Below are 115,343 nucleotides of genomic sequence, written 5' to 3'. Positions count from 1 at the left end.
ACAAGTCGATGTTTTCTTGTTAATTAAAACAGCGACAAAAGGTCTAGCAAGTAATGGAAAGCCATTTTTAACAGTAATCTTACAAGATCCAAGTGGAGATATTGAAGCGAAGCTATGGGACGTATCACCAGAAGTTGAGAAACAATATGTAGCAGAAACAATCGTTAAAGTAGCTGGTGATATTTTAAACTACAAAGGACGTATTCAATTACGTGTGAAACAAATCCGTGTTGCGAATGAAAATGAAGTAACAGACATCTCGGATTTCGTAGAAAAAGCACCAGTGAAAAAAGAAGATATGGTTGAGAAAATTACACAATACATATTTGAAATGAGAAATCCGAACATTCAACGTCTAACAAGACATTTGTTAAATAAGCATCAAAACGAATTTTTAGAATATCCAGCAGCGACAAAGAACCATCACGAGTTCGTATCTGGACTAGCTTATCACGTCGTATCGATGCTAGATTTAGCGAAAGCTATTTCAAATCTATACCCATCATTAGATAAAGACTTACTATATGCAGGCGTTATTTTACATGACCTTGGTAAAGTAATTGAACTATCTGGCCCGATTTCTACAACGTATACGTTAGAAGGAAATTTACTAGGCCACATTTCTATCATGGTGAACGAAATCGGTAAAGCAGCAGACGAATTGCAAATCGATGCAGAAGAAGTATTAATTCTTCAACACATCGTCCTTTCTCATCACGGAAAAGCGGAATGGGGTAGCCCAAAACCACCATTAGTAAAAGAAGCAGAAATTCTGCATTACATCGATAACTTAGATGCAAAAATGAACATGATGGACCGCGCATTAGGACGCACAAAACCAGGCGAATACACAGAGCGTGTCTTCGCACTTGATAATCGTTCGTTCTATAAACCGACGTTCCATAATTAATAGTGTGAATAAAGTGGCCTTATTAAGTTTTAAAAGCTTAGTGAGGCTGTTTTCTTTATTAAAAATTAAATGAAATAGTTAAGAAGTACGCATGGGGTTAACGAAGAACGATTAAAACATATCTCACCACTAGAATGGGAGCATATCAACTTTAATATGGCAGATACTTAGAATCGCTTCAGCCTGTATAACAGGCCTAAAAATAAGAGTTGAAACTTGTTTAGCATCTATTTTTGTTAAAAGGTGGGAGAATTGTGCTATGATGTGGGCAAATATAAAACTATCTAAAGGAGGGATTTACATGCCGCATATTGTGTTTCGTGGAATTACTACTGAACAATTAAAACACATAAGCAAGCCATTAGTAGAAGAGCTCGCAGAGATTTGTGAGTGTGGTACGGATAATTTTACGTTGGAACTACCAAGTTCTACGTATGTATTCAATGGAGAAGAAATAGAAGCGTTTCCTCTTATTGAAGTGAAATGGTTCGAGCGTGGACAGGAAATTCGTAATCGATTTGCCAAGGCCATTACTACATATGTAATGGATTTTGGACTTCCAGAAGTAGAGGTTGTATTTACGGTTTTCACAGAATCAGCGTATTATATTAACGGGAAGCATTGTGCAAGTTAGAGCTATTATAAATGTTTTTGTAACATTTATCCCGCATTAACGGGCAGTAAGACCCCCACCTCAAAATTCAGCGGAAGCAAAGAAGTTAGGTGGGGGATCAACTGTCCGTAAAAGCCCGATTGGTTCAACTAATAATCAGTGGGGGATGAACAAAACCCCCACTGATTAAAGTTTCACTTTATAAGGGATAGAACCACATCGCTATCAAGCTAACTAGACAAAATATCCTCTAAAAAGAAAAAGGCGTTATTCTTTCTGAGAAATCATAGGAAAGGATAACGCCTTTATATCAATTTTAATATAATCGATTCACTTCTTTATAAAAAGTTTGGTTATTTTATTGAAGCTTATTCCACAAACACACCCGTTTGTTCACTTTTTTACTGTTTGAAAGCCATACTTTTTATATTGATTCATTTATTGGAAAAACCGAAAGTTTTAAACTCTCTCTATTACATATTTATTTTTGGAAAAATAGCCTAACTCCAAATACTAATAATACTGTGCCAGTAATACCCTCTATTGTACGGTTCACCTTTTCTTTTCTTAAAAAAGTTCTTAATTGACGTATTAGAGAGATATAAAGTAAATACCATATTGCTGTCAAAGTCGTAAATGTGAATCCCAACAAAAGAAATTGGAAGAAATGACTTTGATTACTCACAATAAATTGGGGTAGAAAACTAAGGAAAAATACAGCCGTTTTTGGGTTTAAGATTGCCGTGGTAAATCCTTGTCTAAAACTTTTAACCGTTCCAATATCCTTAGAGTTTATTTCCACTGAACCTGACATATCTTCTTTTTTAGAAAAGGCACTTTTAATTGACTTTACAGCTAAATAAATTAAATAAAATGCCCCAGCATATTTTATTAATGTAAATAGCATAGCAAATTTCATTAAGATAGCAGAGAGTCCTAGTGTAGCCATTATTGTATGAATCATCATTCCAGATACCGTTCCTAAGACGGTCTTTATCCCACCATTTCTACCATGAGAGATAGTGTTTTTTGTAACTAAAGCAAAACCGGGACCAGGCATCATTATAATAAGGAGTGCTGTAAGGATAAATAGCATATGATTTTCCATGTTCTGGTATTTCCTTTCTGATTTTTAGTTTCGCTTATAGTATAGCTTTTTTCCTTAAAACATTAAATATAAAAAGTGTGATCAGGATAGTATCATAAACTTTCAAGGAGTTGTAATTGAATTATAGAGGGCTTCACTTGAATAATGTTCTTCTGTAAATGAGCGTTTTAATAGAATGTCAATTACGTAAATAATCAGATTTTACACCCTAAATGTTATTTAACAAAAAAATCTCGAATTCGAGATTTTTCTCTTGCTTTTCAATCACTTGAGGTGTAAAGTGATAGTAACGAAAGCGATTGAGTCATATGAAAAACATACACTCAGTTGTTTTCGATTAAAAAACAAAGTAACTTATACAGTAAAAACTAAGATGAATTTACAAAAACATAATTAAGAATAAATTGAAAAGCTAAAAACCATATTAGTTGTGGGAAATGTTATTTTTTTAGTTATCACTTGACTAGTAAAACGAAACGGAGGAATAACCAATGTATGAAATTAAAGGGCATCATCACATTTCAATGGTTACGAAAAATGCAAATGAAAATAATCACTTTTATAAAAACGTGCTTGGCTTACGTCGTGTGAAAATGACAGTAAACCAAGATGATCCGTCAATGTACCACCTATTTTATGGGGATAAAACAGGAAGTCCAGGTACGGAATTATCATTTTTTGAAATTCCTTTAGTAGGAAGAACATATCGTGGTACAAATGCAATTACTCGAATTGGATTGCTCGTTCCTTCAGAGGATAGCTTACATTACTGGAAAGAACGATTTGAGAAATTTGATGTGAAACATAGTGAAATAACAACATATGCAAATCGTCCTGCTTTGCAATTTGAGGATGCTGAAGGTCTTCGCTTAGTATTACTCGTTTCAAACGGAGAAAAAGTAGAGCACTGGGAAACTTGGGAGAAATCAGAAGTTCCTGCAGAGCATCAAATTCAAGGAATGGGTTCTGTGGAAATGACAGTTCGTAGACTTGATAAAATGTCGAGTACACTTACAGAGATGTTTGGTTATACAGAGGTTAGCCGAAATGATCAAGAAGCAATTTTCCAGTCCATTAAAGGAGAGGCTTTTGGAGAAATCGTTGTGAAATATTTAGATGGTCCTACTGAAAAACCGGGCCGCGGTAGCATTCACCATTTAGCAATTCGCGTGAAAAACGATGCAGAGCTTGCTTATTGGGAAGAACAGGTGAAACAAAGAGGCTTCCATTCTTCAGGAATCATCGACCGTTTCTACTTTAAAAGCTTATATTTCCGTGAATCAAACGGAATCCTTTTTGAAATTGCGACAGATGGACCAGGATTTACAGTTGATGGAGATGTGGAACATTTAGGAGAAAAACTTGATTTACCACCGTTCTTAGAAGATCAGCGTGCAGAGATTGAAGCGAATTTAGCACCTATTGAAGAGAAGTAATAGGAGAGAAAATATAAATTAAAAAACATTGGAGGAATATAAAATGAACCAATTAAAAGGAATTCACCACGTTACAGCGATTACAAGTAGTGCAGAAAAGAACTATGAGTTTTTCACTCACGTTTTAGGAATGCGTTTAGTTAAGAAAACAGTAAACCAAGATGATATTCAAACGTACCATTTATTCTTTGCAGATGATAAAGGTAGTGCAGGAACAGATATGACATTCTTTGATTTCCCAGGTGTTCCGAAAGGTGTACACGGTACAAATGAAATTTCAAAAACTTCATTCCGTGTTCCGACTGATGCAGCATTAGAGTATTGGGTGAAACGCTTTGACCGTTTGGAAGTAGAACATACAGGAATTAAAGAGCAATTTGGTAAGAAAACTCTATCTTTCATTGATTTTGATGACCAACAATATCAATTAATCTCTGATGAATTAGATAAAGGGATCGAATCAGGTACACCTTGGCAAAACGGGCCAGTACCATTAGAATACGCAATTACTGGTTTAGGACCTGTATTCATTCGTATCGCGAACTTTAGCTTCTTTAAAGAAGTGTTAGAAAAAGTTTTATTATTTAAAGAGATTGCGCAAGAAGGAGAATTCTATTTATTTGAAGTGAACGAAGGTGGAAACGGTGCCTCTGTCATCGTAGAACATAATACAGTTCTTCCTGAAGCACAACAAGGTTTTGGTACAGTGCACCATGCGGCATTCCGCGTAGAAGATCGCGCTGTATTAGAAGAATGGATTGAGAGAATCAGTAGCGTAGGACTTCCTTCATCTGGATATGTAAACCGTCACTTCTTCGAATCATTATATGCAAGAGTTGCACCACAAATTTTATTTGAATTTGCAACAGATGGCCCAGGATTTATGGGAGATGAGCCATACGAAACACTTGGTGAAAAATTATCTTTACCTCCATTCCTAGAGCCAAAACGTGAAGAAATTGAAAAATTAGTTCGTCCAATTGATACAGTGAGAAGTACGAAGGAATTTATTAAAGAGTAAAAATAGAGATAGTAAGTAGGAGAGCAAGTAGTTTTAGCGGAGTGCTGGAACTGCTTGCTTTTTTATTTATCCTAGTAAGTTTTCTGACAATTGTTTCTCAAGTTATTAAAAAGGAAAACTTTGGTATAATTAATCAAAATATTAAATTTTCTGATAATTATTTTTCAATGCATAGAAAAGGAGTGGTAATATACAATTTTGATAATTGTATAAAAATACTAATTTTGTAAGTTTGAGAAAAGGAGATGCGAGTGTATGGGAGCAGATGTAGTAACGCGGGAGCAAATGAAACATTCTTTAGACGATTGGTATCGTGTAATGTTACAGCAAAACATAGAGAAGGCCACGGAAATGAAAGAGGAGATTGAAAGTAAGATTAGTGGGTTGGACGTGGATCAGGATGTATTGCTTTATCATGGGTTGTTGAATTTTAGATATGATGCATTAGTTGATTGGATTTCAGTTAGAGAAGATAGTTTTGATAAAGTGGAATCTTTCGAAATTCCAACAGAAGGTGTTCTAGCTTATTACTATCACTTTTTTAAAGGGTTTCATTGCACATTAATTTCAAATTATAATGAAGCGAAAGAACAGTATGAGCAAGCTGAGAAGTTATTGAAATATATTGCCGATCCGATAGAACATGCGGAATTTAATTATCGGATGGGGAATTTCTATTATCAAAAATATGACCAAGTTCATGCAATAGATTACTTGAATAGGGCAAAAGCAGCATTTTTACAATATCCAGGCTATGAAATAAAAGTAGGATTATGTGAAAATGCTTTTGGACTATGTTGTGTAGACATAGATCACTATGAATTAGCGGAAGAAAACTTTAATTCTGCTATGGAAGTATTGCAAAAAGCAGATCGAAAAAAATATATGCTAATGGTTCGGCATAATTTAGCTTGGCTTTATGCTAGTCAAAATCTTTCAGAATTAGCGATTCGTCATATATCTGAGGTGACCAAAAATTACCCAGAACACTTTAAAGCCTTGTTTGTAGAAGCACATGAACATTACAAATTAGGACAATATAATTTAGCGAATCCAATTGTTGAAAAAGGTTTAAATATTTGTGTTGATTTAGGAGAAAAAGAATTTCAACATCGGTTTAAAATTTTGAAAGAACTCAATGGAAAATCTTCAGTATCAATTATTGAAGATGTAATTTTAGAAGGACTTTCTTATTTTGAGAGAGAAAGATTATGGGATTGTATTCAAGAATACACTGAAATTTTAGCACTGAAATTTTATGAATTTGATGATCATGTTAAGGCAAGTAAATATTTTTATATGAATAATAAGGCTCAAAAAAATATATTGGAAAAGGGAGCGTTAAAATAATGAAGAAATTTCGTTTGGCTATTGTTGGGACTGCATTAGTAGGGGTATTATCAATTGGGTTCAATAGTTCTTTTACAAATCAAGCTGTAAATATAGGAGACACAGGAGGAGCACCAGCAAGACCAGACTACGTTAATATAGGAGACACAGGAGGGGCACCAGCAAGACCAGACTACGTTAACATTGGAGACACAGGAGGAGCACCAGCAGATAATAGAGGCGACGGCGGAGTAAGCCAACTATAATAACAAAGAAAGGGACTTCAACATGAAGTCCCTTTTTCTATTTTCAGGTCATGTAGAGAAAAGAATTGACTTACTTTAAATATGTAACTATAATGGTTACAGAATAACCATTAGTAACAGAAATGAGTTATATTTTTTTAGTATAATTGTAACTGTTTTAGTTACAATTAAAAAGAGAACATAAAATAACCAAAAAATGTAAAAACTTTAAATAACAACAAGAGGAAGGAGACGGGAACTTTGAAACGGTTTAAGTTTTATTTGATTAGCGGTATTGTGCTTGTTTTGCTTATCGTATGTAACTTCGTTGATAAGCCGATTGCGAAGGTTGAAGAAGTGAAAGATACTGTTATGATGAAGCTGAATACGAAAGAGAGTATGGCGCAAATTGATGGGCAGACGATTTATTTTAAGCAAATTGGTGAGGGAAAACCGCCGTTACTCATGTTGCATGGGTTTGGTGGTTCTTCTGATGGGTTTAGTGATATTTATCCGGAACTAGCGCGAGACCATACGATTATTGCGGTTGATATTTTAGGGTTTGGGCGTTCTTCTAAGCCAGTTGATTTTCAGTATTCGTTTCCTGCGCAAGTGAATTTATATTATAAGTTAATGAAGAAGCTCGGATACGATCAGTTTGCGGTGCTTGGCCATTCGATGGGCGGAGAGATGTCCCTCAATTTAGCGTATTTATATCCGGATGCAGTAACGCATCTCATCTTGGCGGATGCTACAGGGATAGAGTCTTTCCAGCAAAAAGAAAGTTATGAAGTACCACCGCTATCGACGGACTTACAAACTGTAACCGAGATTACGAAGTATAATAAAAATGAAGTGAAAAATAGTCGTGATGATAAAGAGCATTATGATCAGCTTACGAAAATGAGAGAGCGCCGCATCGCGATGGAAGCCGATAAGATTAAGGTGCCGACTTTAATTATATGGGGACGACACGATAAGAGCGTTTCTTGGAAAAATGGTGAACTGTATCATGGGCTATTTGCAAATAGTACGTTTCATATTATTGAAAAAGGATACCACGCACCGTTTCGTCAGGAACCAATTGAGTTTATGGAATATGTACAAGCATTTTTTGCGAAGCATCCACAATAAAATTTTAGGTATAAATCCACTTCTTTCCTCATAGAGTGAAACTAATAAGGCTTGTCTAAGGAAAGGAATGAAGTGATTTGGAAACTTTACCATGGTGGGTGTATCTTGTAATTGTCGGGATTGTACTAAGTGGCTACATGGTTTTATATACTTCGAAAAAAGAGCAAGATATGGATAATGAGTTTATTGAAAAAGAAGGCGAAGTATATATGAAGCGTTTAGAAGAAGAGCGTGAGAAACGTAATCAGGAAAGTGATAAAGATTCGGTATTGCTTTAATAGAAATTTTGAAAGGTTACCACCTAGTAGGATTTTACATCTCGGTGGTAGCTTTTTTTCTTCTGCGGGAGCAGTATATGTTCATCAAGCTAAGGTTATATTAGTTTAATTTTACATGTATAAGAGAGTCATCATAAACTTTTATTGATGGTATTTATATATTTTTTTACTCATAAGAATGGAACTAGTGGGGATTTTACTGGGGGGGATTAACAATGCATAGGGATGAAACTTCATTACATCCGGATACAGGTGTTACATCTGTAATGTTTGTTGAGCGTTCATTAAATGAAATTCGTTTTTGGTCTAGAATCATGAAGGAGCATTCTTTTTTTCTTCGTTTAGGATTTAGGTGCGAGGATACTCAACTAATCGAAGAGGCGAATCAATTTTATCGATTGTTTGAACATATTGAACAAATAGCGCATTCCTATACAAATGAAACAGATCCTGAGCAAATAAAAAGATTTAATGCAGAAGTACAACAAGCCGCAACTAATATTTGGGGATTTAAACGGAAAATTTTAGGGTTAATTCTCACATGTAAATTGCCAGGACAAAATAATTTTCCACTTTTAGTTGACCATACAAGTAGGGAAGCTGATTATTTTAGAAAACGTTTAATACAATTAAATGAAGGTAAATTAGATGCTCTTCCTGATGCTATTATTAAAGAAAATGTTTTCTTTTTACGGATTATGGCAGACCATGCTAAATTTATTGGTCATCTTCTTGATCCATCGGAAAGAAAGCTTGTAGATACAGCGCGGAATTTTAGCAATGATTTTGATGAATTGATGTATCAAGCAATTGACTTAGAATCTATGAAACCACAATCCCAAACAGCCCCTCTTTTAGATCAATTTTTAGATCAAAATCGTGTGTCGGTTGCATCTCTTCGGGATTTTAAGAAAACAGCACGTGATTTAATTGAGCAATGTAAAATAAAGAGCATCATTCATCCATTATTGGCAGACCATGTTTTCCGTGAAGCTGATAGATTTCTTGAAATCATTGATATGTATGATGTTCATCTTACAAATATTCAATCACAACCTAGATATTAGAAGATAAGGAAAGATACTATTTTTTCCTTAAGCTGAGAAGTTAACAATTTATTGTTAGCTTCTTTTCTTTGCTATTAAAATTTCCTTTTAAGGACTACATAAATCCCTTTGACCAAATATGTAATTCTTTGTAAAATGATATATATGGAAAGATTATGAATATACAGGTAATATATGAACGATAGATTTTAATGAATTATTCGGGGGGAATTTATTAGTTAAGTATATTAACTTGTTTGCACTACATTTTACAAATAAAGGGGTATTAGTAATCATGAAAGCAAAGAAATTAGTAAGTTTAGCGTTACCAGTTATGTTATTGAGTGGTTGTATTACAATTGAAACTGATGGTAAGAAAGCTGAAACAAAGAAAGAAGAGACGCAAAAGGTAGAGAAAGAGAATAAGACTTCTGAAAAAGAGAGTAAGTCAACTGATAGCAAGAAAGAGGATAGCTTATCTGTAGCGAAAGGTGAAGGTACAAATAGTAGCTCATCAAGTAGTCAACCAAGTTCTTCTTCAAATAATTCAACTTCTTCAACTGGTAAGGTAACTGGTTCAGATGTTGAAAGGTACAAGGCAGATATCATAAATAGTGCTACTCAAATTGAAAATACAATGAAATTAATTGAAGGAATAGCAGATTCAGACGTAAAATCATACAAACAAAAGAAAAGTGAAGTACAACTGAGTTTAGGTGGAGCAAAGGCAACTGCAACGAAACTGAAGAATCTACAAGCGCCTCCTGAGTTACAGGGAGAACAGGCGAAGATAAAGCAGTCGATGGAACTATATGCGGATTGTTTTCAACTTCTATTTGATGCATTAGATCAAGAAGACGAAAGTAAAATGCATCAATCAGTAAGTAAAGCACAAGAAGGTTCAAAACTGTTTGAAGAAGCAGCGAAGAGTATCGGTAGCAAAACAAACTAAGAGTAAATTACTTTAAGGAGTATGAGGTATGAAAGTGAAGAAACTAATGGCTGCTGTAGTTCCAGTTACATTATTATTAAGTGGTTGTGTTACAGTAAAAGATTCGGCAAGTAAAGAAGCAAAGACAGAAGAAACAAGTAAAGCTAAGTCTTCTGAAACAAAAGAAAAATCAACTAATTCGAAAGAAGAAAGTAAAGATGTTCAAAAGGTTCGAGTTTTAGATGAAGATTATGCACAATATTTATTAGACATTGAACAGGATATGTTAAGACGATTTGATTACTATGATGCATCTGTAAGGGATTTGAGAAACGGAAGTAAATCAAAAGCTGAGGTATTAGATAGTGTTAAAGACATCTATAAAGTATTTGATAAGATAGAGAAGATTTCTGCACCGCCAAAACATAAAGAAGACCAAAAAGAGATTGAAAGAGCTGCAGGTAAACTAAGAGAAACATTCGGTGAAATAGAGAAGTTATTCAACGATAAAGGTTTTAGCTTAGAGACTGATAAGGAAATCTTAAATAAAGCAAATATAAAATTAGAGGAAGCAAAACGTATTTGGAAACCTACATTTGATAAGTTAAGGGCTGAAGTAAAAGGTGATACAACCACGGAAAAATCTACTAGTACAACAAGTAGTTCTACACAGGCAAACCCAACTACTGGCAGTCAGGCTCAAACAGATAAAAGTCAAGCAAAAACTGGGGTATTTGTAGATACAGTTGGTACAAGTGAAGAGTTAGGAATTAGTTATAGCAACATGCAGAAGAACATTAAAGATGGTACTGAGATTATTGGTAATTGGGGTATTGATTACGGCAGTGGCGTAAAAACTACGCTAGTACTAAAAGGTGATAAAACATTTGAGTCTTATGCGAATGGTTCTTATCCGAATAAAGATAACTATTTAACAGGAACATATACGGTGGATGTCCCATCATTCCAGTTATCTTTAAAAGTAACAAAAGCAGTTAAAGACGGTCAAGAAGTAAAGTTAACAAATGATAGTATCATGTATAAATTGCAAAACTATGATGGAAACACATTACAAATTTATCATATGGACGATAATATTCGTATTCGATATGTAAAACAATAAATAATTGGTGAAAAACTCTGTAATAAATTTTACAGGGTTTTTTATTAGTTTTAATTTAATTTCTTCATTATCTTTTCAGACGCTGTCCATACTAGTATAAGTTGAGAAATGAACAAAACGATAATGATAGGCAGTTGATGTAACTCCATAGTAACTGTAACCATCCAAAGCCCTATTCATACACTATGATGGAGGCTTTTTACTTCATAACCGGATGAAAAAGGAGTGTAATCATGAAGAAACGTACTGTTAATGAAGCGGGAGGGAATGTGCCACAACCAATCCGCAGCGACGGAGCAGGTGCGATTGATTCTGGACCTCGTAATGTTATGCGGGATATTCAAAATCCGAATATGCTTGTTCCGCCTATAACGGATGCAGGGTTAGTTCCTAACTTGAAGTTTTCATTCTCGGACACTTCTATGATTTTGAAACAAGGCGGGTGGTCTCGGGAGATTACTGCTCGGGAACTACCGGTTTCGACGACGATTGCGGGAGTAAATATGAGTTTAACGGCCGGTGGAGTACGAGAACTACATTGGCATAAAGAGGCAGAATGGGCGTATATGCTTTTAGGACGGGCGCGCATAACGGCTGTTGATCAAAATGGACGGAATTTTATTGCTGATGTTGGACCAGGTGATCTTTGGTATTTTCCGCCTGGTATTCCGCATTCCATTCAAGGATTGGAACATTGTGAATTTCTACTTGTTTTCGATGATGGACATTTTTCTGATTTATCTACTTTAGCTATTTCTGATTGGTTTGCGCATACGCCAAAAGAAGTGTTGTCGGCTAATTTTGGAGTACCTGAGAGTGCTTTTCATTCTATCCCTTCAGGTCAAGTTTATATTTATCAAGGAGAGGTGCCAGGTTCGCTTGAAAGTCAGGAAGTTCAATCACCGAAAGGGGAAGTTCCTTTAACATTTAAACATGAACTGTTAAAACAAAAGCCAATTAAGACTCCTGGTGGTAGCGTTCGAATTGTAGATTCTACAAATTTCCCTATTTCAAAAACGATCGCAGCAGCGCTCGTTGAGGTTGAGCCTGGTGGAATGAGAGAACTTCATTGGCACCCGAATAATGATGAATGGCAATATTATTTGACAGGAGAAGCGAGAATGACTGTGTTTCTTGGAAATGGTACCGCTCGTACATTTGATTATAGAGCTGGTGATGTCGGATATGTACCGTTTGCGACGGGGCATTATATTCAAAATACAGGTACCGAAACATTATGGTTTTTAGAGATGTTCAGAAGCAATCGTTTTGAAGATGTATCGTTAAATCAATGGATGGCACTGACTCCTAAAGAAATAGTGGAGAGTAATATACATGTTGGCCCGCAAGTAATGGATTCCCTGCGTAAGGAAAAGTGGCCTGTTGTGAAATATCCGGGGTTTTCATATAGTCCGAAAAATGATGAGTAAAAATTGAAAATTTGCGTTATTCTTTCTGGAGACTGATAAGAAGGGATGGCGTATTTTTTATGCCTAATCTAGTCTTAACTAGTATCTGTTCGTTGTATTATTGTTCGGGAAATTATTATAGAAGAAAAATATATGAAATCGACATACTACATAGCTTTATTTTCAGGTGTAACGCACAAGTTGCACAGCTAACGCAACGACAACTCGCTTTACTCTTCATTATGTATTTGTCCATACTAGACGTAGAGAGGTGATAAACACAGTATGATTTTTAGCGAACGTTTAAAAGAAGAACGAGAAAAACGAAATTGGTCGCAACATGATTTGGCTGAAAAAATTCATGTAAGTAGGCAGTCGGTTTCGAAATGGGAGACGGGAAAGAACTATCCGAGCATTGAAATTATTATTCATTTAAGCGATTTATTCAGTATTACGATTGATGAATTGTTAAGGAGTGACGAAGAGTTGACGCAAAAAGTAATTGAAGATAGTAAACAATTAGCATATCCAAAATGGAAGGTGTTTTTCGATAGTCTATTCACGCTTGGAGTATTTTTGTTTCTTATCAAAATCGTTGTATGGATGCTAAATAAGTTTGCAGGAGCAAGTATTACAATTGTAGCAGATGCGCCATATGTAATGAATCTTTTGCCCCTTGCATTCATGATTATAGGTGGTATGGGATCGGATAAGTTGAAGAAAATATATAAATAGAGGAAAGATTTGAAAGAAATCCCCTACACTAGCTGTTCTTTTCACTTAAATTGTGTACTATAAAGGATAGGATGACATAAAGAAGGGGATATAGAGAATGGAATTTCATGAACAGAAGATTTTGCCGGCAGTGAGGCAAATTAAAGATTTGGAAAAGCTATTACATAGTTCGTATGAATATATCGTTATTTTAGATATTCATGTCGGCCAATTGAAGAGTGTTATATCACTTGCGAAGCAATATTGTAAAAAGGTGTTTTTACATGTGGATTTAATTCATGGCTTGCAGAGTGATGGGCATGCGACGGAATATTTATGTCAGGAGTTTAGACCGTACGGGTTACTTTCGACAAAGGCGAGCGTTATTATGAAGGCGAAGCAAAAAGGTGTTGTGGCAATACAACGCATCTTTTTAATCGATTCGAGTGCGATGGAGAAGAGCTGCAATCTTTTAGATAAGACGAAACCGGATTATATTGAGGTGCTTCCAGGAGCAATGACGGATATTATCGCTGAAGTGAAAGAGCGTACTGGTGTACCGATTTTAGCAGGTGGTTTTATTCGTACTGTAGAAGATGTGGAAAGAGCTTTAAACGCTGGTGCGACAGCGATTACGACGTCAAAACGCGAACTATGGAAACATTACCAAAAAAAGTGACGAAAATGTGAAAAAATTCTGTTGACACCGCTTTCATAAGAGGTTAACATTATAGACAAGTTAATAAACGTGACGGAGAAAAGAAGAGATCCACATTTCATTGTTTCTATATAAATTTATATAGAAGCGTGCAAAGCTGTGGGTCTTTTTCTTTTGACAAAAACGAATGGCCATTCATTTTACCTCTATCACATTTGGAAGCGTTTAAATTGATTGTGGAGGGATACTATGTCAGCATTTTTAGGAGAGTTAATAGGGACTGCGTTGTTAATCGTACTTGGTGGCGGCGTTTGTGCTGGTGTAAGTTTAAAGAAATCGTTTGCGAAAGATTCAGGTTGGATTGTTATTACAATGGGCTGGGGCTTAGCAGTAGCGGTTGCAGCGTATGCGGTTGGATCAATTAGTGGGGCACATTTGAATCCAGCTTTAACGATAGGACTAGCATTTAAGGGAGCGTTCCCATGGAGTGACGTACCAGGTTATATCGTAGCACAAATGATTGGGGCAATTATCGGGGCAGTTATCGTATATTTACATTACTTACCACACTGGAAAGAAACAGAAGATCCAGGAACAAAGTTAGGTGTATTTGCAACAGGTCCAGCAATTCCGAACACATTTGCAAACCTTTTAAGTGAAATGATTGGAACATTCGTTTTAGTATTTGGTATATTAGCAATTGGTGCAAATAAATTTGCAGATGGATTAAATCCATTTATCGTAGGTTTCTTAATTGTAAGTATTGGTTTATCATTAGGTGGGACAACAGGATACGCAATTAACCCAGCACGTGATTTAGGTCCGCGTATCGCACACTTCTTCCTTCCGATTGCAGGAAAAGGCGGTTCAAACTGGAAGTATGCATGGATTCCAGTAGTAGGTCCAATTTTAGGTGGATCACTTGCAGGTTTATTCCATCAAGTTGTATTTGAAGGAAAACAAAATTCAGCACTTATTTATGTGATTATCGCAACTGTGATTGTACTAGCAATCTCTTATATGACAAGTAAAAAAAGCGGAAGCAATACAAATAGTAGAAAAGTAGCATAAGGGGGAAACCGATATGAAAAAATATATTCTTTCATTAGACCAAGGAACAACAAGCTCACGTGCAATTTTATTCAATAAAAAAGGTGAAATTGTTCATTCAGCTCAAAAAGAGTTTACACAACATTTTCCAAAGCCGGGCTGGGTAGAGCATAATGCGCAAGAAATTTGGGGATCTATTTTAGCAGTTATCGCAACTTGCTTAAGCGAAGCAGATGTAAAACCAGAACAAATCGCTGGTATCGGTATTACGAACCAACGTGAAACAACGGTTGTATGGGATAAAACAACTAGTAAACCAATTTACAACGCAATCGTATGGCAATCTCGCCAAACAGCTGAAATTTGTGATGAGTTAAAAGAAAAAGGTTATAGCGAAATGGTTCGCGAAAAAACAGGTCTTTTAATTGATGCATACTTCTCTGGAACGAAAGTAAAGTGGATTTTAGATAACGTTGAAGGTGCAAGAGAGAAAGCAGAAAACGGGGATCTATTATTCGGAACAATTGATTCATGGCTTGTATGGAAACTATCTGGTGGTAAAGCACACGTAACAGATTACTCAAACGCATCACGTACGTTAATGTTTAACATTCACGACTTACAGTGGGATGATGAGCTTCTAGACATGTTAACAGTACCAAAGAGTATGCTTCCAGAAGTACGTCCATCATCTGAAATATATGGAGAAACAATTGATTACCACTTCTTCGGTCAAAATGTACCGATTGCAGGTGTAGCTGGTGACCAACAAGCAGCTTTATTTGGACAAGCTTGTTTCGGTGAAGGTATGGCGAAGAACACTTACGGAACTGGTTGCTTTATGTTAATGAACACAGGTGAAAAAGCAGTAGCTTCTGAGCACGGTCTATTAACAACAATTGCATGGGGAATAGATGGTAAAGTGAACTACGCATTAGAAGGAAGTATTTTCGTAGCAGGTTCTGCGATTCAGTGGTTACGTGACGGAATGCGCATGTTTAAAGATGCAAGTGAGAGTGAAGTGTATGCGAGTCGCGTTGAATCAACTGATGGTGTATACGTTGTACCAGCATTCGTTGGACTAGGAACACCTTATTGGGATAGTGAAGTACGCGGCGCTATGTTTGGTGTAACACGCGGTACGACGAAAGAGCATTTCATTCGTGCAACGCTAGAATCTTTAGCTTACCAAACGAAAGATGTATTATGCGCAATGGAAGCAGATTCAGGTATTGAATTGAAAACATTACGCGTTGATGGCGGAGCGGTTAAAAATAACTTCTTAATGAAGTTCCAAAGTGATATTTTAGATGTTCCTGTAGAGCGTCCAGTGATCAACGAAACGACAGCTTTAGGTGCAGCATACTTAGCTGGTCTTGCGGTTGGATATTGGAAAAACCAAGATGAAATTAAATCACAGTGGCATATGGACAAACGCTTTGAACCAACGATGGAAGCGGAAACAAGCGAAGAGCTATATGCTGGATGGAAAAAAGCAATTGAAGCAACAAAAGCTTTCAAATAATCATAAACAGTGTTATAATGGTGACAAGTTAATAATTCGGTAGGAGATTTGGAGAGACCACAACGCGCTATAGAGGCGAAATCTATAGCGGAGTTTGTGGTCTCTTTTTTCGTTATCAAAGGGAGGAATTACCATGAAATTTTCAAGTAAACAACGTAAAGACGTATTAAACGGAGTAAATAAACAAGAGTTAGATGTGATCGTAATTGGTGGAGGTATTACTGGTTCTGGTATTGCATTAGATGGAGCAACACGCGGGTTATCAACAATTGTGTTTGAAATGCAGGACTTTGCAGCAGGTACATCAAGTCGTTCAACGAAGCTTGTACACGGTGGTCTACGTTATTTAAAACAACTTGAAGTGAAAATGGTAGCAGAGGTGGGTAAAGAGCGTGCGATCGTATATGAGAACGGTCCCCATGTAACAACACCAGAGTGGATGTTACTTCCGTTCCATACAGGCGGTACGTTCGGATCATTTAGTACATCAATTGGTCTTCGTGTATACGACTTCTTAGCAGGTGTAAAACGAAGCGAGCGCAGAAAGATGTTTAACCGTGAAGAAACGCTAAACAAAGAGCCTCTTGTAAAAAAAGAAGGATTAAAAGGCGGCGGTTACTACGTAGAATATCGTACAGACGATGCGCGTCTTACAATTGAAGTAATGAAAGAAGCAATTGAGCATGGTGCGAAAGCTGTTAACTACGCAAAAGTAGACAGTTTCTTATATAAAGATGGAAAAGTATGCGGTGTACGTGTAATCGATTTACTAGACGGTGAAGTATATGAAGTTTACGGTAAGAAAATTGTAAACGCAGCTGGTCCTTGGGTAGATACACTTCGTGAAAAAGATAACTCGAAAAAAGGAAAAGTACTTCAGTTATCAAAAGGTGTTCACTTAGTAATTGATCAAAAACGTTTCCCACTCGGGCAAGCAATTTACTTCGATACACCAGATAAACGTATGGTGTTCGCGATTCCTCGCGGAGGAAAAACATACGTAGGTACAACAGATACGTTCTATGATAAAGACGCAGCTGTACCACAAATGACAACAGAAGATCGCACATACATCATTAATGCGATTAACTACATGTTCCCAAGCGTGAAAATTACAGAGAAAGACATTGAATCAAGCTGGGCTGGTGTACGTCCGTTAATTTATGAAGAAGGTAAGAATGCATCTGAAATTTCTCGTAAAGATGAAATTTGGACTTCTGAATCTGGTTTAATTACAATCGCAGGTGGTAAATTAACAGGATACCGTAAAATGGCTGAAATGGTAGTAGATTACGTAACGAACTTACTACAAAAAGAAGGTCATAGCGCATATCCGAAGAGCGATACGAAACATATGCCAATCTCTGGTGGACATGTAGATGGTTCACACGGATTCCCAGCATTTGTTGCGAAAAAAGCAGACGAAGGTACAAAATCTGGTTTAACGAAAGTACAAGCAGAAGAGTTCGCGAAATTCTACGGCTCTAACGTTGATGTACTGTTCGACTTAGCGAAAAAACATAAAGAAGAAGCGAAAGAATACAACATGCCGCTTGAAGTTCTAATCCCACTTGTATACGCAATGGATTACGAAATGACAGCAAAACCAGTTGACTTCTTCGTACGCCGCAGAGGCGCTGTATTCTTCAACATCCACTGGGTATACGAGTGGAAAGAAGCAGTAATCAACTACATGGCTGCGAAACTAGGCTGGAGCAAAGAAGAACAAATGAAATATACAGCTGAACTAGAAAAAGCACTAACAGACGCTGTAATTCCTGTAGATCAACAAGAGCAAGCAGCTGCGTTAGCATAAAATAGAGAACCACCTGAAGGGGAGCCTTTAGGTGGTTTTTGTATGTTATTTATCGGATAAGAAGTGTGAAGAACTTATTGGTTTTGATATTATCAAGCCATCTTTGTATGGTCATGAAATATTAGATTCTTTAAGTGAGTGTTAGGATGAAAGAGGAATCAATTAAATCGGTTCTCTTTTTAATTTAGCGATGAGGGGAACCTTGGCGATAGAAAACTAAGACACAACCTTTATTGCAAACTTAAAAAGCGCCTTGGGAGAGAGGCGCTCTTTAGGTGAATGTATTGTAACGACTATTCGGTTTATTATATGTAAGTGGCTGAGGAATTGTTTTATCAAAAACGTTATTGCCAACCGAATTTTTTTATAAATTTATAAAACTTTTTCATACAGTGCGTCGTCTAATATATGGGAAGGAGGAAATAACAGTAAATAAAAATCTATAAAAAACTATAAAAATTTACAATTATATGTTATGTTTTTTCACAAAATTCAATATATAATATTTTCAGGTAATGAAAATAAAAAATTATATTTCAATTGTGAAAGCTGCAAACATATTAGGAAAAACGCAACAAACTTTACGGAATTGGGATGAAGAAGGTGTTTTTATTGCGGATAGAACACATTGAAAAAAACGAAGAATCCGAATTAGTGGAAGATCTTATAGCAATCACAACCTCTTTTTCTGCAAAAATTCATGGGAAAAGAGGAGGTAGAAAATTAGAAAATGCAATAAAATCCGTATTAGAAAAGGGTGGAAAGGATGAAAACAACACGGGCTTGTAAAATCGGTTCTATTACAAAAGAACAAACGGAAGATTTAATTACTTTGATTCGTACGTTCGAAAGCGCAAAACGATATAGTTTGAATCGTTTGATTGATGGCGAAAACGAGAAAGAATTGATAAAAAAATTACAGCCTAAATATTTGTTAAATAAACGTTTTTGTGAAGATGCGGTTTTACAAGCGCAAACGATCCTTTCCTCTCAAAAAGAACTTCTTCCAGTTTACCTAGAAAACAATCAAAAAAAGTTAGAAAAGACGTTACAAAAAATAGATGATTATGAAAGCGGCAAAAAAAGACCTAAACAAGTTTCATTAGAAACTTGTTTAATTGGTTTAAGAAAACGAAAACAAAAATTAGAACAAAGAATGGAAACATATGCAAAACATATTAAAAATGAAACATTACCTCCTATTATTTTTGGTGGGCGGAAAAATTTCTATGAAAGAATGAAAAACAAGATATCCAATCAAGAATGGAAAGATTTGCGTACACGACAATTATATTCTCGTGGAGATAAAAGCAAAAAAGGGAATTTGAACATGCGCATTACAGTTGATGACTGTGGGCAAGGATGGTTAGAAATTGCAAATCCATTAGGACTAACAAATGGAAAAACAAAAAGCCCACGAATCAAAGTTCCGATTATCATTCCATATCGTTTTTATCATCAAATTACAAATGTCGTTATGGGAGAGAAAATCGATGTAAATCCAAAAGGAAAACCGATGATAGAGCATCAAAAATATAGTGTAGAAATCATTCGTAAACAAAGTGAATTTTATGTGAATATTACGTTTGATGAAACGGAAATAGGTCGTGTACTAGATTTCAAGGAAACACCACAATCAGATGTAATGGCAGGAATCGATGTAAATCCGGACCGTATTGCAGTTAGTTTATGTACAAAACAAGGTAATTTTAAAGATTCAAAAATTTTTTATCTACACAATCTTAATACGTTTTCAACAAACAAACGCGGAACGATAATTGGACAAATTGTACAACAAATTAAAACATGGTTGTTGGAAAACAATGTAGGTGGAATTGTTTTAGAAGATTTACAGTTTCAACAATCTCATGATACTGATAAATACAGTAATCGTAATTTCCATCAATTTACGTATAAAAAGATGTTGAACAATTTAATTCGTATGGCTCTTCGCAACGGGCTTTCTGTCAAAACAGTGAATCCTGCTTATACAAGTGTGATTGGAAAATTAAAATATAGTAAAAAATACGGTATTAGCGTTCATGAAAAAGCCGCATTCACGATCGCAAGACGTGGATTAGAATTGCAAGAACAATTACCAAAAGAGATTATTTTATTATTAAAAAACCAAATTACAACAAAACTGCGTATTCTTGTTGCTTCTATGGAAGAAAGTAAAAAGAATACGAATACGAAAAAAGTATATAAAAAATGGTTACAAACAATTAAAACGTGGAAAGAACATCACAATTGGAAATTGTGGAGCATTCTTCACAAAACGGTTTATATGAGCAATCAACAATTCGTATTTAAAATTTAAATGAGAAGGGGGATACTGGTTTATTTCTTATAACCTCTTGCATACTACTGACTTGGATGAATGGTAGTATGCAAGAACAGACCGTTCCTAACAGGAACCTGCCGTCATTCTTTCACGATAGGTGGATGAAAAGGTCACAACCCTTACGGACAGGAAAAAGGTGAGATTCCTTTTCGGTAGTTGGCATTTGACTTGGTTCGCCAACAATTTATAGATTTTTATAAGAATTTCAAACCAGGAAATGATGTGGATGAATTAACGATAGAAGCGTTTGAAATAGAAGATAAGGAGGACCTTATCGACGAAATAATGAACAAGTATGGACAAGAAGTCCTGCAGCTTGTGTATTCGTATGTGAATAATAAAGAGGTCGCGGAGGATTTAACGCAAGATATATTTGTGAAATGCTATAAATCTCTTCATACATATAAAGGGAATTCGAATTTGAAAACATGGTTATGGAGAATTGCAATCAATCATTGTAAGGACTATTTAAAAAGTTGGTATAACAAAAAAGTTATCGTGACAGAGGATGACTTTACGTATATGGAGAGTCAAAAAGAAAGTGTGGAACAAACTGTCATTCAAAATGCGGAGGATCGTGAACTGGCTTCTGCAGTAATGAGTTTACCGATAAAATATCGAGAAGTGATTTACCTATTTTATTATGAGGAATTATCAATTAAAGAGGTTGCTACGGTAATAGAAGTGAAGGAAAACACGATAAAAACGAGACTGAAAAAAGCGAAGGAGCTTTTGAAGAAAGGATTGGAGGAATAATCAAATGGAAGATCGATTAAAAGGTTTGCGAAAATCAATGGAGAACACAACGTTTAAACATTTGAGTTTTTCTGATCAGCACCAAAAGCGGGTGCGCGAAAAAATCAATCAATCGTCCGAAAAGGAAGAAGACATCCTTTTAGCAGTGTTGCAACTTCTTATGAATGAAAAAACAGGTTATGAATTGATGCAGTTAATGCGGGGGAGAGGAATTCAAAAATTCGAAGGTGATGAAGGATCTCTATACACTTTATTGCATCGTCTAGAACAGAATCGCTTTATCCAATCTAGCTGGGATCATGCGGGAGCTAAATATTATCAATTAAATGATAAAGGAAACAAGATGCTGCGAAAGGCAGAGAAGAATGCTACGAAGGCACGATTTATATTAAAAGGATTAGTACAGGAGTGAGAAAAAATTGAACAAAAAAGGGGAGCGTTTTTTAAAAGAAGTTACGAACCATATTAAATCAAAAGAAGCGAAGGATTTGGTGGCGATGGAACTAGACTTTCACTTAAAACAGGCGAAGAATATGTGGATGGATAAAGGATTAAGTGAGGAAGTTGCTGAAGATAAGGCTGTTGAACAAATGGGAAGTCCGGTCAAACTTGGCGAAGAACTTAACAAACTGTATAAGCCAAAGGTTGATTGGTTTTTAATTGTTTTATTAGTGGCTGCGATGGGGCTAGGGTTTTTGCCGATTATAACTTTTGGACATGCTGACTTATTCATGAATAAGGTGATATTTGTTATTCTCGGTGTTGTAACAGCTATGGGCATGATGCTACTTGATTATTGGAGATTAGAGAAACTTGGGTGGCTGTTTTATACAATTGGCGTACTTATCTTGTTAATGATAAAATGTTTTCCGACTGATTACGTGATTGGGGAAGCAATAATAAAAATTGGCCCCATCAAAATTGACTGTTTAATGACGATGCCATTCTTCTTTCTAGCTTGGGCTTCTTTTTTCAATAATAGTAGGTTAAAGTTTATGCATCTTCTCATATTATACGTATTTTCTTTATATCTATTTTCAACTACATCAATTCTTTTACCAATTTTCATCTATATTACGATGGTATTCGTTATGCCTTGGTGGAGTAAGTTAGGAAAGAACACGGCATGGCTCATTACAATTTTACCAATTTTACCCTTTATTGTTAGGGATCTATTTTCCTGGTCTGCGGTAAAAGAATACCGGATAGCTAGAATTTTAGGATTTATAAATCCAGCGCATGATCAATGGGATTTACGTTTACAAGAGGCAATGTCTTCAGCAGGTTGGTTTGGTACATATGGAAATATAAAGTCTATCCGTGCTGCCCATACTGATTTTGTATTTGCAAGTTTGACTTACTATTATGGATATGTACTTGCGCTAGTTCTTGTCGTGATTCTTTCTCTTTTTGCAGTAAGAATAATGAACATAGCTTATAAAATAAATGATGGTTATGGTAAATTGCTTCTCGTTGGCGGAGTGACTCTTTTTGTAATCCATTTTATTTGTAACGTTGGCATGACCCTCGGGATATTACCACGTGTTTCTATATCATTACCTTTTATTAGCTACGGATTGATACCAACTCTGTTTCATGCATTTATAATGGGAATTGTGTTAAGTGTATATCGACGTAAAGATATTCCTTTTAGAATGAGAAAAACACCTTGATGATTATCAAGGTGTTTTCGTTATAAGTTCAAAACTATCCAAATCAGCCCCAAGCACAAAAGGACTAACCTCGCCAACGCTATAAAGTTGCAACTCATGCATCGCGCGCGTACAAGCAGTGTAGAACAATCTACGTACGCTCTCATCACTGTATAAATCTTCAGAAGCATCATAAATAATAACAGCGTCAAATTCAATACCCTTCGCTAAATAAGCAGGGATCACGACAATACCTTGCTCATACTCGGCTGAGTTACTCTTCACGAGTTTAATATTCTCGATATGACGGAGTGCTTCGTATGCAGCGGCGCTTTCAGTTGCGGATTTACATATAATTGCGATTGTATTGTGATTTTGTTTTTGTAGTTCGGTAACTTTTGTAGTAATATGCTCGTGCAGTTCGCTGTAATCAGCTACTTTCGTTACTGTAGGTTTCTCGCCGTCGCGTTCAAAGGCGTGAATGTTCTTCCCTTCCGGTACGAGAGCACGTGTAAATTCAATAATCGGTTTTGTTGAGCGGTAGCTACGAGTTAAGTTAATACCGTTCGTTTCATCTGGTCCGTATAAGCTAGTAAGTGTATTGAAATTCACTGCCTCACTCGCATGGGCAAATATCGCTTGGTTAAAGTCTCCGAGTACCGTCATTCTTGCGGCAGGGAAGAGGCGTTTTAAAAACTCAAATTGAAACGGCGAGTAATCTTGCGCTTCGTCTACGAGTACGTGTTTAATCGATCTATTCGTTTGGAAGCCTTCAATTAATTCTTTTAAAAGTAAAAATGGAGTCGCATCCTCGTAATATAGCTTTCCTTCATCAAGCATGTTCACTGTTAGAGAGCAAATGTCATCCCATTCTTTCGGTTTTTCTCCAGTAACCCATGATGCGTCTGTGAAGAGTTGTTTATAGATTCCTGTGAAATTGATGAAGCGCAGTGTTTGAACGCCTTTACGAAGCGGCTTCAATTTTTTGCGGACAATCATACGTCCCAGGACTTTCGTTTCTTTCTCATAGTCATTAAAAGAGTTGTCGTCAAACTCGCCTTTTTTCTGCAAGTATTTATAAGCCTTTTGATATTCATCTTTACTAAGTAATTCAATTTCTTCTTCTACCCAAGGCTTTTTCAGTTCTGCTTTTTCAAGTGCATCTATTTGTTTATTTAGCCAATCCGTTAACTTCTCAATTCGACTATGGAAGCGGAGGGAGGAGTCAGTATTGTAAAATTGCTCTGTAATTTCTTTAGCTGAGGCGATCAGTTTCCCTCTAAATTTCATTCCTCTAAATAGCATGCCTGAAGTTTCAAGAGATTGTCTGTACGCTTTAATCATTTCGAAAAATTGAGTGGATGCTTTAAATCGGATGCTCGCATTTCTAATTTTGTAATTTGCGCTATTTGTTTCAGTTAGCATATATTCTAATTGTTCGTAAGGATCTTCCACATCAAATGACTTACTTAGTCTATGGTTTAAATATTCTTGGAATGTTACTTGCTGCATATTTTCTTCACCGAGTTCAGGTAGTACGTTAGAAACGTAGCTATTGAACATAGAGTTAGGGGAAAAGAGAATAATTTGATCCGCTTTTAGCCATTCGCGATATTTATATAGTAAGTAGGCGATTCGCTGCAGGGCAGCTGATGTTTTACCACTACCAGCAGCTCCTTGAACGATAAGGAGTCGGCCTTCATCGTGACGGATAATTTCATTTTGCTCACGCTGAATCGTAGCGACGATGCTCTGCATATGTTTGTTTGTACCTTTTCCGAGCGCTTGTTGCAGAATTTCATCACCGATTGTGAGGCTCGTATCGAACATGGAATCAATCTCGCCATTTTGAATAATGTATTGTAATTTTTTCTCCACATTACCGCAAATTACGCCGCCTGGTGTGTTGTATTCAGCCGGTCCTGGTGGATAGTCGTAATAAACACTTGAAATTGGGGCGCGCCAGTCATAAATAAGAAAGTTTTCTCCGCTTGCATCAGTAAGGGTAGAAACACCGATATAGATTTGTTCTGCGGCAGGTTCGCCTTCTTCAGTAAAATCGATGCGTCCGAAGTAAGGTGCTTTTTGCATGCGTCGCAGCGCGGCAAGTCGATTAAAGGTGTGTTTATGGGTGATTTGTGTAACAGCTAGTGACTGAGCTTGTTGTCTTAAGTTGATAACTGTTTCAAGGTAATCATCAAAAGTATCTGTATTCACTTTAACGTCATCCCAGAAGTGTTTACGGATGTTGATTACTTCTGCCCGGCGTCTGCCAGTTTCGTTTTCCAGCTTATCAATTTGCTGCGTAATCGTTTCGATTACGGTATCCAATCGTTTTTGCTCTAGATCAAGTTTTTTGTTCATACGTAAGCACTCCTTTAAAAGTGAAAAATAGAGGTTGACTGAAGAAAGGTTTTGTTGTACAATTAAGATACGGATAAATACGTTCTGTGTATTTTAGAAAACGTGTTTCTGTACTAATTTAACATAGTTTCTTAATTTAATCAATAATGATGAGATAAACCCTTGGTTCCACGCGTTGTGAATCAAGGGTTTTTTGTTTTTCTGTAAGAAATAATTGCAATTTTGCCGAGGATAATCTAAGTAAAGTATAGAAACAATCAGGAATAGGGGGATACTGATGGGAAAATATTTTGAGGAAGCACATCGTTTTTGTTCTCGTAATAGAAAGCACTTAGAAAAGGATGTTATATGTGGTTGTTTCTATTGTTTAGAAATTTTCCATCCAGAAAAAATTACAGAGTGGTGGGATGATGATAACACAGCAGTTTGTCCGTATTGTGGGATTGACTCTATTATAGGGGAAAGTTCAGGATTTAGAATCACAGAAATGTTTTTAAGTGAAATGCATAAAAGATGGTTTTAGTTAAACGAATGACAAAATAAACTTTCGGTAACGAAGATAGTGTAAAACTAGCTAAGATTGTACACTATCCATAAAATGAAAAAGACGTTATCCTTTCTATAGAATCGAAGAGTCAATCATGTAATTTCATTTACCCAATCTGTACACAATTTCCCCCTGGAAGAGGGGATATAAAAAAGCTCGGGCTTAGCCCGAGCTTTTCATTATTTCTTTTCGTCTTTTTTATCGTCAGCTTTTTGCTCTTTGAAAAGATCTTTTAAATCTTTATCGTCAACTTTTACGTCAGCTTTTTTGATTTCTTTCATCATAAGATCGTTCATGAATTGAGCATCTTGCGTTTTTTCTTGAGCTAGTGATTTTTTAATATCAGCTTTTGCTTTATCGAAAGTAGCATCTGCGTGATTATCAGTTACTTTAATAATATGGTAACCAAATTGTGTTTTTACAGGTTCGCTTACTTCATCTTTTTTCAACTTTTGAGCTGCTTCTTCAAATTCTTTTACCATTTTCCCTGGTCCGAAGAATCCTAAGTCGCCACCTTTTTCTTTTGAACCTGTATCTTCAGAGTATTGTTTTGCTAATTCTTCGAAAGATTTACCTTGAGCAAGTTCATCTTTCACTTTTTTAGCAGTTTCCTCATCTTTTACAAGGATATGACTTGCTTTAATTTCTTTTTTATAATCCTCGAATTTTGCTTTTACATCTTTATCAGTAATCGATTGTTCAACCGCTTTTTCTTGAGCTAATTGAGCACGTACACTATTTTTTATAGTTTCTTCTTTAATACCTTGTTGTTTCATTAGTGTATCGAATTGATCACCGTATTGTTTTTTCATTTCATCGAACTTTTTGTCTACATCTTTGTCTTCAACTTTGTAGTTTTTAATAAGTACTTTTTCCATAACCATGTTGTTTAGTACTTGTTTACCAGCTTGTGTCTTCATTTGATCGTAGAATTCTTCTTTTGTAATGTCACCAGCTTTAGATGTAACGATTTTGTCTGATGATGATGTTCCACATGCTGATAATGCGATTACACTTGTTGCGGCTAAGGCAAGCATAGCTTTCTTCATTCGATAAACACTCCTACTATTATGTATTTTTAATTTATCCTACACCGATGAATTTTAAATTCATAAGAGCCCGATTAAGTCTCACTGATACTTTTGCTTTTTTGTATTGGTAAAGCGCGCTTAACAGGGCTTACCGTGGCTGAGGATAAAGTTTTGATGAATGTTTTGTTCTATAGTATAAGCAATATGTACAAAATTTAATATATCATATTTCGACGCGTTTTCATATTGATAAAGAAAAATTAACCAGTACGTGTCAGATTTTGAAAGTGTGCCATATTGGGCGTATGCCGCATATACAGAATAGAGGAGGGGATGGGGATGAATTCTCAACTTATTTTATTACTTGTACTGTTTATTTTATTGGTTATTGTAGGTATAATTTGCTTATAGAGGAAAAAAGTGAGGAAGGGGCTTTCCTTCCTCACTTTCCATGAAATATAATTTCTATATAACTAGAAATTAATAAAATTGTTATACATACATTAATAACCCGAAAGACACCGGGCTGGCGGCTCGCAGCTATTTGTTTTCGTTCACACAGTGTATGTGTCATGAAATTCGTGTAAAATATAACAAGAAGTGCGAATGCGACAAAAACAACTGTTATAAGTGTCATGAGGCGAGACCTCCTTTTGGCTAAAATACATATACATATATTGTATCACACGATATTTTGTTCGTGTTACAAAATTCAGAAATAGAAGACTTTGTGTTAGAAAGTGAGGGAGAAAATGGACGTTGTTAGAAGATTAGAACAAGCTGAATACTACGTAGACCTACTATTTAAAATGATTGATGAAGAGAAGTGTCCATTTTATTCTTTGATCATAAAGAAAAAAGCTCGTAAAAAAGATATTGAACGTATACTAAATCTTTGTGAAAAACTGAACGAGCAATATGTAGTGGAGAAAGCTGAAGGGCTTCTTTTGTTCGATGCGCTGTTAAATCAATTTGAAAAAGCGCTTCCACATCAGCTCGAAGTACACGAAACTGCGGAAGCGCTAGCAAAACAAGGTTTATTTAAGCCGCTTATGAATGAATTCTTAAGCATGATTGCGAAAAAATAAATAGATTATTTCTTAACTAACTTTTGATCGGATTCTGTAAAGTTCTCTTCAATATCTTCTAATGATTTCTCAAAAATATCGATAAAGTCTTGTCCGTAAATATTACGCAGGATTGCAATCAGTTCGATATTTTCTGGGAACTTCCCATAAAAATTACGAAGTGCAAGAGCCCCATTAAACACTGAATTATTTTCAGGATCATACTCCTCCATTAAGCGAAGTAGTAATTCTTCCCCTTTGTCTGTAATTTCAATGTACGTATTTCGTTTATCATCTTCCTTTTTTGAGAATACAAGATAGCCGCGTTCTTCCAGCTTTTTCGAGAAGTTAAACGCCGTTGATACGTGCATAACTCCAAACTTAGCAATCTCAGAAATAGAAGCCCCTTTTAAATGATAAGCGATTGTTAAAATATGATGTTCATTAATATTTAAATCGTAAGGTTTAATCCACTGCTGCCAATCTTTCTCTACACATTTCCATAACGCTTTCGATAATTGAGCAATGCGTTGGCTGAAAATCATCGCTTCTTTTACCGAGTAATCTTTTTCTCCACTTTTCATTTACTCACCCACTTTAACATTCTTTTTCATTACTATCTATTATGCCAGTAAAATAAAAATTAATAAAGTCTTTTTGTAAGAATTGTGAAAATTTTTTAACAAAATGACATTCTATACAAATCATGCATAACTATGGAAGCGTTTTATGAGTCGTGAATACATGCGTTGTCCTTACATGTTAATTGATAACATATATTGTAAATGCATAAAAACACGGCATATCTATACGATATGCCGTGTCAAGGTCAATTTATATAAAAAATATTTGTTATATGCAAAAAACTAAGCAGGAATTTGTTTACGCTTTTTCTGGAACAGCTTCTTGTAGTTTCTCAATTGACTTTTGGATGTCCAAAATTTCTTTCTCAATATGGCGCTTGTTTTGAGAAATATCTTGTTTCCAGTTAGAAAGCGTGTCTTGCATGTCATCTTTTAATTCTTGAAACACTTCTTTACCTTCTGAAGCAGTTTCAACAATTTGACGCTTTAATAATTTCGTATCAGCTGTAATATCAGCTAAAGTCTTTTTAATATCATTTCCTTTTTCTTTTAACTTGCCGCGCATGTCTTTACCAGAAGAAGGAGTTGAGAAAAGAACGGCCAGTCCAGCAACTGCTCCCCCGCAAATAACACCTGTAATAAAGGATTTAGCTTTTGACATAAAAGGAAACCTCCTTATTTTTTGTTCGTATTCATGATGTGAAAAAATATGCATATCTTTCTTATATGTGCTATGCACAAACAATCATCCCTGAGCATTTTAAGTGAAGAAACAAGCCATGCGGAATTTGATGACTTCAGGGAAGTGGCTTGTTATGTATTACGCCTTCTTATAGTGTCATTATTTCACACTATTTGCAATTGTACTTGCGATGTTTTGTAAATTTTCCATAGTGTATTCATTTTGGTGTGATTTCCAAACAGCACCGAAACCATCTTTTTCACCGTAGCGTGGAATTAAATGAAGGTGGAAGTGGAACACAGTTTGTCCAGCTTTTTCACCGTTATTGTTAAGTAGGTTAAAGCCAACTGGATTAAACTCTGCTTTAATCGCATTTGCGATTTTTGGAACGACAGAAAAAATGTGTGATGCGATTTCTGGCGTTAACGCAAAAATGTCTTGTTTGTGAACTTTCGGAATAACAAGAGTATGTCCTTTTGTTACTTGACTAATATCTAAAAATGCAAGCACATGTTCATCTTCGTATACTTTTGAGCAAGGGATTTGCCCGTCAATGATTTTACAAAAAATACAATTGTCTGCTGTATGATTCATTGATCTCATCCTTTCAAATATCCTTAGCCGTATTTTACCATAATTACATAAGAGAACAAACACGAAAAACAGGAAGCTGACTCAGCTTCCTGTTTTCTGAAGAGGGATTGAAAAAGCATTATCGTAATTTACGTTTCGCAGACACCTCATTTATTTAAGAAATGCACGGTAAATCGGCTAAAGTTTCTGCCGTAGACACCCCATTTTCAAGTGAAATGAATTGCAATCTTTTATAAAAGGAAATTGTTTATTTTTTAAAACAGTATATGCTCTTTCGGAGACACCCCGTTTCTAAAATGAAACAAATGATCTGGTTATGTGTAAATTTCTTTGTCCAACATGGACACCCCATTTCATGATGACTTAACTATGTTGTTGTACTCATCAATTGGTGGTCGCTTTTTCAATGTGTTCCTTCTTCACTAATTATGATGTCCGCTTTCGGGAAAATATATGCTAATAAATTTAAATTTTTTTTTTTGAGTACATGGATACTATGTAGTACAGCATAATTTTTGGTAAGATGAATATAGAATGAATACTAATGAAGAAAGTGGTGTCGTATGAGCGAGTTATTGCGTGTAGAAAATGTTACAGGAGGATATACGAAACGACCTGTATTAAAAGATGTTTCGTTCTCTGTTAATAAAGGCGAACTTGTCGGCTTAATCGGTTTAAATGGAGCTGGTAAAAGTACGACGATTAAACATATTATCGGTTTAATGGAACCGAAAAAAGGAACTGTCACAATTAATGGGAAAACAATTCGTGATGATATGACAGCGTACCGTTCTAGCTTTTCATTCATTCCAGAAACGCCGGTATTATATGATGAATTAACGTTAGAAGAGCATTTGAAATTAACAGCGATGGCGTACGGTGTTGATGAAAAACAATATGAAGAACGTGTAGGACAACTATTACATGAATTTCGCATGAAAAATCGTTTAAAATGGTTTCCATCTCATTTCTCAAAAGGGATGAAACAAAAAGTAATGATTATGAGCGCGTTTTTAGTTGAGCCATCTCTTTACATAGTAGACGAACCTTTCGTTGGATTAGATCCGTTAGCAATTCAATCTCTTCTTCAAATGATGGATCAAATGAAAAAGAGTGGAGCCGGTATTTTAATGAGCACACATATTTTAGCGACGGCAGAGCGTTATTGTGATTCGTTCATTATTCTGCATCAAGGTGAAGTAAGAGCGAAGGGAACGTTATCTGAGCTGCAATCACAGTTTAATATGCCAGGTGCAACGTTAGATGATATTTACATCGCGCTAACAAAGGAAGAAGATTATGAATAGCACAGCGTTATGGAAAGAACGATTTCGTCACTTTCTAAAAGAAGTTCGTACATATAGTAAATACGTATTTAATGATCATTTGAAATTTATTTTTGTGTTCATCATCGGTGCGGGAGCGTATTATTACCAGCAATGGTTACAAACGTTAACATCTTCGTTTCCAACTGCGCTCGTAATGGCAGTATTAATTGGACTCGTGTTAACAGCTGGATCCATTCAAACGTTATTAAAAGAAGCGGATCTCGTTTACTTACTGCCAGTTGAAGAAAAGTTAAAACCTTACTTCACCAAGGCATTTCTTTTTACATTTATGATTCAGTTATACATAATCGCAATCGTAGCAGCTGCGCTTGCTCCGTTATACTTCCAACAAATGAAGCAAACAGGTGCTGGCTACATATGGATTGTCCTCGCATTTGTCATTGTAAAAGCGTGGAATTTATTCGTCGCGTGGGAAAAGTCATTTTTAACAGATCAAAATATACAAAGGGCTGATTGGTTTATTCGTTTTATCTTAAACGGTTTATTTGTATATTTCCTTGTAGAACGTACTTCAGTTCTTGTTATTGGCGGAATCGTTCTGCTCATGGTGTTATATCTTGCTATCATGCATCAAATGGTAAAAGGAAAGCCGCTAAACTGGGAGTATTTAATTTCTGAAGAAGGTAAGAAAATGATGCTGCTGTACCGAATTGCGAATATGTTCGTTGATGTACCAGCATTAAAAGAAAGAGTATCTCGCCGAAAATGGCTGGATTTCATTCTGTCGATAATCGGCGAAAAGCGTACATATTTATACTTATATACGAGAACGTTTTTACGATCGGGTAACTATTTCGGCTTATATGTGCGCCTGCTCGCTCTTGGAGGGGTTATTCTTTACTTCATTCCGTTTTTATATGGACGATTTATCGTAAGCCTTATTTTCTTATACTTAATCGGTTATCAGCTATTAACTTTATGGAAGCATCACCGCATGAAGATTTGGCTTGATTTGTATCCGGTCGGGGGAGAAGAGAAGAAGAAAGATTTTCTTACTTTATTAAATGCAATTCTTCTTACTGGCAGCGTTGTATTTACAGTTATATTTGCCCTTGCGACGAAAGATTTCATGATGACGGGAATTTTACTAGTCGTGAGCATAGTATTTAGTATCGGTTTCGTTTATCAATACGGGGCAAAACGTATTGAGCGTTTAAATTGAAGGGAATGAACCTATGATTACATATGAAGAAAAGGTTATAAAAGAGCTGGAGCAGTGGAAAGCTACATTCATGAAAGATTCTTCTATGATGACACGGTTCTCAAAGAAAGTGCAGACGAAAGTACAACAGCTTATTCCGGCGAAAGTGCAAAAAGTATTAACAGAAACGATTCGGATGATGGTACAAACAATTAGCGCCGGATCAAACTTTATAAAGCCGAAATTAAAAGAGACGAACTGGTCATTGCAAAGACGAGACGATGAAGTACGTAAAAAAATGGATGAGTACAAAAAAATAGCAGCGGCAGAAGGAGCAGGGACGGGAGCAGGCGGTATTCTCCTTGGCCTTGCTGACTTTCCGCTTCTACTCGGCATTAAAATTAAATTTTTATTCGATGCAGCAACATTGTACGGATTTGATACGAGCGACAAAGAAGAGCGCCTTTTTATCCTTCACGTTTTCCAACTTGCCTTTTCAAGTGACGACCACCGAAAAGAAATATGGAAAGCCATCGAAACGTGGGATACAGAAGAAGAAAACCATATGGACTGGGAAAAGTTCCAAACAGAGTACCGAGACTATATCGATTTAGCAAAAATGCTTCAGCTCGTACCCATAATCGGTGCCCCAGTCGGCGCGTATGCGAACTATCAATTACTGCAAAGACTTGGGGAAGTAACGATGAATTGTTATCGTATGCGGTTGCTGAATAGGGATTAAAAAGAAAGCATCCTAAATTTGTGATTTAGGATGCTTTTTTGTTTTAATGATTAATACTTCAAAAGAAGGTATAATTCAGATTGTCTTTTCAGTGTTTTAGGCTGAAATTAGTAGTAGAGATAGAACCGATATTATAATCATCCTTATAATCAATTGAAGTAGTAAATTTCTTATTTGTATCATCTTTGATATGACCAGTTATAAAAATAGTTTCGATATCATTAGAAGGAAATCTATGATTCGTAATAGCCACTTCTAAATTCTCTTTTTCTTTAAAATATTGAATTGTAGTTTCTGTTGCTTTATTAACAATTTGTTGTTCCTCATTCTTTTGATCTATAGTACAACCTCCTAAAAGGATAAGTGTAAAAATAAAGAATAATCTTATAGCATATTTTTTCACGAATAATCACTCCGTTAATAGTGCGTTATATTCCTCTTAACTAAATTGTATATCCACAGAATATGGTGTGACTGGGTATAAAAAAACGGGACTCTAAAGTAAAAAGGTTATTAGTTTTTAAGCTCTAAATTTTTGGTGGTTGAAATAGCGCCGATATGATAATGATTTGCGTATCCAACTGAAGCAGTAAATTCTTTCGTTTTATCATTAGTCACATAGCCTGATATAGAGATAGTTTGAAAGTCTTTTGGTCCAAATTCATGATCAGTAATTGATACATCTAAGCCCTCTGTCTTTTTGAAATATTGAATGGTTTCTTCTTTTGCTTTATTAATGATTTCTTCCTCGGTATTATTTTCATTATTACAGCCTCCTAAGGTAGTAATAATGAAAACTAAATAAAAAAACAATCTTTTATGCAACATAATTCTCCTCCAATCATTGGTTCCTAAGTTAGGGATATATCAAATGTTGTAGAAGAGAAACTTTAAAATGTTTTAATAGGTTCAAATCAATCTAGGTTTTTAAGAATTATTTGAGGGGCTCCTTTTGAAAATAAAAATAGACACCTTATTGTTAGGTGCCCAAAAGTTTGATACATTGCTTCTAAATTTTTAACGTTAGAAGTTGAGCTTATTGAATATTGATCTCATCCTTTATATACATATGAAATAATTGGAATTAATATAAAGGGCCAACAAAAATATACTTTATTTTCATATTAATTTCAGTCATCATAACTAATACTTTTAACCTTATTTTTATAATTTATATCTGCAGTTATTTTACGGTTTGGATTATTTGTTACATGACCTGATACAAAAATCACCCAAAAATCTGAGGGGGCGAATTCCACTCTTGTCACTGTGACACCTAGCTTTTTATCTTCTTTAAAATGTTGGATTGCGATCTTTTTTGCTTTTTCTTTTAATGCTATTTCCTCATTTTTTATCCATATTGTATTATTTTTTTAGAGAAAAATTCGTTGAAACAGAACCAACATTATAATTATTATTGTAATCTATTGTAGCAGTGAATTCCTTGCTTTCATCATCTTTGATATGACCAGTTATGAAGACTGATTCTAGATCATTAGAAGGGAACCTGTAATCAGTAATAGTTACATCTAAATTTTGTTTCTCTTTAAAGTAATTAATTGTTTTTTCTGTTGCTTTATCTACTATTTGTTTTTCTTTATTATTTTCCTGCATATTACATCCCCCAATTATTGTACTTACAAAGATAAAAAAGACAAAAAAGGTAAATTTTCGGATTTTAATTCTCATGTTTACCCTCCGTTAATGTTGTTCTATAATTTAGAATATACTAAATATCCCGAGGAGGGAATATTTTGGATAGCAAAAATACACAAGAAGTGTTAGATTTAAGCTTTTATCGAATGGCTAAAGATGCGTATAAATCAGATAAAGAGTTAAGAAATGAAATTACAGTGAATAATGCGAATGATGATACTTTACAAACATGGAAGGTCCGTGAAACATTCCACGACAAACAAACCGGAATGGATGCAGTAGCCTTTGAACGAGATGCCGATGGGAAAAAGCAAGTTATGGTAGCTTTCCGAGGAACAGAAGGGGATAAAATTATAGAGAAAAACTCTTTAGGCATTTCGATGAAGCCAAGGAAGGTATGAAGGATTTAAAAACAGATACAAGTCATTTTGTTAAGAAAAAATTTATATGCTAAAATATTTTACGTAAAAAAGACACTCTAGTGAGTGTCTAATGATTATTCTTTTAATTTTAGATTTTTAGAGTATGACCTAGAACTTATATTATACTCTCCACCCCCATATTCTACACCTACTCCAAACGTTTTGCTTCTATCTCCTTTAACATGTCCATCTATAAAAACAGTTTGAAAATCATTGGGGGAGAACTCATGTCCTGTAATTACTACATCGAGCTCCTCTCTTTCTTTAAAATATTTAATGGTTACCTCTTCTGCCTGTGCTACTATTTCTTTTTCTTCATTTGTTTTATTATTCATACCGCATCCTCCTAAAAGGATAAGTGTAAGGATAATGAATAATCTTATACCATTTTTTTTCAATTATCATTCCTCCATAAATGTTGCGTTATATTTCTCTTTACTAAATTTTATATCCACAGAACATTGTGTGGTGGGGTATAAAGAAAAGGCACTTTAAAAGAGTGCCTTTTCTTTATTATTTTAAATGTAAATTTTCACTTGTAGAGATAGAACCTATTGTATACTCATCTCCACCGTATTCTATTGTAATATTAAATGTTTTGCTTTCATCATTTTTTATATAGCCGGAGATAAAGATACCTTGTAAATCACTTGGAGCAAATCTATAATCAGTGATTACTACATCTAAGTCTTGTTTTTCTTTGAAGTATTGGATTGTCCTTTCTTCTGCCTTTTCAACTATTTGTTGTTCAGTATTTTTTTGATCTATCGTACATCCTCCTAAAAGGATAAGTGTAAAGATAAAGAATAATCTTATAGCATATTTTTTCACGAATAATCACTCCATGAATGTTGCGTTATATTCCTCTTCAATAAATTTTATATTCACTGAACATTGTGTGGTGAAGTATAAAGAAAAGGCACTCTAAAGTGCCTGGATTATTAGTTTTTAAGCTCTAAATTTTTGGTGGTTGAAATAGCGCCGATATGATAATTATTTGCGTATTCAACTGAAGCAGTAAATTCTTTCGTTTTATCATTAGTCACATAGCCTGATATAGAGATAGTTTGAAAGTCTTTTGGTCCAAATTCATGATCTGTAATTGATACATCTAAGCCCTCTGTTTTTTTGAAATATTGAATGGTTTCTTCTGTTGCTTTATTAATGATTTCTTCATCGGTATTATTTTCATTATTACAGTCTCCTAAGGTAGTAATAATGAAAATGAAAACTAAATATAAAAACAATCTTTTATGCAACATAATTCTCCTCCAATCATTGGTTCCTAAATTAGGGATATATCAAATGTTGCAGAAGAGAAACTTTAAAATGTTTTAATAGGTTCAAATCAATCTAGGTTTTTAAGAATTATTTGAGGGGCTCCTTTTGAAAATAAAAATAGACACCTTATTGTTAGGTGCCCAAAAGTTTGATACATTGCTTCTAAATTTTTAACGTTAGAAGTTGAGCTTATTGAATATTGATCTTATCCTTTATATACATATGAAATAATTGGAATTAATACAAAGGGCCAACAAAAATATACTTTATTTTCATATTATTTTCAGTCATCATAACTAATACTTTCAACCCTATATTTATCTCTATAATTTATATCTGCAGTTATTTTACGATTTGGATTATTGGTTACATGACCCGATACAAAAATTACTCCAAAATCTGCAGGGCCGAATTCGACTTTTGTCACTGTAACATCTAGTTTTTTATCCTCTTTAAAATGTTGGATTGCGATCTTTGTCGCTTTTTCTTTTAATGCTATTTCTTCATTGTTCTCTTGTTTGTTCATATACATAAACCCTCCAATAAAAAATATAATTATAATTATTATTAATAAAAATCCCTTTTTTTTCAAAAAAATCACCCTCTCCTAATGATAAACTATATAATTAGAATAAACTATTTATTATAGGAGTGAAAGAATGAAAGAAAGTGCAGTTTTAGATCAAACTTATTATGATTTGGCAAAAGGAGCATATAGGAATGATTTAGGTAAAAATTATGAGATAAAGGATTATACAGATCAAAAAAAAGTTTTACAGACATGGAAAGTAGGAGAAACATTCCACGACAAACAAACCGGAATGGACGCAGTAGTCTTTGAACGAGATGTCGATGGGAAGAAGCAAGTTATGGTAGCTTTCCGAGGAACAGAAGGGGATAAAATTATAGAGAAAAACTCTTTAGGCATTCCGATGAAGCCAGGGGAAGGTATGAAGGATTTAAAAACAGATACTAATCATTTTGTATTACGAGAAGGTGTTCATGAACCAGCAGCACCTCCTGTAGCAGGGACTGAGAATGAAGGTTCAAAGAAATATTGGAATGAAGAGAATCAGCGCTGGGAAACACATAATCAATTCGAACAAGCTGAAAGGGTCATGAAACAAGTAACGGATACATACAAGGACAGGGATGATGTAGAGATATATACGACGGGTCATTCGTTAGGGGGAGCTTTAGCGGAGTATGCAGCGGCATCTAATGATAATGTAAGATGTATGTCATGGAATGCGCCGAGTGCAAAACATTTGTTACCGCCTGATTTACAAGAAAGAGCAAATAATGGTGAGTTTAATAATAGAATTGTAAGTGTTGTTCACGGAAATGATTCAATTGGCTATGGACCATTTGGTGCATATGAAAGTCATATAGGCTCTACTTATGCGGTAACCCCACCAATTTCGAAAGAAGAAATGTCAAAGCTATCATTACAGCAAAAGCTTGGGATGGATGTTACTCGATTTTTAAATTCGATAAGTGGCCCTGGTTATCATTATCAAACAGATCAGAACTTCCGGTTTGGAGAGAATGGATCTTTATCAAATAAATACTTGTTAAATGTAGACACGAATGAAAGAGTTTATGATTCACCAGGCGCGTTATTAGGCGGGGGAGAGATTCGTGTAGTGGTAGAGAATTTAGAACAAGCTGTAAGAGATATGAAGCGAAACGCGCAAGAATTTCAAGATAGAGTACCGAGGTTAATTTCTAATATGATGACATTATTAGAAACGGCTGAAAGTAGACGGGTAGAAGCTAAAGTAAATAATATACGTGCACATGTAGAGCATTTAAGTTTTTGGTACATACGAACAGCAACGGAAATTTCAGATTTTATTGAGAAGAAAGCCGAGGATTATAAGAAGACGGATCAACAATATTAAGGGAGAAGATTAAGATGCCGAGAATTTACTTAAATGAAGAAGCATTGAGCCAAGCTTTACAACAATTTGACCATATGATTCAAGATTTAAACCATAATAAAAGAGTGGTAAGTACTGTACATGATTTACTCTTATCAAGCTGGTCTCAACTTGGAGTAGGGAAAAAAGCCATTAGCGATTTAGAATCTTTTAAAAAAGATATTGAAAGAAGAATGGAAGAATTAGAGTCTGATAAAAGAGAGTTAAAGGGTGCGATTGATTTATTAAAAGCGCTAGATCAAAGTTATGATTACATGGGGCCTAAATATTAGATTACAAGAAGCACTCACAACGGTGCTTTTTGTGATTTAACTGGATTAAAGAATATTGTAGTAATTATTAAGGAATATGATCCAGATTCATAATATAGATTGAAAAAGTAATATATAGTTTTGAATCAAACTTGCAAATGATTATTTTTTATTTTACAATTTACTTACCGACCGGTAAGTAAAAATAAGTGAGGTACAGTATGACGAAGAATTTACAAACATCGCAGAACATTGTAGAGGCATCATTTAAACTTATGGCAGAACACGGCATTGAGAAGATGAGTCTTTCCATGATTGCGAAAGAGGTAGGTATTTCAAAACCGGCTATTTACTATCATTTTTCTTCTAAAGAAGCGTTAGTTGATTTTTTATTTGAAGAAATTTTTTCTGGGTATCATTTCGTGAATTATTTTGATAAAGAGCATTATACGAAAGAAAACTTTGCAGAAAAGTTAATTTCAGATGGTTTACATATGCTCTCTGAATATGAAGGGCAAGAAGGAATATTACGTGTTATAAATGAATTTATCGTAACTGCATCGCGAAATGAAAAGTATCAGAAACGCTTATTTGAAATACAAGAAGATTTCTTAAATGGTTTCTACGATTTATTGAAGAAGGGTGTGGAACTTGACGTTGTGTCACAACAGGCAACGGAAGAAAATGCTCATACGTTAGCGCTCGTAATCGATAATATGAGTAATTACATGCTCATGGGATTCCAGTTAAAGTATAAAGAAATTTGGATTCGAAATGTGAAAAACGTCATGAAGGAGGAGTAAAGATGAAAATGCAAAAAAACTGGTGGCTCGGTTTTCTTGGATTTATTGGGATTTATAAAATACCAGGTATGATTGAAGCTTTTCAAGCGGATGGAAGTTGGATGAAGTTAATCGGTTTCATTTGGTTACTTTGGTTCGGATATTTTATTCCTGAGAAGAAAGAAGATTAAATTTCAATTTTCTGTAAAGTTATGTAAAATGTAGATTAAGAGTATTCATATATTAGATTACTAGATTTGGAGTGGTTACATGGATCCATTGAAAAATGAAATTCACCCTGACATGGTCAAGGTGTGGAAAGTTCGTGCTGTAATTGAAGAAGGGATCGGTATACTCGTCATTTTAGCTTACCTTTTCCTCATGATAAAGTTTGATTGGTGGGCGTGGATTTTGTATGTAATGATTGGGCTGACAGTTGTGTTCGCACCATTTTCGTACTTCTTATTCCCGAAACTACGTCAACGTTATTACAGCTACCAACTAAATGAAGAAGAGCTTGAAATTCAGCATGGTCTTTTTGTCGTAAAGCGCGTATTAGTACCGATGATTCGTGTGCAGCACGTAACGATTGAACAAGGACCAATTATGAGAAAATATGGCTTAGCAGAATTACACATTTCAACAGCAGCAACTTCTCATAGCATCCCAGGCTTAACGATGTATGAAGCAGAAATGTTGAAAACGAAAATCGCAGAATTAGCGAAAGTGAGTGATGAGGATGTATAAGAGGCAGCATCCAATCACGATGTTATTAGAATTAAAAATAACAGATTTTATACCACTCATTATTTTCATGTTTAGCTTAAACGGAAAATTCCCGTTTTGGTATTTAATTCCCGCAGCATTTGGTTTACTCACCGTTTTTTCAGCATTTGAAAAATGGTATTACACAACATATTGGGTTGAAAATAACGTATTACATGTGAAAAAAGGTCTCTTCGTGAAAAAGGAGAGCTACTTAAATAAAGAACGTGTTCAAACGATTAATACAAGTTCTAACGTACTATATCAAATGCTCCGTTTAAAAAAAATTCAGATTGAAACAGCTGGTGGGGGCGATGAAGCAGAAGTTAGCTTAGCTGGTATTACGGCAGAAGAAGCGGCGGAGCTTATTACTTTGCTAAATGAGCCAACTCCAGAAGTGAAAGCAGAAGGAACGTTAGACGAAGCAACAGAAAATGTAGTAGAAAAAGAAATTGTTACAGAAGAAAAACAAGCGACAGAATATAAATTAACTTGGAAAGAGATTTTATTAGCATCTGTTACATCTGGTCAATTTGGACTATTATTCTCTTTAATCTTTTTCGTTTATCACCAAGTAGATGAGTACATTCCGAAATGGATAGAGAATGGCGTAAAGTCGTATGTAATGGAACATGATATATATGGCTGGATTTTCATGGTAGCCATGTTACTCGTTCTTTCTTGGATTATATCTACAATCGGTTACGCGTTAAAACATGGCGATTTCACAGTGAATCGAAGAAATGACGAAGTCCGCATTTCGCAAGGATTGCTTGAGAAAAAAGAGCTCGTACTAAAATTGCATCGTATTCAAGGTATTACGATAAAAGAAAGTATTTTACGCCAACCATTCGGTTATTGTGCTGTGCAAGTAGAAGTCATTCAAAGTAAAGGAATGAGTGACGAAAAAGAAAAGGTTACACTGCACCCAATCATTCGAAAAGATCGAGTACAACAGTTACTCGCCCATTTACAATTACCATACGAACTGAATGCAAACATTATTGCATTACCAAAAGCAGCATTACGCCGCTATCTCATTGATAGTTTCATTTTCTTCGCAATGCTAGCAATCCCGTTTATTGGAATAAGTATATACTCTGAAAAGCACTTCATCATGTGGGCATTAATTCCGCTCGCGATCCTCATCTTTACACTTGGATACGCAACATTTAAAACAAATGGTTACAGTGTTAACGGAGAACAAATTACACTTGTCTATCGTAGCGTCAGAAAATATACAGGACTTATTAGAAGAAGACATGTCCAATCAATGGAGAAGACACAATCATATTTCCAGCGCCGAGCGGATTTATGTACGTATAAGTTTTCTAGTGCATCATCTAGTTATAAAATAGAGCATACGAGAGTAGAAGATGCGGAGAGAATGCAGAATTGGTATAAGAAGAAGTTAAGTGAGAAATAACTTGAGAAAGCTTGCCTATTATGAAGGGCAAGCTTTTTTGTTATAGGGAAAAGAGTCGTTTAATCCATATATTAGTACAACTACAGCACACATGTATCAATACGTATGCAAAAAGGAGTATGCTTCTGTTTTAGGAAAATATGTGGAATTTTTGATATAAATGGTATACTAAAATACAAATAGTATTAGGAGGTTATATATGATAAGTCAGTTGAAAAGAGAAGCACTTGATGCATTAAAAGGAAGATGGGGATTAGCGGTAGGGGCAACTTTATTAATTGGAATCCTTATTGGAGCTGTTGAAATGCTAACAACAGGTATTTTCTCGATATTTTGGGGTTGGGAAGAGGCAAGTGATTCACTTACAGTAAGTATTATAGTAATGCTTGTTATTGGTCCATTAACAATAGGTGCCTATTATCTTGTTTTAAATGCAATTCGTGGGACTGATGCTCGCATTGGTCATATATTTAGATGGTTTAGCGATGGAAGTAAGTTGATGAAGTCGTTTTTAACATATTTACTAATGTATGTATACTTGACTCTATGGACATTACTTCTTATTATTCCAGGTATTATTAAATCATTTTCTTATTCTATGACATATTTTATTTTGAATGATCATCCAGAATATACAGCGAATCAAGCGATTACTGAGAGTCGTCATATGATGAATGGACATAAAATGGATTACTTTTTACTATGCTTAAGTTTCTTAGGCTGGTTCATATTAAGTATTCTTACTATAGGAATCGGTTTCTTATGGTTAGCACCGTATTTCTACGCGACATCAGCCGCATTTTATGAAGAGATTTCAAAAGAATATTATAAAAAAGAAGGCACTACTTTCTAATAACCACCTATCCCCTAAAGAATATAGGGCACAGATAGTTTAGATGTTCTGTTTAGGGGGGATTTCAGGATAAGGTATAGGTTTTTATATAAAAATTATGCCCTCTATGTTTTAGCATAGAGGGCTATTTTTTTGTGAAAGTAATGAATAATATATGTGAAACAAAAAAAGTGAGGTGAATGAGAGTGAGCAAATTTTTAATACCGTATTCGTTTTCTATATTAAGTTTCTTTATTTCAGTAACGGCACTTGATTTATATGATAGGATGGGAAACAATAGTGAGCTGGTTTCGCCGAACATAATCGGTAAGATAATTCAATCTACTGCGCAAATGGGAGTCCTTACATTATATTTCGGAGTACCTATCATTTTAGGTGGCTGTCTACTTGGTGAGCTATTGTTTAGAGGTATCATTTTACGATTTAAACTAAGCTATATTCTATCTTTATTATTATATTTACTTTTAGCTTTTAGTATTGTTTCTGTAACGATTGGAATTCCAACTACATATGAGGATTCTAATACTACTTTCATGGTAATAACTATGATTTGCGCTGTTACATTCTTTATGGGCCGGAATATATGGGAGAAAAAAGAAATGAATAATGGAGTAACAGAATGAAATATACATGTCCGTGCTGCGGGTATAGAACAATAGAAGAAGAACCACCAGGTACATATGAAATTTGTAATATATGTTACTGGGAAGATGATGAGGTACAGTTTAACGATCCTGACTTTGAAGGCGGGGCAAATGAAGTCTCGTTAAGACAAGCACAGAAAAACTTCATTGCATTTGGTGCTTGCGAGGAATGTTTTGTGAAATCAGTTAGAAAGCCGACTAGCGAAGATGTGAAGGATACTAGTTGGAAGCAAATTAGTTAAATAGATTTAAATAAAAATGTTATTACTCGATGTAACAAGAGTAATAACATTTTTTTATGTAATGATGAAAGAATTAACGGCGTCTTATAAGGTAAAATAATAAAGATGATAACGTAATAGGTAGGCCTGTTTCCAAAAAGGCTTCTAAATTAAAGGATAGAAAATATCGGTCGTTAAACAACATAAAGAAGAAATGATTGTAGGAAATACCTAACACTATAAATAAAGGAATACCGATTTTTAATTCGTGACTTCCTTTTATTTTTCTATAACAAAATTCGCCTATTAAACAACCGATAAGAACAGGAATACTTCCAAGAATTGAAAGCATAATAATAGATACCCAAATCGGCCCCCATGAATCCGCATAATTTGGAACGCTTGTATACTGTAAAACATTCACAATGATAGAAAAAAACAATAAGCATATTAAATAACTAATAGAAAATTTTTTCAATGGAATCATCCTTATAAAATTTCACTTTATTTTTATGAAAATATAAACCTCTTTAAATTATAGATTAGATGTATAAGGATAATCAATTTTTATACATTTCGTGTTTATGGATATATTTTCAATAAATACAAAAGTATAGATGTATAGTCAGCTTTGTGTGTTTAATGTTATCATATTGAATGATATGGAAATTTTTAATAGAATAAGTAACTAAAAATTCAAAGGTAATGAAGCTTTTGTTGTATAAAGAAAATACTTAGTAGTAATCAACAATATTAAAAATAAGATTCGTATTTATATAAATTTAGTAGAAATGGGGTTTTAAAAAGGAATGAGTATAAGCATAACGCGGCAAAAGATTTTGGCGGCCGCTTCTCAAATTGTGCAATGTAAAGGGGTTGCTAAATTAACCTTAGAAGCAGTGGCAAAAGAGGCGGGTGTAAGTAAAGGTGGATTATTGTATCACTTTTCAAATAAAGAAGCTTTAATAGAAGGTATGATAGTCAGAGGGGTAGAGGATTATGAGGGAGCCATTTACAATAAAGTAGCGGAAGACGCAGAGAAGAAAGGGAGATGGGTTCGCTCTTTTGTAGAGGAAAGATTAAATAATGAGAGAAGAACAGAAGAGTTATCTAGTAGTATGATGGCAGCATTCATGTTAAAACCTGAATTACTTGAGCCATTACAACAATCATTTCAGCAACTGCAAAAGAATATAGAAAATGATGAGATAGATTCAGTTTGTGCAACAATTATTAGATTAGCAGCAGATGGATTATGGTATTCGGAATATTTAGGGGTTGGAAGACTAAGCCCCGAGTTAAGAGAAAAAGTGATTCAAGCTCTTATTGGAAATTCATATAAATAGAATATATGAACTATATAATGTGAAAATAATTCACCGTTGCTTCTTTAATGTAGTGGTGAATTGTTTTTTTTATTAGAAAAATAGAACAATTTTATAGAGTATTGAATTATAACCGTCCAGACGGTATAGTAATATTTGGTTTAAGAGGAAAATGAAACAAAAAAAGAATAAAAGATATTTTTAGCACACTATTCGAAAGGATAGGCCGCAAAGCTTAGAGTCTACGGTAATACATATTGGTTACTAAGATCGTCTGGTTGCACATTTTTGATGCAACCGGACGGTCTTTTTTTGTTATATAAATATAAAAAATAGGAGGGAACTATGCAAATGAAAAGTACTAAAAGGCATATTTCAATGGTTTCATTAGTTTTTCTAGTATTATTTTCAGTGCTGAATGTGTGGGCTCCAGTTATTCAAGCTGCTGTGATGAAAAGTCCAGTGGACGAAATTAATATTTCCCGTACTGATGGCACGACATCTGAACCGTATCAAGCCTCAGATGGTATGAAAGTAGAAGTGAAGTGGTCAGCTAAAGAAAAAATAAAAAGTGGAGATCAATTCACAATTGATATGCCAAAAGAGTTTCGAAAAGACCTTATGAATATGAATTTTCCTTTAAAAGATGCTGAAGGAAAAACAGTTGGTACATGTGAGATGAAAAAGGGTCTATTAACGTGTACTATGGGTGATTACGTAGAAGGAAAGAATAACATTAAAGGTTCTTTATTCGTAGAATTCTACTTTGGTTTAGAAGCATATGATGGTGTTAAAGAAATTCCATTAGAATTTAACGTTGATGGTCAAATCGTTAATAAAGAAGTAAATGTAAGTAATACGACAGAGAGACCGAAGCCACAGCCCAATACAGATAATCTATTGAAATGGGGTTCTTATAATCAAGAAGATCCTTCGATTGCTGATTGGCTTGTATATGTAAATGCAACTGGAACAGAAATGCAAGATCTTAAATTAACAGATACATTAGGACCTGGGCATGAGTTAATTACAGACAGCGTAGTATTAGAAGAGGCTGTATTTGAAGATGGTTATGCACCAACAAATATTAAGCCAGCAGATTTATCTAACATTAAAATAAATGCAACGAAGACTGGATTTACAATTGAGTTTCCAGACAGTTCAAAAGGCTATATTTTAAGATATAAAACAAAGGTTACAAATCCTGCTGCGAAGCCTCATAAAAATACTGTGAAATTAGAAGGTAAAAATATTAAAACTGAAGAAAAAGTAGGACAAGTATTTGTAAGTGGTGGGGGAGGATCCGGTTCAGGTGACAATAATCCACCTAGCATTGAAAAAAATATAGTTGATGAGAATGGCAAGCTTGTAGAGAATGAGCAGTTAACACGAATGGATCAAGTTATTCAATACCAAGTTGGTACACATATACCGAACGATCCTCCTAAATACACATCTATGGTAATTAGTGATGATTTAGAAGATATTTTAGAAGTATTAGAGGCAAAGGTGTATGATCAAAATGGCCAAGATATTACTTCTAAAGGAACGTTAAATATAGATAAACAAAGAAGTGAAGTAACATTTACATTTGGTGAGAGTTTTGACTATAAGTCATATGAAGACCAGATAATTAACCTTAGTATTAAGGCGAAAATTAAAAATAATGCAGACTTATCTTCTTACGTAGATAAGAAGATTCCTAATAAAGCGGAATTACATTTTGATGATAAAACATTAACATCAAAAGAAGTAACTATTACGCCGCCTGAAGCTCCAAAAGATGGTACAGTATCGCTTCATAAAATAGATTCTGAGAATCCGAACAAAGGGTTAAAAGGTGCCGAATTTGAAGTTCGAAATAGTGCAAATGAAGTTGTTGTAAAACTGAAAACGGACGAAAAAGGTTTTTCAGTACCTCAAACTTTAGCTCCTGGGACGTATAAAGTTTATGAAACAGTAGCACCAGAAGGATATCAAAAATTAACAAGCCCAGTAGAGGTTACACTTCAAGCTGGAGAAACAAAAACAATTGAAATTAAAAATACTATGCAAAAGGGTCAAATTGAAGTAAAGAAAATTGATTCGGAAAATGGTGAAAAACCATTAGCAAATGCAGAGTTTGATATAGTAAAAGACGGTGTAGTAGTCGAACATATTGTTACAGATAAAGATGGTAAGGCAATCTCTAAACCGTTAGCACCAGGAAAATATATTTTAAAAGAAACAAAAGCACCTGAAGGCTACCAATTAAAAGAAACAGAGTTCGAAGTAAATGTAACAGGGGACGGCATATTCCCAATACAAGTGGAAAATGCAATGGTAGACAAAGGTAATATAGAAATTACAAAAGTGGACAAAGAAAACGGGGCAGTATTAGCCGGTGTCGAATTTGAAGTCCAAGATGAGAAAGATGACGTAGTAAGAAAAGTAGTAACAGATAAAGATGGAAAAGCAAACGTTTCAGATCTATCAGTAGGAAAGTACAAATTAGTAGAGACGAAAAGCTTACCAGGTTACAAAAATCTAGCAGAACCAGTACGATTTGAAATTACAAAAGGTATGACAAAAGCTTTAATAATAAAAGTAGAAAATGAGCAGTTAGACAAAGGCTCAGTAGAAATTACAAAAATAGATAAAGATAGTCAAAAAGTATTAGAAGGCGTAGTCTTCGAAGTGCAAGATGAGCAAGGAAAAGTAGTAACAGAAGTAAAAACAGATAAAGATGGTAAAGCAAAAATCTCAGATTTATCAGTAGGAAAGTACAAATTAGTAGAGACGAAAAGTTTACCTGGCTACAAAAAGCTAACAGAACCAGTATCATTCGAAATTACAAAAGGTATGATAACAGTCCTATCATTGAAAGTAGAAAATGAACAGTTAGATAAAGGTTCAGTAGAAATTACAAAAGTAGATAAAGACAACAAAAAAGCATTAAAAGGCGTAGTCTTTGAAGTGCAAGATGAAGCTGGAACAGTAGTAAAGGAAGTAAAAACAGATAAAGATGGTAAAGCAAAAATCTCAGATCTATCAGTAGGAAAGTACAAATTAGTAGAGAAAGAAAGTTTACCAGGCTATAAGAAACTAACAGATCCAGTATTATTTGAAATTAAAAAAGGCATGACTGAAGTTCTATCATTAAAAATAGAAAATGAAATGGTAGATACGGGAAATGTAGAGATAACAAAGATAGATAAAGATAATAAAGCACCGTTAGCGGGAGTAACATTCATCGTCCAAGATGAAAAGGGGAATGAAGTTACAAAAGTAGTAACAGATAAAGATGGAAAAGCAAATGTTTCAGATTTACCTGTAGGAAAGTATGAATTAGTAGAGGTAGAAAGTTTACCTGGTTATAAAAAGCTAGAAAAACCAGTATCATTTGAAATCAAAAAAGGCATGACCGAGGTTCTATCATTAAAAGTAGAAAATGAAATGGTGGATACAGGGAATGTAGAGATAACAAAAATAGATAAAGATAGTAAAGCTCCATTAGAAAATGTTGTATTTGAAGTACGTGATTCAAAAGGAAAAGTAGTTGCGAAAGTAACGACGGATAAAGAAGGAAAAGCAAACGTTTCAGATTTACCTATTGGGAAGTATGAGTTGGTGGAAGTAGAAACACCGGCAGGATACAAACCACTAGAAAAGCCAGTTTCATTCGAAATTGAAAAGGGTAGAGTAACAGCGCTAAAGCTAACAGTAGAAAATGAATTAGTGGATACAGGAAATGTAGAAATTACAAAAGTAGATAAAGAAAATAAAGATGCTTTAGCTGATGCAGTATTTGAGATTCAAGATGCAGCAGGACAAGTAGTCGCTAAAATAACGACAGATAAAAAAGGACAAGCACAAGTTACTAATTTATCAGTCGGCACATACAAGTTAGTAGAAGTAAAAGCACCAAAAGGATATAAGCAATTGGTAGATCCGATTACTTTCCAAATTGAAAAAGGCATGACAAAATCTCTTGCTTTAACAGTAGAAAACGAAATGTTAGACAAGGGAAATGTGGAAGTAACAAAAGTAGATAAAGATAGTCAAAAAGTATTAGAAGGCGTAGTCTTCGAAGTTCAAGACGACAAAGGCAAAGTAGTAACAGAAGTAACGACAGATAAAGATGGAAAAGCAAACGTTTCAGATCTATCAGTAGGAAAATACAAATTAGTAGAGACGAAGAGCTTACCAGGTTACAAAAAATTAATAGAACCAGTATCATTCGAAATCAAAAAAGGTATGACGAAAGTTTTATCATTGAAAGTAGAGAACGAACAGTTAGATAAAGGTTCAGTAGAGATTACAAAAGTGGACAAAGAAAGTGGCGCAGTATTAGCGGGCGTAACATTCGAAGTGCAAGATGAAAAAGATAAAGTAGTAACAAAAGTAACGACAGATAAAGAAGGAAAAGCAAACGTTTCCGATTTATCAGTAGGGAAATATAAGCTAGTAGAGGTAGAAAGCTTACCAGGATATAAAAAATTAGCAAAACCAGTATCGTTTGAAATTAAAAAAGGCATGACAGAAGTCTTATCACTAAAAGTAGAGAATGAACAGTTAGATAAAGGTTCATTAGAAATTACAAAAGTGGACAAAGACAGCCAGAAGGCATTAGAAGGCGTAACATTCGAAGTGCAAGATGAAAAAGGCAAAGTAGTAACGAAAGTAACAACAGATAAAGAAGGAAAAGTAAAAATTTCAGATCTATCTGTAGGAAGTTACAAACTAGTAGAAGTAGAGAATTTACCAGGCTACAAAAAATTAACAGAGCCAGTATCATTCGAAATTAAAAAGGGTATGACAGAAGTCTTATCATTAAAAGTAGAGAATGAACAGTTAGACAAAGGTTCAGTAGAAATCACAAAAGTAGATAAAGATAGTCAAAAAGTATTAGCAGGCGTAGTCTTCGAAGTACAAGATGAGCAAGGCAAAGTAGTAACGGAAGTAAAAACAGATAAAAATGGTAAAGCAAAAATCTCAGACTTATCTGTAGGAAAGTACAAATTAGTAGAGAAAGAAAGCTTACCAGGTTACAAAAAATTAACAGAACCAGTATCGTTTGAAATCAAAAAAGGAATGACAGAAGTTCTATCATTAAAAATAGAAAATGAAATGGTAGATACGGGAAATGTAGAAATTACAAAAATAGATAAAGATAATAAGGCACCGTTAGCAGGTGTAGTCTTTGAAGTTCAAGACGACAAAGGCAAGGTAGTAACGAAAGTAACGACAGATAAAGCTGGAAAAGCAACAGTTTCAGATTTATCAGTAGGAAAGTACAAGCTAGTAGAAGTAGATAGTTTACCAGGCTACAAAAAATTAGAAAAGCCTGTACCATTTGAAATTAAAAAAGGTATGACAAAATCTTTAACGTTCACTGTAGAAAATGAAATGGTAGATACGGGGAATGTAGAAATCACAAAAATAGATAAAGACAGTAAAGCTCGATTAGAAAATGTTGTATTTGAAGTACGTGACTCAAAAGGAAAAGTAGTTGCAAAAGTAACAACGGATAAAGAAGGAAAAGCAAACGTTTCAGATTTATCTATTGGAAAGTATGAGTTAGTAGAAGTAGAAACACCGGCAGGATACAAGCCACTAGAAAAGCCAGTTTCATTCGAAATTGAAAAAGGTAGAGTTACAGCATTACAATTGACTGTAGAAAATGAATTAGTGGATACAGGAAATATAGAAATTACAAAAGTAGATAAAGAAAATAAAGATGCTTTAGCTGATGCAGTCTTTGAAATTCAAGATGCAGCAGGACAAGTAGTCGCTAAAATAACGACAGATAAAAAAGGACAAGCACAAGTTACTAATTTATCAGTTGGCACATACAAGTTAGTAGAAGTAAAAGCACCAAAAGGATATAAGCAATTGGTAGATCCGATTACTTTCCAAATTGAAAAAGGCATGACAAAATCTCTTGCTTTAACAGTAGAAAATGAAATGTTAGACAAGGGAAATGTAGAAGTAACAAAAGTAGATAAAGATAGCCAAAAAGTATTAGAAGGCGTAGTCTTCGAAGTACAAGATGAGCAAGGCAAAGTAGTAACAGAAGTAACGACAGATAAAGAAGGAAAAGCAAACGTTTCAGATCTATCAGTAGGAAAATACAAATTAGTAGAGACGAAGAGCTTACCAGGTTATAAGAAGTTAACGGAACCAGTATCATTCGAAATTAAAAAAGGTATGACAAAAGTCTTATCATTGAAAGTAGAGAATGAAAAGTTAGACAAAGGTTCAGTGGAGATTACAAAAATGGCCGCTGAAAGCAAGGAAGTCTTATCAGGAGCTGTGTTTGAAGTTCATGATGACAAGGGAAAAGTGGTAGTGAAAGTAACAACAGATAAAGATGGAAAGGCAAAAATCGCAGATCTATCTGTAGGTAACTACACACTAGTAGAAGTAGAAGCACCAAAAGGATATGAAAAATTAACTAATCCAATTCCATTTGAAATTACAAATGGAATGATAAATGCAGTTCAATTAGAAGTATTAAACAAATTGAATCATTTAGCACCACCAGGTCCAGAAACACCAGATCCAGAGATACCTGGAACACCGAATCCAGAAAAGCCTGGAACACCAGATCCAGAGATACCTGGAACACCGAATCCAGAAAAGCCTGAAAAAGAATTACCGAAGACAGGGCAGAAAATGCCTGTGGAACCATATATGGGAGCACTTCTTGTAATGATGAGTTTTGGGTTACTCGTATTAGGTAGAAAACAGCAGAGATAATAAAGGTGAAAAGGTATCCTCAAAGTATTTGAGGATACCTTTTTTAGCATAAAAAAAGCATCTAGCAAAAGAACTAGATGCAAATAAAAACACATGGGAAGACAAAATTCTTCCCGTTTCCCGTATGTAATTATATCAAAAAAATTATAAAAAACTAGCTATATTTAAAATATAATTTTAAAAAAAGTTATATACATAAATAATTGCAATACTCGCAGTTTTATCTTCCTGAAAAAGTTATTTCTTTAGTTCCGAATATTAAGACTAATGTTGATAAATCTTCAGATAATTAGAAATAATGTCCAAAAGGATATATAATATGGCTTAAGAAATAGTTTTAATGGATTACATATATTTCATTTGGTGTATTAATTGAATATCATAATTTTTAATTTTATTAAGCAAGAATCTCGGTTACTTATTGCATTTCTAACATAGGGTGAGAAAGAAAAATACAATAGTGTGGAGGTTTTTATAATGACGTTTGTTCTTAGTAAAATGAGTGGCTTTAGCATAGAAGAAAAGGTACATGAATTTGAATCTAAAGGGTTTCTTGAAATCTCAAATGAAATCTTTTTACAAGAGGAAGAGAATCATCGCTTATTAACACAAGCACAGTTAGATTATTATAATTTGGAAGATGATGCGTACGGTGAATGCCGTGCTAGATCTTATTCAAGGTATATAAAGTATGTTGATTCACCAGATTATATTTTAGATAATAGTAATGATTACTTCCAATCTAAAGAATATAACTATGATGATGGCGGGAAAGTTAGACAGTTTAATAGCATAAATGATAGCTTTTTATGTAATCCTTTAATTCAAAATATGGTGCGTTTCGATACTGAATTTGCATTTAAAACAAATATAATAGATACAAGTAAAGACTTAATTATAGGTTTACATCAAGTAAGATATAAAGCTACTAAAGAAAGACCATCTTTTAGTTCACCTATTTGGTTACATAAAGATGATGAACCAGTAGTGTTTTTACACCTTATGAATTTAAGTAATACAGCTATTGGTGGAGATAATTTAATAGCTAATTCTCCTCGGGAAATTAATCAGTTTATAAGTTTGAAGGAGCCGTTAGAAACTTTAGTATTTGGACAAAAGGTCTTCCATGCCGTAACGCCACTTGGAACAGAATGTAGTACGGAGGCTTTTCGTGATATTTTATTAGTAACATTTTCTTATAAGGAGACAAAATGAGAGAGAATAAAATAATTATGATTTCTGGAGCCAATAGCGGTATAGGTCATGCTTGTATAAAATACTTTTTAGAAAAATCATTTCATGTAATAGCGCTTGATATTAATAATAATAACTTAATAGATTATATGAAAACAGATATGCCTTTGAAAGTAGTGCAAATTGATTTAAGTAATAGCGAAGCGATTCATAATCTTTTTACTCAATTAGATTTAGAAAAGCTTTCTCCTGATATATTAATAAATGCAGCTGGTATTCGAGAGATAACACCTGTTTTACATTTATCCGATGATATGTTTAAAAAAGTAATTGATGTAAATTTAGTAGCCCCATTTATCCTTTCTAGGGAAGTAGCTAAGCGATGGTGTGAATCGAAAATAAAAGGTTGTATTGTGAATATAGCATCGGTTTCTGGATTAATGGCTGAACCAGAGCGAGCTGCTTATGTGGCATCAAAGCATGCCTTAATCGGATTGACTAAACAGATGGCTATGGAATTTGGGAAGCAAAATATAAGAGTAAATAGTATTTCTCCCGGTGTTATTAGAACTGAACTTACAGAAGAATACTTTAGTAATAAAGCCTTGATGTCTATGATAAAAAGTAATCAATCTTTAGATACTTGGGGGTTGCCGCAGGATATTGTTTCATGTATTGATTACTTGATTTCTGATCAGGCCCGCTTTATTACTGGTTCTAATTTTGTAATTGATGGTGGTTGGACTGCAGGGAAAAATTTGTAATTGAGTGTTTTTGAGGAAAAGCACCTGTCCTTTTTTAGGCTGGTGTTTTTCTCACTATAAACCGAGTTTTTATTGGAGGGGAATTAATTTGCTTCAAAAAAGTTTTAAGCAAGAGAAAACGGTACCGGCCTTAAAGATGATAGCATCAATGGTTATCTTTGGATCAGTTGGATTTTTTTCTGTTCAAACAAACTTACCTTCGTTTGAATTAGTGTTTGTAAGGTGTATTTTTGCGACAATATTTTTAAGTGTATGCTGGCTGCTTACAGGGCAATATAAACAAGATAAATGGGAACGAAAAGAAGTTATTCAAGTTTTAATATGTGGCTTTTTCTTAGTATTTAATTGGGTTTTCTTATTTAAAGCCTTTGAAAATATGTCAGTTACAATTGCTATCTCAGTTTATCATCTTGCACCAGTAATTGTACTGTTAATTGGAAGTATCGTCTTTAAAGAAAAATTAACATTAATATCTATCATTTCAATAGTTGTGTGTTTTGTGGGAGCTTTATTAATTGCTGGTATCGATGGAAGCTTCTCTTTCGGTTCATTAATGTCTTCAGGTATGATATGGGGATTTCTTGCAGCTCTCTTTTATGCATTTACAACTTTATTTGGTAAAGGGATTAACAAAATGAGTGCGTATGCAATGACATTTTTACAAACATTCTTGGGGATATTTCTTTTAATACCATTTATAGATTTAGATGCTTTTAGTGGCCTCACTCAAAGTAATTGGACATATATTATAGCTACTGGTTTTATTCACACAGGGATAGTGTATTATCTGTTTTTTGATAGTTTACGCCATTTATCTACAAAAACAATCTCAATATTAGTTTTTTTAGATCCGGCAGTGGCAATATTATTAGATACTGTACTTACTGGATTCCGTCCAACTTTAATGCAAATAACAGGAATTCTTTTTATTTTTATTGGCATGACTTTAACATTAAAAAAATCTAAAGATAAAAAACTGAGCCAAAAGGAAAAGCGAATTGAAAGCGATGCTAGTATATCTCAACAATAATGAAATATATTGTGTATAAAACGATAAACCTTGCATGAATCATGCAGGGTTTATTTGGTTCAATATAATTCATATTTATAATATGTAATTTTAAAAACTGAGGTATGTTTTTTAACATGCTTTTGATTCAACTATTTATATTTGACTATAAATTTACAAAATTGTATATAAAACCTTATTTTTTGATAATATATAAGTAATAAATTCCTAGAATTGGAGTGATGAGATGCAGCCGTTAGAAAGGGAGATTCATTCTAATATGCTGAAAGTGTGGAGGATTCACGCTTTAATTGGGGCGGCAGTTATACTAACAGTCGTAATTGCGTATTTCTTTTTTATGATTAACTTTAACTGGTGGGGCTGGTTGTTTGGACTATTAGTAACAGGAGCTATTATATTTATTCCACTTGATTATTTTGTGTTTCCAAATTTACGTCAGCGCTATTATAGTTACAGATTAAATGAAGAAGAGATTGAGACTCAAAAGGGAATGTTCGTTGTAAAACGCGTACTTATTCCGATGATCCGTGTGCAGCACGTAACGATTGAGCAAGGGCCGATTATGAGAAAGTATAATTTAGCAGAATTACACATTTCAACAGCCGCAACTTCTCATAGTATCCCAGGTTTAATGAAAGAAGAAGCAGAACAGCTGAAAAGACAAATTGGAGAACTTGCGAAAGTGAGTGATGAGGATGTATAAGAGGCAACATCCGATCACGATATTGTTAGGTATTAGGGTTGCGAGTTTGTTGCCTTTTATTTTGCTTGTTCTATTTCGCTCAGATGGTGAAGTGGAACCTTGGTATTTATTTCATCTTGTTCTCTTGGCCTTATTATTTATTATGGCTATTTTCTCAGCTATAAAATGGTATTTCAAGGTGTATTGGGTTGAAAATAATATTTTACATATAAAGCATGGTGTGTTTGTTAAGAAAGAAAGCTACTTAAATAAAGAACGTGTGCAAAATGTTAGTACATCTTCTAACATCATTTATCAAATACTTGGACTTACAAAATTAAATATAGAAGTTGCAGGCGGCGGTAGTGAGCCAGAAGTGATGTTAGCTGGTATTAAAGAAGATGAAGCGAAGGGACTAATTGCTTTATTACATAAAGAAAGAAGCGTTGTGGCTGAAGAGGTGCCTGCGGGAGAAGGTAGTAAGACAGTTTATCAGTTAACAGCGAAAGAAATTTTATTCGCATCTATTACATCTGGTAGATTTGGATTAGTGTTTTCTATGTTAGTAATCCTTTACACAGAGTTTAATCAATTTCTACCAGAATGGCTCATCAATAAAGTGGAAGCGTATGTGATGGATAACGGTGTATATGAATTAATCGTTATGGCCGCAATTTTAATGGCAATTTCTTGGATTATTTCAACAGCGGGCTATGCGTTAAAATATGCAAACTTTAAAATTGAGCGAAACGGAAATGAAATTCGAATCGTACAAGGGTTATTTGATAAGAAAGAGTTTGTGTTAAAATTACACCGCATTCAAGCAATTACTGTGAAAGAAGGAATACTTCGCCAGCCTATCGGGTATTGTTCTGTCGAAGTAGAAGTCATTCAAAGTATAGAATCCGCTGGGAATGAAGTGATGCTACATCCTTTTATGAAGAAAAAAAATGTGCAGCAGTTACTCGCATATTTACAGTTGCCGTATGAAATGGAGGAGGAAATCGTTCATTTACCGAAAGCGGCATTGCGCCGTTACATCATCATGGGCTGGATTACAAGTGCTGTGCTCGCTGTGCCAATTGCCGGTGCAAGTATATATTTTAAACAGTATATTGCATTGTTCACTCTTATCCCGCTATGTATCGCATTTACAATACTCGCATACGCTCGTTATACTAGCGGCGGTTATATGATGAAAGAAAACCAATTAACAATGGTATACAGAGGTCTTGCGAAATATACAGGAATCATGCGTAGAAGACATGTTCAAGCAGTGGGGTACAATCAATCGTATTTTCAAAAGAAAGACGAGTTATGTACAGCTGTCGTATCGGTAGCGGGGCATCGTTATAAAGTGAAGCACATGCGAAAAGAGGACACACTTCGTATATATAATTGGTACAAAGAAAAAGGAAACACCGGTGTGTAATGGTGTTTCCTTTTTGTTATTAAATGTATATCTTTAGTCGAATCGTTGATATATTTCAAGATGTGATAGATAAATTGAAAAAATCGTTGATATATTCAAAGATATGATAGATATATTCGAAAAATCGTTAATATAATTTCACGTACTGTCAGTGTTTTATCACTTTTTAATTAAACTAACACATCAAAAGTAGTCACAAAAGAAGGACGAGAGAAAATACTCTTTTGCTGTTCGGCATGTGGATGCGCCTGTGCCTGTGCTTGTCCTTCTGCTTGTGCAGGGCGTTTTTTATGAGCATTTTCGAATGAACGTGATTCTGTCCAGTCTTTAAAGTTTTGCTCTGTTTCCCACATCGTTAAGATGACATATGTATCGTTACTTAATGGGCGTAGAACACGGATCGCTTGGAATCCTGGTTCGTTTTCAATAAGGCCTGCGCGGTTTTTAAAGCGGTTTTCAAATACTGGGCGACCTTCGTCTGTGACAGAAATGTTGTTACAAACGATATAGCCAGATTGTCCTTTAAATTCACCGACAGCATCTAGTACGTCATACTGAAGTGAGCCTTCTACAGATTCTTCTGTATTTTCTTTATAAAACATATTTTTCTCATCATTTTTTGCAGTGAAATGTGATTGTTCTAGAGGTGTTTCGTATGAAATAATAGCCTTCACTTTAATGCCCCCTTAATAGTTTGTTTCTATTATATCAACTCTCTTAAAAAACTTCGAAGATTATATACATAAAGATACTTCTTTTTCAAATAATAAATGTACCATCATTTGGAAAGAAGGACGATGTATGAAGAAAGTAAAGTGGACTTTATTAGGCGGCGTCGCAACGTTTGTAGTAGCAATTGTACTCTATAAACTTATCGTGTTAGCTGGTGGCTATATGATGGATGAAAAGCAGCTCGTTTTCCACTCTTCATCACGTATTGTTGACCAGAAAGGAAAAGAAATTACGAAATTATACGTAGAAAATAGGGAACTCGTACCAGTCGAGCAAATTCCGAAGTATGTGCAGCAAGCGTTTGTTGCGGTGGAAGATTCTCGTTTTTATGAGCACCAAGGAATTGATTATCCGTCTATATTCCGGGCTCTTTATAAAGATACGTTAGCTGGAGAAAAGGTAGAGGGCGGTAGTACCATTACGCAGCAACTCGCTAAAAATGTCTTTTTAACTCGTGAAAAAACATTTACGCGCAAATTGAAGGAAGTCGCAATCTCTCTTCAATTAGAGCAAAAATATACGAAGCAACAAATTCTTGAAATGTATATGAATCATATTTATTTTGGTCATGGGGCTTACGGTATTCAAGCGGCAGCAAAGTTGTATTTTAATAAAAATGTTGAGGATTTAACGGTAGAGGAAGGGGCAATGCTTGCAGGCCTTCCGAAGTCACCAAACGGATATTCACCGTACTACTCTGCAGAGAAGAGTAAGGAACGCCGCGATCTCGTGTTGTCACTTATGCATAAACAAGGCTATTTGACTGCCGAAGAAAGCGTTCGCTATCAAGGAAAGACAATTGCTCTTTATAAAAACTTAGATGAGAATGAGCTTGCATATATGCCGTATATTGATATGGTCATAGATGAAGCCGCTCGTTTATACGGGTTGTCTCATCAAGAAGTACTTCGTGGAGGATATACGTTTGTCGTACCTATGGATGAAAAAATTCAAAAGGTAGCGTATAACCAGTTTCAAGATGCAAGGAATTTTCCTGGGAAAGAAGAGGGGACTCAAGGTGCATTTTTATTAATGGATAATCGTACGGGAGGGATTAAAGCGGCGATTGGGGGAAGAAAGTACGTCCCGAGAGGATTTAATCGTGTTTTTGCCAAAAGGCAGCCCGGATCTGTTTTAAAACCACTTATCGTCTATGCACCGGCACTAGAAACGAAAAAGTATAATCCGTATTCTTTATTAACAAATGAAAGAAATTCTTTTGAAGGGTATGAACCTCGAAATTATAATCATGAGTATTCAAAAGAAATGACGATGTATGATGCGATTTTAGAGTCGGCAAACGTACCAGCAGTTTCTTTATTAAATGAGTTAGGGGTAGAAGAAGGAAAGCAGTATTTAGAAAAAGGAAATGTCCATATTGCAGATGCTGGTTTAAGTACAGCGCTTGGCGGATTGAAAAATGGCGTTTCAACATTTGATCTTGTAAAAATGTATCGTTCATTTTTAGCAAATGGAAATATTATTGAGCCGCACGTTATTGATAAAGTATTAAATAGACACGGTGCAATCATTGGGGAATCGCCAAAAGTAGAGACGAAAATCTTCTCGAAGCAGACAGCATGGTATATGACGAAAATGTTAGAAGGAGTTGTGAAGGAAGGAACAGCGAGAGTTGGTGTATATAACGGTGCGTTAGCTGGGAAAACAGGTACAACTTCATTGCCAAATGACGATAAGGGAGCAAGAGATATGTGGTTCGTCGGCTATACACCGAACTTAGTAGGCGCTGTTTGGATTGGTTATGACCGTACGGATAAGGAGCATCAGTTGCAAGGAGAAAGTGCATCTGCGACAAAATTATTTAAGAAAATTTTAACGAAGGCTAATGTAGAGCATAAAGAGAAGTTTATGAAACCTGAAGGTGTGGAAACAATCGGTGCTCCGATTCGGCTACGAAGAATTGAAGATGTAAAAATGAAACTATCATTTAGTCCTTTCGGTTTATTTAAAACAAAATTAAGCTGGACGCCACTTCCAGATAACAGAATTATGTACCGAATCTATAGAGTGGAGAACGGAATTCATACGCATGTTAGCACTGTAAACGGTGCTGGAGAATATGAGGAAAAGTTCGTTAACATATTTTCAAAACCGAGCTTTTACGTTGTACCATATAATACACAAACGAATCGCGAAGGAGAAAAGTCGAAAGTAGCTAAACCATAGTTTTTCTCTGTGTTATAATAAGAATGTTGTGAAAATAGTAAGCGTTTTTAAGAGTGTTTGTGTCAATTTAATGAACAACGTACATAATATTATGCATTTTGTTTTTACAAGCTGTATAGTAAAAAAAGATAAATATCGAACGTATTCGAAGCATTGGTAAGGAAGGGAGCAAGGGTCTTGGTAAGAACTATAAATGAGACATTTTTAAAAGCATGTAGGGGGGAACGTACCGATTATGTACCAGCATGGTATATGCGTCAAGCAGGTCGTTCACAGCCGGAATATAGAAAGATTAAAGAAAAGTATTCTTTATTTGAAATTACACACAATCCAGAGTTATGTGCTTACGTTACAAAATTGCCGGTTGATCAATATAACGTAGACGCAGCAATTCTTTATAAAGATATTATGTCACCACTACCTGCAATTGGTGTGGATGTAGAAATTAAATCAGGTATTGGCCCAGTTATTGATAATCCAATCCGTTCTTTACAAGACGTAGAAAAACTAGGGGAAATCAATCCAGAAGATGACGTACCGTACATACTAGATACAATTCGTTTATTAACGACAGAAATGTTAGACGTACCGTTAATCGGTTTTTCAGGAGCTCCATTTACATTAGCGAGCTATATGATTGAAGGCGGTCCATCTCGTAACTACCATAATACGAAAGCGTTCATGTATGCAGAGCCAAAAGCTTGGTTCGCTTTAATGGATAAACTAGCAGATATGGTTATTACATATTTAAAGGCGCAAATTAATGCAGGAGCAAAAGCAGTTCAAATTTTCGATTCTTGGGTTGGAACAGTAAATGTAGCAGATTATCGCGTATTTATTAAACCAGCAATGGAGCGTATTTTTGCAGAAGTTCGTAAGATGGGTGTACCGATGATTATGCACGGCGTAGGAGCTGCACACTTAGTGAATGAGTGGCACGACTTACCGCTTGATGTAGTCGGCTTAGACTGGCGCTTACCGATTGAAGAAGCACGTGCACGTGGCGTTCATAAGGCGGTACAAGGTAATATGGACCCTTCATTCTTACTTGCGCCATGGTCTGTTATTGAAGAACATGTAAAAGGTATTTTAGATCAAGGGATGGAACAGCCGGGTTATATCTTTAACTTAGGTCACGGTGTATTCCCAGAAGTAAATCCAGATACATTAAAACGTTTAACTACATTTATTCATGAATACTCTAAAGGGCAGTTAGCGAAGTAAAGGAGAATTGCTGTATGAAAAAGAAAATTGGTTTGCTTGTAATGGCATACGGAACGCCATATAAAGAAGAAGATATTGAACGTTACTATACACATATTCGTAGAGGAAGAAAGCCAAGTCCTGAAATGCTGGAAGATTTAACAGAGCGTTACCGTGCAATTGGTGGTATTTCTCCTTTAGCTACTATTACATTAGAGCAAGCTAAGAAGTTAGAGAAGCGTTTAAATGAAGTACAAGATGAAGTAGAGTACCATATGTATCTTGGCTTAAAACATATTGAACCGTTTATTGAAGATGCGGTGAAAGATATGCATAACGACGGAATACAAGATGCAATCGCACTTGTTCTTGCACCTCACTATTCTACTTTTAGCGTGAAATCATACGTTGGACGAGCACAAGAAGAAGCTGAGAAACTTGGAAACTTAACAATTCACCGTATTGATAGCTGGTATAAAGAGCCGAAATTCATCCAGTACTGGGTCGATGCAGTGAAAGGTATATATAACGGCATGTCAGACGCAGAGCGTGAAAAAGCAGTACTAATCGTATCTGCACACAGCCTACCAGAGAAAATTATTGCAATGGGCGATCCATATCCAGATCAATTAAATGAAACAGCTGATTACATCGCGCGTGGCGCTGAAGTAGCAAACTATGCGGTAGGCTGGCAAAGTGCAGGAAACACACCAGATCCTTGGATTGGTCCAGATGTACAAGATTTAACGAGAGAACTAAATGAAAAGCACGGTTATACTTCATTCGTATATGCACCAGTTGGATTTGTTGCGGAACATTTAGAAGTTTTATATGACAACGACTTTGAGTGTAAAGTTGTAACGGATGAAATTGGCGCGAAATATTATCGTCCAGAAATGCCAAATGCATCGGACGCATTTATTGATTGCTTAACAGATGTTGTATTAAAGAAAAAAGAATCTGTACTGTAAGAAGAAAGGGGGAGCCTGCTTGAGGAAAAAAGTTGTGATCGTCGGCGGAGGCATCACTGGATTAACAACAATGTATAATTTACAAAAAAATATTCATGAAAAAAACTTGCCGATTGATACATTACTTATAGAAGCATCGGGTAAACTTGGCGGAAAAATTCAAACCGTTCGAAAAGATGGATTTACAATTGAACGCGGACCGGATTCTTTCTTAGCACGAAAAGAAAGTGCAGCTAGATTAGTGAAAGAATTAGGTCTTGGCGATGAACTTGTAAATAATCAAGCCGGTCAATCATTTATCCTCGTAAACAATCGGTTACATAAAATGCCGAGCGGATCAATGATGGGAATTCCAACGCAAATTACGCCGTTTCTATTTTCCGGGCTGTTCTCCCCAATTGGTAAATTAAGAGCTGGTTTTGATCTATTAATGCCGAGGTCAAAGCCAGTATCTGACCAATCACTCGGACAATTTTTCAGACATCGCCTCGGAAACGAAGTGGTTGAAAACTTAATAGAACCGTTACTATCAGGTATTTATGCAGGGGATATTGATGAAATGAGCTTAATGTCAACATTCCCGCAAATGTATCAAATTGAGCAGAAACATCGCAGTATTTCACTCGGTATGCGTACGCTCGCTCCGAAAGAAGAGAAAGCTGAACCGAAAAAAGGAATCTTCCAAACAGTGAAAACAGGTTTAGAATCTATCGTAAAATCTCTCGAAGCAAAGATGCATGAAGGTACGATAATAAAGGGAACTCGCATTGAAAAAGTTGCAAAACAGGGTAATGGTTATACGATTACTCTTAGTAACGGAAAAGAAATAGAAGCGGACGCCATCGTAGTGGCAACTTCGCATAAAGTATTGCCGTCCATGTTTGCTCAGTACAAGCAGTTTCGTTTCTTCCGTAATATTCCATCCACATCCGTTGCGAATGTCGCACTTGCTTTCCAAAAGTCCGCAATCCAGCGCGATATTAATGGTACAGGATTTGTCGTATCACGAAATAGCGATTACACCATTACAGCATGTACGTGGACGCATAAAAAATGGCCACATACAACGCCAGAAGGAAAAACACTCCTTCGCTGTTACGTTGGACGTGCTGGTGATGAAGCGGTTGTAGAACAAACTGAAGAAGAACTCGTTCAGCTCGTACTAGAAGATTTACGAAAGACGATGGATATTACAGAGGATCCAGAGTTTACAATCGTAAGTCGCTGGAAAGAAGCGATGCCTCAATATACTGTAGGCCATAACGAGCGAATGAAAAAGCTCACAACATTTATGGAGAAAGAGTTGCCTGGTATATACTTGGCAGGTAGTTCCTATGCTGGTGCTGGACTTCCAGATTGTATTAATCAAGGTGAGGAAGCTGCAAAGCGTGTATTATCTCATTTGGAGAAAGTAATAGATGCTGAATTAATCGCACAATAAACGAAACGCCTTCAATTATATTGAAGGCGTTTCGTTTATTGTATAAAATACTTATTCGCCAATAAACATATATAAGTTATTTGGCTTTATAACGGCATCTCCTGCATAAATAACCCACTCTGTTAAGTTATCAAAATCTAAATGATAACTATTTCCTTCACTCATATCTTCTATAAAATATGGTTCATTAATGAGTATTCCTTGAATGAAATCTTCCGTAATGTTTTGCATTTCAAACCACATATGTTCACTTTTTCCTTCTTCGTAGGAGACACCAAACTTAGCAAGGAAACGAAAATCTTCATTTGATTGTTCAATGTGAAAAATGTTGCTGAAATACCCGAAAGTATTTTTCGCATTGTAAGCCATACGAGCCGTTTCACTATTTGTTTTATAGAACATGAGCCCTGTAGCTTCCTCGTGTTCTTTGAAAAAACTTTCAATATATTCTTCTGAAGTATTAAATTTGAATAAGAGAACGGATGGAGATTGATGGTATTCATCTCGGGCATCCATTCCGCCTAAGAATGTATTTTGTGCATTTATTGGTTGTAGTTTCACTTCTTCATCCTCGATTGAAGATAATTGGTCCATACTCGTTTTATGCCCTATATAAGATAATCCTTTTTCCCACGGAACAGCGACTGTATGTATAGAACCTTGCTGACTATGCGCGATAACGATAGGCTCATTCATAGGGACTTGTCCATTCTCAACGGCATTATTAGCAAATGTTTGAAAGAGATCGCCAATGCCGTAGTAGGAAGAAATGCGATTTGGAATAATTAACTCTATTTCAGTTACGCCTGCTCTTAAAAGACCATGTGTATGAAACCAATATTGCGTAGGCTCATCATCTTTATCGTCTTCATAAACAGAATGAATAACGTACAAGTCAGGAATGTCAGGTAATAATTCATTTTCAACGTGATATTCAATATAGCTTCTAGATATCACTTTCATTGCTGCACTTGAATCGATTACAAATAACAAATCTGGGGCGAGATTCCATAAGAACTGTAACTGCTGGAAAAAGCAGTCCAGTACATCGCCTACAAATAGCGTACGAGTGAAAATTTCAGTGCCGAAAGCTGCATCTTCAAAATTACGATCTACGATTGTAGCATCTTGTCTATTGTACATTTTATATCCTTCTGGATCGTTCGGTTCATCAATATGCAGTTCATACGGTATGACTGTTTCACCCATATGTAATTCAACAATAAGGCTTGTCTCATCACTATAAACAATTTTTAACTCATCAACTTTAGTAGCGATAGTTTCTAGTCGCTGTTTTAACTGCTCAATTGTAATTCTAGTTGGTATAACGGCAATCATATCTGAAAAATGACGTTCTAATGTTCCATTCATAGCTGCGCGGTATGTTTCTGTTTGCACTTCCATCCAATCACTCCTATTCAAATGAATCCATTTTACATGCTAATTAAATGTCGATATTTTCTGTTTTCTCTCCCTAACATTATAGAGTGTATTTGTAGAAGGTGTAAAATTATTATTTTGTATTATAGTTTGAAAGCTTGTAAATTAAATAAATCTTTTGTAAAATTTGTCGAAAAATAGTTCTATATAACGAATCATTTGTTATGATAGAAATGCTGAGAAAATATGAAATAGGGAGAGGAAAATGGCTGTGAAGAAATTGTTAAGCGTCTTTTTATCATTCTTGCTATTGCTTTCATTTACTGGAACTTTAGCGCAAGCAGAAGAAACTGCTTCTATGTCAGTAGAAAAAGCAATTCAAGTATTTAAGCAGCAAGGGAAAACGAAGGGGATTGTGGAAGGATATATTGTTGGATATACGCAAAGTTCTTCTAAATATACGAAGGATCCAGCTAAGTTTGATGATACAAACGTAGCAATTGCAGATTCGCCAAACGAAACGAATCCAGACAAAATCATGCCCGTTCAGTTGCCAAAAGGTGATGTGAGAACGGCAGTGAATGTAAAAGATCACCCTGAAAATATCGGGAAGAAAGTTAGTTTGACTGGGACTCTTGAATTATATTTTAGTAACCCAGGTCTAAAATCAGTAACAGCTTATAAGTTTCAAGGTGAAGGACAAAATCGTGTTAGCGATGTAGTAGCTTCGCCGAACGGCGGAGAAGTTGCTAAAGGAACAGCGGTAACATTAACGACGAATACAGAAGGCGCAACAATCTACTATACGTTAGATGGCTCTAATCCTACTAATAAAACCGTTCGTTATAATGGACAAATTATAGTGAATGAAAATAGTGTAGTGAAAGCAATCGCAGAAAAAGAAGGACTTACTCCTTCAGCAATTTCGACATTTTCATTTATTATCGTAAATAATGAACAGGTTCGTATTCATGACATTCAAGGGAAATCACATATGTCTCCTTACAACGGGAAGAAAGTAAACAATGTGGAAGGCGTTGTCACAGCGCTTGATAAAAACGGCTTTTATATAGAAGATAATCAGCCAGATAATGATCCAGCTACTTCAGAAGGTATGTACGTATATAAAAAAGATGCGAATGTAGCAGTAGGAGATCTTATTCAAGTTGATGGAGTAGTAGAAGAATATGTTGGACCAGGATATGCAGAACGATTTGAAACAGACTTAACGACGACTGAAATTAAAGCGAGCCGCGTTGCTGTAATCGCAAAAGATCAATCTTTGCCAGCACCGATTGTACTTGGGGAAAACGGTGTGAAAATCCCGGACCAGATTATTGATAATGATGCATTTGGTTTATTTGATCCAAATGAAGATGCAATCGACTTCTATGAAAGTATAGAAGGTATGCGTGTTACGATGCCAACACCAAAAATTATTACACCTCAGAAAAACGGAAATTTATATGTAACAGTAAAAAATGGTGGAGATAAAATAGTAACACAATATGGCACACCTCTATTAGATGAAAATCAATTAAACCCAGAGCGCCTTTCTGTAAAAGTACCTCGCGATTATGTAGCAAAAGTAGGAGATACTTTTACTGGAGATATAACAGGGGTAGTAGGATATGATTACGGTTCTTTCCGTATTTCGCCAATAACAGAACTGCCAGCTGTAGTGGATGGTGGATTTAAGCAAGTAGGGGCAAATATTCAGCCACGTCTTGATAAGTTAACGGTTGCTACATATAACATTGAAAACTTCTCAGCGAATAAAAAAGAAACAACAGATGAAAAGGTAAAAGCGTTAGCGTATTCTATTAAATACAACTTAAAAATGCCAGATATTATCGGTGTAGAGGAAATGCAAGATAATAACGGATCAATTAATGACGGTACAACAGATGCGTCATTAAGCGCAAAACGTATCATTGATGCAGTTCTAGAAATTCGTGGACCGAAGTATGAGTATGTAGAAATCGCTCCAAACAATAATCAAGACGGAGGAGCACCAGGAGCGAATATTCGCGTCGGCTTCTTCTATAATCCATCACGCTTGAAATTAGCGACGGTACCAAAGTTACTTGATAAAAATGTTGTTCGTATTGGAGACGAAAATCCATTATTTGAAAGTACACGTAAACCGTTAGCGGCAGAATTTACGTTCCAAGGACAAAACATTGTTGTCGTTGCAAATCACTTAAACTCAAAACTAGGAGATGCAACGCCATTTGGAAAAGTGCAGCCGCTCGTATTAAAAAGTGAAGACAAACGAATTCAGTTAGCACAAGAAGTAAATCATTTCGTGCAAGGAATTCAGAAAAAGAATACGAATGCACCAGTTGTCGTGTTAGGTGATATGAACGATTTCGAGTTCTCTAAACCACTAAAAGCACTAGAGGGAACAATCTTAAAAGATATGTTAAACACAGTGCCGAAAGAGAATCGTTACACTTACATTCACGAAGGAAATGCACAAGTGTTAGATCATATTTTAGTAACAAACAACATCGCACCGCACACAATTGTAGATCCAGTGCACTTAAACTCAAACATAATGAAAGAGCACGGACGTGTAAGCGACCATGACCCAGTACTTGCTCAAATTGATTTGAAGAAAGCTTCTTAAAGAAAGGAACGCTTAGGTGACTAAGCGTTCTTTTTTTGCATCGTTATAGAATAGTATAAAGAGATTATTCCTTTTTTTGTAATCTAATGATAAAGTTGATTGAATATTTAGTTTTTAATAAGGGGGACAACAATGCAGTTACAAATAAATGGAAAGGTAATGAATCAGTTTGCAATTTTTTTTAGTACGATCATCATGCTTCAGTTTGTAGCTGATATAACAGGACTTACAAGCAATCTAGATATTACGTATAACTTAATACATACAGCAGCTTCTTATATAACATTTAGTTTGGCGGTTATTTTCACTTTAATAGGTGCAAGAAGAGAATTAAGTAAATATGCAATTGTTTCATTATGTTTAGTTGTAGGTATTAAAGCGATTTATTTTGTAGCGGTTGTTATTTTATGGGGGTTGGCAGGTACGCCATAAGCGAATAGTAAATAAACCCTAATTTCCAATATAGTAAGGAAATTAGGGTTTTATTATACTTGAAACGCTTTTCTACACCGCTCTCTTTTTTGCAGTCTTCTTTTATATTTTTTTCTATCCCGCTTTACTCCTTGTATATACATAAGTAAGCTAACGAAAAGGAAGAAAGCACATTGCGTCATTAAAATATATGGTGACATGCCTTGCAATGGTTGTTTCGGATCATATAAATGAAAAGGTGCTCCGCCTATTGAAGGAAGTATTGTATTTAGCAGGACGTACGGAATGGAGGCGGCTGCAAATGGAAAGAGAATTGCCATATAGTCTTTTTGTGACCATACAGATGCAGCAAGTCCTAAAAGGGCCATTAAACCTGCAAATAAAAAATTAATTCCGATATATACAGCAATGTAAGTGAGAGGCGCATCAAAATATAGGTTTGCGAACATTCCATCAGCATTTATGATGCCTGAACCAACAGTAGGTGTTCCGTCTGGAATGGTTAATTTGCAAAATAATAACGATAAGATGAATGGAAGTGTATAAAGAAATCCTCCGCAAAAAAATGTAACGATATATTTCGATACTGAATAAGGAAATATAGAAATCCCCTTACTCACAAACGGTTTAAAACCATCGGACTTATCCGAATTGTAACTTGTACTAAAGGGGAAACTCGCAATAACTGGCATTAATAATAAATAAACATCCATTTCATTGTCGCGAAATCCAATCCATTTTAAATCTGTTGATATAGGACCATTTGCCGCGTTTCCTAAATAACGAATTACATAATAATAGTGATAAATGCAAATAAGAACGAATCCACTAAGCATCATAATTAAAGAAATACGACTACAAAAAGCTTGCTTTATATTTAAACGAAGTGCACGCATCATGACTGAAAAAGCCTCCACTGTTTTGATAAACTTGTCTATTTTCTATATTACTATTAATTGTAAAGATTTTCTTGTTTTTTTATTTGATTATTTGAAAAAGAGGAATTTTGTTGTTGTGAAGTAAGGTTTAGCTGAAATTAATTTTTCTAAAATATGGTTGACAATTAAGTATTACATTTGTAATCTTAATTATAGATTACAAATGTAATACTTAGGAGTGAAACAGACGATGACAAATCAATTACCTAAAATATCTGAAGCGGAATTAGAAATTATGAAAGTACTTTGGTCGAGTTCTCCGCAAACAGCGAATGAAATTATAGAAGAACTGGAAGATGCAATGGACTGGAAACCGAAAACAATCCGCACATTAATTAATCGATTAGTGCAAAAGGAAGCCGTTTCTTACCATCAAGATAAAGGGCGTATGTACGCTTATTACCCGTTAGTATCACAAGATAATTATTTGCAAGTGGAAACGAAATCTTTACTAAAACGTTTTTGCGGTGCAGCGTTTAAGCCATTACTTGTTAATTTCTTAAAAGAGGAGAAATTATCTTCAGAAGATATTAATGAATTAAAACGCATTTTAGATGAGAAGACAGAGGAGAATAAGAGGAAGGATCGATAAAAATGATAAACACGCTTATAAATGTATACCTTCCTCATTTTTTTGATTGGCTTATAGAAACGTCACTTATGGCTAGCATATTAGTCGGATTTATTTTATGTATAAAAGTTCTATTTAGAAATAAATTAACCCCCCGGTGGCAATATATGCTGTGGATCGTATTAATGATAAGACTCCTTTTACCGTGGTCGCCAGATAGCTCTTATAGCATTTACTCATTACTTTCTTATAGTTCTAGCGTATCGGAAGTTATTCCAAAAAATATGCCGGCTACTGAGAATATAGTGAACATAGAAAGCGACCGAAAAGTGGAATTGGAATCAAATTCTAAAATGGTGACAAAAACTAGCGAACCGGAAGTAAAAGTCAGTTCGGAAAAACAGACTACATTTTCTTTATACAAACTTGCTTTGTATGTTTGGCTAGCTGGGGTAATTGTATTAGCAGCCATCACGTTTCTTACAAATAGACGTTTATATTCTTACATAAAGAAACAACCGGATATTACGGACGAACAGGTCACTACAGTGTTTAATCGCTGTAAGCAGTCTATGAAAATGAAGAAGGCAGTTTCATTACGTCTTGCAGGAAAGATTGCAAGTCCAACGGTTTTTAGTTTCTTTCGCCCGAAAGTATTACTATCAAAAAAACATATGAAAGTATTAAATGAACAACAATTACAATATATCTTTTACCATGAGTTAGCTCATATTAAGAGAAACGATGTAGCTGTAAATTGGATTATGTACAGTTTAATCCTATTAAATTGGTTCAATCCAATTCTTTGGTACGCCTATTTTTGTATGCGAGAAGATCAAGAATTAGCCTGTGATGCATATGCACTTACTTTTATAGATAAAGAGGAACAAATTGCATACGGTCATACAATTATTACCCTTTTAGAACACTATTCCTATCAAGTACCAAGCCTAGCAAATTTAAGTAGAAATAAACGAACACTAAAAAGGAGAATCATTATGATTAAAAAATTCCAAAAGAAATCGTATCGTCTTTCTTTACTTGGAGTTATTGTCATAGTTGCTATAGCATCCCTTTCTTTATTCAACGCACGTGCAACGGAAGGGAAAGAAAAACAAAAGGATAAAGTAGAGCAGTCAAAGGATGCTTTCCAACATGCTGTAGATATGCTGTTTGGTACAGAAGAAAATGCAAAAAAAGAATATAGGTATTCAGCAAGAGTGTATGAAAATAAGACAGATTATTTATATTTAGCTGAAAAGGCTTTAACAACAGATGAGTTCCAACAGTACATAAAATTGTATAAAGAAATTATTAATATACAGAAAAAAGGTGCTCCGAGAGATTCTGACTACGAGTCAATATTTTTTAGGGAAGAACGTTTAACAGAAGCTGATCGTGAAAAATTATATGCACTTTATGATCAATCAAAACCGTTTAATGACAAAGTGGAAGAATCTTTAAATTACACGGTAAAGGAAGCGCAGGAACATGTAGATTTTCAAATTAAGAAGCCAACTTACACAATTGAAGGCTACGATCTAAAGGATGAAAAGGTAAGTTGTTTTATTAAGAGAAGACCCGAGTTAATTATAGAATTAGAGTATACAAACGGAAAAGGAAACTATACAACTTATCAATCACAAGTATTTGGAGAAAGTAAAGATCCGTTCCATGCTTTATTTGTTGTAGAAGAAAATATTGAACAGTACGAATTAGAAGGTAATCAAATATTCTATGCGACTCATAACTCGGATAGGAATTTACAAGGTATGAAGATGATTGTTCCAGCAAAAGGGAAAAATCGTGCATACCAAATCGTTATTATTAATCATAGTTTAGAGAACCCAGGAGAAGCAGTATTCGATAAGAATGTAAATAAAGAAGAATTAGAGAAAATTATGCTTTCTATGTTGAAATAGCAAAAAGGTGTTCTTAAGATGTATATCTCTAGAACATCTTTTCCTTTTCTCTTTTCTTCTGATAAACTATGGAAAGTATGATATACACTGACTGAAATTTTTTTATACTGGAAATAATAAAAAGAGAACTTGTATAGAATGTAAGCGTGTGGTAATATCAAAGATGTACTGATTGACTATATTATCCAATTGGTCATTTTTGGAGGTGACAATGTGGCGATAGATCGAAAACGTTCTATTATTGAAGCTGCAACAAAGTCTTTTTCAGCGTTCGGTTATAAAGCAACAACGATGGATCAAGTAGCGAAGTTAGCGAATGTAGGAAAAGGAACGATTTATACTTTTTTCAAAAATAAAGAAGAGCTATTTGGTGAAATTATTTCTAATTTAATTACAGAAATGAAGCAAGTTGCAGAAAGTGCAATTCGTTCAGATGTTTCATTTTTTGAAAATGTACATAGAGCATTATATAGCATCTTGGAATTTAGAAAAGAACATCAGCTCATGATTAAATTAATTCAAGAAGAGCGCGATATGGGAACGAAAGAAGTACAAGAAGTGATGCAACAAGTTGATGTGGAAATCGTTTCTGTTATTCAATCGTATTTAAAGATTGCGATTGAAAAAGGTGAAATTAGCAAATGTGATCCAGAAATTACAGCATTTATTATGCTTCGTCTATATGTATCGCTTATTTTTGATTGGGAAAAAAATCACGAACCGCTAGAAAAAGAAAAAATTGCAGAGTTATTTGAACTTTATTTACTAAAAGGATTGTCAAACTAAGATAATCCTTTTAATTTTATAAAAAATGACCAAATGAACAATACGGTCATATATTTAAGTTAAGGGGGGATATAGAAAAATTATAATCATAATAAGAAAAAGTTGCATAGTAATAAATTCGGGGATAAGGCATATGTATGAACAAGTATAGCCTTTTTGTTTGGGTAAAAATGACTATATGAACATTTTGGTCATTTTATAAAAGGGGGAGAAATTATGAAAGGGAATCAGTTACTTCGGAAAGAGTTCACGGAAATTATAAAAAGTAAAAAAATATTAATTCCAATTATTGCGGTCTTATTCGTACCGATTTTATATGCAGGGATGTTTTTGTGGGCCTTTTGGGATCCGTATAAACAGTTAGATGACTTACCAGTTGCAGTAGTCAATTTAGATAAAGGCGCAGTATTTGATGGGAAATCAATTGAGGTAGGAAAAGGGCTCGTTGATAATTTAAAAGATAATAAAAGTTTTAAATGGGAGTTCGTAAGTGAAAAAGAAGCGAAGAAAGGAATGGAAGCTAGAAAGTATTACATGTTAGTGCGCATTCCAGATGACTTCTCAAGTAACGCTACAACGTTACTAAAAGACAATCCAAAGCCATTAAACTTAGAGTACATTCCAAACGAAAGCTTAAACTTCTTATCTTCACAAATTGGAGGAACAGCCATTGAAAAGATTAAAACTGAAGTATCAAGCACGTTAACGAAAACATATGCAGAGAAAATGTTTGATTCCATTCAAGACGTCTCAAAAGGATTAGCAGATGGGGCGGAAGGAGCAAATAAACTACACGACGGATCAAGTGAGCTGCATGATGGTTCAAGTAAAGTGACGGATGGCCTTCATACACTTCAAGGGAAATCTGGGGAGATGAAGGATGGAGTTCAGAAATTAGCAGATGGATCTAATAAATTAGTAGATGGATCAGGCAAAGTAACAAACGGTTTAAATGTGCTAAATAGTAAAACAGGTGAAATGCAGGTAGGTATCGGAAAATTAGTAGATGGGTCAGGCAAAGTAACAAATGGTTTAAATACGCTAAATAGTAAAACAGGTGAAATGCAGGTAGGTATCGGAAAATTAGTAGATGGGTCAGGCAAAGTAACAAATGGTTTAAATACACTAAATAGCAAAACAGGTGAAATGCAGATAGGTATAGGGAAATTAGTAGATGGGTCAGGCAAAGTAACAGATGGTTTACACGTATTAAATAGCAATGCAGGTATCGGAAAATTAGTAGATGGATCAGGCAAAGTAACAGATGGTTTACATGCATTAAATAGCAATGCAGGTATTGGGAAACTAGTAGATGGATCAGGCAAAGTAACAGATGGTTTACATGCATTAAATAGCAATGCAGGTATTGGGAAGTTAGTAGACGGATCGGGCAAAGTAACAGACGGTTTAAATACGTTAAATAGTAAAACGGGTGAGTTGCGTGATGGATCTGAGAAAGTGACCGGTGGCTTGAACAAATTAGTAAGTAAATCCGGTGAATTAAAAACAGGAACAACGGATCTATCAAATGGTATGGGAAAACTTGTTGAAGGGCAAAGCCAATTAGAGGAAGGTTCTCAAGCGATCCAAAAGGGATTGCAAGAGTTAAATAGTAACGTACAAAAGTCTGCTGCAGGCTTAGAGGAAATGCAGTCGAAAGTTCCTTCTATATTGAATACAGTAAATGAAAAAATAGATGGAGCTGGGGCGAATGTAAATCAGTTAAATGAACTTACACAATCAACAGCAGGAGATGCAAAAAATGCAGCACAAGAGGTAGCGAATTTACAAAAGCAAATTGAAAGTTTACCAAAAGAATATCAAGAGCAGTTACAGCCATTCGTAACAAGTGCTGTAAAAAGTACAGCGACAGTTCAGCAAAAAGCTGCCGGAGTAGCAGGTGGAACAAATAAATTAAATGAAGAAGTGAAACAATTAAAAGGTGAAATACATCAAACAACAAATGGGTTGCAAAAAAACTTACCAAATCCAGCAGGGATAAAAACTCTAGCAGGTGCTATTGAGAAACTAACGAGCGCACAAAATGAATTTGTTAGTAAGTTTCATGGATTTGGTGAGGGATTAGATAATGCAAAAATAGGTGCCGATAAATTAAAAGATGGATCAGTTCAATTAATTGATGGAGTAACGCAATTGCAAAGTGGCTCTGGAAAAGTGACAGCAGGATTAGGTCAATTATCTGCAGGAGTAAATCAATTAGCAGATGGGTCTGGTCAAGTAACAGGCGGTTTAGGAACATTATCTGTAGGAGTATCCAAATTAGCAGATGGGTCTGGTCAAGTAACAGGCGGTTTAGGGACATTATCTGTAGGTGTAACGAAATTAGCAGATGGCTCAAGCCAAGTAACAGGTGGTTTAGGAACATTATCTGCAGGAGTAAATCAATTAGCAGATGGGTCTGGTCAAGTAACAGGCGGTTTAGGTGCATTATCTGCAGGAGCAAATCAAATGGCAGGTGGTGTACATCAATTAGCAGATGGCTCAAGTCAAGTAACAGGCGGCCTAGGTCAATTATCTGCAGGAGCAAACCAAATGGCAGGTGGAGTAAATCAATTAGCAGATGGCTCGAGTAAAGTAACAGGCGGTTTAGGTACATTATCTGTAGGAGCAAATCAAATGTCAGGAGGAATAACACAATTAGTAGACGGTTCAAGCCAAGTAACAACTGGCTTAGGTACTCTAAATGGTGGTCTAAACCAAATGTCAACTGGCTCAACCCAGCTAATCGACGGTGTAAATAAACTAGCAGACGGCTCAGGAAAAGTAACTGATGGACTAGTGAAAGTAAACGATGGTTCAGGTGAACTTGCTGAGAAACTTGGGGAAGGGGCAGAGAAAACTGGGGAAGTAAAAGGGACAGATAAAACGTATGATATGTTTGCAAGTCCTGTAAAAGTGAAGACAGAGAAAATGGCGGAAGTTCCTAACTACGGAACTGGATTTACGCCGTATTTCTTATCACTCGGTTTATTTGTTGGGGCATTATTATTATCTATCGTATACCCATTACGCGATACAGTTGGAGTTCCGAAATCAGGATTTAGTTGGTTTATTAGTAAGTTCGGCGTGTTACTATCAGTCGGTATTATTCAAGCGATAGTAGCAGATGTTATATTACTGTTCGGATTGGGTGTAGAAGTACAAAGTATTCCATACTTCATACTCTTTAGTATCATTACAAGTTTAGCATTTATCGCATTAATTCAATGTTTAGTAACAGCATTCGGTGATGCAGGCCGTTTTATCGCCATCATCACATTAATTATGCAGCTTACAACGAGTGCCGGAACATTCCCGCTAGAATTGATTCCGAAGTTTTTACAACCATTCAATGCTTGGTTACCGATGACATACTCTGTATCAGGATTGAAAGCAGTCGTATCGAGTGGAGACTTTGACTTCATGTGGCAAAACATAGGAATGCTCATGATCTTTATCGTTGTATTATCACTTGGAACGATCGCTTCCTTAACTTTGATGCACAAACGACAATTTAAAAATGTTGCTGAAAATCAATCGGTTGAAGCGTAGATAAAAGCACCTTTTTGGTGCTTTTTTATTTTAATAGAGGGCACATCTTTTCCTTAGTTCATCTATAAATCTTTCTAAAAGCTATAGAAACGAAAGAAAAGGAATTACAACAATTTACAGAGAAACATAGGGTAGAGGAGTTGATATGATGAAAGGCAATCTTACTTATTATTTTATCGTAAATCCGCTAATAATCTTTCTTGTTTACGCCCTTTCACCTATATTGTTTGATAAAGAAGTATATACAAGTATGAAAGATGCATTTGGAATACTTACGTTCTATTATGTGTTAATGGGTGGATATTACTTTATTGATATTTTAAGTGAAAAGATAAAGAAAAAAAGTGATGGAGGATAACAAAATGACTGAAAGTGAAATGAAATTCCGCGATACGACCATTCGTAACTTTTTCGATAAAGAGGATCGTTTAAAATCGATTCCAGGTCAAAAGAAGAAAAAACTAGTATTGTTAGAGCATTTAGTTAGCAAGTTAAATGCTGAAAATCAATATACAGAAAAAGAAATTAATACATTCATAAAACAATATCATGATGATTTTTGTACAATTAGACGTGAATTTATTGTACATAGGTTTATGGATAGAGAGGATAATATGTACCGTATAAACGGGAGAGAAGTTTGGACGAAGTGGGAGGAGTTAAAATAATGAATCAGCGAGGGGATCCCCGCTGATTATAAGCCTGTGCTAGTCTTGCTGTTTCTTTGTAGTAAGTCTATGAACGCTTCAACATTCGAACTTGTAATGTATCCAAGCGTTATATATTCATCTTCATAGTAAAATATTATTTTTTTGTCAAAGATTCTTCTCTTCGTTTCTACGGATAATATTTTTTCATAATCAAATTCGGCAATGAATGTGTTTTTATATTGGCTAAAAAAGAGAAGTCTTCTATTAGTAGCAAGTAACATGCCACGATATGGGACTTTATGCGTAATCATATAGCCAGTAAGTGAACATTTTAAAGTAGATAAAATCTTTTCTTCTTTATGTAATAGTTGTTTTGCAGCTGTTAATATTGGATTCATTGCATACATTCCTTTTATTTTGATGTATGAATATTGTATCAAGAGTAAAAAGATTCTCAATATGTAATATTGCATATTGGGCGTTTTATAGTTTTAATATTATTTTTAAAAAGAAAAAGTACGAGGTGATTCAATGATACGGTTAGTAAAAGAGACTGATGCAGAAGCAATTATGAATATTAGAAAAGAAATTATATTATCGGAAACTACTACAAAATTTTTCATAGTATCCCCAAAGAAGTTACCGAATGATAGTAATGCAGAAAGAGAAAAGATACGGAAAAGTAATGAGAAAGGTAATCTTTATATCGTGTATGAAGTAGATAGGAAGGTAGTTGGATTTTTAATTTTCAACCGATATGAACTAGAACGGTTACAACACGCAGGCACAATGGGAATGGGGATTAAAGAGGCGTATTGTAATCAAGGCATCGGCACGAAATTAATTGAATTTCTTATTAGTTGGGCGAAAGGGCAGAAAGGTTTAGAGAAAATTTGCTTAGGTGTAGTTTCTGTTAATGATCGGGCAATTAAAGTGTACAAACGTATGGGTTTTGTAGAAGAAGGGAGACAACGAAAGCAAATAAAGTATGAAGATGGATCATATGGAGATGACGTATTGATGGGGTTTTATATTGAATAAAGGATATATGGTATTAAGAAAAGGAATGTACATAACGTAAATTTCTAAAAGTAGTATATTGCCCCTGCATTAACAGACTTTTTCCTATGTATAATATTAATATAGTAAAATCATAACAACCGATATTGCAGTTTCCAATAATATACTATATAATCAATTTAAGAAAACGTTTTCATGCAAAGGGGGAGAATTTCGTGTCGACTATAGAGGACGTGGCGAAATTAGCGGGGTTATCAAGGACAACGGTTTCTAGGGTGATTAATAATCATCCATATGTTTCAGATGAGAAGAAAAAAAGGGTTCAATTAGCAATGAAGCATTTAGGCTTCGTTCCTAATTCTGCGGCGAGAAGGCTTCGTAAACAAAAAACGGAAACAATTGCGGTGCTAGTTCCAAGGATTACAAATCCTTTCTTCAGTAGATTTATTGAAGCAATCGAGATTGCTGCTTCTGAACATAAATATAAACTGATTATTTGTCAAACAAGATATTTACCGGAAAAAGAGATGGAGTATTTACAATTATTATCTACGAAACAAGTAGATGGGATTATTCTATGTTCACTAGAAAATCCGTGGGAAGATGTAGAGCCATACTTACAGCACGGTCCAATCGTGTTGTGTAATGAATATATTGAGGAAGCAAATATTCCAACAGTGAAGTTTGATCATGCGCAAGGAGCATACATAGCTGCGAAGCATGTGTTAGATCAAGGATATCGTAATCTTATTTTTTGCCGTGGTAACGAAACCAAATTAGTTAGCCAGCAGCGAAAAATGGGCTTTTTACGTGCAATAACTGAGAAGAGCCGCCAAGTAGAAGCGATTGACTTTCTTGAAAACGCTTTCTCTTGGGAAGATGGAAAACGAATATTCCATGAAGTATTAAAGGACAAAAAAAATCCTACCGCGATTTTGGCAGGAGGCGATGAGGTAGCAGCTGGAATTATCTCAGAGGCGAAGCACCATAACTGGAGCATTCCAGAGGATCTCGCTGTTATCGGTTTTGATAATCAAATATTATCGCAGATTACAGAACCAGGTATTACGACAATTGAACAGCCAATTGATGAAATGGCCCGAAAAGTTGTCGATCTGATGATGGATAAAATCCATACGAAAAATTATCGAAAAAAAGAATTGTATGAGTTTGAACTGGAGCTCTTGGTGAAAGGTTCAACGATGAAGGATAAGATGTTATTAGCCTAGTAGACTATGTCTGCTAGGTTTTTTTATGTTCACAAACTACTATTCTTCGTGAACGCAATCGTCACATTTGTTATGGTATGCTTCGTGTTGCTCATCAATTTCTTTCCCACAGTGCGCACAAGTTTTCGTCGGTAAATTTCTGAAAAACTCCATTGGTTGATCGATCATGTCAATCCCTCCATTTCCATTTCTTACTATCATTGTATTAGTACAAAAAATAAAAGTCAACAACTGTTTTATAACAAAATTGAAAATTAATGAAAAAGTTTAGGAAATGGATTATAGTTAACAATGTAGGATGTAAGTAAAAAACTTTCTCAAGTACGGAGAAAAACTGCATTCCTACTCGGTTTTAGAAAGGATGGATACATATGAAAATGACTGTTGTCGGCTTTTGGGGCGGCTTTCCAGAAGCGGGAGAAGCAACGTCGGGGTATTTGTTTGAACACGATGGTTTTCGTTTACTTGTAGACTGTGGTAGTGGTGTACTAGCACAGCTTCAAAAATATATAACACCATCTCATATAGATGCAGTTGTACTGTCACACTATCATCACGATCATGTTGCGGACATTGGGGTATTGCAATATGCGAGATTAATTACGAGTGCGACAACAAGGCAACTACCGGAATTACCAATATACGGTCATACGTTTGACGAGAATGGATTCCATTCTTTAACACATGAACCACATACGAAAGGAATCGCGTACAATCCAGAAGAAACACTTCAAGTTGGACCGTTCTCGATTTCGTTCTTAAAAACTGTTCATCCTGTTACATGCTTTGCGATGCGTATTACAGCTGGAGATGATGCTGTAGTATACAGCGCTGATTCAAGTTATATTCCTGAATTCATTCCATTCACAAAAGATGCTGATCTTTTCATTTGTGAGTGTAATATGTATGCACATCAAGAGGCTGCAAAAGCAGGGCATATGAATAGTACAGAAGTAGCAAGTATTGCAAAAGATGCGAATGTAAAAGAACTTTTATTAACGCACTTACCGCATACAGGCAACCCATCTGATTTAGTAACAGAAGCAAAACAAATTTTCAGTGGCCATATTACGCTAGCGCATAGTGGCTACGTATGGAACTCATGAGGTGATACGATGTTATTTATTGATAATAAAGGAATTACAGATCCTAGAATAAACTTAGCGATCGAAGAATATTGTGTGAAGAATTTAGATATTAACGAAACATATTTACTGTTCTACATTAATGAGCCTTCGATTATCATTGGTAAAAATCAAAACACAGTAGAAGAAATTAATGCAGATTACGTAAAAGAAAAAGGTATTCATGTCGTTCGTCGTCTATCAGGCGGAGGCGCAGTATATCATGATTTAGGAAACTTAAACTTCAGTTTTATTACGAAAGATGATGGAGACAGTTTCAGCAACTTCAAAAAATTCACAGAGCCTGTAACGAAAGCGCTTAGTAAATTAGGTGTAAAGGCAGAACTAAGTGGTCGTAACGACATTTTAGCTGAAGGTAAAAAAATTTCAGGTAACGCGCAGTTCTCAACGAAAGGTCGTATGTTCAGCCACGGTACGTTACTATTTGACTCTGAAATCGATCACGTCGTATCAGCGTTAAAAGTAAAAATGGATAAGATTCAATCAAAAGGTATTAAATCAATCCGTAGCCGCGTCGCGAACATTACAGAGTTCCTAAACGAAGAAATGACGACAGAAGAGTTTAGACAACTTCTTCTAGAAACAATTTTCGAAGGAGAAACAGAAATCCCAACGTACGAATTAACAGAAAATGATTGGAAAGAGATCCATAAACTTTCTGAAGAACGTTACCAAAATTGGGATTGGAACTATGGAAAATCACCGAAGTTCAACTTACAACATTCACACCGCTTCCCAGTTGGACAAGTTGATGTTCGTCTTGAAGTGAAAAAAGGAACAGTAACAGAATGTAAAATTTACGGCGACTTCTTCGGTTCACTAGATGTTCATGATATTGAAGAGCGTCTAACAGGCGTTCAGTTCGATAAAGATGCATTCACTGCAGCTTTAGAAGGCGTAGATATCGCACGCTACTTCGGTAACATTACAACAGAAGATTTCTTACATTTATTCTTCTAAAAATGAGGGAGGCTGCCATAAAGGCAGCCTCTTTCTTTTTGTAGTTTTGTCGATATAATTCCATTTACCACAAAATGTATACTTACAGGACATCTGCCTCTTATAAAGGAATATATATATGAAAAGGAGGCGGATCGATATGAAAAGGGTCATACACATTGTAATATTGCTCGGATTCGTCATTGGGATTGCAGCGTGTAACAGTGAAACTTCCTCAAGTCGTACCCTTTTATCTATCGGAAAGCCAGCGCGGGATAATGTTATATATTTTACGCATACAGATAACAAACGAAAGATACAGGATATACAGGACAGGTTTCAAAATAAGGAATGGAAAAGAAATGAAACATTCAGCACTGTTAATAAAACGCCAGATGTCGTCTTATCAATAGATGAAAACAATAAAGGGTTACCGACGTTATATGTTACCGTGTATTTTCATGAAAATGGAGCGGACGTTTTGAATTTGTATGGAGAGTATACGAACTTAAATAAAGAGGAACTTGAAAAGCTTAAAGAAAAGATGAGTGCATATTATCCTAAAATGATTTTTGGTCTAGTGTTATAAATTACTTGCAAATAAAATCCCCTTATTTTTCCAAAGTAAACTAAGAGAAGGTGATCTGTCTATATGCAGTTAATAGAATATCACTTGCTACTTTAATTTTCTTTTAATATAATTAATTTAGAATTTTTAAATATTCTAAATTTTATAAAGGTGGGGTTTTTGTGAATCTCGTTCAATCTTTGGCTGAAACGGCAAAAAAGAAGGGGGATAAACCGGCTTATATATTTATGGATCAGTCGGTCTCATATGACCAATTAAACAAAATGGTCACAAGGTTTTCTAGCAATTTAGCAGAAATGGGCATTGGAAAAGGGGACAATGTCGCATTAGTTGTTGGGAACTCACCACATTTTTTGGTCGGTTTATACGGAACAATGAAAGCTGGAGCAACTGTTATTCCAGTTAATCCAATTTATACAGCAGACGAAATGCATTACATTTTACAAAATGGAGATGTAAAAACAATCATCGTACTCGACGTCCTTCTACCTGTTATACAATCTCTTACAACAAGACTTCCTTCATTAGAAAACATCATCATATGCGAAACCTCATCAGATTTTAACCATACAGAAACCGAAAAAATGAAAACGTTTACTAGTTTTGTGGGGGCTGGAGACTTACAATACGAAGGCCCTGAACTAGATGAAGAAGATGTAGCGGTTATCCTATACACTTCAGGTACAACTGGAAAACCAAAAGGCGCTATGTTAACACATAAAAATTTATATAGTAATGCGAATGATGTTGCGTCTTATTTACAATTTACTGCTGACGATCGCGTCGTTGCGGCACTGCCAATGTTCCATGTGTTCTGTTTAACAGTTGCGGTAAATGCACCGATTGTGAACGGGGCAACAATTTTAATGTTACCGAAATTTAGTCCGAAAGAAGTATTCCGTATTTGTCGCACGTACGAACCAACGATTTTTGCTGGCGTACCGACGATGTACAATTATTTATATTTATTTGAAGAAGCAAGCGCAGAAGATGTGAAGACGCTTCGTCTTTGTATTTCCGGTGGTGCATCGATGCCTGTTGCTCTTCTGCAAAACTTTGAAAAACGTTTTAACGTTATTGTTTCAGAAGGATACGGTTTATCAGAGGCATCACCAGTTACTTGTTTCAACCCGCTAGATCGTCCTCGTAAACCAGGATCAATTGGCACAAATATTTGGCATGTAGAAAATAAAATTGTAAATGAACTTGGGGAAGAAGTACCTGTCGGCGCAGTCGGCGAATTAATCGTTCGCGGACCTAACGTTATGAAAGGATACTATAATGCACCAGAAGATACAGCTGCGACATTGAAAGACGGCTGGCTATATACAGGTGACTTAGCGAAAATGGATGAAGAAGGTTACTTCTATATCGTTGATCGTAAAAAAGATATCGTCTTAGTTGGCGGTTATAACGTATACCCTCGTGAAGTAGAAGAAGTATTATATACGCACGAATCAGTAGCGGAAGTTGTTGTAATCGGTGTTCCTGATGAAAACTTAGGAGAAGCAGTGCGAGCTTACGTCGTTCTGAAACAAACGAACGTAACAGAAGAAGAACTAATGCATTACTGTACGTTACATTTAGCGAAATATAAAGTGCCGAAAAGCATTGAGTTTTTAATAGAATTACCGAAGAATACGACTGGTAAGTTGTTAAGAAGAGCATTGAGAGAGAAAGCGATGCAAGTGTAAAAATGAGGCAACCATCTTTGAAGGTGGTTGCCTCATTTTTTTGTGCATTGATTAAGCTGTGGTGCCATATATTTAAAGCTTCATATGACCAACAAGGAGGAGATATACATAGAACAGAAGGGATTAACGCTTACGGCGAGTGCAATATCTTATTTGTGAAATTATGGATGAACTCTGAAAATGATAAGAACGGTAATTTTAATCAAAATGGAGTAATGAACCGTGAATCAATGGCTACGGTGTTAGTAAATGCATATAAATTAGAATGGAATGAAAATAGTAAGTTACCAAAAGAATTTGCTGATTTGAAAAATCATTGGGCTCGAAGTATGCCAATATTTTAGTTTAGCAAGAAAATTCAAATTCCAAGTTGACACATATGAATTACAGAATTAAAATGAAAAGAAATCGAATACAATACATTAGAAGCTAATCAGATAAACTGAAGGCGCACAATGTTCACATTTGTGAATATATTGTGTGCCTTTTTCTATTGTATAAACTAAGGGGGCTTAACGATGAAAAAGTGGGGTAAGACAGCGTTTATGAAAAGTACAGGTGTTTTATTATCAGCAGTTGTACTTTTATCAGGGTGTGGTTCGGCAACATCCACTAGTAATTCTGAAGGAAGTGGAGATAAAAAAACAGTTGAGCTTTTAAATGTTTCTTATGATCCAACTAGGGAGTTATATCAAGATTTTAATAAAGATTTTGCGAAGTATTGGAAAGAGAAGCATGGGCAAACAGTAAATGTAAAACAATCACATGGGGGATCTGGAAGTCAAGCACGCTCTGTTATTGATGGCTTAGAAGCAGACGTTGTTACACTAGCACTTGCTTATGATATTGATGCCATTAGCAAGAAAAAACAACTAGCAGAAGATTGGCAGAAGCGACTTGCGAATAATTCTACTCCATACACGTCAACAATTGTATTTCTTGTTCGAAAAGGAAACCCGAAAGGAATTAAAGACTGGGATGACTTAACGAAAAAAGGTGTGTCTGTCATTACACCAAACCCAAAAACATCAGGCGGAGCACGTTGGAACTATTTAGCGGCGTGGGGATACGCATTGAAAAAATATAATAATAGTGAAGATAAGGCGAAAGAGTTTGTTGGCCAAATTTATAAAAACGTAGAAGTATTAGATTCAGGAGCGCGCGGAGCAACGACAACATTTGTTGAAAAAGGAATTGGTGACGTATTAATCGCATGGGAAAATGAAGCGTTATTATCTCAAAAAGAGCTTGGAAAAGATAAATTTGAAATTGTAACCCCTTCTATTAGTGTACTTGCAGAACCACCAGTAGCGGTTGTAGATAAAGTCGTTGATAAAAAAGGAACGAAAAAAGTAGCAGAAGGGTATCTTGAATATTTGTACTCAGAAAAAGGACAGGAAATTGCGGCGAAAAACTTTTATCGTCCGCGTAATGAAAAAGTAGCAGAAAAATATGCATCCCAATTTCCGAAAGTTCAATTATTTACAGTAGATGAACTATTTGGTGGCTGGAAAAAAGCACAAGAAAAACACTTTAATGACGGCGGCGTATTCGATAAAATTTATCAAAAATAATGCACTGCTAAAGGGGGATGAGGTGAAAGAGGATGAGGAAGAAGCGTGTTTTACCAGGGTTTGGATTATCGCTTGGATTTACAATGTTGTACATGAGTTTATTCGTACTTATACCACTTTCTATCGTATTTATTCAAACTTCACAGTTAGGTTGGAAGAAGTTCGCTGGGGTTATAACGAACGAGCGTGTGTTGCATTCCTATCAAGTTAGTTTTACAACTTCATTTGCAGCTGCTATTGTAAATGCCATTTTCGGTTTATTAATAGCTTGGGTGCTCGTACGCTACAAATTTCCAGGGAAACGACTATTAGACGGACTCATTGATTTACCGTTTGCACTTCCGACAGCTGTAGCTGGTATTACACTTACAACGCTTTATGCGGAAAATGGATGGATTGGGAAAATATTTAGTCTGTTTCACATAAAAGTAGCTTTTACACCACTCGGAATTATCGTTGCGCTTACTTTTATCGGTTTACCATTTGTCGTTCGAATGGTGCAACCAGTGCTGCAAAATATTGATAAAGAAGTAGAAGAGGCAGCTTCGAGTTTAGGTGCATCCCGCTTGCAAATATTTGTGAAAATCATTTTACCAGAGATCTTTCCCGCTCTTCTTGCAGGTTTTTCACTCGCATTTGCAAGAGCATTAGGAGAATACGGATCTGTCGTTTTCATCGCAGGTAATATGCCGATGAAAACAGAAATTGCACCACTGATGATTATGACGAAACTAGAACAATATGATTATGCGGGGGCAACAGCTGTAGCGACCGTGATGCTTATTATTTCTCTCCTTTTCCTTCTTCTTATTAATATGATTCAAAGCTGGAGTAGAAGGCATGAACTAAAAAGTGAATAGGAGGAGAGAAAATGGAACCAACAGTATTAGAAAAGAAAATAGTAAAAAGCGTATCAGCTAAAAAAGAATCTAAGCTTGTACCAGGCATATTAATTACGATTACAGTTTTATTTTTATCTCTCTTTCTATTACTGCCACTCATAACTATTTTTCTAAAAGCCTTTGAAAGAGGGATGGATGTATACATTGCCGCTATTACAGATCAAGAAGCATTTTCAGCAATTAGGTTAACGCTTCTCGTTGCGTTAATCGTTGTGCCTCTTAATACGATATTTGGGATAGCGGCCGCGTGGCTTATTACAAAGTTTCAGTTTAAAGGAAAACAAGTATTACTCTCTCTTATTGAACTGCCGTTTGCTGTGTCACCAGTTATCGCAGGATTAGTATTCGTTTTACTTTTCACACCGAGGGGTGCTCTTGGCGAATGGTTACTTGAACATGGAGTGAAACTCATTTTCTCTGTACCAGGCATTATTATCGCAACAATCTTTGTAACCTTCCCGTTCGTTGCACGTGAATTAATTCCCATTATGCAGGCGCAAGGGAAAAGTGAAGAAGAGGCAGCTTTATCACTTGGCGCAAGTGGCTGGAAAATGTTTTGGCGCGTTACGCTTCCAAATATAAAATGGGGTCTTTTATACGGCATGATTCTATGTAATGCCCGTGCTATCGGTGAGTTTGGAGCCGTTTCTGTCGTATCAGGTCACGTGCGTGGTATTACGAATACGATGCCACTCCATATTGAAATTTTGTACAATGAATATCAATTTTCAGCAGCATTTGCAGTAGCGACGTTAATGTCATTAATTGCAGTGTTTACACTCGTTATAAAAAACTGGATTGAATGGCGAATGGAAAAACGACAATAAGGGGGATTACGGTGAGTATTCAAATTCAAGGTGTATCAAAGCAATATGGTACATTTCAAGCACTAACAGACATTCATTTGGATATTCCAAAAGGTGAACTTGTGGCCTTATTAGGCCCATCAGGTTCTGGGAAAACGACGTTATTACGCATTATTGCAGGATTAGAAGAAGCGGATGGAGGCTCTGTTTCATTTGATGGGGAAGATTTAACAGACATTCACGTAAAAAACAGGCAAGTCGGTTTCGTCTTTCAGCACTATGCGCTCTTTAAGCATATGAATGTATTTGAGAATGTCGCTTTCGGTTTAAAAATAAGAAAGAAAAGCTTAAGACCGTCAGCAGAAGCGATAGAAGAAAAGGTAACAGAATTATTAAAGCTCGTAAAAATTGATGGCTTTGCTAAACGTTATCCAGCGCAATTATCTGGTGGACAACGTCAACGCATTGCACTAGCCCGGGCACTTGCAGTCGAACCGAAAATTTTATTACTCGATGAACCGTTCGGTGCACTCGATGCAAAGGTGAGAAAAGAATTACGCAGATGGCTCCGAAAATTACATGACGAATTTCAAATTACGAGCGTATTCGTAACACATGATCAAGAAGAAGCGTTAGACGTTGCAGACCGCATCGTTGTAATGAATGAAGGTTGCATTGAACAAATGGGAACACCGGAAGAAGTATATGAAAACCCAGCAAGTCCGTTTGTATATGACTTTTTAGGAAATGTAAATTTATTTCACGGCCGCGTTCATAAAGGAAAGCTAAATGTAGGATCGGTCGAACTAGAAGCACCAGAGCATAAGCACGTTTCCAACGTAGACGGAATAGCTTACGTAAGGCCGCATGACTTATCAATCTCTCGTACGAAACAAAGCATAGATGCAATCCCGGCAAAAGTATCTTATTCTCACGCAGTCGGACCTGTCGTATATGTAGAATTAAAACGAGACGGAACAGATGAATATTTAGAAGCAGAAATTACGAAAGAACAGTTCAAGCAGCTGAACATTCAAGCGGGTGATTTCGTATACGTACAGCCGAAAGAAGTGAAAGTGTTTATTCCGGAGGATTTTGTAATTTAAGAGTGTTTACTCTTAAATTACAAAATCTATTAATAAGAAAAGGTCTCCTAAAAGATATTTTAGGAGACCTTTTCTTTGTTTATCGTAATAACTTTTTCTCATATGAAATGTAGTCGGAAGTTTGTATATATAATAGCGGAGCGTGTTCAAACAACTATTTGATACGAGTAGTAATGAAGATATTCTTCCTACGTTCTTACATAAAATTTTTAATTTTGGATATTTGTATCATATGTTTCTGCGACAAACACAAAGTCTACATGCTCTTTATCAATAAAAATACTTGTTTTAGATGGAAGACCTGTTATGGTAGAAACAATATCAACCTCAACAAGGTCAAATCCTACACGATAAGCATCTTCAATTTCAATTCCACCAGTTAGAAAATGCAATCCATCCCCAAATGACTTAAATACAAATACATTTTCTTTCAAACTTTTATTATCCATTTCAATCCATTCTTCGTTAATATAAATCTTAAATGTCGTGCACTTTGGAACACACTCGATGTGATGTATCCCTTTATAACTATTAAGCGAAAACATCTAGGTATGAGTTTCTTTAAAGTTAATATCTATCCCGTATTTAAAAGCAAAAGTTTTATATACCATCTCATAAAACAATGGCATTACAATATCATCCCATGCGTCATAGGCAAAAGCATGAATTGGTATTAGATGAGGATATAAACTTACAATCGCTTTTTGAAAATTAAGTAAGATGGTTGTATCTGTAATTTCTTTTAAAGAATCATCTATTTCATGATCATAATCTTTCGAAATTCTGTTATCAATCATATGACAAACTCCTTACATAGTCTTCTATATACTACGTTTTTCCGCATCATCAGTTACGTTCCTTCTTCAACTAAATTGCAAGTTTAACCGATGATTCCAAAAGGCCCTTGTCTTATTTTATCAATCGTTAAATGGGGTGGGGATACTACAAGCATTAATGAGATAAGAAATCGTCTTTTCTTTTTTATGATATATTTATTTATCTTTAAACTTCAATTATATAATAAAAAAAGTATTCTGTGATTATGTTTAGGAAAATGTTGTTAAATTGTCGGATTTTGTACACGAAATATTCTAAATTTTAAAATTATATTTACTTTACTCTTTCTTTTATTTAAATTTGGATATGTAACATTGTTGTGTTAAAAAATATTTTAGCGAGGTGAGTTTATGGAAGGTAAGAAACAAAAGAAATGGTATAGGTACTTAATCCAACTTATTGTAGTTGCATTAATTGTTACTTCTATACCACTGAGCGGATTGGCGGAAACGGCACCACCGTTTACACCATCTCCAAATTCAGAACAAATTCCAGAAGTGGAAAAGAAAGAGGAGCAGGAATTACCAGCTCCACATCCAGATCAATTGAAGAAGGATAAGGCTAAAGCTAAAGCACAGGCGAGTCCGACTGAGATTGTAGAAGAAAGAACGGAAACCGAAAAGGTTTTTGATAACAATGATGGTACTTTTACAAAGAGGGTATATACGGAACCGATTCATGCAGAGAAAGATGGAAAGCTAGAAGAGGTTTCACCAAAATTAGTAGAAGCACCAAATGAAAAAATTGTAACTGAAAATACAACATTAGAACCAGAGTTCGAGAAAGCGACACAAGATGGAAAGTACGTTCAATTTAAAGTGAAAGATCATACTATTCAGTATAAATTAATAAGTGCAAATGGTGAAAAAGGTGAAATGAAGCCATCACCAGTCACTGCAACACATGAAAATAATACAGTATGGTATAAAGGGATTTTCCCAAATATTGATTTAAAGAGTACGACATTCAATGAAAATGTAAAAGAAGATTTTGTATTACGTGAATATACAGGACACCACATTTTTACATTTGCATTAGAAACAGATTTAACACCTAGCTTACAGGAAGATGGTTCAATCGACTTCCAAGATGAGAAAAAAGAAAAAGTATTCACATTGCCGAAACCGTATATGAATGATTCCAATGTGGATCAACAATCAGGTGAGGCTGTAACGTCAGATGCGGTTCGCTACAATATTGAGAAGAAAGATGAAAAAACATATACATTAACTGTTACCGCAGACCCACAGTGGTTACAAGCACCAGAGCGAAAATATCCGGTATATGTAGATCCTTCAATTGAATTGGATAACTTTGAAAATGCTTACGCTTCAAGTGTATTCGCTAATGTTAATTATTCAGGAGGAAAACTTTGGGATTCAGGCCAAAATGCTTACACGTTAAAAGTTGGGTATTATGACGCATCGATTGGCACCAACTTTTCATTTATTAAACCAGATGTTTCAAACTTAAAGGGTGCAAAGATTGAAAGTGCAACATTCCATGCCTATGCAGTTTGGCATTATTATGCGAATCAACCAAATGGTGTTTGGTTAGATGAAGTAACAAGTGGATGGAATGTTGGAAGTGTAAACTGGAATAACAAACCAGGTTCTAACAACATTGCACACGCTGATGTAGGCCGCGGAAAATGGGCCCAGTTCAATGTAACGAATACAGTGCAAGCATGGGTAGAAGGCGCGAGACAAAACAATGGCTTTAAGCTACATGCAAATGGTAATGGTCAAAATCACTGGAAGAAATTCATTGCAGCTGAAAATGGAACGAATGCACCATTCTTGGAAGTGAAATATTCCTACGCAAAACCGAATAAGCCAAGAGCACAAGCTTACTCAAATGGCAGTGGGAGTGGTTCAGGTCACTTCAATATACAATGGGACGCAGTTCCAGGAGCAACAGGTTATAAAGTTGCCATTTTTAATGGATATGATTATGAATATATTCCTGTTGGGAATGTGACAAGCTGGACGACGAAAGATAAAAAAATATTCCCGACGCCAGAAGAAATTGCACAAGGACGTTACTGGATACATGATGACGGGAAAGGTGCAGAAGCGCCTACTAACCCAGGACAAATATATAAAAATGCTTACGAGGCAGGAGGTCCGTACGGGGATTATAGCGGAAGAAGTAGCTACTGGATTCGTATTGTAGCAGAGTATCCGTTTGGGGATAGTCCACTTTCAGATGAAATAGTTCCATTTATTCCATTAGAACAAGTGAAAAAGCCAGACGGATCGGCCTATATTAATGCGACAGATAAGGAAACAGGATATGTCACATTAAAGTGGGATGCAGTTCCAGCGGCTGCAGGCTATAAAGTTTGGATTTATAACGGAAAAGATTACGAAGCGTTCGATGTAGGGAATAAAACAAATTGGACAACGCAAAATGAGAAAATTTGGCCAACGAAAGATGAAATTGCAAAAGGTCAATATTTACTTCATCATGATAAAAAAGGTGCAGAATTAGCAGTTGATCCATCACCTGTGTATAAGAATTCTGGCGGAATTTATGCTGGCTTTAAAAATTATTGGTTCCGTGTAACAGCGTATAGTAAAGCCGGACATGCTGAAAGTGAAATTTCGCATGAATTTGTCCCTAAATTTGCTCAAGACTTTGGGTTTATAGGGATGTTTGATTACTGGGCATCAGTTCCGGTACTAAATGGTAAAGTAAATGCTACAAATGGTAACTTTATCATGAGTGAAAAAGATATTACGTTATCAGGGCGCGGACCGGATGTATCAGTGGAAAGAACGTATAATAGCCAAAGTAAAAAAGTAGGTCTATTTGGTACAGGTTGGTCTAGTGGATTAGAAGAAAGAATTTTGGCTGAAGGAAATGGAAACTTACTATTAATTTCTGCTGATGGCGCAAATATTACCTTTACTAGAACAGGAGATAATACGTATCAAGCTCCTACTGGTATATATTTAGAAATTAAACAAGTATCAGGCGGATATGAAATAAAAGATAAAGACCAAACGGTTACTTTCTATAAATCTGGAGATGCACAAGGGCGTATCGAGTATACAAAAGATAAATATGGAAATACGACGACATATGAGTATGATGGGGAATCACGTTTATCAAAAGTGAAAAATGCTTCTGGCAAAGAGTTAGTCGTACAATATGACGGAAATAATAAAAAAGCAGCAAGAGTAATCGGCCCAGATAGCAAGACGATTACATTTAAATATGATGGAGATTTACTCGTTTCTTCTACAACACCAGAAGGAAAAGTATATAAATACGGATATGATAATGGATTACTAACATCTATTTATGATCCGCAACATACCGATGCAAAACCATATAAAACATCGTATGCATACGAGAATAATAGATTAGTAAAAGTAACGGACCCATTAGGAAAAGCTACGACATTAGCATATAATACAGATACGAAAGAAGTTACGTTAACGAATCCTAAAGGACGTAAAACTGTTTATACGTATAACGATGCTGGAAACCCAGTCAAAACAGTTGAAGATTCCGGACGTCTAAATTTAACAACAACGTATGAATATAATGCAAATAACCTAGTAAAAACAACAACTCCTAAAAATCAAACAGAAACAGCGACCTATGATGGTAATGGGAATGTAACTTCTGTTACTGATGAAATGGGAACAGAAAAGTTTGAGTACAATAAAGACAACGGGCTTATAAAAGCGACAGATAACGAAAATCGTGAAACAACAGTTGCTTATAAGGCTGCAAATACAGAAGTATCTGAAACAGACCAAGCAGCAAATACATCATCTTTCATGCAGTATGATCAGTTTGGAAATCCAATTGCGACAACTAGAGAGTTGGGAACAGGAGAAAACCTGATTCAAAATCCAAGCTTTGAAATGAATGGTACGGAAAAATGGGTACCAGTAAATGCGAATAATTCCGGATCTATTACAAAAGATGCAACACCGGCACCAGGTGGTCTGGGCGGAGAATCATCACTTAAAATTTCAACAAAAGCAACGAATAATGATTGGGGCTATATTGCTGCAATTCAAGAAGTAACGTTAGAACCAAATACAACGTATACGTTAAGTGGTATGATGAAAACGGATTTAGCCAATGGTGCTGCTTTCTTCAATGTACAGTTATTAAATGAAAACGGTGCTGGTGTAGATGGTGGATGGCATGATACTCGTCACAATAAAGTTCAAGGAACGAGGGATTGGGTTAATCGTCAAGTTACTTTTAAAACAACAGAACAAACGAGAAAAGTACAAATCTATTTACAAGTAGAAAATGGCGGTTCTGCTACGAGTGGTTCTGTCTGGTTTGATAAGATTCAACTAGAAAAAGGTGAAGTTTCTTCTAGCTTTAACCCAATTGAAAATAGTAGTTTAGAAAATATGGCGGGAAATGGCTGTATGCCAGGTTGGATTCGAGGAGATGGAACAAGTTGTGATCCGAAAGATGTTTCTCAGCAAGAGAGCTTTACGGGACATTCATCTATTGTATTAGAGCGTAGCCAATATGGTGGTTCAGATGTAGGATATGGCAAGCATATCACTATAAATCAGAAAAAAGCAGAACCAATTACGCTAACAGGAATGTCTAAATCAGTAAATGTAGAAAATACTGCACCAGACAAACTCTCTCGAGATTACTCTATTTGGGCGGATGTACATTATCAAGATGGCAGTGGGGAAAATTTCCAAGCGAAATTCCCAAGTGGGACAAATGATTGGAATCGTAGTGCGGTTGTAATCCCTGCCACTAAACCAATTAAACGTATGGAAGTTTATATGCTCTTTAGAAGAGAGAATAAAGGGAAAGTTTGGTTTGATGATATACGCCTATTAGAAGGTAACGCTCTTATTAAAAACGAGTACGACAACGACGGAAATGTTGTTGCGACGTATGATGAAGAAGGGCAGAAGAACAGCTTCACATACGATGCATCAGGAAATAAAAAGAGCGAGACAGATGAAAAAGGAAATACAAAACTATATGATTACAACAAAGATAATCTATTAACAAAGGTGACATTAAAGAATGGTACGTCTGTAAATTATCGTTATGATCATAATGGAAACACAACAGAAAAATCTGTCATGTTTGGTGGGAAAACACAAACACACAAATATGAATATGATGTAGATAATAAAAATACAGTGTATATCGACGCGTTAAACCGTCGTATTGAACATACGTATGATGAAAATGCAAACAAGATTAAAACAAAAATGCCAAACGGCTCTATTTTAGAATCTGTATATGATACAGCAGACCGTGTCATTGGTGAAAAACGCAATGGAAAAGATTCATTTACATTTGAACGTGATCAAAATGGACAAGTTACGAAAGTAAAAGATCTTGTCAATGGTGTAGAACTCACGAAAACATACGACAAGGCTGACCGCGTTACAAGTGCAACAGATAGCCGAGGCGGAAAAGTTGACTGGGCATACCACGACAAAGTAAACAGTAAGACAGAAAAACTAAAAGAACAAACAGTAACGCAAGGTCGATACACAAATAAAGTATCGTATGACTACAATACGTTAGATCAAAACATTCGTGTGACAGACGGTTCTCAAACGTATCGATTTGATTACGACGATCAAGGAAATGTTCGTACGTATACAGCTGGGAATGGTTCAGGTTCGACGTTTAACTATGACCATACGAATAAAATAAAAGACTTAGTAGTAGGTACATCGAGTGGTAATCTTCTATCTGAACGATATGAATATGACCAAGCAGGCAACCGTACGAAGATTAAACATGAAGGTGCGGACGGAAAAATAACAGAAACAAACTTTGTATATGACCCGATTAACCAACTATTAAATGAAGCATTACCAAACGGAACAACTAAATCTTACACATATGATGGATTTGGAAATCGTACGAGTGTGAAAGTTGTAGAGAATGGAAAAGAAACAAAGTCTATAGCGGCAACATTCAATGATGGAAATCAGCTTGTAAAGTTCGGAAATGAATCATTAACGTATGATGCAAATGGTAATCGTACATCAGATGGAAAGTACAAGTATACGTGGAACGAAAACGATCAAATTGTAGCTATCACAAAACAAGGTGAGAGCAATGCATTCGCAACGTATAAATACGATGAAAATAATCGTCGTATTGAAAAGAGTGTGAATGGTCAAGTAACACGCTACTTCTATGATGGCGATAGCATTAATCCGTTATATGAGACGGATAGTAGTGGAAATGTTCTTCGTCAATATGTATACTCCACAAGTGGTACACGCTTAGCTATGAAATCAAAAGGGCAAACGCTATACTATCACTACAACCCACGTGGTGATGTAGTCGCGATGACAGATCAAAATAGAGAAGTTGTAGCAACGTATGAATATGATGCATGGGGTAACGTATTAAAAAGTGACGCAAAAGGTATCGCAGCAGACAATCCATTTGGATATGCGGGATACATGTATGATAAAGAAGTTGGTATGTATTACTTGATTGCGAGATACTATAACCCAGACCATGGTGTGTTCTTATCGGTAGATCCAGATCCGGGTGATGAAGATGATCCGGTTACAATGAATGGGTATACGTATGGTGATAATAATCCGGTGATGATGGTGGATCCGGATGGGCATAAAGCATGGAAAAAGAAAGCAAAACGTATTTGGTATGCAACAAAGGCTGGCGCGAAAGCTGGTGGGAAAGCGTGGGTTGATAGTTATCTGAGTATTGGAAAAGGGTTGGCTTTGGGCGCAGGGTATTTTTATGGGTATGCTACAGGTAAACAGAATTATATAAATAAAAATAAGCCGGTCTATAACAAAGCATATGTAAATAAAGCTGCTAGAAAAGCAGGTTTAAAAGTAGGTCTCAAAGCATTTTGGGGCTTTGGATTAATAGAAGATGCTTATGTTTTTGGTTCGGCAGCATACAAAGGGTATAAAAAAGCATATAAAAACTATCGCTAAAATAATAAAAAATTCAGAAAGTGATCTTGGTGAATATGATGATGAATTTTAATAGTGTAGAGAATTTATTTTCGATACTTTTAAAGTATCCAGTACGTATAATTTTAATATGTATTGGAATAGGCTGGATTTTTAAATGTATCAAACAAGGTTACTTATTTTCAGCCGTACTTATGTTAACGATACTTACACTACTTTTTATTGTTACATTTACAAACATATTAGGGTCTGTTTTAAATGGTATTCCTCTTGCTATACAATATGGTGGTGTAGTATTTTTGGTAATACTATCATGTGTTATATTTGATTATGAATCTTCTCGTCAGTAAACTACTCACAACTTATCGTTCTTGCAGACTGTTTTCTATGTATGTGTGTTGGGATAGCCAGTGGGATTTTATAAAAGAAAAGGGGAAGATAATTAGTAAAACGGAGATAGAAATACATTTATTGGTATTTCTGCTGAAAAAGAGACGTTATAGGGTGGTAACGATTTTAGTAGTAAGTCTAATATATAATCATAACAGCCTTTACTCCATATAGGGCGTTCTTGATTAATAAAATTAATTTATTAATCAGAATATCTTTGATAATTATTGGCTGTTGTTTTTGAAAAAGAAAAGTAAATTCAGTGTATCTCAAAATCTAAACAAATAGTTTGATTTTGAGATACACTTTTTTATTTTAAATAAACAGAAAACCTTATGTGTACTGCTGATGCTATGGGAAATAAACTTATACAATTCGGAAACGAATCTTTAACTTATGATGCGAATGGCAATCGTACATCTGATTGAAAATATAAGTATACATGGAACGAAGATGACCAAATTGTAGCGATCACAAAACAAGGTGAAAGCAATGTATTCGTGGGGTAACGCATTAAAGAGTGACGAAAAAGGTATCGCAGCAGATAATCCATTTGGATATGCGGGATACATGTATGATAAAGAAATTGGCATGTATTATCTGATTGCACGTTATTACAATCCAGACCATGGTGTGTCCTTATCGGTGAATCCTGATCCAGTGACGCAAAATGGATATACGTATGCAGAGTAGATCCAGATGGTCATTTAGCGTGGTTTGTTCCAGTAGCTAAGCTTGCTGTAAAGCAGCCATTAAAGTACAAATATAAGAAAACAGTAGCAGGTCAAATCACTGAATATACTTAAATATGCTATAAATCAATCAATTGGTCGTAATGGTATAGGAGTATCATCTAAGGCCATTTTAAATGCCGTTAAAACTGGCGAAAAAGTTATACAAAGTGGTGGTAGAACTAAATCTACTAGTAAACAGGCTGTAGTAGTTTTAAATAAAAAAGGTAAAGTAATTACAACTTTTGCTAAGGGTTCAAAATAAACTGGGAAAGGAGAAGATAAGGTTGTTTAAATTAAATAAAGAGATGCAGATTTTATTGAAACAGACATTAGAATCACAAAATAAACATTTACTATGGTTAAATGTTTATGAAGACTTAAGTATGATAGAAACTGAAAAAATAAATTGAGAGATATTATAGTAGATGAATTAATGGAAAAAGGTTTTGATGAACGAGACAATATAAACGATTTGGGAAGAGCATTAGAAGAGCTAATTGATATCTTAGGAAATTTAATACCCTAGAAAATGTTAAGCTGTATTGCAAAGTTTTTAGCAGATGGAAAGTTACGTTAATTACAGAATGAAAGATTATATAACTTTTAACAATGCGCTTAATACGAGTGTAGCTATGATTAGAGAGTTTTGCATGTGTAGAATAACTCCAAAAATATAAGGATATATTCTGAGGGCGTATGATTATATAGTATATTTATTGATTCGAATCTTTAAAAGGAGGGGAAACATGGGGAAAATAATAGGGATTATTCTGATTATAGGTGGTATGATTCCATTAATTTATGCAATGATACAAATCTATCGGCAATGGAAAGAAAAAGGACCTTCTTTTGCTCTTAAATCAATAATTTTCCTAGCCGTAAGCATTTTGCTAGATACTGCAACAACTATTATATTGTGTATGGTAACAGTATTCATTGGTATTTGTTTAATCATCTACTCATAATAAGTTCAAGAAGGCTAATTTATTGATTGTTACTAATTGGAGGGATTGGATGAACTTCATTTTATATGGATCTAAACATACAGTTTTAGCTTCCGTTTTTGACTCATTTCAAGGTAGGGAAAAAGAGTTTAATTGGCTTATAACAGACATGGAGATTGTCGCACATCAGGAAGAGAAACTTATCCGAGATTATCCTAAAATGTCGCATCCAATAGTTTGGATAGCAGGTGAAGATCTTTCAAATATCGTAAATAAATATAATCCTCAATTTATTTGGGGCGTACTATCTGCGTTTGATAAATCTATAAACATTGATATTAATAATTTGCTTGTAGAGCCCTATGCAAATGGAAACGAAGGACTCTGGGTACCAAGTCCAAATATCCAGCACCCTCAAGCAAAACTTGAAATTGTTTGTTGGGATTCCAGTTTGATGTTGTTATTAAGTAACGATATAAATATTGATGATAAATTTAGAAATTACTTTAAAGAAGCTAGGGATTTAAATGCCTATAATTCGGAATTTTGATTTTAATGGAGACAACATTAATCCGTTATACGAAACAGATATGAAAAAGAGAACGGTATGCGTACTCTACAAGTAGCGTATTATAAGGTGAAAAGCGGATTCTCTATGAGGAGAATTAGATTATTATTGATTTATAAAAACAATTAGGAATAATAAACTTAATATTATTAAATGAGAATAGGATGGGAATAAATATAACTTTGAGAGAAAAGAAGGTGTATTATGGAGTTTACATTCGAAAAGGTTCAACGTATTGAAGATGCAAATATATATCGTGTTAGTAATGTAACTGATATTTATGAAACAGATTTATTTGATGATTATAATCGTAATGTTGATAATTTAAGTTTACTTGTTCAAGAGAGGATTAATCAGTTTATTGTACATAATGAAGAATTTGAAGATTGGACATGTACTTGTTCTAAAGAAATGTTCTTAATTTATGAGGATATTGTAGAGATGCAAAAGGAATTGAATAAACTGGGTGAAGAGTTTGGTGGATATACAGACGGTTGGGGTGCATTTGTGTAATAGTGAATTTATTTATCGTGATAAAATAAATTAGATGGAGTAAAGAAACAATTTATGGAAAGAAGGGCTTATATAAGTTCTTCTTTCTTTGTATATATTAAGATATCTTAGTGGTAGAAAGGTATATGATATGTGGGCGGGGGGATACCGGTAAAAGCCCGATTGGTAAGGACTAATTAAAGTTTCACTTTATATAGGTTTTGAGAGAGTAAGATATAAGATATATTGTTTGTAGCGGAAATCTTGACGGAAGGGAGTGTGTGATAATTGGCAATGACGGATGAACAATTCGAGAATTATCTTGTTATGTGTTATGACAAATTAGAAAGTAAACAGCAAAAATTCATTTCGGATTATAATATCTATAACTTTGATGAGTATTGGTATGATCAAGATCGATGTATATTACAGGTTAAAAAAAATGGTCAAGTGTTACTTGAATTTAGTGTTGTTTTTATAGGGTCTTGGTCTGGAAAGAGTAACAGTTGGATGTGGTCTTGGGCTAATGAGAATGTGGCTGATTATGCAAGAAGTAAGTCTAACTGTTTGAAATATTTACAAAACATTACAGGAAGTGAGGTTTTTATAAATCCACTTTTTGAATGCGATCAAGAAATGGCGTATGAGCTAGCAGCCTTTTCTATTGAATATTTAGATGCAGAAGGAATGTATATGGCACCAGGTGAGAGAAGTGATGTATTTATGGCTGTTATGTCACCGCGTGCATTGTGAGTAGAGGATATTAAAAATATAGATAAGGTAGAATGAAAAAGGAGTACAGTTTAATAAATTAATAAAAGGTATTATAGTGACCGAATACCATGGTGATAAATGTAAGGGGGATTATATTGCTTGAAGTAAAGTTTTACGATTGGAAAAAAAACGTCCTAAAAAACATTATTTGCTTGTACATGAAATTAGAATTTTTGAGCTAATTTTCTCAAAGAAAGTTAGCGAGTTTGAGATGGGATTAAGAGAGATTGAAAAAGTAACTGTCTTTTGTTTAGCTAATGAAAACACTGATATTTCATATGAAGTGAATAGAGCTTTGGTTGAAATTCGTATATATGTTCCATATGATTTTATGGACTTTTTAGCATTAAATTCAGTTGAAGAGAAATACAAAGAGTTTTGCAAATTAGTACGCCAATATGTTGTCCCTGGACTTGAAGAAAACTCTACTCTTTCATCATCTATTGTTAAAGGGTATATAGAGGAATCTTTAGATGAAATTGTGAAGCAAAACTATGAAGGAATATTTTTAGTTGGGAAGACACCTAAGAAAAGCCCAAGCCGTAAGAAGATAGCGATATTAAAAGGGATTCATCGTGTTAAAGGTTTCCAGCTACGATGTGAAGTGTATGATGAAAAGGGATTAAAGATTCGAGATCAACTATTGGTGGAAGAGGTAGGGAATGAAATGGTGTATGCAAGATTTTTGGGTACATTAAAATGGGAAAGTGAAAATCTAATAGTAGTTCAATCTAAATCTAGTAGTTGGAAAGAAGAAATCTATCTTTAATAACAAGATAGCATTTTATAAAAAAGAATGTTTTTGTGTTGAAGAGATTGCGGATTTTACTTGTATTTGACAGGAGTAATAATATGGATATTTATGAGTTAGCTAATGGTGTAGATTCAAAAGAAAAACTAGTAGAATTCCTGTTTTATCTTCAAAAAGATTTTAAAGAAAATAAAGATGAGTGGGAGAATATAACGTTAGAATCATTGGAAGCATGGCTAAATGATTGTGATGGTGCTTTTCAAAATAAAGGTGAAGAGATGCCTAAAAATATATCATAGAATTTCATAGCGACGGTATTACTCGCGGGATCTTATTATGAATAAGTAAAAAACGAAGAGTCTAAATAGTCCCTTCGTTTTTTTACTTATTTTTTCTCTACCAATTTTTTATTCTTCCAATCTAGTGTGAACAATTTATTAAATGTTTTTTGATCAACGTCTTTTACGTTGTTTCCAACCCAGTTTGCAGTTCCGAATGTGAAGCCTGGACGAAGTTGGTAGTCGTCGGCGTGTTTTGTATAAGCGACTTGTAAGTTAGATTGATCTGTGTTTTTTTCAGAGATAACAACAGCAATCATACCAGGAGAGAAACCGCTATTTGTTAGTGCTGGAAGTTGATCCATCGGTATTAAATTACCTTTTGCATCAGATTCATATAGGTATGTGCGAGAGTACATGAACAGTTGGTTTCCATATAAAGAATGATAAGAATCACGTGTGTAAATACCCCAGTTTTGATTGTTATATCCGTTAAAGAATACGTTCCACTTTACGTTTTTGTTTGTTTGGTCAATTAAATTTGTTTTATAACTAGTTTGTTTATAGCTTACAGAGTCAGACCAAGTGACTTGACCAGTTGCACCAGCTTCACCGCTAGGGCCATTAGGCGTTACAGAAGCTTTAACAGAGCCACCAAGTTGATAAGATACGCTAGATGTTACAGTCGTTTCTTCTACAGCATTTGTAGGTGCTACGTTAAAGAAACGAGCGCTGTTATCTTGAAGGTTAAATGCAACATCATATTGTGAAGGATAACGTAATGTTGCACTAGCGCCAGGGATTGGGTAGTTATCAATAGGTGCATCACTTATAGTAGGATTTGCTTTTAGAAAACTACCAGTTGTATTAATAACGGCAATCTGTTTATCAGCGCTTGGGTCATCGATAAAAGTTACCTTTAAAGACATTGTCATATTATCAGCTTGATCATTATTAAATGTATTATAGCTCGTATGTGTTTTTGCATTTTGCCCGATATCTGTTACAACTTGTGACGTCGTTTGAGCGTAAGCAGCAGGTGTTGAAAGAGTTACAGCGCTACTAGCAAAAACAGCGGATAATGCTAAACATTTTAAATATGTTTTAGAACGTTTCATACAATCACTTCCTTTTATTTTTGTCGATATATGTCGTATTACATTTATATCGTAACATGAAAATAAAACGGAATTGATGGTTATGCATAATTGCATAGATGAGTTTTGAAGGATAAAGATAATAGAATTTTATCCAACACGTAAGACTCAAAAATGTCCATTACAGCCGTTCTTAAAAATTTTAAGACAATATGTTTATCAATGTTCTTATTCTGAAGATTGAAGCGCTTAATATTTACGTTATAAGTGCATAACAAGTTATAATAAAAGAAATCAATAAGGAGGCTGGCTGTGAAGAATCTTCGTTATCTCAATATATTTACCATATTAATTATATACACACTACTTATGTTTTATATCGGCTGGAACGGATGGGTTTGGCTTCATGCGGTATTTGGCTGGGAATCTTGGGGATATTATGCTTTCATAGTCGCATTTATTTCATATGCGTACATTCTCGTGCAAGTGTTTAAGTCTCTGCCATTTCTGCGAACGATAGGTTCGATTTGGTTTGCGGTTATACAATATGCGCTTATGTTGTTGCCATTAGCTGATATTATGGTCTTTCTTTTACAGTTTTCAGTAGAGAAAGAAGCGGCAATTATTTGGATAGGGACGGCTGTGATAGCTGCATTTATCTTTATCTTTGCGTATGGAGTATTTAATGCGTATAGTCCAGTAGTAAGAAAATACGAAGTGCACATACCGAAAAAGGTAGAGGGGCGTAAAAGTTTACGTATTGCGATGGCTTCTGATATGCATTTCGGTAAACTGTCTGGCGTTTCGCATTTGAAAAGACTTGTTCGTCATGTAAATGAAATGGAACCTGATATTATTTTACTGCCAGGTGATATTATCGATGATCATCCAGGAGTATTCATTCAAAAAAACATGGGTCATATTATGAAACAAATGAAAGCTCCATTAGGCGTATATGGTGTTTTAGGAAACCATGAATACTACGGCAGAGCGGTTCCAGAGTTTTTACAAGAGATGGATAAGATTGATATTCGTATTCTTTTAGATGAAGTGCTTACAATTGAAGATGACTTTTATCTCGTTGGAAGAAGAGATAAAACAGAGCGAGATCGCCAAAGCTTTGAAAAACTTATGAGTACAGTGGATAAATCCATGCCAGTTATCGCAATGGATCATCAGCCATTTGAGTTGAAACAGGCAGCGGATGCTGGTGTAGACTTATTATTATCCGGTCATACGCACCGCGGACAAATGGCGCCCAATCATATTGTAACGAGAAGAATGTACGAGCTAGACTGGGGATACGCACAAAAAGGCGCGTTCCACGCAATTGTTTCTTCTGGATTTGGATTTTGGGGACCACCGCTTAGACTTGGTAGTAGGTCGGAGATTGTGCAGGTAGAAGTTACGTTTGAATAAGGTTAAATAAAAGGGATTATACATATTAATCATGTATAATCCCTTTTATTTTTTATTTCTCAATCGCGCTCTTTACTTAAATATAATCTCAATTAGTTGTTGTGGATGTGCATTAATTAATCCATGAACAATAATAATTACCCATACCTTACGATAACGCGCCCACAAATATCCAAGGAATAGACCTACGATACCAAGGTTCACAATGACCGTAGCTGTATCAATATCCCAATGACCAGAGCCATGTAATGCGATATGCCAGCTTGCCCATAACAATGATGTAAGAAGAATAGCCGGCCAAGTACCTAGTAATAATTCCAAACGTGTTTGCAACCAAACTCTATAAAAAATCTCTTCAAGTACACTATTTATAAGAAACCCTACAAGTAAAATGGAGATTAAAATCGTGGGTTCCATTTTCATTGAAACAAATGGTGTAGAGAATATAGAAAAGAAGTTGAAGTAACCCCAGATTATAATGACAATAAGTGGTGTAAACCGATACCATCTATTATCCCCTGTTAATTTTACTGACTTTGGTCGTTCTTTTTCGGGGTTATTTTTATAAAAAAAAAGCAGCATTAATGGAGTGAATAATAATAAAATAATTTTAAATATCATAAACCACAATTGTAATGCCATTCCTTCAAAGTTCGTGGTGAGAAGACAAATCGTGAAGAGGGAGCCACTTAAGAAGAAGATAGCAGTTTGAATTATGATGCGCCTTGGTTCAAATTGTTGAAGGGGATTATAGTTTTTATGATGAAATGGTAGGAAACGGACAAGGAGTATACCGACAATAACAGGGAGCCACTTGTACCAAAAGGGCATCGTGCCCTTATGATCTCCACTGTAACGAATGTTCGTTTCTCCAATCCATATAAGCCAAAAAGATGAAAGCAAAATAATAAGCATAATGATACCGCCAATTAACTTCCCCGCTTTTGGAAAATAACTGTCCATAGTTATCCGACCTTTCATATTATAATTGTAAGTCAGTTTCTAATTGACTTCATTCGCTGCTTTTTTCTTTAGTAAATATGTATTTATAAATCTATTAAAACAAAAAAAGAGGAGTCGTGGAAATATTTTCTTTTTTTGATTAAATTTGATAAGAACAAGAGGACCTGTTTTTTATAAAAACAGAACGTTTATATTCAAATTACAGAATAGTATATTTACGCTTCTTCAAAAAAGAGATAATATAAAAAGACTTTGCTTGAAAAGGGGGATTGTAAGTGATCATATCAGATGTACTATACGGAGAATTTGAAGTGGATGCAGTGCTAGAAGAATTAATTTTAAGTAAGCCTATGCAAAGACTAAAGGGAATTCATCAAGCAGGCGCAAGTTACTTAATGAACGAGAAATGGAATGTAACTCGTTTTGAGCATTCAGTGGGTGTTATGTTATTGGTGAAAAAACTAGGTGGTTCAGTAGAAGAACAGATTGCTGGTTTACTACATGACGTATCACATACTGCTTTTTCCCACGTGATTGATTACGTTTTTGATAATGAAGATGAAAGTTATCATGAAGAGATATTTAGTTCTGTTGTGAAAAACTCAGAAATTCCAGCGATCCTTGTGAGGCATGGTTATAACTATGAAGATATTTTATTAGATGATTCGAAGTGGACGTTACTGGAAAGGTCAGCGCCCGAATTATGCGCAGATCGAGTGGATTATACGTTACGAGATATGTATACATATGGGTATATTTCTTTAGAAGAAGTTCATAGTTTTTTAGAGGATGTCATCGAAGTAGAGGGGAAAATGGTTCTTCAAAATATTGAAATAGCGGAATGGTTTACAGAAACGTATTACAAAGAAGTAATCGATTTCTTTATGGAACCAATGAATATTTACGGAAATGATATGTTAGCGAAAACGTTAAAGGTAGCTCTTCATAAAAGAATTATTCATGCAGATGATTTTCTTCTTGAAGATGAGGAGCTTATTTCGAAATTGCAGCAATGTAATGACCCCGAAGTAGAAGCTTTATTAAGCAAAATTCATCCAAATATAAAAGGAAAAGAAGATAGAAACGATTATGATTTACATCAGAAAAATAAAATGCGTCTTATTGATCCGCCGTTACTTCGTGAAGGGAAAATTGTTCAGTCATCTGTTGTATCAGAAAAAATAAGACAGATGAGTGATATCGCTTATGAAAAAGCGGTGAGAGGGATGTATGTGAAAGTGATTTCGAATTAAAAAAGAAGTAGCGCATCGTTTTTAGAGCGCTACTTCTTTTTTATTAATTATCAAACCAATTCCAAATCTCAATATCTCCAAGAGTCGCATAACGTACGTGCGGGGAGTTTTGTAATTTTAATAACTCTTTCGACGGGCCAGTAATAACAATTCCGTATACTTTTACACCGTTATCCTTTACATATTGATAACGTTTATCTAAGTTTAATTCTTTCTCAGAAAGCGCTGCTATTTTGCTTACCGTTTTTTTATGGATAGAAAGGACGCGCATCATTTCGGTTACTTTGTCTTCTTGCGTTTTCTGCCCGTCAGTTTCATTATCGAGGAATCTTACATGTTCTGGAAACCCTATAGCTTCTCCGCCATGTAGGATATAGTCATCTACATTGTTTCTTTCTTGTCCTGTATCTAAAGCGTACCATAAAGGAGTTGGAGGGAGTTCTTGTGCCTCGAATATGCTATATAAAAGCGGTTCTAATTCTTTTAAAGTGTAAGATTTATCAAAAGAAATTGCTACTTCTGCAACGGTTCCATCATGTACTTTTGCAAGTGTATCCCATACTTTTTTTGATGAATCCTTTAAATAATCACCCTGCTCTGTTTTTGGATGAACAAAGAAGAGTTTTGGTTGATAGAACGGATTCATCCAAGTTCGCTTCGTAACATCTACAGATGATAAGAAGCTTTTTGTTTCTATTGTACCGAGGGGCATTTCTTTTTTACCGACGGTTCGTACTAAATCAAATTGGCTATTCGTACGGAAAAAAGCTTCTACACTTGTTCCGCCCCCCATAACACGGCTATTTGGGATCGTTGCTTCAAGTGCAAGCGAAGGAACCTCTCTAATTTCTTCTAGCCTTTTATCATTATTAGCTTGAAAATAAAAGGCTGATAATACCCCGCCGATTATATAGATAACGATGCAAATTGATAATATAAAACCAAACGTTTGTAAACGATGTTTCCACTTAATCCTCCAAAAAGGAACTTTAAGATCTTTTGGAGGTAACTTTTTCTTAATTGGTTCTGTTTTTATTAACAGCTCATCTAAGTAAGCTTCACACTCTTCACATGACTCAATATGACTTTCTAACAGTTCTTGTTCATCATGCGTGAGCGTTCCATTTTCATACTTCTTCCATAGTTTTTTAAATTCTGTACACCCCATCCGTATCACTCCTTTATGCTTTTCATTTCTTTTCGTCCCCTGTGTAATTCAATTTTCACTTTCGCTAATGAGAGACCAGTCATTTCTGCTATTTCCTTATAGGAGAATCCATAGTAATCTCGTAGTAGCAGGGCATTTCGTCTTTCGAGCGGAAGAGAAGATAAACTGTCTAACCAACTAGCAATCTCATGTTTTACGAAATATGCATGTTCTGTACTTGGCACGTTTGGTAAATGGAATTCTGCAACTTCTGTTGTTTTATATTTCTTTTCTTTACGATACCAATCGATAAAGGCATTGTAGGCAATTGTAAATAACCACGGCCTAATTTCTTCTCCTTTATAATAGTCAATATGGACGAGCATTCGGTAAAATGTTTCTTGCATGAGATCTTCCGCATAGTGGGAATCTCCGGTTAGGGAGAGAAGATAGCGAAATAAATCTTGCATATGCTCTGAGTAAATTTCTTCTAATGATTGTTTGCGTTTCACTACATTTCCCTCCCTTCATATATAACAACGAAATACATATAAAAAAGTTACAATTTTTTATGGAATTATAGTAAAAAACGTCAAGAATTGGATTGCGTTCTCTTTTATCATAATACATATAAGGCGGGTGAACAGAGATGGAAAGCTATGAAACACAAATTCAAAGGTCAATTGATTATATTGAGGAAGATGTAATGGAAAAACAGACGCTGCGTAATTTAGCACGTATTGCAGGTTTTTCTGAGTCGCATTTTCATCGTGTATTTCAGGCATTAGTAGGTGATACAGTAATGGAGTATGTTCGAAAGCGGAGGTTAGCCCGGGCAGCTTATCAACTTTCTCATACGGATGAAAAAGTTATTGATATCGCGTTTGAACATGGCTTTCAATCTCACGAAACGTTCACGAGAGCCTTTAAAAAATTATTTCAAATGACACCGAGTGAATATCGAAAACAAGAAATCGAAACACCGATGTATTACAGAGTGAATGTAAAGCAAAGAAAATTAAATCCGTATTTAGGGGGCATACAAATGGAATATCGTATTGTAAATAAACCAGAATTTTTAGTGGCGGGTTATGAATTGAAGACGACAAGTAAAGAAGGGAAAAACCATCAAGACATTCCAGTATTTTGGCAAGAATATTTACAAAAAGATCTTGGAACGACGATTCCGAATCGTAAAGATACGAGTCAATGGGTAGAGCTTGGATTATGTACTGATTTTAATTTAGAAACAGGAGACTTCACTTACATTATCGGAATGGAAGTTACAGACTTTGAAAATGTACCAAATGAAATTGCGAAGCGTACTTTCCCGGCAGCAACATATGCAGTATTTACAACGCCGAAAGTTCCTCATGAAGAAATGGTATCGTCTATTCACCAAACTTGGAATGCAGTATTCTCAGAATGGTTCCCGCATTCAGGATATGAACATTGCGGTGTTACGGAGTTTGAACTGTACGATGAGCGTTGCCACGAAGATAAGAGTGAGTTTGCACAAGTAGAGCTTTGGATACCGGTGAAGAAAAAATAATAGGGTAAGAGCGAATCGTTGGGAGATGGTTCGCTTTTTCATAAAGGGGGAAATGGGAAAATGTTCAAAAAACTAGAATGTGTATCTATACATACGAAAGATATAGAAAGATCAGTTTCTTTCTATAAAGAAATGGGAATGAAGCAAAACTGGATGATAGAAAGAGAACTAGAAGAAGGGGTTATTTGGACGTTAATAGGATTGAAGTTTCCAGATGAGAAAAGTTCAGAGTTAGTAATAAGCAATCATCCGGATATTAATTTTACGGAAGTCGAAGTATTAGTAGAAGATGTACAACAAACGTATGAAAGTTTAAAAGATAATAAAGATGTAAAATGGATTCGCGAACCATTTCCAACAGAATCAGGACATGTTGCAGTAATGGAAGTACCTGATGAGAATGTGTTTGTGTTAGTAGGGAAATAGCTGAAATATGGAGTGACCTTTCATAGTGAGTTATGAAGGGTTATTTTTATCCCGCTATTTGCCGGGCAGCGCGATTGGTGAGGGCTAATAATCAGTGGGGGATGAACAAAACCTCCACTGATTAAAGTTTCACTTTATAAGTGGATTGTTAAATTTGTATTGTTTTATCTGTAATACATATGAAAATGGTAAAATAAAATAGCAATTAAATATTGCGGGTGGAAGGTTATGCCCTTTCTTCATTTTGTGAAGAAAGGAGGTGTAATCGTATGGAATTTCTTTTGCAAATTTTGTTGGAAATTACAAAAACTATAGCTAGAGAAGGTATAGTTTTTGGATTTAAGAAATTAACGGCAAAAAAGCGCAAAAAGAAGACCACCCGTCTGCCTGCGAAGCGTGGGAAGTCTTCTAAGCGCAAATAAGCTTTAGTTGCAACCTTCCACCTTGCGGTAATTAGTTGCAGTGACGGGGTGTTGGAAGCACCTCGTCTACTTCATTTTATGCAAAACTTAGTTAGTTTATACTTCTATTTATAGTATAACAGTTTAGAAATGTATTTGTTAATAGTTTTATTTTTACTTTGTCTCGAAAAAACGATTCACATAATTTCAATTACCGCAAAATTCTCCCAGAAAAGAAAAAAAGACGCCACATAGCGTCTTTCCTACGAACGAAACGGAAACACAAGAATAATCGTCGTTCCATTTCCGAGTGCACTATCAACGGAAATTGTCCCGTTATGAGCATGAACGAGCTGTTTTGTAATGGCTAGGCCAAGTCCAGTTCCGATGTTGCTTTCTTCTGTGTTTGTTCCGCGGTAATATCGTTCAAATAGAAGTTCTTTCGTTTTTTCATCCATTCCTTTTCCGTCATCTGAAATGGAGAGTGTAAAGGAATTAGCGTTTTGTGATAATTTTACGATGACAGTAGTTGTTTCGTTATTATGTTTTACAGCATTTACTAGTAAGTTTTCGATAATACGCTGGAACCATTTTTCTTCAATGAAATATTGAATTTTATTTGAGCTCGGTACGAATTCAATATTTTGATTTTGAAGTGTTGGATTGTTAATAAATTGCAATAACACTTTTTGAACGAATTGATTGATTTCAACGTTTACGTGTTGGGCAGGAAGGCTGTTATTTTTTAATTGATACGTTAAGCTTAAATCATCAATTAATGTCGTCATATATTGAGATTTCTCTTTCATAACACTACCAAATTGTTGAATATCACGATCAGTCCAGTTATATTGATTCGATTCGAGTAATAATGCGTAGCCATATATAGAGCTAAGTGGTGTTTTTAAGTCGTGTGTTAGACCGGTAATCCATTCTTCTCGTGTTTGCTGAAGTACTTGCCTCATCGCATCATTTTTTTTGAGTGTAATAGAAAGGTGTTCTAGTGAACTTGTTACATCTCTAAACAAACGGAATGACCATTTTTCTTTACCAGATCTCCGGAACCTGACAGGTTTTCCTTTTTTACTAATAGGTTCTTCATACTTTCCGCCAGCGATATTTTTAAGCCAGCGCATCGCATGTAATAACGGTTTCCCGAATTTATTACCGTACCAAATAGAAAGAATGACTAAATAAACAAATACGATAAGAAGGATTAATCCGCATCCGATGAGAAACTTCTTAGTAAATACATCTTCAATTTCGTCATCTGGATAGTAGTGATCATTTTTCGCAGTCACAACGAGAAGGTTGCCACTATTTGCATCGTAAAAGCTAGACGTGTTTTCTTTATGATTCCACGGTTCTTTTTCATTAAGGGCGATTTGTATTGCTGAAAATGTTTTTTTCTTTCCAGCTGGATAGGCAAAAACCTCTTCGCCATTTTGATTAAATATTTGAAGTGCTGCTTTTTCTTTAGACAGTAACTGTTTTTCTTGATCTGTTAATGTAAACGAATCCATCGTTAAAGAGGAGTGATCCTTTTGAATTGCTGTCAGTAACGCATTGCTTTTTAACATACCACCATAAATAACAAGTACTTTCTTTTCTTCTAATTCAATTTCCCAATATGTAAATTTATAATTACTTTCGATATGATGTTGTATATATGCGACTAAAGATGTCTTCGTATAAGCATTCGGAACATCATTTGGTGTATTAAAGTGGTAGAGGATTTTTCCGTTTTCATCTACAACTTGGAGCCAATCATTTTTCTCCTTTATTAAATCTTGCACTTCAGATTGTAACGAAATATGCCCATCTTCTGAAGAGATGTATCTTGAAATTGTAAAACTATCAGAATCTGGAATATTAGGTTCGTATAAAGTACTAGTAAGAAGAAAAATTAAATAAGTAAAAGCAGCAACTACAGCGATAAGTAATGTAACTAAAACAAAAACGTGTTGCATGATAAATTGAATAATAAGTCGTTTATTAAAATTCATATCGTCACCCTACTTTGTAACGAACTTATAACCAAGCCCGCGAACGGTTTTTATATATTCTGGTTTACTTGGATCGTGTTCAATTTTTTCACGTAGTTTTCGAATGTGGACCATAACAGTGTTGTCATCGCCATTATAGGCAGGTGCTCCCCAAACTTTTTCGTATATTTCCTCTTTCGAAAATACGTAGTTTGGATTCTCGCAAAAGAAGAGTAGTAGTTGAAAGAGTTGAGCGGAACATTCGACAATGTGACCATCCACTGTCAGTTCTGCAGAGTGCTGATCAATTTCAAATCTGCCAAATGAAATCGAGTGTGATTTTTGTTCGTGTGGTACGGTTTGTTTCATATGTCTCCGAAGCTGTGCTTTCATACGTGCTACTACTTCTAATGGATTAAAGGGCTTCGTAATATAATCATCCGCACCGTATGAAAATCCGGATATTTTATCTAAATCAGATGCTTTTGCTGATAGGAAGAAAATTGGACAATCTGTTTGTTGGCGAATGATTGGACAAATATCAAAACCGGATTGTCTAGGAAGCATTACATCTAAAATAATTAAATCGTAATTGTTTTGCTTAGTTAGAGATAAAGCTATTTCAGCTGATGTTGCAGTTGTAATATGAGAAAAACCTTCTTTTTCAAGAATGGTAGTTAGTAATTGTAAAATTGCTGTTTCATCATCAACAAGTAAAATATTTGCTCGGTACATAAAAATCCCTCCTAATTTTCTCGAATATCATATCATCATTTTGTAACTTATGGAATTTTTAAGGAAATTTTAAGGTTTTCTTTCGCAAAAAATTAAGAATCAAATGATATGATAAAAGTAACATAGGGGAGGAGATGAGTGTGAATCCGTTTCAAGTGATGCGAGCTAGATATTTTTTAATTGTATTTGCACTATTAATTTTAATAGCGAGAAGTAGTGGCGATTTGCTAACAAGTATATTTCATATACAAAATTCTTCTTTTATAAATATCCTTATATTCTATATCCTTCCGATCATATGGATTTTTTATGAGTATAGAAAGCATCGCATTTCATTTTCATTGTTTGTTAATAAAAATGAAACATTTAACTTGGTGCAAGTTTTATACATTACGGTTATGTTGTGCATGTTTAGTTACGGGTATCTTATTTTGTATATGTATAGTTTTGCATGGATTACACCGGACTTTATTATGAATGCATTGCATGAACCGATTATAGATAGTACTGGGGGATATGTATATCAAGTCATTAGGGTCGTATTCATCGCACCAATTATCGGGGAGTTTGTTTTTCGCGGATTTTTACTTCAACGTTTTGCAACAAAATGGGGAACGAGCATAGCGACCATCGTTGTAGCAATATTGTTTGCGTTGTTACATGTTGATTTCCTCGGTGCAGCCATATTCAGCATCGTATTATCAATCGTATATATTCGTACGAAAAGTTTACTCATGCCAATTGCAATACATATGTTAAACAATGCATTTGTAATGGGTGCGTCTTTTTTAATAAGTAGAGAAAAAATTATGAGTTTTGCCGATTTCTCAAATTACACGACATTCTTTCCTGGACTTATTATTTTTATAACAGGATTAAACTTAGTACTTATCTTTTTATTTGTTAATCGTAAATATTGGAGTAAAGAAGTGCCAGTTATATATGCAGAGCAGGAAAAGAGCTTTTCAGATGTAGTGGGGAGTAAATGAGATGAAGAAGACGGTTGAAAAAATATTAAAAGATATTATAGATGCTACGTCTATTACAGATATGTGTGATAAAAGCGTTTGTCATTGGCTTCAACCTGTAGTAGATACGATTGTGTTTCCAGAGTATTACTTATTTTCTAGTACTCATTTAAAAGAAAATATTATTTCTCTTCTTATTGTGTTCGGGGTTTTACTAATATTTGGTCTAATTGTAGAAGAAATGATGAAGTGCATCTTCAGAAAGAATGAAGAGAAGTATATGTGGATTCATAAAGTATTCGAGAAAGTAATGGTGGCTTTCCTTTTGTTTTATGGTATAAAAACAATCATTTACTTTATAGCTTTGAAACATCATTAATTCGAAATTTGAAAGGGATGTATAAAATTATATGAATGAAACGATATCATCAAATAAGTTTTTTTATTTGATTTTACTTAGTCTAGTGTTAATAACGACAGTGAATGTTATTTTGCGCTGGGAGGAAGCTTATTTTTTCATGTATTTAGCGCTCCATTTGTTGGGGATTTTATGTATAAGTGGTGGAGTGGTTACTGAAAAAAAGAATGAAGAAAGCGTTAACTATATGTGTGTGATCGGTCTTGTTTTACTTTTAGCTGTACAAGGTATTATGAAATATAGTTCTTTCTCTTTACAAGATTTTAGTTTATTAATAGATGTACTTCCTTAAAGAGGCTTTTTATTTTATCTAAAAAGCAAGTAGGGTACGTGTTGGTTTGTAAGTGTACGGATTGTGAACCGAAGAAAGTGTTTAAAGATAGGTAAAACTCTTCTTATGTAGAAGAGTTTTTTTATGTAAATAAAAAGATCCAGAGCAATTCACATAATAAGCTTGTTCTAATTTAGCGTGTACGAACTTACAATAATAATAGACAGGCAGCATAGAGGAGGGAATAGCGTGAGGAAGGTTATTGGTTGGTCGCTTTTTTTGTACGTTGGATTTGCGTTACTTATATATTGGTATTTATTTGGATGGAATCATGAACTTATTCCGGACATGTATAAGGGAACGAGTGCAGATCCAGAAACGTTTATGAGTGCTAGAGAGCTTACGCTAAGCCAAGATTATTCGCGCGTGAAAAATTTACTATACTTTTTAGCGACGCCTCTTGAATGGATTATTTTATTATTTGTACTTGTGCTAGGTATTTCAAGAAAGTTTGAGAAATGGTCGAAGGAAACGACTAAAATAAGTGTTTTGCAAGTTGCGATTTATTTCTTTTATTTATCATTATTGACAACAGTGCTTGCCTTACCGATGCAATGGATTGGCCGGAAAGTGTCCGTTGATTACGGCATTTCAACACAAAGTACACAAAGCTGGATAAAAGATCATGTTATCGGTTTTTGGGAAAGTTATGCGACTATGTTAATCGTAGTTACCGTTCTATTATGGCTTATCCGTAAATTTCCGAAGAGATGGTGGCTCGCAGGATGGGCGCTCTCTGTTCCATTTACAATCTTTTTAACATTCATACAGCCTGTCGTTATTGATCCACTGTATAACGACTTCTCGACGCTGAAAAATAAAGAATTAGAAACGAAAATTTTAGCGATAGCAGACAAAGCGGACATTCCTGCTAAACACGTATATGAAGTAAATATGTCAGAAAAAACGAATGCATTAAATGCTTACGTAACAGGAATTGGCCCTAACGCCCGTATTGTAATGTGGGATACAACGCTTAAGCAGTTAAAAGATAAAGAGATTTTATTTATCATGGCTCATGAAATGGGACATTATGTTATGAAGCATATATATTTTGGAGTTGCAAGTTATGTATTGCTATCGTTTATAGGTATGTTTTTAATTAGTCGTATTATAAATATGTGTATTCGCAAATGGGGAGATACATTGCAAATTTCAAAAGTGGCATGTTTCTCCATTTTACCTTTATTTTTCTTAATTTCTTCTATACTCTCTTTTGCAGCACAACCAGCAACAAACTACGTTTCACGTATAGAAGAAAGAGCCGCAGATCAATATGCTTTAAATATGACGAAGGACGGGAAATCTGGTGTGAAAACTTTTCAATATTTATCAAAAACAAGTTTAAGCCAAGTAAATCCGCCTGCGTTAGTGAAATTTTTCTTATACACGCACCCACCAATTTTTGAAAGAATTCATACGTTTGAACAATATGAGAAACAAAGCAAAAAGGAGTAGCATGATAGCTACTTCTTTTTTTATAGAGATATAAGTTTCATATTGGGAATATTTATCATTGCTTTTTATTGTGATTTTGTAAATAATAAGCTATAAAATTCTAAAAATCTATATATAAAGGAATAAAGGTGGAAAAATGTATTTTTTACAAAATTTAAAAGTGAAATATAAATTATTAGCGCTTATTTCATTAGCAGTTTTAGGTATGGTAATTATAAGCAGTGTAGCAATTAGTTCTATTAATAAGATTAAGCATGATACAGAGGTTGTAGTAGATGATTATCAATATTCTGCAATTTTATTAGAAGGAATGCTTCGCACACAAAATTCACTAGAATATAATTTATTAGAATTAATTACGGTATCACAAAATGAAGTGGCAAATAAAGAGGGAATAATTGATAATATTGAAAAGGATCTTAAAAAATATGATTCTTTATTAAAAGAATATGATGATGGTTTTAATTTAAGTAAGCAAGAGGATGAACTGTTTCAGAAGATGAAGAAATCTTTGCCAAGTTATAAAGATACATATAAAAAATTATTTGAAAAGGCAAAGGCAACAAACGAGCCACAAATGGTAAATGAATTTCAGAAGGAATTAAAACCGAAGGGAATAGAGTTAGCTGGTTATGCAGTGGATCTAGAATCGTATGTTTCAAATTTAGCTGACCAAGTATTTAAAGATTCTCAAAAAATGATTGATCGTTCCGTTATTACCTTTATCATTCTTGTAGTAGTTACTACAATCGTTATATGTATAGTAAGTTATATTATTAGCAAGCTCATAGTTGCTCCTTTACAAACGGTTAGTCGTATGATGGAAAGAGCGAAAGAAGGAGATTTAACCGTACATGGTGATTATACTGCTAAGGATGAATTAGGTGTATTAGTAAGTAATTTTAACGAGATGATTGCAGGGCTAAGAACAAATATGGAAGAAGTAGAGAATAATATTCAGCTTTTATTCCAACATGCAGACGGAGTAGTATCTGCATCAGAAGTATCTAGTAGTGCAGCGAAGAAAATCACTATGGATATTGAAGAAGTTGCAAATGGTGCAGAGAGTCAAATGCAAGCAATGGAACAAACTGCGGGTGCGATGGAAGAGTTGACGCAAGGAATGCAGAGTATAGTCAATACATCATCCTCTGTAAATGAATTATCTGCTCAATCAGCATTAGATGCAGAGAGTGGTAACAAATTAATGAAACAAATGATTCAACAGATGGATACAATCCAAAATTCGGTACATAGCGGTGTGAAACAAGTAGAGACTATGAAAGAACAATCAGAAGAAATTGTTAAAATCATTGATGTTATGCAAGGTATTACCTCCCAGATTAACTTATTAGCATTAAACGCCGCAATTGAGGCTGCACGTGCTGGTGAAAGTGGTAGAGGATTTGCAATTGTGGCAGATGAAGTGCGGAAATTAGCAGAACAATCTAGTGATTCTGCAAAACAAATTGAGAATCTTA

At 35.1% G+C, this 115,343-nt stretch carries 110 protein-coding genes, 5 pseudogenes and 1 riboswitch (2 of these 116 cut by a window edge); of the genes and pseudogenes, 87 read left to right on the top strand and 28 right to left on the bottom strand.

The genetic code is table 11. The features are described from left to right. Together yhaM and OXT04_RS17050 are read left to right on the top strand one after the other, a co-directional pair. Nucleotides 1-910, top strand: partial view of a 3'-5' exoribonuclease YhaM gene (gene yhaM, locus OXT04_RS17055; protein ID WP_000726652.1) — the 3' portion only. It extends 35 nt beyond the left edge of the window; 910 of the gene's 945 nt are visible here — the last part of the coding sequence; the start codon falls outside the window, past its left edge; it ends in the stop codon at nt 908-910. A gap of 301 nt (nt 911-1,211) precedes the next feature. Next, complete coding sequence (locus OXT04_RS17050) at nt 1,212-1,544, top strand: DUF1904 family protein (RefSeq protein WP_001120260.1); 333 nt, start codon at nt 1,212-1,214, stop codon at nt 1,542-1,544. A 460-nt stretch (nt 1,545-2,004) separates the two neighbouring features. On the opposite strand, the gene OXT04_RS17045 is transcribed toward OXT04_RS17050, so the two are convergent. After that, a complete protein-coding gene (locus OXT04_RS17045) occupies nt 2,005-2,631 on the bottom strand; it encodes a LysE family translocator (RefSeq protein ID WP_267416186.1) in 627 nt (208 codons plus the stop codon). A gap of 491 nt (nt 2,632-3,122) precedes the next feature. On the opposite strand from OXT04_RS17045, the gene OXT04_RS17040 reads away from it, so the two are divergent. The 21 genes and pseudogenes from OXT04_RS17040 to OXT04_RS16945 all read left to right on the top strand — a co-directional run bounded on the left by OXT04_RS17040 (nt 3,123) and on the right by OXT04_RS16945 (nt 23,119). Then, nucleotides 3,123-4,067 carry a ring-cleaving dioxygenase gene (locus tag OXT04_RS17040; RefSeq protein ID WP_000272974.1) on the top strand — a complete coding sequence of 315 codons (945 nt, stop codon included), beginning with the start codon at nt 3,123-3,125 and terminating at the stop codon, nt 4,065-4,067. A gap of 43 nt (nt 4,068-4,110) precedes the next feature. After that, a complete protein-coding gene (locus OXT04_RS17035; RefSeq protein WP_001072575.1) occupies nt 4,111-5,088 on the top strand; it encodes a ring-cleaving dioxygenase in 978 nt (325 codons plus the stop codon). Between the two features lie 255 nt (nt 5,089-5,343). After that, a complete protein-coding gene (locus OXT04_RS17030) occupies nt 5,344-6,438 on the top strand; it encodes a response regulator aspartate phosphatase (RefSeq protein WP_267416180.1) in 1,095 nt (364 codons plus the stop codon). Beyond that, complete coding sequence (locus OXT04_RS17025) at nt 6,438-6,683, top strand: Phr family secreted Rap phosphatase inhibitor (RefSeq protein WP_000714518.1); 246 nt, start codon at nt 6,438-6,440, stop codon at nt 6,681-6,683. The genes OXT04_RS17030 and OXT04_RS17025 overlap by 1 nt, the downstream gene beginning before the upstream one ends. 240 nt (nt 6,684-6,923) lie before the next feature. After that, entirely contained in the window at nt 6,924-7,796 is an 873-nt protein-coding gene (locus tag OXT04_RS17020; RefSeq protein ID WP_000819465.1) for an alpha/beta fold hydrolase, read from the top strand. Between the two features lie 77 nt (nt 7,797-7,873). Then, nucleotides 7,874-8,074 (top strand): sporulation YhaL family protein, encoded by a 201-nt coding sequence (locus tag OXT04_RS17015; RefSeq protein WP_000449225.1) that lies wholly within the window; start codon nt 7,874-7,876, stop codon nt 8,072-8,074. 215 nt (nt 8,075-8,289) lie between these two features. Next, complete coding sequence (locus OXT04_RS17010; protein ID WP_000554479.1) at nt 8,290-9,141, top strand: DUF2935 domain-containing protein; 852 nt, start codon at nt 8,290-8,292, stop codon at nt 9,139-9,141. Between the two features lie 274 nt (nt 9,142-9,415). Continuing rightward, nucleotides 9,416-10,072, top strand: a complete 657-nt coding sequence (locus OXT04_RS17005; protein ID WP_267416177.1) for a DUF7018 domain-containing (lipo)protein — start codon at nt 9,416-9,418, stop codon at nt 10,070-10,072. Nucleotides 10,073-10,100: 28 nt separating this feature from the next. Continuing rightward, on the top strand, nt 10,101-11,174 hold the full coding sequence (locus tag OXT04_RS17000) for a DUF3994 domain-containing protein (protein ID WP_267416175.1): 1,074 nt from the start codon (nt 10,101-10,103) through the stop codon (nt 11,172-11,174). Nucleotides 11,175-11,407: 233 nt separating this feature from the next. Further along, complete coding sequence (locus tag OXT04_RS16995; protein ID WP_000747511.1) at nt 11,408-12,604, top strand: oxalate decarboxylase family bicupin; 1,197 nt, start codon at nt 11,408-11,410, stop codon at nt 12,602-12,604. 264 nt (nt 12,605-12,868) lie between these two features. After that, nucleotides 12,869-13,318, top strand: a complete 450-nt coding sequence (locus OXT04_RS16990) for a helix-turn-helix domain-containing protein (protein ID WP_016513171.1) — start codon at nt 12,869-12,871, stop codon at nt 13,316-13,318. Nucleotides 13,319-13,415: 97 nt separating this feature from the next. Then, nucleotides 13,416-13,976: a glycerol uptake operon antiterminator GlpP gene (gene glpP / locus OXT04_RS16985; protein ID WP_000394286.1), complete on the top strand. Its 561-nt coding sequence runs from the start codon at nt 13,416-13,418 to the stop codon at nt 13,974-13,976. A gap of 228 nt (nt 13,977-14,204) precedes the next feature. Further along, nucleotides 14,205-15,026, top strand: a complete 822-nt coding sequence (glpF, locus tag OXT04_RS16980) for a glycerol uptake facilitator protein GlpF (protein ID WP_001272200.1) — start codon at nt 14,205-14,207, stop codon at nt 15,024-15,026. 13 nt (nt 15,027-15,039) lie between these two features. Beyond that, the gene (gene glpK / locus OXT04_RS16975; RefSeq protein WP_000760007.1) at nt 15,040-16,530 is read left to right on the top strand and encodes a glycerol kinase GlpK; all 1,491 of its coding nucleotides are present in this window, start codon (nt 15,040-15,042) and stop codon (nt 16,528-16,530) included. Nucleotides 16,531-16,663: 133 nt separating this feature from the next. After that, entirely contained in the window at nt 16,664-18,346 is a 1,683-nt protein-coding gene (glpD, locus tag OXT04_RS16970) for an aerobic glycerol-3-phosphate dehydrogenase (RefSeq protein ID WP_000672829.1), read from the top strand. 40 nt (nt 18,347-18,386) lie between these two features. Beyond that, nucleotides 18,387-18,491 (top strand): annotated as a pseudogene (locus OXT04_RS30195) (DUF2283 domain-containing protein); the annotation flags it as partial. 458 nt (nt 18,492-18,949) lie between these two features. Continuing rightward, the gene (locus OXT04_RS16965) at nt 18,950-19,135 is read left to right on the top strand and encodes a resolvase (RefSeq protein WP_033685918.1); all 186 of its coding nucleotides are present in this window, start codon (nt 18,950-18,952) and stop codon (nt 19,133-19,135) included. Next, a complete protein-coding gene (locus OXT04_RS16960; RefSeq protein WP_267416158.1) occupies nt 19,113-20,666 on the top strand; it encodes an IS200/IS605 family accessory protein TnpB-related protein in 1,554 nt (517 codons plus the stop codon). Before OXT04_RS16965 ends, OXT04_RS16960 begins: the two co-directional genes overlap by 23 nt. Before the next feature lie 246 nt (nt 20,667-20,912). Continuing rightward, nucleotides 20,913-21,446: a sigma-70 family RNA polymerase sigma factor gene (locus OXT04_RS16955; RefSeq protein ID WP_071731879.1), complete on the top strand. Its 534-nt coding sequence runs from the start codon at nt 20,913-20,915 to the stop codon at nt 21,444-21,446. A 4-nt stretch (nt 21,447-21,450) separates the two neighbouring features. Beyond that, nucleotides 21,451-21,858 carry a PadR family transcriptional regulator gene (locus OXT04_RS16950; RefSeq protein ID WP_098014913.1) on the top strand — a complete coding sequence of 136 codons (408 nt, stop codon included), beginning with the start codon at nt 21,451-21,453 and terminating at the stop codon, nt 21,856-21,858. Between the two features lie 7 nt (nt 21,859-21,865). Continuing rightward, nucleotides 21,866-23,119 (top strand): FtsW/RodA/SpoVE family cell cycle protein, encoded by a 1,254-nt coding sequence (locus OXT04_RS16945; RefSeq protein WP_267416152.1) that lies wholly within the window; start codon nt 21,866-21,868, stop codon nt 23,117-23,119. Between the two features lie 6 nt (nt 23,120-23,125). On the opposite strand, the gene helD is transcribed toward OXT04_RS16945, so the two are convergent. Continuing rightward, the gene (gene helD, locus OXT04_RS16940) at nt 23,126-25,462 is read right to left on the bottom strand and encodes an RNA polymerase recycling motor HelD (RefSeq protein WP_267416150.1); all 2,337 of its coding nucleotides are present in this window, start codon (nt 25,460-25,462) and stop codon (nt 23,126-23,128) included. 277 nt (nt 25,463-25,739) lie between these two features. Between helD and OXT04_RS16935 the strand changes: the two genes are divergently transcribed. Next, nucleotides 25,740-25,985: a hypothetical protein gene (locus OXT04_RS16935; RefSeq protein WP_000521398.1), complete on the top strand. Its 246-nt coding sequence runs from the start codon at nt 25,740-25,742 to the stop codon at nt 25,983-25,985. 203 nt (nt 25,986-26,188) lie between these two features. Here the strand turns inward: OXT04_RS16935 and prsA are convergent, their stop codons facing one another. Further along, nucleotides 26,189-27,058 (bottom strand): peptidylprolyl isomerase PrsA, encoded by an 870-nt coding sequence (gene prsA / locus OXT04_RS16930; protein WP_065228422.1) that lies wholly within the window; start codon nt 27,056-27,058, stop codon nt 26,189-26,191. A 424-nt stretch (nt 27,059-27,482) separates the two neighbouring features. Further along, nucleotides 27,483-27,677, bottom strand: a complete 195-nt coding sequence (locus OXT04_RS16925; protein ID WP_000172690.1) for a hypothetical protein — start codon at nt 27,675-27,677, stop codon at nt 27,483-27,485. A 115-nt stretch (nt 27,678-27,792) separates the two neighbouring features. Between OXT04_RS16925 and OXT04_RS16920 the strand changes: the two genes are divergently transcribed. Beyond that, complete coding sequence (locus tag OXT04_RS16920; RefSeq protein WP_000383657.1) at nt 27,793-28,128, top strand: DUF1878 family protein; 336 nt, start codon at nt 27,793-27,795, stop codon at nt 28,126-28,128. A gap of 5 nt (nt 28,129-28,133) precedes the next feature. Here OXT04_RS16920 and OXT04_RS16915 read toward each other — a convergent pair whose 3' ends face one another. The 3 genes from OXT04_RS16915 to OXT04_RS16905 all read right to left on the bottom strand — a co-directional run bounded on the left by OXT04_RS16915 (nt 28,134) and on the right by OXT04_RS16905 (nt 29,967). Next, nucleotides 28,134-28,691, bottom strand: coding sequence for an HTH-type transcriptional regulator Hpr (locus OXT04_RS16915; protein ID WP_000834924.1), 558 nt, complete (start codon nt 28,689-28,691; stop codon nt 28,134-28,136). Between the two features lie 298 nt (nt 28,692-28,989). After that, nucleotides 28,990-29,352, bottom strand: coding sequence for a YtxH domain-containing protein (locus OXT04_RS16910; protein ID WP_000030302.1), 363 nt, complete (start codon nt 29,350-29,352; stop codon nt 28,990-28,992). Nucleotides 29,353-29,532: 180 nt separating this feature from the next. Further along, nucleotides 29,533-29,967: an HIT family protein gene (locus OXT04_RS16905; RefSeq protein WP_001016835.1), complete on the bottom strand. Its 435-nt coding sequence runs from the start codon at nt 29,965-29,967 to the stop codon at nt 29,533-29,535. 563 nt (nt 29,968-30,530) lie between these two features. Here OXT04_RS16905 and ecsA point away from each other — a divergent pair. From ecsA to ecsC, 3 genes are read left to right on the top strand one after another with little or no spacing between them, the layout of a single operon-like run. Beyond that, nucleotides 30,531-31,274, top strand: a complete 744-nt coding sequence (ecsA, locus tag OXT04_RS16900) for an ABC transporter ATP-binding protein EcsA (protein ID WP_001292598.1) — start codon at nt 30,531-30,533, stop codon at nt 31,272-31,274. Continuing rightward, nucleotides 31,267-32,478: an ABC transporter permease EcsB gene (gene ecsB / locus OXT04_RS16895; protein WP_088020728.1), complete on the top strand. Its 1,212-nt coding sequence runs from the start codon at nt 31,267-31,269 to the stop codon at nt 32,476-32,478. The genes ecsA and ecsB overlap by 8 nt, the downstream gene beginning before the upstream one ends. A 13-nt stretch (nt 32,479-32,491) precedes the next feature. Continuing rightward, nucleotides 32,492-33,199 (top strand): ecs operon protein EcsC, encoded by a 708-nt coding sequence (ecsC, locus tag OXT04_RS16890; RefSeq protein ID WP_000634126.1) that lies wholly within the window; start codon nt 32,492-32,494, stop codon nt 33,197-33,199. Between the two features lie 88 nt (nt 33,200-33,287). Here ecsC and OXT04_RS16885 read toward each other — a convergent pair whose 3' ends face one another. The 3 genes from OXT04_RS16885 to OXT04_RS16875 all read right to left on the bottom strand — a co-directional run bounded on the left by OXT04_RS16885 (nt 33,288) and on the right by OXT04_RS16875 (nt 34,888). Further along, nucleotides 33,288-33,602: a DUF1433 domain-containing protein gene (locus OXT04_RS16885; protein ID WP_242806125.1), complete on the bottom strand. Its 315-nt coding sequence runs from the start codon at nt 33,600-33,602 to the stop codon at nt 33,288-33,290. Nucleotides 33,603-33,712: 110 nt separating this feature from the next. Further along, a complete protein-coding gene (locus tag OXT04_RS16880; RefSeq protein WP_109737657.1) occupies nt 33,713-34,027 on the bottom strand; it encodes a DUF1433 domain-containing protein in 315 nt (104 codons plus the stop codon). Nucleotides 34,028-34,564: 537 nt separating this feature from the next. After that, complete coding sequence (locus OXT04_RS16875) at nt 34,565-34,888, bottom strand: hypothetical protein (RefSeq protein ID WP_001220548.1); 324 nt, start codon at nt 34,886-34,888, stop codon at nt 34,565-34,567. Between the two features lie 113 nt (nt 34,889-35,001). Here OXT04_RS16875 and OXT04_RS16870 point away from each other — a divergent pair. Further along, nucleotides 35,002-35,297 (top strand): annotated as a pseudogene (locus OXT04_RS16870) (lipase family protein); the annotation flags it as partial. 54 nt (nt 35,298-35,351) lie between these two features. Here OXT04_RS16870 and OXT04_RS16865 read toward each other — a convergent pair. From OXT04_RS16865 to OXT04_RS16850, 4 genes are all read right to left on the bottom strand, one after another. After that, complete coding sequence (locus tag OXT04_RS16865; RefSeq protein WP_267416127.1) at nt 35,352-35,675, bottom strand: hypothetical protein; 324 nt, start codon at nt 35,673-35,675, stop codon at nt 35,352-35,354. 115 nt (nt 35,676-35,790) lie between these two features. Further along, nucleotides 35,791-36,108, bottom strand: coding sequence for a hypothetical protein (locus OXT04_RS16860; RefSeq protein ID WP_023521365.1), 318 nt, complete (start codon nt 36,106-36,108; stop codon nt 35,791-35,793). 110 nt (nt 36,109-36,218) lie between these two features. Next, nucleotides 36,219-36,539, bottom strand: a complete 321-nt coding sequence (locus OXT04_RS16855; RefSeq protein ID WP_023521366.1) for a DUF1433 domain-containing protein — start codon at nt 36,537-36,539, stop codon at nt 36,219-36,221. A 302-nt stretch (nt 36,540-36,841) separates the two neighbouring features. Continuing rightward, on the bottom strand, nt 36,842-37,084 hold the full coding sequence (locus OXT04_RS16850; RefSeq protein WP_223259179.1) for a hypothetical protein: 243 nt from the start codon (nt 37,082-37,084) through the stop codon (nt 36,842-36,844). A 133-nt stretch (nt 37,085-37,217) separates the two neighbouring features. Between OXT04_RS16850 and OXT04_RS16845 the strand changes: the two genes are divergently transcribed. From OXT04_RS16845 to OXT04_RS16805, 9 genes are all read left to right on the top strand, one after another. Next, the gene (locus tag OXT04_RS16845) at nt 37,218-38,462 is read left to right on the top strand and encodes a lipase family protein (RefSeq protein WP_097919875.1); all 1,245 of its coding nucleotides are present in this window, start codon (nt 37,218-37,220) and stop codon (nt 38,460-38,462) included. 14 nt (nt 38,463-38,476) lie between these two features. Next, nucleotides 38,477-38,773, top strand: coding sequence for a hypothetical protein (locus OXT04_RS16840; protein ID WP_002030222.1), 297 nt, complete (start codon nt 38,477-38,479; stop codon nt 38,771-38,773). A 200-nt stretch (nt 38,774-38,973) separates the two neighbouring features. Beyond that, complete coding sequence (locus OXT04_RS16835) at nt 38,974-39,555, top strand: TetR/AcrR family transcriptional regulator (protein ID WP_000164846.1); 582 nt, start codon at nt 38,974-38,976, stop codon at nt 39,553-39,555. A gap of 2 nt (nt 39,556-39,557) precedes the next feature. After that, entirely contained in the window at nt 39,558-39,725 is a 168-nt protein-coding gene (locus OXT04_RS16830; RefSeq protein WP_000783808.1) for a hypothetical protein, read from the top strand. Nucleotides 39,726-39,804: 79 nt separating this feature from the next. Beyond that, a complete protein-coding gene (locus OXT04_RS16825; protein WP_000371358.1) occupies nt 39,805-40,281 on the top strand; it encodes a PH domain-containing protein in 477 nt (158 codons plus the stop codon). Continuing rightward, entirely contained in the window at nt 40,274-41,725 is a 1,452-nt protein-coding gene (locus OXT04_RS16820) for a PH domain-containing protein (RefSeq protein ID WP_267416105.1), read from the top strand. The genes OXT04_RS16825 and OXT04_RS16820 overlap by 8 nt, the downstream gene beginning before the upstream one ends. Before the next feature lie 199 nt (nt 41,726-41,924). Beyond that, nucleotides 41,925-42,578: a DUF975 family protein gene (locus tag OXT04_RS16815; protein WP_000625399.1), complete on the top strand. Its 654-nt coding sequence runs from the start codon at nt 41,925-41,927 to the stop codon at nt 42,576-42,578. Between the two features lie 179 nt (nt 42,579-42,757). Beyond that, on the top strand, nt 42,758-43,201 hold the full coding sequence (locus tag OXT04_RS16810; protein WP_078400421.1) for a hypothetical protein: 444 nt from the start codon (nt 42,758-42,760) through the stop codon (nt 43,199-43,201). Continuing rightward, the gene (locus OXT04_RS16805; protein ID WP_000877837.1) at nt 43,198-43,464 is read left to right on the top strand and encodes a CPCC family cysteine-rich protein; all 267 of its coding nucleotides are present in this window, start codon (nt 43,198-43,200) and stop codon (nt 43,462-43,464) included. Before OXT04_RS16810 ends, OXT04_RS16805 begins: the two co-directional genes overlap by 4 nt. A gap of 73 nt (nt 43,465-43,537) precedes the next feature. Here the strand turns inward: OXT04_RS16805 and OXT04_RS16800 are convergent, their stop codons facing one another. Further along, nucleotides 43,538-43,921 (bottom strand): hypothetical protein, encoded by a 384-nt coding sequence (locus OXT04_RS16800; protein WP_000714567.1) that lies wholly within the window; start codon nt 43,919-43,921, stop codon nt 43,538-43,540. A 331-nt stretch (nt 43,922-44,252) separates the two neighbouring features. Here OXT04_RS16800 and OXT04_RS16795 point away from each other — a divergent pair, with 331 nt between their 5' ends. The 7 genes from OXT04_RS16795 (at nt 44,253) to OXT04_RS16765 (ending at nt 56,611) form a co-directional block, all read left to right on the top strand. Then, nucleotides 44,253-44,789 carry a TetR/AcrR family transcriptional regulator gene (locus OXT04_RS16795; RefSeq protein WP_065223818.1) on the top strand — a complete coding sequence of 179 codons (537 nt, stop codon included), beginning with the start codon at nt 44,253-44,255 and terminating at the stop codon, nt 44,787-44,789. Nucleotides 44,790-44,961: 172 nt separating this feature from the next. After that, nucleotides 44,962-45,054: riboswitch (cyclic di-GMP riboswitch) on the top strand. A gap of 59 nt (nt 45,055-45,113) precedes the next feature. Further along, nucleotides 45,114-51,509, top strand: coding sequence for a SpaA isopeptide-forming pilin-related protein (locus tag OXT04_RS16790; protein WP_267416095.1), 6,396 nt, complete (start codon nt 45,114-45,116; stop codon nt 51,507-51,509). 477 nt (nt 51,510-51,986) lie between these two features. Next, the gene (locus OXT04_RS16785; RefSeq protein ID WP_023521378.1) at nt 51,987-52,724 is read left to right on the top strand and encodes a 2OG-Fe dioxygenase family protein; all 738 of its coding nucleotides are present in this window, start codon (nt 51,987-51,989) and stop codon (nt 52,722-52,724) included. Next, nucleotides 52,721-53,467 (top strand): SDR family NAD(P)-dependent oxidoreductase, encoded by a 747-nt coding sequence (locus OXT04_RS16780; protein WP_001208939.1) that lies wholly within the window; start codon nt 52,721-52,723, stop codon nt 53,465-53,467. The genes OXT04_RS16785 and OXT04_RS16780 overlap by 4 nt, the downstream gene beginning before the upstream one ends. An 88-nt stretch (nt 53,468-53,555) precedes the next feature. After that, on the top strand, nt 53,556-54,497 hold the full coding sequence (locus tag OXT04_RS16775) for a DMT family transporter (RefSeq protein ID WP_000939632.1): 942 nt from the start codon (nt 53,556-53,558) through the stop codon (nt 54,495-54,497). A 226-nt stretch (nt 54,498-54,723) separates the two neighbouring features. After that, a complete protein-coding gene (locus OXT04_RS16770) occupies nt 54,724-55,200 on the top strand; it encodes a PH domain-containing protein (protein ID WP_267416092.1) in 477 nt (158 codons plus the stop codon). Then, nucleotides 55,193-56,611: a PH domain-containing protein gene (locus OXT04_RS16765; RefSeq protein WP_061660098.1), complete on the top strand. Its 1,419-nt coding sequence runs from the start codon at nt 55,193-55,195 to the stop codon at nt 56,609-56,611. The genes OXT04_RS16770 and OXT04_RS16765 overlap by 8 nt, the downstream gene beginning before the upstream one ends. Before the next feature lie 170 nt (nt 56,612-56,781). Here the strand turns inward: OXT04_RS16765 and hmoB are convergent, their stop codons facing one another. Continuing rightward, nucleotides 56,782-57,285 carry a heme-degrading monooxygenase HmoB gene (gene hmoB / locus OXT04_RS16760; RefSeq protein WP_000644096.1) on the bottom strand — a complete coding sequence of 168 codons (504 nt, stop codon included), beginning with the start codon at nt 57,283-57,285 and terminating at the stop codon, nt 56,782-56,784. Between the two features lie 127 nt (nt 57,286-57,412). Between hmoB and OXT04_RS16755 the strand changes: the two genes are divergently transcribed. The 4 genes from OXT04_RS16755 to hemY all read left to right on the top strand — a co-directional run bounded on the left by OXT04_RS16755 (nt 57,413) and on the right by hemY (nt 63,145). Continuing rightward, the gene (locus OXT04_RS16755; RefSeq protein ID WP_267416087.1) at nt 57,413-59,530 is read left to right on the top strand and encodes a transglycosylase domain-containing protein; all 2,118 of its coding nucleotides are present in this window, start codon (nt 57,413-57,415) and stop codon (nt 59,528-59,530) included. Between the two features lie 177 nt (nt 59,531-59,707). Then, nucleotides 59,708-60,754, top strand: a complete 1,047-nt coding sequence (hemE, locus tag OXT04_RS16750) for a uroporphyrinogen decarboxylase (RefSeq protein WP_000252604.1) — start codon at nt 59,708-59,710, stop codon at nt 60,752-60,754. A gap of 14 nt (nt 60,755-60,768) precedes the next feature. Then, nucleotides 60,769-61,704: a ferrochelatase gene (gene hemH, locus OXT04_RS16745; RefSeq protein ID WP_267416084.1), complete on the top strand. Its 936-nt coding sequence runs from the start codon at nt 60,769-60,771 to the stop codon at nt 61,702-61,704. A 19-nt stretch (nt 61,705-61,723) separates the two neighbouring features. Then, the gene (gene hemY, locus OXT04_RS16740; protein ID WP_267416082.1) at nt 61,724-63,145 is read left to right on the top strand and encodes a protoporphyrinogen oxidase; all 1,422 of its coding nucleotides are present in this window, start codon (nt 61,724-61,726) and stop codon (nt 63,143-63,145) included. A gap of 51 nt (nt 63,146-63,196) precedes the next feature. Here hemY and OXT04_RS16735 read toward each other — a convergent pair whose 3' ends face one another. After that, entirely contained in the window at nt 63,197-64,549 is a 1,353-nt protein-coding gene (locus OXT04_RS16735; RefSeq protein ID WP_267416080.1) for a DUF4026 domain-containing protein, read from the bottom strand. 241 nt (nt 64,550-64,790) lie between these two features. On the opposite strand from OXT04_RS16735, the gene OXT04_RS16730 reads away from it, so the two are divergent. Both OXT04_RS16730 and OXT04_RS16725 read left to right on the top strand, forming a co-directional pair. Beyond that, nucleotides 64,791-67,157 carry a DUF6359 domain-containing protein gene (locus OXT04_RS16730; protein ID WP_267416078.1) on the top strand — a complete coding sequence of 789 codons (2,367 nt, stop codon included), beginning with the start codon at nt 64,791-64,793 and terminating at the stop codon, nt 67,155-67,157. A 132-nt stretch (nt 67,158-67,289) separates the two neighbouring features. Continuing rightward, nucleotides 67,290-67,589, top strand: a complete 300-nt coding sequence (locus OXT04_RS16725) for a hypothetical protein (protein ID WP_001176844.1) — start codon at nt 67,290-67,292, stop codon at nt 67,587-67,589. A gap of 53 nt (nt 67,590-67,642) precedes the next feature. Here OXT04_RS16725 and OXT04_RS16720 read toward each other — a convergent pair whose 3' ends face one another. After that, nucleotides 67,643-68,488, bottom strand: a complete 846-nt coding sequence (locus OXT04_RS16720) for a hypothetical protein (protein WP_097822134.1) — start codon at nt 68,486-68,488, stop codon at nt 67,643-67,645. A 229-nt stretch (nt 68,489-68,717) separates the two neighbouring features. Here OXT04_RS16720 and OXT04_RS16715 point away from each other — a divergent pair, with 229 nt between their 5' ends. From OXT04_RS16715 to OXT04_RS16690, 6 genes are all read left to right on the top strand, one after another. Next, nucleotides 68,718-69,119, top strand: a complete 402-nt coding sequence (locus tag OXT04_RS16715) for a BlaI/MecI/CopY family transcriptional regulator (RefSeq protein ID WP_000184509.1) — start codon at nt 68,718-68,720, stop codon at nt 69,117-69,119. A gap of 2 nt (nt 69,120-69,121) precedes the next feature. Then, nucleotides 69,122-71,020, top strand: coding sequence for a M56 family metallopeptidase (locus tag OXT04_RS16710; protein ID WP_097822133.1), 1,899 nt, complete (start codon nt 69,122-69,124; stop codon nt 71,018-71,020). A gap of 213 nt (nt 71,021-71,233) precedes the next feature. After that, nucleotides 71,234-71,806, top strand: a complete 573-nt coding sequence (locus OXT04_RS16705) for a TetR/AcrR family transcriptional regulator (RefSeq protein WP_000963381.1) — start codon at nt 71,234-71,236, stop codon at nt 71,804-71,806. A 216-nt stretch (nt 71,807-72,022) separates the two neighbouring features. Next, entirely contained in the window at nt 72,023-75,358 is a 3,336-nt protein-coding gene (locus tag OXT04_RS16700) for a YhgE/Pip family protein (RefSeq protein ID WP_267416072.1), read from the top strand. 145 nt (nt 75,359-75,503) lie between these two features. Beyond that, nucleotides 75,504-75,716: a hypothetical protein gene (locus OXT04_RS16695; RefSeq protein WP_001986098.1), complete on the top strand. Its 213-nt coding sequence runs from the start codon at nt 75,504-75,506 to the stop codon at nt 75,714-75,716. Between the two features lie 4 nt (nt 75,717-75,720). Continuing rightward, complete coding sequence (locus OXT04_RS16690) at nt 75,721-76,026, top strand: DUF2087 domain-containing protein (protein ID WP_000140298.1); 306 nt, start codon at nt 75,721-75,723, stop codon at nt 76,024-76,026. A gap of 26 nt (nt 76,027-76,052) precedes the next feature. Here the strand turns inward: OXT04_RS16690 and OXT04_RS16685 are convergent, their stop codons facing one another. Next, nucleotides 76,053-76,406: a PH domain-containing protein gene (locus tag OXT04_RS16685; protein ID WP_001068222.1), complete on the bottom strand. Its 354-nt coding sequence runs from the start codon at nt 76,404-76,406 to the stop codon at nt 76,053-76,055. A gap of 133 nt (nt 76,407-76,539) precedes the next feature. Here OXT04_RS16685 and OXT04_RS16680 point away from each other — a divergent pair, with 133 nt between their 5' ends. Both OXT04_RS16680 and OXT04_RS16675 read left to right on the top strand, forming a co-directional pair. Beyond that, on the top strand, nt 76,540-77,049 hold the full coding sequence (locus tag OXT04_RS16680) for a GNAT family N-acetyltransferase (RefSeq protein WP_061660105.1): 510 nt from the start codon (nt 76,540-76,542) through the stop codon (nt 77,047-77,049). A gap of 194 nt (nt 77,050-77,243) precedes the next feature. Beyond that, nucleotides 77,244-78,257, top strand: a complete 1,014-nt coding sequence (locus OXT04_RS16675) for a LacI family DNA-binding transcriptional regulator (protein WP_000103711.1) — start codon at nt 77,244-77,246, stop codon at nt 78,255-78,257. Nucleotides 78,258-78,296: 39 nt separating this feature from the next. Here OXT04_RS16675 and yhfH read toward each other — a convergent pair whose 3' ends face one another. Beyond that, complete coding sequence (yhfH, locus tag OXT04_RS16670; protein ID WP_000567010.1) at nt 78,297-78,425, bottom strand: protein YhfH; 129 nt, start codon at nt 78,423-78,425, stop codon at nt 78,297-78,299. Nucleotides 78,426-78,628: 203 nt separating this feature from the next. On the opposite strand from yhfH, the gene OXT04_RS16665 reads away from it, so the two are divergent. The 9 genes from OXT04_RS16665 to OXT04_RS16625 all read left to right on the top strand — a co-directional run bounded on the left by OXT04_RS16665 (nt 78,629) and on the right by OXT04_RS16625 (nt 87,012). Continuing rightward, a complete protein-coding gene (locus OXT04_RS16665) occupies nt 78,629-79,363 on the top strand; it encodes an MBL fold metallo-hydrolase (protein ID WP_000784690.1) in 735 nt (244 codons plus the stop codon). Nucleotides 79,364-79,372: 9 nt separating this feature from the next. Next, a complete protein-coding gene (gene lplA / locus OXT04_RS16660) occupies nt 79,373-80,362 on the top strand; it encodes a lipoate--protein ligase (protein WP_267416061.1) in 990 nt (329 codons plus the stop codon). Between the two features lie 139 nt (nt 80,363-80,501). Continuing rightward, nucleotides 80,502-80,930 (top strand): hypothetical protein, encoded by a 429-nt coding sequence (locus OXT04_RS16655; protein WP_000832165.1) that lies wholly within the window; start codon nt 80,502-80,504, stop codon nt 80,928-80,930. A 161-nt stretch (nt 80,931-81,091) separates the two neighbouring features. After that, the gene (locus tag OXT04_RS16650) at nt 81,092-82,624 is read left to right on the top strand and encodes a fatty acid--CoA ligase family protein (protein ID WP_053565058.1); all 1,533 of its coding nucleotides are present in this window, start codon (nt 81,092-81,094) and stop codon (nt 82,622-82,624) included. Nucleotides 82,625-82,791: 167 nt separating this feature from the next. After that, nucleotides 82,792-82,968, top strand: coding sequence for a hypothetical protein (locus OXT04_RS29795; RefSeq protein ID WP_001986183.1), 177 nt, complete (start codon nt 82,792-82,794; stop codon nt 82,966-82,968). Between the two features lie 174 nt (nt 82,969-83,142). After that, nucleotides 83,143-84,198: a sulfate ABC transporter substrate-binding protein gene (locus OXT04_RS16640; RefSeq protein WP_000758699.1), complete on the top strand. Its 1,056-nt coding sequence runs from the start codon at nt 83,143-83,145 to the stop codon at nt 84,196-84,198. 32 nt (nt 84,199-84,230) lie between these two features. Then, nucleotides 84,231-85,058 (top strand): sulfate ABC transporter permease subunit CysT, encoded by an 828-nt coding sequence (gene cysT, locus OXT04_RS16635; protein WP_001227879.1) that lies wholly within the window; start codon nt 84,231-84,233, stop codon nt 85,056-85,058. An 11-nt stretch (nt 85,059-85,069) separates the two neighbouring features. Then, a complete protein-coding gene (cysW, locus tag OXT04_RS16630; RefSeq protein WP_097822128.1) occupies nt 85,070-85,927 on the top strand; it encodes a sulfate ABC transporter permease subunit CysW in 858 nt (285 codons plus the stop codon). Between the two features lie 11 nt (nt 85,928-85,938). Then, the gene (locus OXT04_RS16625) at nt 85,939-87,012 is read left to right on the top strand and encodes a sulfate/molybdate ABC transporter ATP-binding protein (RefSeq protein WP_267416054.1); all 1,074 of its coding nucleotides are present in this window, start codon (nt 85,939-85,941) and stop codon (nt 87,010-87,012) included. 209 nt (nt 87,013-87,221) lie between these two features. Here the strand turns inward: OXT04_RS16625 and OXT04_RS16620 are convergent. Next, nucleotides 87,222-87,809: pseudogene (locus tag OXT04_RS16620) on the bottom strand (hypothetical protein). Nucleotides 87,810-88,199: 390 nt separating this feature from the next. Here OXT04_RS16620 and OXT04_RS16615 point away from each other — a divergent pair. The 8 genes and pseudogenes from OXT04_RS16615 to OXT04_RS16580 all read left to right on the top strand — a co-directional run bounded on the left by OXT04_RS16615 (nt 88,200) and on the right by OXT04_RS16580 (nt 99,730). Continuing rightward, nucleotides 88,200-94,799: a DNRLRE domain-containing protein gene (locus OXT04_RS16615; protein ID WP_267416052.1), complete on the top strand. Its 6,600-nt coding sequence runs from the start codon at nt 88,200-88,202 to the stop codon at nt 94,797-94,799. A 725-nt stretch (nt 94,800-95,524) separates the two neighbouring features. Then, a pseudogene (locus tag OXT04_RS16610) lies at nt 95,525-95,890 on the top strand (RHS repeat-associated core domain-containing protein); the annotation flags it as partial. 758 nt (nt 95,891-96,648) lie between these two features. Further along, a complete protein-coding gene (locus tag OXT04_RS16605) occupies nt 96,649-96,867 on the top strand; it encodes a hypothetical protein (protein ID WP_097822126.1) in 219 nt (72 codons plus the stop codon). A 49-nt stretch (nt 96,868-96,916) separates the two neighbouring features. Further along, complete coding sequence (locus tag OXT04_RS16600; protein ID WP_016082555.1) at nt 96,917-97,396, top strand: hypothetical protein; 480 nt, start codon at nt 96,917-96,919, stop codon at nt 97,394-97,396. Nucleotides 97,397-97,618: 222 nt separating this feature from the next. Further along, complete coding sequence (locus tag OXT04_RS16595) at nt 97,619-97,927, top strand: ribonuclease E inhibitor RraB (protein ID WP_050842816.1); 309 nt, start codon at nt 97,619-97,621, stop codon at nt 97,925-97,927. A gap of 267 nt (nt 97,928-98,194) precedes the next feature. Continuing rightward, nucleotides 98,195-98,659, top strand: a complete 465-nt coding sequence (locus OXT04_RS16590; RefSeq protein ID WP_064532855.1) for a DUF6882 domain-containing protein — start codon at nt 98,195-98,197, stop codon at nt 98,657-98,659. Nucleotides 98,660-98,891: 232 nt separating this feature from the next. Further along, nucleotides 98,892-99,449, top strand: coding sequence for a hypothetical protein (locus OXT04_RS16585; RefSeq protein WP_097822157.1), 558 nt, complete (start codon nt 98,892-98,894; stop codon nt 99,447-99,449). A gap of 83 nt (nt 99,450-99,532) precedes the next feature. Further along, nucleotides 99,533-99,730, top strand: a complete 198-nt coding sequence (locus OXT04_RS16580) for a DUF7660 family protein (protein WP_069355186.1) — start codon at nt 99,533-99,535, stop codon at nt 99,728-99,730. An 86-nt stretch (nt 99,731-99,816) separates the two neighbouring features. On the opposite strand, the gene cytK2 is transcribed toward OXT04_RS16580, so the two are convergent. Both cytK2 and OXT04_RS29785 read right to left on the bottom strand, forming a co-directional pair. Further along, complete coding sequence (gene cytK2, locus OXT04_RS16575; RefSeq protein ID WP_000830627.1) at nt 99,817-100,827, bottom strand: beta-channel forming cytolysin CytK2; 1,011 nt, start codon at nt 100,825-100,827, stop codon at nt 99,817-99,819. A gap of 80 nt (nt 100,828-100,907) precedes the next feature. Further along, complete coding sequence (locus tag OXT04_RS29785) at nt 100,908-101,084, bottom strand: TetR family transcriptional regulator (protein WP_071714124.1); 177 nt, start codon at nt 101,082-101,084, stop codon at nt 100,908-100,910. A 34-nt stretch (nt 101,085-101,118) separates the two neighbouring features. Between OXT04_RS29785 and OXT04_RS16570 the strand changes: the two genes are divergently transcribed. Beyond that, complete coding sequence (locus tag OXT04_RS16570; RefSeq protein WP_000793741.1) at nt 101,119-102,225, top strand: metallophosphoesterase; 1,107 nt, start codon at nt 101,119-101,121, stop codon at nt 102,223-102,225. 72 nt (nt 102,226-102,297) lie between these two features. On the opposite strand, the gene OXT04_RS16565 is transcribed toward OXT04_RS16570, so the two are convergent. Continuing rightward, the gene (locus tag OXT04_RS16565) at nt 102,298-103,188 is read right to left on the bottom strand and encodes a CPBP family intramembrane glutamic endopeptidase (RefSeq protein ID WP_000378922.1); all 891 of its coding nucleotides are present in this window, start codon (nt 103,186-103,188) and stop codon (nt 102,298-102,300) included. A 275-nt stretch (nt 103,189-103,463) separates the two neighbouring features. On the opposite strand from OXT04_RS16565, the gene OXT04_RS16560 reads away from it, so the two are divergent. Continuing rightward, the gene (locus OXT04_RS16560; protein WP_000587038.1) at nt 103,464-104,441 is read left to right on the top strand and encodes an HD domain-containing protein; all 978 of its coding nucleotides are present in this window, start codon (nt 103,464-103,466) and stop codon (nt 104,439-104,441) included. Between the two features lie 43 nt (nt 104,442-104,484). Here OXT04_RS16560 and OXT04_RS16555 read toward each other — a convergent pair whose 3' ends face one another. Then, nucleotides 104,485-105,609, bottom strand: a complete 1,125-nt coding sequence (locus tag OXT04_RS16555) for an anti-sigma factor (protein ID WP_267416032.1) — start codon at nt 105,607-105,609, stop codon at nt 104,485-104,487. A gap of 5 nt (nt 105,610-105,614) precedes the next feature. Next, nucleotides 105,615-106,100, bottom strand: a complete 486-nt coding sequence (locus tag OXT04_RS16550; RefSeq protein ID WP_000824004.1) for an RNA polymerase sigma factor — start codon at nt 106,098-106,100, stop codon at nt 105,615-105,617. A 137-nt stretch (nt 106,101-106,237) separates the two neighbouring features. Here OXT04_RS16550 and OXT04_RS16545 point away from each other — a divergent pair, with 137 nt between their 5' ends. The 3 genes from OXT04_RS16545 (at nt 106,238) to OXT04_RS16535 (ending at nt 107,988) form a co-directional block, all read left to right on the top strand. Further along, nucleotides 106,238-107,140 (top strand): AraC family transcriptional regulator, encoded by a 903-nt coding sequence (locus OXT04_RS16545; protein WP_000446842.1) that lies wholly within the window; start codon nt 106,238-106,240, stop codon nt 107,138-107,140. Nucleotides 107,141-107,200: 60 nt separating this feature from the next. Then, nucleotides 107,201-107,566, top strand: a complete 366-nt coding sequence (locus OXT04_RS16540) for a VOC family protein (RefSeq protein WP_267416025.1) — start codon at nt 107,201-107,203, stop codon at nt 107,564-107,566. 269 nt (nt 107,567-107,835) lie between these two features. Further along, a complete protein-coding gene (locus tag OXT04_RS16535; protein ID WP_000394943.1) occupies nt 107,836-107,988 on the top strand; it encodes a hypothetical protein in 153 nt (50 codons plus the stop codon). Nucleotides 107,989-108,230: 242 nt separating this feature from the next. On the opposite strand, the gene OXT04_RS16530 is transcribed toward OXT04_RS16535, so the two are convergent. Both OXT04_RS16530 and OXT04_RS16525 read right to left on the bottom strand, forming a co-directional pair. After that, complete coding sequence (locus OXT04_RS16530) at nt 108,231-109,973, bottom strand: sensor histidine kinase (protein ID WP_061660112.1); 1,743 nt, start codon at nt 109,971-109,973, stop codon at nt 108,231-108,233. Between the two features lie 9 nt (nt 109,974-109,982). Next, the gene (locus OXT04_RS16525; RefSeq protein ID WP_267416023.1) at nt 109,983-110,687 is read right to left on the bottom strand and encodes a response regulator transcription factor; all 705 of its coding nucleotides are present in this window, start codon (nt 110,685-110,687) and stop codon (nt 109,983-109,985) included. 140 nt (nt 110,688-110,827) lie between these two features. On the opposite strand from OXT04_RS16525, the gene OXT04_RS16520 reads away from it, so the two are divergent. The 6 genes and pseudogenes from OXT04_RS16520 to OXT04_RS30185 all read left to right on the top strand — a co-directional run. Next, nucleotides 110,828-111,676: a CPBP family intramembrane glutamic endopeptidase gene (locus tag OXT04_RS16520; RefSeq protein ID WP_001067979.1), complete on the top strand. Its 849-nt coding sequence runs from the start codon at nt 110,828-110,830 to the stop codon at nt 111,674-111,676. A gap of 1 nt (nt 111,677) precedes the next feature. Then, nucleotides 111,678-112,034, top strand: a complete 357-nt coding sequence (locus tag OXT04_RS16515) for a hypothetical protein (protein WP_000754329.1) — start codon at nt 111,678-111,680, stop codon at nt 112,032-112,034. 31 nt (nt 112,035-112,065) lie between these two features. Continuing rightward, nucleotides 112,066-112,365 carry a DUF2101 family protein gene (locus OXT04_RS16510; protein WP_001006050.1) on the top strand — a complete coding sequence of 100 codons (300 nt, stop codon included), beginning with the start codon at nt 112,066-112,068 and terminating at the stop codon, nt 112,363-112,365. 228 nt (nt 112,366-112,593) lie between these two features. Then, a complete protein-coding gene (locus OXT04_RS16505) occupies nt 112,594-113,862 on the top strand; it encodes a M48 family metallopeptidase (protein ID WP_001233314.1) in 1,269 nt (422 codons plus the stop codon). Between the two features lie 136 nt (nt 113,863-113,998). Then, nucleotides 113,999-114,778 (top strand): annotated as a pseudogene (locus OXT04_RS30190) (MCP four helix bundle domain-containing protein); the annotation flags it as partial. Beyond that, nucleotides 114,773-115,343, top strand: partial view of a methyl-accepting chemotaxis protein gene (locus OXT04_RS30185; RefSeq protein WP_411326792.1) — the 5' portion only. The gene runs 383 nt beyond the window's last position; the window shows 571 of its 954 coding nt (coding positions 1-571); the start codon lies at nt 114,773-114,775; its stop codon lies off the right edge, out of view. The pseudogene OXT04_RS30190 and the gene OXT04_RS30185, both read left to right, overlap by 6 nt.

Origin of the sequence: Bacillus sp. GC_Bacil_1 (genome assembly GCF_026540675.1) — a bacterium.
In the GTDB taxonomy this organism is placed as follows: domain Bacteria; phylum Bacillota; class Bacilli; order Bacillales; family Bacillaceae_G; genus Bacillus_A; species Bacillus_A cereus.
Note: the sequence above shows the minus strand (reverse complement) of the source record. Positions and strands in the feature narration are given on the sequence as shown.

Excerpts from the sequence above, each read along its gene's own strand:
- OXT04_RS17050 (WP_001120260.1), top strand. The coding sequence starts at position 1,212 with ATGCCGCATATTGTGTTTCGTGGAATTACTACTGAACAATTAAAACAC.
- OXT04_RS17045 (WP_267416186.1), bottom strand. The coding sequence starts at position 2,631 with ATGGAAAATCATATGCTATTTATCCTTACAGCACTCCTTATTATAATG.
- OXT04_RS17040 (WP_000272974.1), top strand. The coding sequence starts at position 3,123 with ATGTATGAAATTAAAGGGCATCATCACATTTCAATGGTTACGAAAAAT.
- OXT04_RS17035 (WP_001072575.1), top strand. The coding sequence starts at position 4,111 with ATGAACCAATTAAAAGGAATTCACCACGTTACAGCGATTACAAGTAGT.
- OXT04_RS17030 (WP_267416180.1), top strand. The coding sequence starts at position 5,344 with ATGGGAGCAGATGTAGTAACGCGGGAGCAAATGAAACATTCTTTAGAC.
- OXT04_RS17025 (WP_000714518.1), top strand. The coding sequence starts at position 6,438 with ATGAAGAAATTTCGTTTGGCTATTGTTGGGACTGCATTAGTAGGGGTA.
- OXT04_RS17010 (WP_000554479.1), top strand. The coding sequence starts at position 8,290 with ATGCATAGGGATGAAACTTCATTACATCCGGATACAGGTGTTACATCT.
- OXT04_RS17005 (WP_267416177.1), top strand. The coding sequence starts at position 9,416 with ATGAAAGCAAAGAAATTAGTAAGTTTAGCGTTACCAGTTATGTTATTG.
- OXT04_RS17000 (WP_267416175.1), top strand. The coding sequence starts at position 10,101 with ATGAAAGTGAAGAAACTAATGGCTGCTGTAGTTCCAGTTACATTATTA.
- OXT04_RS16995 (WP_000747511.1), top strand. The coding sequence starts at position 11,408 with ATGAAGAAACGTACTGTTAATGAAGCGGGAGGGAATGTGCCACAACCA.
- OXT04_RS16990 (WP_016513171.1), top strand. The coding sequence starts at position 12,869 with ATGATTTTTAGCGAACGTTTAAAAGAAGAACGAGAAAAACGAAATTGG.
- glpP (WP_000394286.1), top strand. The coding sequence starts at position 13,416 with ATGGAATTTCATGAACAGAAGATTTTGCCGGCAGTGAGGCAAATTAAA.
- glpF (WP_001272200.1), top strand. The coding sequence starts at position 14,205 with ATGTCAGCATTTTTAGGAGAGTTAATAGGGACTGCGTTGTTAATCGTA.
- glpK (WP_000760007.1), top strand. The coding sequence starts at position 15,040 with ATGAAAAAATATATTCTTTCATTAGACCAAGGAACAACAAGCTCACGT.
- glpD (WP_000672829.1), top strand. The coding sequence starts at position 16,664 with ATGAAATTTTCAAGTAAACAACGTAAAGACGTATTAAACGGAGTAAAT.
- OXT04_RS16960 (WP_267416158.1), top strand. The coding sequence starts at position 19,113 with ATGAAAACAACACGGGCTTGTAAAATCGGTTCTATTACAAAAGAACAA.
- OXT04_RS16950 (WP_098014913.1), top strand. The coding sequence starts at position 21,451 with ATGGAAGATCGATTAAAAGGTTTGCGAAAATCAATGGAGAACACAACG.
- helD (WP_267416150.1), bottom strand. The coding sequence starts at position 25,462 with ATGAACAAAAAACTTGATCTAGAGCAAAAACGATTGGATACCGTAATC.
- OXT04_RS16935 (WP_000521398.1), top strand. The coding sequence starts at position 25,740 with ATGGGAAAATATTTTGAGGAAGCACATCGTTTTTGTTCTCGTAATAGA.
- prsA (WP_065228422.1), bottom strand. The coding sequence starts at position 27,058 with ATGAAGAAAGCTATGCTTGCCTTAGCCGCAACAAGTGTAATCGCATTA.
- OXT04_RS16925 (WP_000172690.1), bottom strand. The coding sequence starts at position 27,677 with ATGACACTTATAACAGTTGTTTTTGTCGCATTCGCACTTCTTGTTATA.
- OXT04_RS16920 (WP_000383657.1), top strand. The coding sequence starts at position 27,793 with ATGGACGTTGTTAGAAGATTAGAACAAGCTGAATACTACGTAGACCTA.
- OXT04_RS16915 (WP_000834924.1), bottom strand. The coding sequence starts at position 28,691 with ATGAAAAGTGGAGAAAAAGATTACTCGGTAAAAGAAGCGATGATTTTC.
- OXT04_RS16910 (WP_000030302.1), bottom strand. The coding sequence starts at position 29,352 with ATGTCAAAAGCTAAATCCTTTATTACAGGTGTTATTTGCGGGGGAGCA.
- OXT04_RS16905 (WP_001016835.1), bottom strand. The coding sequence starts at position 29,967 with ATGAATCATACAGCAGACAATTGTATTTTTTGTAAAATCATTGACGGG.
- ecsA (WP_001292598.1), top strand. The coding sequence starts at position 30,531 with ATGAGCGAGTTATTGCGTGTAGAAAATGTTACAGGAGGATATACGAAA.
- ecsB (WP_088020728.1), top strand. The coding sequence starts at position 31,267 with ATGAATAGCACAGCGTTATGGAAAGAACGATTTCGTCACTTTCTAAAA.
- ecsC (WP_000634126.1), top strand. The coding sequence starts at position 32,492 with ATGATTACATATGAAGAAAAGGTTATAAAAGAGCTGGAGCAGTGGAAA.
- OXT04_RS16880 (WP_109737657.1), bottom strand. The coding sequence starts at position 34,027 with ATGTTGCATAAAAGATTGTTTTTTTATTTAGTTTTCATTATTACTACC.
- OXT04_RS16875 (WP_001220548.1), bottom strand. The coding sequence starts at position 34,888 with ATGAGAATTAAAATCCGAAAATTTACCTTTTTTGTCTTTTTTATCTTT.
- OXT04_RS16855 (WP_023521366.1), bottom strand. The coding sequence starts at position 36,539 with ATGTTGCATAAAAGATTGTTTTTATATTTAGTTTTCATTTTCATTATT.
- OXT04_RS16850 (WP_223259179.1), bottom strand. The coding sequence starts at position 37,084 with ATGAACAAACAAGAGAACAATGAAGAAATAGCATTAAAAGAAAAAGCG.
- OXT04_RS16845 (WP_097919875.1), top strand. The coding sequence starts at position 37,218 with ATGAAAGAAAGTGCAGTTTTAGATCAAACTTATTATGATTTGGCAAAA.
- OXT04_RS16840 (WP_002030222.1), top strand. The coding sequence starts at position 38,477 with ATGCCGAGAATTTACTTAAATGAAGAAGCATTGAGCCAAGCTTTACAA.
- OXT04_RS16835 (WP_000164846.1), top strand. The coding sequence starts at position 38,974 with ATGACGAAGAATTTACAAACATCGCAGAACATTGTAGAGGCATCATTT.
- OXT04_RS16830 (WP_000783808.1), top strand. The coding sequence starts at position 39,558 with ATGAAAATGCAAAAAAACTGGTGGCTCGGTTTTCTTGGATTTATTGGG.
- OXT04_RS16825 (WP_000371358.1), top strand. The coding sequence starts at position 39,805 with ATGGATCCATTGAAAAATGAAATTCACCCTGACATGGTCAAGGTGTGG.
- OXT04_RS16820 (WP_267416105.1), top strand. The coding sequence starts at position 40,274 with ATGTATAAGAGGCAGCATCCAATCACGATGTTATTAGAATTAAAAATA.
- OXT04_RS16815 (WP_000625399.1), top strand. The coding sequence starts at position 41,925 with ATGATAAGTCAGTTGAAAAGAGAAGCACTTGATGCATTAAAAGGAAGA.
- OXT04_RS16810 (WP_078400421.1), top strand. The coding sequence starts at position 42,758 with ATGAGAGTGAGCAAATTTTTAATACCGTATTCGTTTTCTATATTAAGT.
- OXT04_RS16805 (WP_000877837.1), top strand. The coding sequence starts at position 43,198 with ATGAAATATACATGTCCGTGCTGCGGGTATAGAACAATAGAAGAAGAA.
- OXT04_RS16795 (WP_065223818.1), top strand. The coding sequence starts at position 44,253 with ATGAGTATAAGCATAACGCGGCAAAAGATTTTGGCGGCCGCTTCTCAA.
- OXT04_RS16790 (WP_267416095.1), top strand. The coding sequence starts at position 45,114 with ATGCAAATGAAAAGTACTAAAAGGCATATTTCAATGGTTTCATTAGTT.
- OXT04_RS16785 (WP_023521378.1), top strand. The coding sequence starts at position 51,987 with ATGACGTTTGTTCTTAGTAAAATGAGTGGCTTTAGCATAGAAGAAAAG.
- OXT04_RS16780 (WP_001208939.1), top strand. The coding sequence starts at position 52,721 with ATGAGAGAGAATAAAATAATTATGATTTCTGGAGCCAATAGCGGTATA.
- OXT04_RS16770 (WP_267416092.1), top strand. The coding sequence starts at position 54,724 with ATGCAGCCGTTAGAAAGGGAGATTCATTCTAATATGCTGAAAGTGTGG.
- OXT04_RS16765 (WP_061660098.1), top strand. The coding sequence starts at position 55,193 with ATGTATAAGAGGCAACATCCGATCACGATATTGTTAGGTATTAGGGTT.
- OXT04_RS16755 (WP_267416087.1), top strand. The coding sequence starts at position 57,413 with ATGAAGAAAGTAAAGTGGACTTTATTAGGCGGCGTCGCAACGTTTGTA.
- hemH (WP_267416084.1), top strand. The coding sequence starts at position 60,769 with ATGAAAAAGAAAATTGGTTTGCTTGTAATGGCATACGGAACGCCATAT.
- OXT04_RS16735 (WP_267416080.1), bottom strand. The coding sequence starts at position 64,549 with ATGGAAGTGCAAACAGAAACATACCGCGCAGCTATGAATGGAACATTA.
- OXT04_RS16730 (WP_267416078.1), top strand. The coding sequence starts at position 64,791 with ATGGCTGTGAAGAAATTGTTAAGCGTCTTTTTATCATTCTTGCTATTG.
- OXT04_RS16725 (WP_001176844.1), top strand. The coding sequence starts at position 67,290 with ATGCAGTTACAAATAAATGGAAAGGTAATGAATCAGTTTGCAATTTTT.
- OXT04_RS16720 (WP_097822134.1), bottom strand. The coding sequence starts at position 68,488 with ATGATGCGTGCACTTCGTTTAAATATAAAGCAAGCTTTTTGTAGTCGT.
- OXT04_RS16715 (WP_000184509.1), top strand. The coding sequence starts at position 68,718 with ATGACAAATCAATTACCTAAAATATCTGAAGCGGAATTAGAAATTATG.
- OXT04_RS16710 (WP_097822133.1), top strand. The coding sequence starts at position 69,122 with ATGATAAACACGCTTATAAATGTATACCTTCCTCATTTTTTTGATTGG.
- OXT04_RS16700 (WP_267416072.1), top strand. The coding sequence starts at position 72,023 with ATGAAAGGGAATCAGTTACTTCGGAAAGAGTTCACGGAAATTATAAAA.
- OXT04_RS16695 (WP_001986098.1), top strand. The coding sequence starts at position 75,504 with ATGATGAAAGGCAATCTTACTTATTATTTTATCGTAAATCCGCTAATA.
- OXT04_RS16690 (WP_000140298.1), top strand. The coding sequence starts at position 75,721 with ATGACTGAAAGTGAAATGAAATTCCGCGATACGACCATTCGTAACTTT.
- OXT04_RS16685 (WP_001068222.1), bottom strand. The coding sequence starts at position 76,406 with ATGAATCCAATATTAACAGCTGCAAAACAACTATTACATAAAGAAGAA.
- OXT04_RS16680 (WP_061660105.1), top strand. The coding sequence starts at position 76,540 with ATGATACGGTTAGTAAAAGAGACTGATGCAGAAGCAATTATGAATATT.
- yhfH (WP_000567010.1), bottom strand. The coding sequence starts at position 78,425 with ATGATCGATCAACCAATGGAGTTTTTCAGAAATTTACCGACGAAAACT.
- OXT04_RS16665 (WP_000784690.1), top strand. The coding sequence starts at position 78,629 with ATGAAAATGACTGTTGTCGGCTTTTGGGGCGGCTTTCCAGAAGCGGGA.
- lplA (WP_267416061.1), top strand. The coding sequence starts at position 79,373 with ATGTTATTTATTGATAATAAAGGAATTACAGATCCTAGAATAAACTTA.
- OXT04_RS16655 (WP_000832165.1), top strand. The coding sequence starts at position 80,502 with ATGAAAAGGGTCATACACATTGTAATATTGCTCGGATTCGTCATTGGG.
- OXT04_RS29795 (WP_001986183.1), top strand. The coding sequence starts at position 82,792 with ATGAACTCTGAAAATGATAAGAACGGTAATTTTAATCAAAATGGAGTA.
- OXT04_RS16640 (WP_000758699.1), top strand. The coding sequence starts at position 83,143 with ATGAAAAAGTGGGGTAAGACAGCGTTTATGAAAAGTACAGGTGTTTTA.
- cysT (WP_001227879.1), top strand. The coding sequence starts at position 84,231 with ATGAGGAAGAAGCGTGTTTTACCAGGGTTTGGATTATCGCTTGGATTT.
- cysW (WP_097822128.1), top strand. The coding sequence starts at position 85,070 with ATGGAACCAACAGTATTAGAAAAGAAAATAGTAAAAAGCGTATCAGCT.
- OXT04_RS16615 (WP_267416052.1), top strand. The coding sequence starts at position 88,200 with ATGGAAGGTAAGAAACAAAAGAAATGGTATAGGTACTTAATCCAACTT.
- OXT04_RS16605 (WP_097822126.1), top strand. The coding sequence starts at position 96,649 with ATGGGGAAAATAATAGGGATTATTCTGATTATAGGTGGTATGATTCCA.
- OXT04_RS16600 (WP_016082555.1), top strand. The coding sequence starts at position 96,917 with ATGAACTTCATTTTATATGGATCTAAACATACAGTTTTAGCTTCCGTT.
- OXT04_RS16595 (WP_050842816.1), top strand. The coding sequence starts at position 97,619 with ATGGAGTTTACATTCGAAAAGGTTCAACGTATTGAAGATGCAAATATA.
- OXT04_RS16585 (WP_097822157.1), top strand. The coding sequence starts at position 98,892 with ATGGGATTAAGAGAGATTGAAAAAGTAACTGTCTTTTGTTTAGCTAAT.
- OXT04_RS16580 (WP_069355186.1), top strand. The coding sequence starts at position 99,533 with ATGGATATTTATGAGTTAGCTAATGGTGTAGATTCAAAAGAAAAACTA.
- cytK2 (WP_000830627.1), bottom strand. The coding sequence starts at position 100,827 with ATGAAACGTTCTAAAACATATTTAAAATGTTTAGCATTATCCGCTGTT.
- OXT04_RS16565 (WP_000378922.1), bottom strand. The coding sequence starts at position 103,188 with ATGGACAGTTATTTTCCAAAAGCGGGGAAGTTAATTGGCGGTATCATT.
- OXT04_RS16555 (WP_267416032.1), bottom strand. The coding sequence starts at position 105,609 with ATGGGGTGTACAGAATTTAAAAAACTATGGAAGAAGTATGAAAATGGA.
- OXT04_RS16545 (WP_000446842.1), top strand. The coding sequence starts at position 106,238 with ATGGAAAGCTATGAAACACAAATTCAAAGGTCAATTGATTATATTGAG.
- OXT04_RS16540 (WP_267416025.1), top strand. The coding sequence starts at position 107,201 with ATGTTCAAAAAACTAGAATGTGTATCTATACATACGAAAGATATAGAA.
- OXT04_RS16535 (WP_000394943.1), top strand. The coding sequence starts at position 107,836 with ATGGAATTTCTTTTGCAAATTTTGTTGGAAATTACAAAAACTATAGCT.
- OXT04_RS16530 (WP_061660112.1), bottom strand. The coding sequence starts at position 109,973 with ATGAATTTTAATAAACGACTTATTATTCAATTTATCATGCAACACGTT.
- OXT04_RS16525 (WP_267416023.1), bottom strand. The coding sequence starts at position 110,687 with ATGTACCGAGCAAATATTTTACTTGTTGATGATGAAACAGCAATTTTA.
- OXT04_RS16515 (WP_000754329.1), top strand. The coding sequence starts at position 111,678 with ATGAAGAAGACGGTTGAAAAAATATTAAAAGATATTATAGATGCTACG.
- OXT04_RS16510 (WP_001006050.1), top strand. The coding sequence starts at position 112,066 with ATGAATGAAACGATATCATCAAATAAGTTTTTTTATTTGATTTTACTT.